General features: G+C 65.5%; 118 protein-coding genes (1 of these 118 running past the window's edge). 54 read left to right on the plus strand and 64 right to left on the minus strand.

Features of this window, described 5'->3' with window-relative positions; genetic code table 11:
- Positions 1-29: 29 nt before the first annotated feature.
- From IT549_RS15000 to IT549_RS15010, 3 genes are read right to left on the minus strand one after another with little or no spacing between them, the layout of a single operon-like run.
- Positions 30-692 (minus strand): nicotinate-nucleotide adenylyltransferase, encoded by a 663-nt coding sequence (locus IT549_RS15000; RefSeq protein WP_292974438.1) that lies wholly within the window; start codon positions 690-692, stop codon positions 30-32.
- Positions 692-1,057 (minus strand): nuclear transport factor 2 family protein, encoded by a 366-nt coding sequence (locus IT549_RS15005; protein WP_292974439.1) that lies wholly within the window; start codon positions 1,055-1,057, stop codon positions 692-694. Before IT549_RS15005 ends, IT549_RS15000 begins: the two co-directional genes overlap by 1 nt.
- The gene (locus IT549_RS15010) at positions 1,054-2,328 is read right to left on the minus strand and encodes a glutamate-5-semialdehyde dehydrogenase (RefSeq protein WP_292974440.1); all 1,275 of its coding nucleotides are present in this window, start codon (positions 2,326-2,328) and stop codon (positions 1,054-1,056) included. Before IT549_RS15010 ends, IT549_RS15005 begins: the two co-directional genes overlap by 4 nt.
- Positions 2,329-2,508: 180 nt before the next feature.
- Between IT549_RS15010 and IT549_RS15015 the strand changes: the two genes are divergently transcribed.
- Both IT549_RS15015 and IT549_RS15020 read left to right on the plus strand, forming a co-directional pair.
- Positions 2,509-3,681: a peptidoglycan DD-metalloendopeptidase family protein gene (locus IT549_RS15015; protein WP_365777356.1), complete on the plus strand. Its 1,173-nt coding sequence runs from the start codon at positions 2,509-2,511 to the stop codon at positions 3,679-3,681.
- A 4-nt stretch (positions 3,682-3,685) separates the two neighbouring features.
- Positions 3,686-4,051, plus strand: a complete 366-nt coding sequence (locus IT549_RS15020; RefSeq protein ID WP_292974441.1) for a polymer-forming cytoskeletal protein — start codon at positions 3,686-3,688, stop codon at positions 4,049-4,051.
- Positions 4,052-4,198: 147 nt separating this feature from the next.
- Here IT549_RS15020 and IT549_RS15025 read toward each other — a convergent pair whose 3' ends face one another.
- Together IT549_RS15025 and IT549_RS15030 are read right to left on the minus strand one after the other, a co-directional pair.
- On the minus strand, positions 4,199-5,884 hold the full coding sequence (locus IT549_RS15025; RefSeq protein ID WP_292974442.1) for a long-chain fatty acid--CoA ligase: 1,686 nt from the start codon (positions 5,882-5,884) through the stop codon (positions 4,199-4,201).
- Between the two features lie 50 nt (positions 5,885-5,934).
- A complete protein-coding gene (locus IT549_RS15030; protein ID WP_292974443.1) occupies positions 5,935-6,636 on the minus strand; it encodes a DUF1013 domain-containing protein in 702 nt (233 codons plus the stop codon).
- 193 nt (positions 6,637-6,829) lie between these two features.
- Between IT549_RS15030 and IT549_RS15035 the strand changes: the two genes are divergently transcribed.
- A complete protein-coding gene (locus tag IT549_RS15035; protein ID WP_292974444.1) occupies positions 6,830-7,471 on the plus strand; it encodes a hypothetical protein in 642 nt (213 codons plus the stop codon).
- A 20-nt stretch (positions 7,472-7,491) separates the two neighbouring features.
- Here IT549_RS15035 and IT549_RS15040 read toward each other — a convergent pair whose 3' ends face one another.
- A complete protein-coding gene (locus IT549_RS15040) occupies positions 7,492-8,493 on the minus strand; it encodes an NAD(P)H-quinone oxidoreductase (protein ID WP_292974445.1) in 1,002 nt (333 codons plus the stop codon).
- A 95-nt stretch (positions 8,494-8,588) separates the two neighbouring features.
- Between IT549_RS15040 and IT549_RS15045 the strand changes: the two genes are divergently transcribed.
- The 4 genes from IT549_RS15045 (at position 8,589) to IT549_RS15060 (ending at position 13,089) form a co-directional block, all read left to right on the plus strand.
- Positions 8,589-8,792 (plus strand): DUF1192 family protein, encoded by a 204-nt coding sequence (locus IT549_RS15045; protein WP_292974446.1) that lies wholly within the window; start codon positions 8,589-8,591, stop codon positions 8,790-8,792.
- Positions 8,793-8,920: 128 nt separating this feature from the next.
- Positions 8,921-11,305 carry an ATP-dependent Clp protease ATP-binding subunit ClpA gene (clpA, locus tag IT549_RS15050; protein WP_292974447.1) on the plus strand — a complete coding sequence of 795 codons (2,385 nt, stop codon included), beginning with the start codon at positions 8,921-8,923 and terminating at the stop codon, positions 11,303-11,305.
- A 76-nt stretch (positions 11,306-11,381) separates the two neighbouring features.
- A complete protein-coding gene (locus IT549_RS15055; RefSeq protein ID WP_292974448.1) occupies positions 11,382-11,789 on the plus strand; it encodes a group II truncated hemoglobin in 408 nt (135 codons plus the stop codon).
- A gap of 37 nt (positions 11,790-11,826) precedes the next feature.
- Positions 11,827-13,089, plus strand: coding sequence for a SulP family inorganic anion transporter (locus IT549_RS15060; RefSeq protein ID WP_292974449.1), 1,263 nt, complete (start codon positions 11,827-11,829; stop codon positions 13,087-13,089).
- A 3-nt stretch (positions 13,090-13,092) separates the two neighbouring features.
- On the opposite strand, the gene IT549_RS15065 is transcribed toward IT549_RS15060, so the two are convergent.
- The 7 genes from IT549_RS15065 to IT549_RS15095 are packed head-to-tail and all read right to left on the minus strand — an operon-like array spanning position 13,093 to position 19,878.
- Positions 13,093-13,371 (minus strand): DUF167 domain-containing protein, encoded by a 279-nt coding sequence (locus tag IT549_RS15065; protein ID WP_292974450.1) that lies wholly within the window; start codon positions 13,369-13,371, stop codon positions 13,093-13,095.
- The gene (locus IT549_RS15070; protein WP_292974451.1) at positions 13,352-13,936 is read right to left on the minus strand and encodes a gamma carbonic anhydrase family protein; all 585 of its coding nucleotides are present in this window, start codon (positions 13,934-13,936) and stop codon (positions 13,352-13,354) included. The genes IT549_RS15065 and IT549_RS15070 overlap by 20 nt, the downstream gene beginning before the upstream one ends.
- Positions 13,933-16,161 carry a hypothetical protein gene (locus tag IT549_RS15075; protein WP_292974452.1) on the minus strand — a complete coding sequence of 743 codons (2,229 nt, stop codon included), beginning with the start codon at positions 16,159-16,161 and terminating at the stop codon, positions 13,933-13,935. Before IT549_RS15075 ends, IT549_RS15070 begins: the two co-directional genes overlap by 4 nt.
- The gene (locus IT549_RS15080; protein WP_292974453.1) at positions 16,158-16,706 is read right to left on the minus strand and encodes a GNAT family N-acetyltransferase; all 549 of its coding nucleotides are present in this window, start codon (positions 16,704-16,706) and stop codon (positions 16,158-16,160) included. The genes IT549_RS15075 and IT549_RS15080 overlap by 4 nt, the downstream gene beginning before the upstream one ends.
- Entirely contained in the window at positions 16,703-17,254 is a 552-nt protein-coding gene (locus tag IT549_RS15085) for a GNAT family N-acetyltransferase (protein ID WP_292974454.1), read from the minus strand. Before IT549_RS15085 ends, IT549_RS15080 begins: the two co-directional genes overlap by 4 nt.
- Complete coding sequence (gene hemB / locus IT549_RS15090) at positions 17,251-18,246, minus strand: porphobilinogen synthase (RefSeq protein ID WP_292974455.1); 996 nt, start codon at positions 18,244-18,246, stop codon at positions 17,251-17,253. Before hemB ends, IT549_RS15085 begins: the two co-directional genes overlap by 4 nt.
- Positions 18,247-18,300: 54 nt before the next feature.
- Complete coding sequence (locus IT549_RS15095) at positions 18,301-19,878, minus strand: M23 family metallopeptidase (protein WP_292974456.1); 1,578 nt, start codon at positions 19,876-19,878, stop codon at positions 18,301-18,303.
- A 133-nt stretch (positions 19,879-20,011) separates the two neighbouring features.
- Between IT549_RS15095 and IT549_RS15100 the strand changes: the two genes are divergently transcribed.
- The 5 genes from IT549_RS15100 to IT549_RS15120 all read left to right on the plus strand — a co-directional run bounded on the left by IT549_RS15100 (position 20,012) and on the right by IT549_RS15120 (position 25,072).
- Complete coding sequence (locus tag IT549_RS15100; RefSeq protein ID WP_292974457.1) at positions 20,012-22,549, plus strand: helicase-related protein; 2,538 nt, start codon at positions 20,012-20,014, stop codon at positions 22,547-22,549.
- Entirely contained in the window at positions 22,549-22,860 is a 312-nt protein-coding gene (locus IT549_RS15105) for an RNA-binding S4 domain-containing protein (protein ID WP_292974458.1), read from the plus strand. The genes IT549_RS15100 and IT549_RS15105 overlap by 1 nt, the downstream gene beginning before the upstream one ends.
- Complete coding sequence (gene fdxA, locus IT549_RS15110) at positions 22,857-23,195, plus strand: ferredoxin FdxA (protein ID WP_292974459.1); 339 nt, start codon at positions 22,857-22,859, stop codon at positions 23,193-23,195. Before IT549_RS15105 ends, fdxA begins: the two co-directional genes overlap by 4 nt.
- A gap of 399 nt (positions 23,196-23,594) precedes the next feature.
- A complete protein-coding gene (locus tag IT549_RS15115) occupies positions 23,595-24,128 on the plus strand; it encodes a CarD family transcriptional regulator (protein WP_292974460.1) in 534 nt (177 codons plus the stop codon).
- A 116-nt stretch (positions 24,129-24,244) separates the two neighbouring features.
- Entirely contained in the window at positions 24,245-25,072 is an 828-nt protein-coding gene (locus IT549_RS15120) for a head GIN domain-containing protein (RefSeq protein WP_292974461.1), read from the plus strand.
- 3 nt (positions 25,073-25,075) lie between these two features.
- On the opposite strand, the gene IT549_RS15125 is transcribed toward IT549_RS15120, so the two are convergent.
- The gene (locus IT549_RS15125; protein ID WP_292974462.1) at positions 25,076-26,026 is read right to left on the minus strand and encodes an L-threonylcarbamoyladenylate synthase; all 951 of its coding nucleotides are present in this window, start codon (positions 26,024-26,026) and stop codon (positions 25,076-25,078) included.
- Between the two features lie 54 nt (positions 26,027-26,080).
- Between IT549_RS15125 and IT549_RS15130 the strand changes: the two genes are divergently transcribed.
- Positions 26,081-27,790 (plus strand): acyl-CoA dehydrogenase, encoded by a 1,710-nt coding sequence (locus tag IT549_RS15130; RefSeq protein WP_292974660.1) that lies wholly within the window; start codon positions 26,081-26,083, stop codon positions 27,788-27,790.
- Positions 27,787-28,602 (plus strand): ATP-binding protein, encoded by an 816-nt coding sequence (locus IT549_RS15135; protein WP_292974463.1) that lies wholly within the window; start codon positions 27,787-27,789, stop codon positions 28,600-28,602. The genes IT549_RS15130 and IT549_RS15135 overlap by 4 nt, the downstream gene beginning before the upstream one ends.
- A gap of 6 nt (positions 28,603-28,608) precedes the next feature.
- On the opposite strand, the gene IT549_RS15140 is transcribed toward IT549_RS15135, so the two are convergent.
- The gene (locus IT549_RS15140) at positions 28,609-30,075 is read right to left on the minus strand and encodes a sorbosone dehydrogenase family protein (RefSeq protein ID WP_292974464.1); all 1,467 of its coding nucleotides are present in this window, start codon (positions 30,073-30,075) and stop codon (positions 28,609-28,611) included.
- Between the two features lie 62 nt (positions 30,076-30,137).
- Between IT549_RS15140 and IT549_RS15145 the strand changes: the two genes are divergently transcribed.
- On the plus strand, positions 30,138-30,620 hold the full coding sequence (locus tag IT549_RS15145; protein WP_292974465.1) for a GAF domain-containing protein: 483 nt from the start codon (positions 30,138-30,140) through the stop codon (positions 30,618-30,620).
- A 140-nt stretch (positions 30,621-30,760) separates the two neighbouring features.
- Positions 30,761-31,471, plus strand: coding sequence for a glycine zipper 2TM domain-containing protein (locus tag IT549_RS15150; protein WP_292974466.1), 711 nt, complete (start codon positions 30,761-30,763; stop codon positions 31,469-31,471).
- A gap of 53 nt (positions 31,472-31,524) precedes the next feature.
- Here IT549_RS15150 and IT549_RS15155 read toward each other — a convergent pair whose 3' ends face one another.
- The 10 genes from IT549_RS15155 to IT549_RS15200 all read right to left on the minus strand — a co-directional run bounded on the left by IT549_RS15155 (position 31,525) and on the right by IT549_RS15200 (position 43,069).
- Positions 31,525-32,679 carry an acyl-CoA dehydrogenase family protein gene (locus tag IT549_RS15155; RefSeq protein ID WP_292974467.1) on the minus strand — a complete coding sequence of 385 codons (1,155 nt, stop codon included), beginning with the start codon at positions 32,677-32,679 and terminating at the stop codon, positions 31,525-31,527.
- Positions 32,680-32,762: 83 nt separating this feature from the next.
- Positions 32,763-35,462, minus strand: coding sequence for a carboxypeptidase regulatory-like domain-containing protein (locus IT549_RS15160; protein WP_292974468.1), 2,700 nt, complete (start codon positions 35,460-35,462; stop codon positions 32,763-32,765).
- A 39-nt stretch (positions 35,463-35,501) separates the two neighbouring features.
- Positions 35,502-36,332 carry a molecular chaperone gene (locus tag IT549_RS15165; RefSeq protein ID WP_292974469.1) on the minus strand — a complete coding sequence of 277 codons (831 nt, stop codon included), beginning with the start codon at positions 36,330-36,332 and terminating at the stop codon, positions 35,502-35,504.
- A gap of 184 nt (positions 36,333-36,516) precedes the next feature.
- Positions 36,517-37,032, minus strand: a complete 516-nt coding sequence (locus IT549_RS15170; RefSeq protein ID WP_292974470.1) for a DUF4402 domain-containing protein — start codon at positions 37,030-37,032, stop codon at positions 36,517-36,519.
- Between the two features lie 166 nt (positions 37,033-37,198).
- A complete protein-coding gene (locus tag IT549_RS15175) occupies positions 37,199-38,164 on the minus strand; it encodes a ParB/RepB/Spo0J family partition protein (protein WP_292974471.1) in 966 nt (321 codons plus the stop codon).
- Positions 38,161-38,937, minus strand: a complete 777-nt coding sequence (locus IT549_RS15180; RefSeq protein WP_292974472.1) for a ParA family protein — start codon at positions 38,935-38,937, stop codon at positions 38,161-38,163. Before IT549_RS15180 ends, IT549_RS15175 begins: the two co-directional genes overlap by 4 nt.
- Positions 38,934-39,575 carry a 16S rRNA (guanine(527)-N(7))-methyltransferase RsmG gene (gene rsmG, locus IT549_RS15185; RefSeq protein WP_292974661.1) on the minus strand — a complete coding sequence of 214 codons (642 nt, stop codon included), beginning with the start codon at positions 39,573-39,575 and terminating at the stop codon, positions 38,934-38,936. Before rsmG ends, IT549_RS15180 begins: the two co-directional genes overlap by 4 nt.
- On the minus strand, positions 39,575-41,422 hold the full coding sequence (mnmG, locus tag IT549_RS15190) for a tRNA uridine-5-carboxymethylaminomethyl(34) synthesis enzyme MnmG (protein ID WP_292974473.1): 1,848 nt from the start codon (positions 41,420-41,422) through the stop codon (positions 39,575-39,577). The genes rsmG and mnmG overlap by 1 nt, the downstream gene beginning before the upstream one ends.
- An 86-nt stretch (positions 41,423-41,508) precedes the next feature.
- On the minus strand, positions 41,509-42,786 hold the full coding sequence (mnmE, locus tag IT549_RS15195) for a tRNA uridine-5-carboxymethylaminomethyl(34) synthesis GTPase MnmE (protein ID WP_292974474.1): 1,278 nt from the start codon (positions 42,784-42,786) through the stop codon (positions 41,509-41,511).
- Positions 42,787-42,808: 22 nt separating this feature from the next.
- On the minus strand, positions 42,809-43,069 hold the full coding sequence (locus tag IT549_RS15200) for a DUF6489 family protein (RefSeq protein WP_292974475.1): 261 nt from the start codon (positions 43,067-43,069) through the stop codon (positions 42,809-42,811).
- 111 nt (positions 43,070-43,180) lie between these two features.
- On the opposite strand from IT549_RS15200, the gene IT549_RS15205 reads away from it, so the two are divergent.
- A complete protein-coding gene (locus tag IT549_RS15205; RefSeq protein ID WP_292974476.1) occupies positions 43,181-43,879 on the plus strand; it encodes a dienelactone hydrolase family protein in 699 nt (232 codons plus the stop codon).
- Positions 43,876-44,277, plus strand: a complete 402-nt coding sequence (locus IT549_RS15210) for a nuclear transport factor 2 family protein (RefSeq protein ID WP_292974477.1) — start codon at positions 43,876-43,878, stop codon at positions 44,275-44,277. Before IT549_RS15205 ends, IT549_RS15210 begins: the two co-directional genes overlap by 4 nt.
- Here IT549_RS15210 and IT549_RS15215 read toward each other — a convergent pair.
- The 4 genes from IT549_RS15215 to IT549_RS15230 form a co-directional block, all read right to left on the minus strand.
- Positions 44,268-44,807 carry an AAA family ATPase gene (locus IT549_RS15215; protein WP_292974478.1) on the minus strand — a complete coding sequence of 180 codons (540 nt, stop codon included), beginning with the start codon at positions 44,805-44,807 and terminating at the stop codon, positions 44,268-44,270. The genes IT549_RS15210 and IT549_RS15215 overlap by 10 nt on opposite strands.
- Position 44,808: 1 nt before the next feature.
- Positions 44,809-46,065, minus strand: a complete 1,257-nt coding sequence (gene rho, locus IT549_RS15220; protein ID WP_292974479.1) for a transcription termination factor Rho — start codon at positions 46,063-46,065, stop codon at positions 44,809-44,811.
- Between the two features lie 174 nt (positions 46,066-46,239).
- Positions 46,240-46,587, minus strand: a complete 348-nt coding sequence (locus IT549_RS15225) for a hypothetical protein (RefSeq protein WP_292974480.1) — start codon at positions 46,585-46,587, stop codon at positions 46,240-46,242.
- Between the two features lie 34 nt (positions 46,588-46,621).
- Positions 46,622-47,065: a CopD family protein gene (locus IT549_RS15230; RefSeq protein ID WP_292974481.1), complete on the minus strand. Its 444-nt coding sequence runs from the start codon at positions 47,063-47,065 to the stop codon at positions 46,622-46,624.
- 275 nt (positions 47,066-47,340) lie between these two features.
- On the opposite strand from IT549_RS15230, the gene IT549_RS15235 reads away from it, so the two are divergent.
- Positions 47,341-48,009 (plus strand): outer membrane protein, encoded by a 669-nt coding sequence (locus IT549_RS15235; RefSeq protein ID WP_292974482.1) that lies wholly within the window; start codon positions 47,341-47,343, stop codon positions 48,007-48,009.
- Positions 48,010-48,083: 74 nt separating this feature from the next.
- On the opposite strand, the gene hemE is transcribed toward IT549_RS15235, so the two are convergent.
- The gene (gene hemE, locus IT549_RS15240; RefSeq protein ID WP_292974483.1) at positions 48,084-49,109 is read right to left on the minus strand and encodes a uroporphyrinogen decarboxylase; all 1,026 of its coding nucleotides are present in this window, start codon (positions 49,107-49,109) and stop codon (positions 48,084-48,086) included.
- Between the two features lie 320 nt (positions 49,110-49,429).
- Here hemE and IT549_RS15245 point away from each other — a divergent pair, with 320 nt between their 5' ends.
- The 9 genes from IT549_RS15245 to IT549_RS15285 all read left to right on the plus strand — a co-directional run bounded on the left by IT549_RS15245 (position 49,430) and on the right by IT549_RS15285 (position 55,527).
- The gene (locus tag IT549_RS15245; protein WP_292974484.1) at positions 49,430-50,260 is read left to right on the plus strand and encodes a pyruvate, water dikinase regulatory protein; all 831 of its coding nucleotides are present in this window, start codon (positions 49,430-49,432) and stop codon (positions 50,258-50,260) included.
- 122 nt (positions 50,261-50,382) lie between these two features.
- Positions 50,383-50,967 (plus strand): Maf family protein, encoded by a 585-nt coding sequence (locus tag IT549_RS15250; RefSeq protein ID WP_292974485.1) that lies wholly within the window; start codon positions 50,383-50,385, stop codon positions 50,965-50,967.
- Positions 50,964-51,794 (plus strand): shikimate dehydrogenase, encoded by an 831-nt coding sequence (locus IT549_RS15255; protein ID WP_292974486.1) that lies wholly within the window; start codon positions 50,964-50,966, stop codon positions 51,792-51,794. Before IT549_RS15250 ends, IT549_RS15255 begins: the two co-directional genes overlap by 4 nt.
- The gene (coaE, locus tag IT549_RS15260) at positions 51,791-52,441 is read left to right on the plus strand and encodes a dephospho-CoA kinase (RefSeq protein ID WP_292974487.1); all 651 of its coding nucleotides are present in this window, start codon (positions 51,791-51,793) and stop codon (positions 52,439-52,441) included. Before IT549_RS15255 ends, coaE begins: the two co-directional genes overlap by 4 nt.
- Before the next feature lie 32 nt (positions 52,442-52,473).
- The gene (gene dnaQ, locus IT549_RS15265) at positions 52,474-53,160 is read left to right on the plus strand and encodes a DNA polymerase III subunit epsilon (protein ID WP_292974488.1); all 687 of its coding nucleotides are present in this window, start codon (positions 52,474-52,476) and stop codon (positions 53,158-53,160) included.
- Between the two features lie 38 nt (positions 53,161-53,198).
- Positions 53,199-53,765 carry a ribosome-associated translation inhibitor RaiA gene (raiA, locus tag IT549_RS15270; RefSeq protein ID WP_292974489.1) on the plus strand — a complete coding sequence of 189 codons (567 nt, stop codon included), beginning with the start codon at positions 53,199-53,201 and terminating at the stop codon, positions 53,763-53,765.
- Between the two features lie 124 nt (positions 53,766-53,889).
- On the plus strand, positions 53,890-54,351 hold the full coding sequence (locus IT549_RS15275) for a PTS sugar transporter subunit IIA (protein ID WP_292974490.1): 462 nt from the start codon (positions 53,890-53,892) through the stop codon (positions 54,349-54,351).
- Between the two features lie 3 nt (positions 54,352-54,354).
- Positions 54,355-54,684, plus strand: coding sequence for a DUF1491 family protein (locus IT549_RS15280; protein ID WP_292974491.1), 330 nt, complete (start codon positions 54,355-54,357; stop codon positions 54,682-54,684).
- Positions 54,685-54,882: 198 nt separating this feature from the next.
- A complete protein-coding gene (locus tag IT549_RS15285) occupies positions 54,883-55,527 on the plus strand; it encodes a cell wall hydrolase (protein WP_292974492.1) in 645 nt (214 codons plus the stop codon).
- 67 nt (positions 55,528-55,594) lie between these two features.
- Here IT549_RS15285 and xth read toward each other — a convergent pair whose 3' ends face one another.
- The 9 genes from xth to IT549_RS15330 form a co-directional block, all read right to left on the minus strand.
- Positions 55,595-56,371 carry an exodeoxyribonuclease III gene (gene xth / locus IT549_RS15290; protein ID WP_292974493.1) on the minus strand — a complete coding sequence of 259 codons (777 nt, stop codon included), beginning with the start codon at positions 56,369-56,371 and terminating at the stop codon, positions 55,595-55,597.
- Positions 56,371-56,703: an iron-sulfur cluster insertion protein ErpA gene (erpA, locus tag IT549_RS15295; protein WP_292974494.1), complete on the minus strand. Its 333-nt coding sequence runs from the start codon at positions 56,701-56,703 to the stop codon at positions 56,371-56,373. Before erpA ends, xth begins: the two co-directional genes overlap by 1 nt.
- A 42-nt stretch (positions 56,704-56,745) precedes the next feature.
- Entirely contained in the window at positions 56,746-57,174 is a 429-nt protein-coding gene (locus IT549_RS15300) for a CBS domain-containing protein (RefSeq protein WP_292974495.1), read from the minus strand.
- A 64-nt stretch (positions 57,175-57,238) separates the two neighbouring features.
- A complete protein-coding gene (locus IT549_RS15305; protein ID WP_292974496.1) occupies positions 57,239-57,628 on the minus strand; it encodes a (2Fe-2S) ferredoxin domain-containing protein in 390 nt (129 codons plus the stop codon).
- Positions 57,625-58,059, minus strand: coding sequence for an acyl-CoA thioesterase (locus tag IT549_RS15310; RefSeq protein ID WP_292974497.1), 435 nt, complete (start codon positions 58,057-58,059; stop codon positions 57,625-57,627). Before IT549_RS15310 ends, IT549_RS15305 begins: the two co-directional genes overlap by 4 nt.
- A gap of 4 nt (positions 58,060-58,063) precedes the next feature.
- Positions 58,064-60,169: a S9 family peptidase gene (locus tag IT549_RS15315; RefSeq protein WP_292974498.1), complete on the minus strand. Its 2,106-nt coding sequence runs from the start codon at positions 60,167-60,169 to the stop codon at positions 58,064-58,066.
- Between the two features lie 33 nt (positions 60,170-60,202).
- Complete coding sequence (locus tag IT549_RS15320; RefSeq protein WP_292974499.1) at positions 60,203-60,646, minus strand: DUF2497 domain-containing protein; 444 nt, start codon at positions 60,644-60,646, stop codon at positions 60,203-60,205.
- 46 nt (positions 60,647-60,692) lie between these two features.
- Entirely contained in the window at positions 60,693-62,156 is a 1,464-nt protein-coding gene (locus IT549_RS15325) for a TolC family outer membrane protein (RefSeq protein WP_292974500.1), read from the minus strand.
- A 3-nt stretch (positions 62,157-62,159) separates the two neighbouring features.
- The gene (locus IT549_RS15330) at positions 62,160-62,756 is read right to left on the minus strand and encodes a protein-L-isoaspartate O-methyltransferase (RefSeq protein WP_292974501.1); all 597 of its coding nucleotides are present in this window, start codon (positions 62,754-62,756) and stop codon (positions 62,160-62,162) included.
- 168 nt (positions 62,757-62,924) lie between these two features.
- Between IT549_RS15330 and IT549_RS15335 the strand changes: the two genes are divergently transcribed.
- The 6 genes from IT549_RS15335 to IT549_RS15360 all read left to right on the plus strand — a co-directional run bounded on the left by IT549_RS15335 (position 62,925) and on the right by IT549_RS15360 (position 68,269).
- Complete coding sequence (locus IT549_RS15335; RefSeq protein ID WP_292974502.1) at positions 62,925-64,445, plus strand: fumarate hydratase; 1,521 nt, start codon at positions 62,925-62,927, stop codon at positions 64,443-64,445.
- 134 nt (positions 64,446-64,579) lie between these two features.
- Positions 64,580-65,173 (plus strand): hypothetical protein, encoded by a 594-nt coding sequence (locus IT549_RS15340; protein WP_292974503.1) that lies wholly within the window; start codon positions 64,580-64,582, stop codon positions 65,171-65,173.
- Between the two features lie 139 nt (positions 65,174-65,312).
- A complete protein-coding gene (locus IT549_RS15345; protein ID WP_292974504.1) occupies positions 65,313-66,509 on the plus strand; it encodes a histidine kinase in 1,197 nt (398 codons plus the stop codon).
- Entirely contained in the window at positions 66,502-67,257 is a 756-nt protein-coding gene (locus tag IT549_RS15350; protein ID WP_292974505.1) for a LytTR family DNA-binding domain-containing protein, read from the plus strand. Before IT549_RS15345 ends, IT549_RS15350 begins: the two co-directional genes overlap by 8 nt.
- Positions 67,258-67,271: 14 nt before the next feature.
- Positions 67,272-67,538, plus strand: a complete 267-nt coding sequence (locus IT549_RS15355) for a hypothetical protein (RefSeq protein ID WP_292974506.1) — start codon at positions 67,272-67,274, stop codon at positions 67,536-67,538.
- Positions 67,538-68,269, plus strand: coding sequence for a metallophosphoesterase (locus IT549_RS15360; protein WP_292974507.1), 732 nt, complete (start codon positions 67,538-67,540; stop codon positions 68,267-68,269). Before IT549_RS15355 ends, IT549_RS15360 begins: the two co-directional genes overlap by 1 nt.
- A 123-nt stretch (positions 68,270-68,392) precedes the next feature.
- On the opposite strand, the gene IT549_RS15365 is transcribed toward IT549_RS15360, so the two are convergent.
- From IT549_RS15365 to IT549_RS15385, 5 genes are all read right to left on the minus strand, one after another.
- The gene (locus tag IT549_RS15365) at positions 68,393-68,662 is read right to left on the minus strand and encodes an HPP family protein (RefSeq protein ID WP_292974508.1); all 270 of its coding nucleotides are present in this window, start codon (positions 68,660-68,662) and stop codon (positions 68,393-68,395) included.
- A 218-nt stretch (positions 68,663-68,880) separates the two neighbouring features.
- Positions 68,881-69,366 (minus strand): 30S ribosomal protein S9, encoded by a 486-nt coding sequence (rpsI, locus tag IT549_RS15370; RefSeq protein ID WP_292974509.1) that lies wholly within the window; start codon positions 69,364-69,366, stop codon positions 68,881-68,883.
- Positions 69,366-69,845, minus strand: a complete 480-nt coding sequence (gene rplM / locus IT549_RS15375; RefSeq protein WP_292974510.1) for a 50S ribosomal protein L13 — start codon at positions 69,843-69,845, stop codon at positions 69,366-69,368. The genes rpsI and rplM overlap by 1 nt, the downstream gene beginning before the upstream one ends.
- 159 nt (positions 69,846-70,004) lie before the next feature.
- Positions 70,005-70,739 (minus strand): hypothetical protein, encoded by a 735-nt coding sequence (locus IT549_RS15380; RefSeq protein WP_292974511.1) that lies wholly within the window; start codon positions 70,737-70,739, stop codon positions 70,005-70,007.
- Positions 70,740-71,004: 265 nt separating this feature from the next.
- Entirely contained in the window at positions 71,005-72,066 is a 1,062-nt protein-coding gene (locus tag IT549_RS15385; protein ID WP_292974512.1) for a COX15/CtaA family protein, read from the minus strand.
- 102 nt (positions 72,067-72,168) lie between these two features.
- Between IT549_RS15385 and IT549_RS15390 the strand changes: the two genes are divergently transcribed.
- Positions 72,169-72,540: a MerC domain-containing protein gene (locus IT549_RS15390; protein WP_292974513.1), complete on the plus strand. Its 372-nt coding sequence runs from the start codon at positions 72,169-72,171 to the stop codon at positions 72,538-72,540.
- A gap of 18 nt (positions 72,541-72,558) precedes the next feature.
- Positions 72,559-73,539 (plus strand): sulfur carrier protein ThiS, encoded by a 981-nt coding sequence (gene thiS / locus IT549_RS15395; protein WP_292974514.1) that lies wholly within the window; start codon positions 72,559-72,561, stop codon positions 73,537-73,539.
- On the opposite strand, the gene IT549_RS15400 is transcribed toward thiS, so the two are convergent.
- Entirely contained in the window at positions 73,536-74,138 is a 603-nt protein-coding gene (locus tag IT549_RS15400) for a class I SAM-dependent methyltransferase (protein ID WP_292974515.1), read from the minus strand. The genes thiS and IT549_RS15400 overlap by 4 nt on opposite strands.
- A gap of 126 nt (positions 74,139-74,264) precedes the next feature.
- Between IT549_RS15400 and IT549_RS15405 the strand changes: the two genes are divergently transcribed.
- From IT549_RS15405 to IT549_RS15415, 3 genes are all read left to right on the plus strand, one after another.
- Positions 74,265-74,792: a hypothetical protein gene (locus IT549_RS15405; protein WP_292974516.1), complete on the plus strand. Its 528-nt coding sequence runs from the start codon at positions 74,265-74,267 to the stop codon at positions 74,790-74,792.
- A 130-nt stretch (positions 74,793-74,922) separates the two neighbouring features.
- Positions 74,923-76,641, plus strand: a complete 1,719-nt coding sequence (locus IT549_RS15410) for a hypothetical protein (protein WP_292974517.1) — start codon at positions 74,923-74,925, stop codon at positions 76,639-76,641.
- A gap of 133 nt (positions 76,642-76,774) precedes the next feature.
- Entirely contained in the window at positions 76,775-76,972 is a 198-nt protein-coding gene (locus IT549_RS15415; protein WP_292974518.1) for a hypothetical protein, read from the plus strand.
- A 115-nt stretch (positions 76,973-77,087) separates the two neighbouring features.
- On the opposite strand, the gene IT549_RS15420 is transcribed toward IT549_RS15415, so the two are convergent.
- Positions 77,088-78,023 (minus strand): division plane positioning ATPase MipZ, encoded by a 936-nt coding sequence (locus IT549_RS15420; protein ID WP_292974519.1) that lies wholly within the window; start codon positions 78,021-78,023, stop codon positions 77,088-77,090.
- A gap of 125 nt (positions 78,024-78,148) precedes the next feature.
- Positions 78,149-79,144 (minus strand): adenosine kinase, encoded by a 996-nt coding sequence (locus IT549_RS15425; RefSeq protein ID WP_292974520.1) that lies wholly within the window; start codon positions 79,142-79,144, stop codon positions 78,149-78,151.
- Positions 79,145-79,250: 106 nt separating this feature from the next.
- On the opposite strand from IT549_RS15425, the gene IT549_RS15430 reads away from it, so the two are divergent.
- The 3 genes from IT549_RS15430 to IT549_RS15440 all read left to right on the plus strand — a co-directional run bounded on the left by IT549_RS15430 (position 79,251) and on the right by IT549_RS15440 (position 81,555).
- On the plus strand, positions 79,251-79,925 hold the full coding sequence (locus IT549_RS15430; RefSeq protein WP_292974521.1) for an EI24 domain-containing protein: 675 nt from the start codon (positions 79,251-79,253) through the stop codon (positions 79,923-79,925).
- Positions 79,915-80,334, plus strand: coding sequence for a hypothetical protein (locus IT549_RS15435; RefSeq protein WP_292974522.1), 420 nt, complete (start codon positions 79,915-79,917; stop codon positions 80,332-80,334). Before IT549_RS15430 ends, IT549_RS15435 begins: the two co-directional genes overlap by 11 nt.
- 258 nt (positions 80,335-80,592) lie before the next feature.
- Complete coding sequence (locus IT549_RS15440) at positions 80,593-81,555, plus strand: hypothetical protein (protein WP_292974523.1); 963 nt, start codon at positions 80,593-80,595, stop codon at positions 81,553-81,555.
- On the opposite strand, the gene IT549_RS15445 is transcribed toward IT549_RS15440, so the two are convergent.
- From IT549_RS15445 to IT549_RS15490, 10 genes are all read right to left on the minus strand, one after another.
- Complete coding sequence (locus IT549_RS15445) at positions 81,552-81,902, minus strand: iron-sulfur cluster assembly accessory protein (protein WP_292974524.1); 351 nt, start codon at positions 81,900-81,902, stop codon at positions 81,552-81,554. The two genes, IT549_RS15440 and IT549_RS15445, sit on opposite strands and share 4 nt — an antisense overlap.
- The gene (locus IT549_RS15450) at positions 81,899-82,372 is read right to left on the minus strand and encodes an SUF system Fe-S cluster assembly protein (protein ID WP_292974525.1); all 474 of its coding nucleotides are present in this window, start codon (positions 82,370-82,372) and stop codon (positions 81,899-81,901) included. The genes IT549_RS15445 and IT549_RS15450 overlap by 4 nt, the downstream gene beginning before the upstream one ends.
- Positions 82,369-83,559, minus strand: coding sequence for a cysteine desulfurase (locus IT549_RS15455; RefSeq protein ID WP_292974662.1), 1,191 nt, complete (start codon positions 83,557-83,559; stop codon positions 82,369-82,371). The genes IT549_RS15450 and IT549_RS15455 overlap by 4 nt, the downstream gene beginning before the upstream one ends.
- 65 nt (positions 83,560-83,624) lie before the next feature.
- Positions 83,625-84,353: a SufD family Fe-S cluster assembly protein gene (locus IT549_RS15460; protein ID WP_292974526.1), complete on the minus strand. Its 729-nt coding sequence runs from the start codon at positions 84,351-84,353 to the stop codon at positions 83,625-83,627.
- Positions 84,350-85,093 (minus strand): Fe-S cluster assembly ATPase SufC, encoded by a 744-nt coding sequence (gene sufC, locus IT549_RS15465; RefSeq protein ID WP_292974527.1) that lies wholly within the window; start codon positions 85,091-85,093, stop codon positions 84,350-84,352. Before sufC ends, IT549_RS15460 begins: the two co-directional genes overlap by 4 nt.
- A gap of 1 nt (position 85,094) precedes the next feature.
- A complete protein-coding gene (locus IT549_RS15470; protein WP_292974528.1) occupies positions 85,095-85,574 on the minus strand; it encodes a hypothetical protein in 480 nt (159 codons plus the stop codon).
- Positions 85,571-86,056, minus strand: coding sequence for a DUF559 domain-containing protein (locus tag IT549_RS15475; RefSeq protein ID WP_292974529.1), 486 nt, complete (start codon positions 86,054-86,056; stop codon positions 85,571-85,573). Before IT549_RS15475 ends, IT549_RS15470 begins: the two co-directional genes overlap by 4 nt.
- A 17-nt stretch (positions 86,057-86,073) precedes the next feature.
- Complete coding sequence (locus tag IT549_RS15480; RefSeq protein WP_292974530.1) at positions 86,074-86,418, minus strand: hypothetical protein; 345 nt, start codon at positions 86,416-86,418, stop codon at positions 86,074-86,076.
- Complete coding sequence (gene sufB / locus IT549_RS15485; RefSeq protein ID WP_292974531.1) at positions 86,415-87,890, minus strand: Fe-S cluster assembly protein SufB; 1,476 nt, start codon at positions 87,888-87,890, stop codon at positions 86,415-86,417. The genes IT549_RS15480 and sufB overlap by 4 nt, the downstream gene beginning before the upstream one ends.
- Positions 87,887-88,294, minus strand: coding sequence for an SUF system Fe-S cluster assembly regulator (locus IT549_RS15490; RefSeq protein WP_292974532.1), 408 nt, complete (start codon positions 88,292-88,294; stop codon positions 87,887-87,889). The genes sufB and IT549_RS15490 overlap by 4 nt, the downstream gene beginning before the upstream one ends.
- 357 nt (positions 88,295-88,651) lie before the next feature.
- On the opposite strand from IT549_RS15490, the gene IT549_RS15495 reads away from it, so the two are divergent.
- From IT549_RS15495 to IT549_RS15505, 3 genes are all read left to right on the plus strand, one after another.
- Positions 88,652-89,680 (plus strand): quinone-dependent dihydroorotate dehydrogenase, encoded by a 1,029-nt coding sequence (locus tag IT549_RS15495; protein WP_292974533.1) that lies wholly within the window; start codon positions 88,652-88,654, stop codon positions 89,678-89,680.
- A 9-nt stretch (positions 89,681-89,689) separates the two neighbouring features.
- A complete protein-coding gene (ggt, locus tag IT549_RS15500) occupies positions 89,690-91,417 on the plus strand; it encodes a gamma-glutamyltransferase (protein ID WP_292974534.1) in 1,728 nt (575 codons plus the stop codon).
- An 88-nt stretch (positions 91,418-91,505) separates the two neighbouring features.
- Positions 91,506-93,314 (plus strand): AMP-dependent synthetase/ligase, encoded by a 1,809-nt coding sequence (locus IT549_RS15505; protein ID WP_292974535.1) that lies wholly within the window; start codon positions 91,506-91,508, stop codon positions 93,312-93,314.
- Positions 93,315-93,360: 46 nt separating this feature from the next.
- On the opposite strand, the gene IT549_RS15510 is transcribed toward IT549_RS15505, so the two are convergent.
- Positions 93,361-94,167: a helix-turn-helix domain-containing protein gene (locus IT549_RS15510; protein ID WP_292974536.1), complete on the minus strand. Its 807-nt coding sequence runs from the start codon at positions 94,165-94,167 to the stop codon at positions 93,361-93,363.
- Complete coding sequence (purD, locus tag IT549_RS15515) at positions 94,148-95,446, minus strand: phosphoribosylamine--glycine ligase (RefSeq protein ID WP_292974537.1); 1,299 nt, start codon at positions 95,444-95,446, stop codon at positions 94,148-94,150. The genes IT549_RS15510 and purD overlap by 20 nt, the downstream gene beginning before the upstream one ends.
- Here purD and xseA point away from each other — a divergent pair.
- The 3 genes from xseA to IT549_RS15530 are packed head-to-tail and all read left to right on the plus strand — an operon-like array spanning position 95,445 to position 97,960.
- On the plus strand, positions 95,445-96,839 hold the full coding sequence (gene xseA / locus IT549_RS15520) for an exodeoxyribonuclease VII large subunit (RefSeq protein ID WP_292974538.1): 1,395 nt from the start codon (positions 95,445-95,447) through the stop codon (positions 96,837-96,839). The two genes, purD and xseA, sit on opposite strands and share 2 nt — an antisense overlap.
- 27 nt (positions 96,840-96,866) lie before the next feature.
- Complete coding sequence (locus IT549_RS15525) at positions 96,867-97,070, plus strand: DUF2093 domain-containing protein (RefSeq protein ID WP_292974539.1); 204 nt, start codon at positions 96,867-96,869, stop codon at positions 97,068-97,070.
- A 5-nt stretch (positions 97,071-97,075) separates the two neighbouring features.
- A complete protein-coding gene (locus IT549_RS15530) occupies positions 97,076-97,960 on the plus strand; it encodes a M23 family metallopeptidase (protein WP_292974540.1) in 885 nt (294 codons plus the stop codon).
- Between the two features lie 2 nt (positions 97,961-97,962).
- On the opposite strand, the gene IT549_RS15535 is transcribed toward IT549_RS15530, so the two are convergent.
- Positions 97,963-98,589: a hypothetical protein gene (locus IT549_RS15535; protein WP_292974541.1), complete on the minus strand. Its 627-nt coding sequence runs from the start codon at positions 98,587-98,589 to the stop codon at positions 97,963-97,965.
- Positions 98,590-98,799: 210 nt separating this feature from the next.
- On the opposite strand from IT549_RS15535, the gene IT549_RS15540 reads away from it, so the two are divergent.
- From IT549_RS15540 to IT549_RS15550, 3 genes are all read left to right on the plus strand, one after another.
- A complete protein-coding gene (locus IT549_RS15540) occupies positions 98,800-101,733 on the plus strand; it encodes a TonB-dependent receptor (protein WP_292974542.1) in 2,934 nt (977 codons plus the stop codon).
- An 84-nt stretch (positions 101,734-101,817) separates the two neighbouring features.
- Complete coding sequence (locus tag IT549_RS15545) at positions 101,818-102,963, plus strand: aspartyl/asparaginyl beta-hydroxylase domain-containing protein (RefSeq protein WP_292974543.1); 1,146 nt, start codon at positions 101,818-101,820, stop codon at positions 102,961-102,963.
- A 131-nt stretch (positions 102,964-103,094) separates the two neighbouring features.
- On the plus strand, positions 103,095-103,361 hold the full coding sequence (locus tag IT549_RS15550) for a hypothetical protein (protein ID WP_292974544.1): 267 nt from the start codon (positions 103,095-103,097) through the stop codon (positions 103,359-103,361).
- A 6-nt stretch (positions 103,362-103,367) separates the two neighbouring features.
- On the opposite strand, the gene IT549_RS15555 is transcribed toward IT549_RS15550, so the two are convergent.
- Positions 103,368-104,975: a tetratricopeptide repeat-containing sulfotransferase family protein gene (locus IT549_RS15555; protein ID WP_292974545.1), complete on the minus strand. Its 1,608-nt coding sequence runs from the start codon at positions 104,973-104,975 to the stop codon at positions 103,368-103,370.
- A gap of 91 nt (positions 104,976-105,066) precedes the next feature.
- On the opposite strand from IT549_RS15555, the gene IT549_RS15560 reads away from it, so the two are divergent.
- Positions 105,067-106,599 (plus strand): putative 2OG-Fe(II) oxygenase, encoded by a 1,533-nt coding sequence (locus IT549_RS15560; RefSeq protein ID WP_292974546.1) that lies wholly within the window; start codon positions 105,067-105,069, stop codon positions 106,597-106,599.
- The gene (locus IT549_RS15565) at positions 106,596-107,615 is read left to right on the plus strand and encodes an esterase-like activity of phytase family protein (protein ID WP_292974547.1); all 1,020 of its coding nucleotides are present in this window, start codon (positions 106,596-106,598) and stop codon (positions 107,613-107,615) included. Before IT549_RS15560 ends, IT549_RS15565 begins: the two co-directional genes overlap by 4 nt.
- A gap of 36 nt (positions 107,616-107,651) precedes the next feature.
- Here IT549_RS15565 and rpmB read toward each other — a convergent pair whose 3' ends face one another.
- Entirely contained in the window at positions 107,652-107,939 is a 288-nt protein-coding gene (gene rpmB / locus IT549_RS15570) for a 50S ribosomal protein L28 (RefSeq protein WP_292974548.1), read from the minus strand.
- A 302-nt stretch (positions 107,940-108,241) separates the two neighbouring features.
- On the opposite strand from rpmB, the gene IT549_RS15575 reads away from it, so the two are divergent.
- A complete protein-coding gene (locus IT549_RS15575) occupies positions 108,242-108,703 on the plus strand; it encodes a nucleoside deaminase (protein WP_292974549.1) in 462 nt (153 codons plus the stop codon).
- 27 nt (positions 108,704-108,730) lie between these two features.
- On the opposite strand, the gene IT549_RS15580 is transcribed toward IT549_RS15575, so the two are convergent.
- Together IT549_RS15580 and nadC are read right to left on the minus strand one after the other, a co-directional pair.
- Positions 108,731-109,438, minus strand: a complete 708-nt coding sequence (locus IT549_RS15580; protein ID WP_292974550.1) for a ribonuclease T — start codon at positions 109,436-109,438, stop codon at positions 108,731-108,733.
- A protein-coding gene (gene nadC / locus IT549_RS15585) for a carboxylating nicotinate-nucleotide diphosphorylase (protein WP_292974551.1) crosses the window boundary here: on the minus strand, positions 109,435-109,552 show its 3' portion. 740 nt of this gene lie beyond the right edge of the window; 118 of the gene's 858 nt are visible here — the last part of the coding sequence; its start codon lies off the right edge, out of view; it ends in the stop codon at positions 109,435-109,437. The genes IT549_RS15580 and nadC overlap by 4 nt, the downstream gene beginning before the upstream one ends.

Consider the following 109,552-nt stretch of genomic DNA (forward strand, 5'->3'; position numbering starts at 1 on the left):
GGCTCCTCTGGGCGGGCGTCGCGGGATCATCATGCGATGTCAGGACTGACCGGATGGTGCGTCAGGCGATCACGCTGGACCTTGCCCGCAAAGCGGCGGGCCCAGTCAGGATCGGCGCGGCGAATGGCCGTGGCCGAGCGTGGATCGGGGTCGAAACGCAAATATATCAGCGCGGGTGCGCTCCATCCTGCCCGGTTGGTCAAGCTGGCAGACGACCGCCGGTATCGGCCGAGCCAGGCCCCCGCGGGGCTCGCGTAGGCAAGGCCTTCATAGCCCGGACGGGCGATTACCGCAATCGGCATGGCACGGGCGATCGCGCGCCAGTCGCGCCAGCGGTGCAACTGGGCGAGATTGTCGCTGCCCATCAGCCAGACGAAGCGCTGTCTGGGATAGCGCCGCTGCAATTTGCGCAAGGTATCGATGGTATAGCGCGTGCCCAGTTCCCGCTCGATCGCGGTGGGGACGATCCGGGTGCCGCGGGCCTGCCGCGTGGCCGAAGCCAGCCGCGCGGCGAGCGGCGCCATCCCGGCTTTTGGCTTGAGCGGATTGCCGGGCGAAACCAGCCACCAGACCTCATCCAGCCCCAGCGCCTGCAGCGCAAACAGGCTGATCCGGCGGTGTCCGCCATGCGCGGGATTGAACGACCCGCCCAGAAGGCCGATACGCCGCGCGGGCCGACCTGCCTCGCCCATCACGGCAGGCTCGCGTAACAGGCGACCGAGCGGATCACCCGGCCGGCCTGATCGAATTCGCAGGTTTCGGCGACCCGCTGCCCGCGGTGGTTGCGATAAAGCAGGGTGATCGCTCCCGATCCCATCAGGATCGTTTCAAGCTCGAACTGAAGGTCGGGGGAACGGTCCAGCCCCTTGGTCCAGTAAGCGCGCAAGGCAGCCTTGCCCTCGACAATTCCCGCTCCGGTCAGTTCCGCCGCGATTGGCGAGCGGAACATGGCATCTTCGGCATAGTGAGCGAGGATGCGGTCCAGATCGTGGGCATTCCAGGCGGCGATCCATTCGGCCGCAAAGCCTTCCGGAATCAGACCTTTGCTGGCGGTCACGGCCTTACCTGACCCGAACCGCGCACCACCCACTTATAAGTCGTCAGCCCCTCCAGCGCGACCGGTCCGCGCGCGTGGAGCCGTCCGGTGGCGATCCCGATTTCCGCCCCCAGCCCGAATTCGCCGCCATCGGCAAACTGGGTGCTGGCATTGGCCATGACGATCGCACTGTCGACTTCGGCAAGGAAGCGTTCGCATGTCGCCGGATCCTCGCTGACCACCGCATCGGTGTGGTGCGAACTGTGCGCGGCGATATGATCGAGCGCGGCATCAAGCCCGTCCACCACCGCTACCGACAGCACGGCATCAAGGTATTCGGTATCCCAGTCCTCGGCACTGGCCGCCAGGATACGCGGATCGAGCGCCCGGGCGCGGGCATCGCCGCGCAGCTCGCAGCCGGCGTCGAGCAAGCCGCCAACCACCGCCTGCCCGGCTGGAAACTGCGCGTCGAGCAGCAGCGTTTCCATCGAACCGCAGATGCCCGTTCGGCGCAGCTTGGCATTGAGCGCGATCGCCGCGGCCTTGGCCGGGTCAGCGGCCGAATGGACGTAGGTGTGGCAGATCCCGTCAAGGTGGGCGAGCACCGGCACCCGCGCATCGGCCTGGACCCGCGCAACCAGGCTCTTCCCGCCGCGCGGCACGATCATGTCGATCAGGCCGGATGCGGTCAGCATGGCGCCCACCGCCGCGCGGTCCTGCGTCGGCAGCAGCTGCACGGCATCGGCGGGCACCCCGGCGCTGGCCAGCCCGGCCGCCATGGCGGCATGGATCGCCCGGTTCGAATGAACCGCCTCGCTGCCTCCGCGCAGCAGCGCGGCATTGCCCGATCGCACGCACAGCGCGGCGGCATCGGCGGTCACATTGGGGCGGCTTTCATAGATGATCCCGATCAGCCCGATCGGGATCCGCACCCGGCTGAGCGCCAGGCCGTTGGGGCGTTCGGTCGAATCGATCACCTGGCCGACCGGATCGGGCAGGTCGGCCACCTGATCGACCGCATCGGCAATCGCCGCCAGCCGGCCCGCATCAAGCCGCAACCGGTCTAGCAGGGCCGGGGTCAGGCCATTGGCTTCGCCAGCGGCCATATCCTGTGCGTTTGCCGCCAGAATCTCCGGTTCGGCGGCGCGCAAGGCTGCCGCTGCGGCATGCAGCGCCGCCGCCTTGGCCGGGGCATCGAGCCGCGCCAGCACGCGCTGCGCCGTGCGGCCGGCACGGGCCAGCCGCGCAACCAGGGCCTCGGCGGTTTCGGCGGGGGCGGTCATGCTGTTCATCGCCGCTGCGCCTATCATCGCGGGACCGGCTTGTCACCGCTTGGCGGGGTCTGGCGGGGCCAAAACGCTTCATCGCGTGAGTCCTTCGATTCGGCGAGTCCATGCCAATGCGGATTCGCGCTGGCCCCACCAACCTGCTAGCGGCCCGCCACGAGGGTTAAAAAGGGACTCGGGGTCGTCTTGAAAAAACTATCCGTCGGCGGCGCTTCCGCCCGCCTGCGGAGCTGGTTTCCGGATCGCGAATTTTTCATGCGCTCCGAAGGCCAGGTCCGTTTCATCAAGATATCGTCGCGCACGCAGATGATTGCTGCAGGGGCCGCTGCTGGCCTGCTGCTGTTCTGGCTGCTGTCGGTCGCGACCATGGCGGTGTCGAGCTACCTTTCGCAGCGCGACCGGCTTTCGCTGCTTGAGCGCGAGGCCAAGGTGGCCACTTCGGAAAGCCGCCTCAACGCCTATGGCGACAATATCGGCAAGGTGGCCGACGATCTGAAGCGGCGCCAGGATTTCATCGAGAAGACCAGCCAGTCGGTGCTGGGCGATCTGCCCAAGGACGCCAAGGCTGGCGAAACCGTGTCCGACAGCACCAGCGAAGCCGCGCAGACGGTCAAGAAGGTCTCGCTGGCGGTGCCGCAGGCTGCCGAACTGGCCCGGATCGAGGCGCGCCAGCTGGCCTTTATCGAAGGGCTGACCCGCCTGGCCGATCGCCGCGCGGCTGCCGCCGAAGCCCGGCTTGCCAGTCTGGGGCTCAACCCCCAGACGATGCTCGCCTCGCTCAATGACCGCAGCGCTCAGGGTGGTCCGCTGATCATGATGGCAACCTCGGCCGACGGGTCGATCGACCCGCGTTTCCAGCGCTTCGCGCTGTCGCTGGCGCGGATGGACGCGCTTGAACGGTCAGTGGCCGGTCTGCCGCAAGCACTTCCGGCTGACCTCCAGTATATCTCGTCGGGCTTTGGCTTTCGGGCCAATCCCTTCACTGGCGGTGGCGGCGAATTCCACCCCGGGCTCGATTTCAAGGGCCCCTATGGCGCCCCGATCTATGCCGCCGCGCGCGGCACGGTCAGCTTCGTCGGCCAGCGTTCGGGCTATGGCAACGTGGTCGAGATCGATCACGGCAATGGCCTGATCACCCGCTATGCCCACATGTCGGGCTTCCGCACCGTGGCGGGCAAGCAGGTGGTGCCGGGCGAACTGATCGGCGTGATCGGCAGCACCGGCCGCTCGACCGGGCCGCATCTCCATTTCGAAGTCCGGGTCGGTGATCGCCCCGTGAACCCCCGCCCCTTCCTTGAGGCAGCAACCAATGTTCTCCAAAAAGCCGGGCCGGACGGCACCGCTCGCACCGCAGGGTAAATCGATGGCCAGCTCGACCTTTTCCGTTTTCGGCGCCGACATCCGCATCAAGGGCGATGTCACCGCTTCGGCCGATCTGCACATCGACGGCCGGGTTGAAGGCGATGTCGCCTGCACCGCGCTGGTCCAGGGCGAAAGCGGCGAAATCGTCGGCGCGGTCAAGGCTGAAAGCGCGCGCCTGGCCGGCACGGTGCGCGGCACGATCAACGTGCGCGAATTGGTGGTGCTGAAAAGCGCGCGGATCCACGGCGACGTTCATTACGACGCGCTGACGATCGAGCAGGGCGCACAGGTTGACGGCCGCTTCGCCCCGCGTGCGGCCGGTGCCAGCGACGAAGGCGCCGAAGTGGTCGCGCTCGCGGCGAGCTGAGCCGCTTCAATCAAGCTGCATTCAGAACTTCGTCACCCCGGACCTGATCCGGGGTCCCGCTGTTTGTCGGCAAGGCGGGCGCGGCGACGATGAGCGGGACCCCGGGTCAAGCCCGGGGTGACGGTCAGGTCTGGGACAAGCCCACCCTTAAAGCCCCAGCTCGGCCCTGAGCGCCTTGCGATCAAGCTTGCCGACCATCGTCTTGGGCAGCTCTTCGCGCACCACCACCTGATCGACGCGTTCGTGCTTGCCGATCCGGCTGTTGAGCCAATCGCGCAATTCCTCGCCGCTCGCCGTTACCTCGTCATCCAGCGTGACAAAGGCGCGCGGGGCTTCGCCGCGGTAATCATCGGGGACGCCGATCACCAGGGCTTCCTTGACCGCGGGGTGCTGGACCAGCACCGCCTCGACCTGGCTGGGGAAGACCTTGAAGCCGCCAACCGCGATCATGTCCTTGATCCGGTCAACGATCTTCACATAGCCCTGGGCATCGAGCGTGGCGACATCGCCGGTGCGCAGCCAGCGCCCGTCGGGGCGTTCGGCAAAGGCGGTGGCGGCGGCTTCGGGGCGCTGCCAGTAGCCCTGCATGACCTGCGGCCCCTGCACCGCCAGTTCGCCCGGTTCGCCCGGCGCGGCATCCCTGGTCGGATCCTCGCGGTCGAGCAGGCGGACCCGGGTAGCGGGCAGGACCTGGCCGATCGTGCCGATCCGCTCTTCGCCTTCGTAGGGGTTGGTCGATACCACCCCGGCGCTTTCGGTCAGGCCATAACCTTCAACCACCCGCGCGCCCGAGGCCGCCTCGAACCGCGCCTTCATCGGCAGCGGCAGCGGCGCTCCGCCAGAAATGCAGATTCGCAGCGAGGAGAAATCGGTCTTCGCGCAATTCGGGTGATCGAGCAGCGCCTGGAACATCGTCGGCACCGCCGGCATCGCGGTCGCCTTGACCCGCTCGAGCGTCTTCAGCGCCTGCCCGGCCTCGAACCGGGGCAGCATCGCGATGCAGCCGCCGTTGGCCACCGTGCGGTTGAGCACGCAGGTGTTGGCGAAGACGTGGAACAGCGGCAGCACCCCCAGGATCATGTCGCGATCACCCTGGTGCGGGTCGATCGCTTCGACCTGACGGGCGTTGGCCGACATGTTCTGGTGGGTCAGCATCGCCCCCTTGGGCACACCGGTGGTGCCGCCGGTGTACTGGAGCAGCGCAAGGTCGCTCATCGGGTCGATCGGTGTGGCTTGAGGTGCGCTGGTGTGCAGGCTCTGGGCCCATGGCGTGACATCGCTCCGCCCCGGGATCTTGCTGAGCGCCTTGCGGCCCAGCAAGGCCAGCAGGATCCGCTTGCTCCACGGCAACATCGCCCCCAGCGAGCCGACCACCAGCCGTTCCAGCGCGGTTCCGTCAAGCACCTTGAGCGCGGTCGGCAGCAGCGCCGCCGAATCGATCGTCACCAGCAGCCGCGCACCTGAATCCGCGACCTGCGCCGACAGCTCCTCAACCGTGTAGAGCGGGCTGAAATTGACCACCGTCGCTCCGGCCAGCATCGCCCCGTAATAGGCCGAAACATAGATCGGGACATTGGGCAGGTAGAGCCCGATCCGGTCGCCTTTCCTGATGCCAAGTGTCTGCAAACCTGCGGCAAATTGCTGCGCCTCGGCATGCAGCTGGGCATAGCTGTAGCGCCGGCCGACGAAATCGACCAGCGGCCGTTCCCCATGGCGGCGGACCGCTTCGGCAAACATGTCGGGCAGCGACAGCGGGGGCAGGTCAAGCTCCCAATCGCAGGCATGCGCATAGGCTGCGCGCCAGGGATCGGCGCTGTTGCTATTGACACTCATGTAAACGGCTTAGCCTTTCCGCAGTGAAAAGGCAGCCGGTTTTTAGGAACTTAGTCCTCGCCCGCCGCTTCGGCAGCACGCTTCGCCTCAAGCCAGGCCGCCGCTTCGGCTTCCTGGGCGGCTTCGCTGGCCGCCTTGGCCTGGGCCTCACGTTCGGCGCGCAGTTCCTCGATCAGCGCTTCGCGATCATCGCCCAGCCGCGCATCGTCACCGGCTTCGTCCTGCAGCCCGGCCTTCTTGGCGGCCTTGGCCACGATCGCATCGAGTTCGCGCTGGCTGCACAGGCCCAGGGTAACCGGGTCCTTGGGCTGGATGTTGGCGATGTTCCAGTGGCTGCGATCACGGATCGCAGCAATCGTGTTGCGGGTGGTGCCGATCAGCTTGCCGATCTGCGCGTCCGAGATTTCCGGATGGCTGCGCAAGATCCAGGCGATCCCGTCCGGCTTGTCCTGACGCTTCGACACCGGGGTGTAGCGCGGGCCCTTGGTGCGGCTGACCGTGACCGGGGCCTTCTGCATCTTGAGCGCATAGGCCGGATCGTTCTGGCCCTTTTCGATTTCGGCCATGGTCAGTTCGCCCGACCGCACCGGATCGCGCCCGGTGTACTTCGAGCTGGCGAGATCATCGGCCATGGCCTGCACTTCAAGGATGTGCAGCCCGCAGAATTCGGCGATCTGTTCAAAGCTCAACGCAGTGTTGTCGACCAGCCAGGAAGCGGTCGCATGCGGCATCAGCGGGGTGGGTTGGGTCACGGCCAAAACTCCGGCAAGGAGAACAGCGTCTCCGTCAGAAATAGATAGGGCCGCCCCTTGCGGAGCGGCCGTTCGCTGGCGCGTTTAGGGCAAAGCGGCCCAGCCGACAAGTGCAGTTTGTTAATCGCCCGCCGTTAGCAAGGCGAAAACGCCGGCAAGGATCGACTGAAACATGCGGATGGCATCACTCGGTGTGAGCTTTTTGATCAGCGTGGTGTTCGGCGGCTATGCGCTGAACAACCACAGTGACTTTACAGTTGAAGTGCGCCGTCCCCTGCCTGAGGTCTATTCCGAATTCAGCGGGGTACGCACATTTGGCAGCGGGCTGCGCGAATACGGGTTCGATGCGCCCAGGGTGATCATCTCGCGCCCGTCCGATCACGAACTGGTGTTCAGGATCCCGGCCGGCCAGGACGGGCTGTTCTCGACGATCAGCTTTGCCTTCAGCCCGAGTCGCGATGGCCTTGCAACCAATGTCAGCGGCACATTGGATATCGCCCCGATCAAGGTCACGGCCGAGAAAAAGGCGGGCTATCTCTCGGCTGACAAGCTCCAGCCGATGTTCAAGGACGCGGTTGCCGATTTCGCCAAGCAGCTCAACAATGGCAATTCAACTGCCGCAGCCAGCAACAAGCTGGCAATGCTGATCGATGGCGTTGCGATCTTCACCAACCCTGAAAAGCTGGCCAAGTTCGAACGCCGCCTCAATGATCTGAAGGCTGGCGCGGATCGGGTCGGGGGACGGGGCACGGCCGATCGCCTGATCGAAGAACGCCGTCGCCGTACTGCCGGAGAAGAATCAGCCGAAGACGTCGAGCCGGATTATTACGAATAGGCGCGCACGGCGCGCAGCCCTCAGACCGCCAACACGATCTTCCCGATATGCGCGCCCGCTTCCATCCGGGCATGGGCGGCGGCAGCCTCGGCCAGCGGAAAGACCTGGTCCATCACCGGGCGCAGTTCGCCTTCTTCGACCAGCGGCCAGGCGTTCTGGCGGATTTCCTGGGCGAGCAGCGCCTTGAACTGGTTCGAACGCGGACGCAGCGTCGATCCGGTCAGCGTCAGCCGCCGGCGCATCACTTCGGCCATGTTGATCGTCGCCTGCAACCCGCCCTGCACCGCGATCGTAACGTGCCGGCCATCTTCGGCGAGACACTTGAGGTTGCGCGCCACATAATCACCCGCGACCATATCCAGCACCAGTTCAACCCCCTTGCCGCCGGTAATCCGGGCGACTTCCTCGACAAAGTCCTGCGCTTTGTAATCGATCGCATGGTCGGCGCCGATTTCCAGCGCCTGCGCACACTTGTCCGCACCGCCGCAGGTCACGATCACGGTCAGCCCGAACAGCTTGCCCAGCATCACCGCCATGGTGCCGATCCCGCTGGTCCCGCCATGGACCAGCAGCGTCTCACCGTCGCGGGCCCAGCCGCGTTCGAACACGTTGTGCCAGACGGTAAACAGCGTTTCGGGCAGCGCAGCGGCGGAATCGAGCGGCAGGTTTTCGGGCACCGGCAGGCAATGGTCGGCCGGGACCAGGCAATATTCGGCATAGCCGCCACCCGGGGTCAGCGCGCAGACCCGCTGGCCGGGAAGCCACGACGTCACGCCTTCGCCCAGCTTTGCAATCGTGCCGGAAACCTCAAGCCCCAGCAGCGGCGAAGCGCCGGGCGGGGGCGGATAGAACCCCTGGCGCTGGATCACGTCTGGCCGATTAACCCCGGCAAAGGCGACCTTGACCAGCACTTCGCCGGGACCGGGCTGCGGCACGGGCAGCGTCTGGAGCCGCAGCACGTCCGGGCCGCCCGGCGCATCGAAATGCACAGCCTGCATGGTTTGTGGAAGCGAATCAGCCATTTAGCCCATCCCTGTTGCGCGTGCGCCACGTTTTGCCCGCCCTAGCTCGCACCCGTGTTGACAGCAAGGCCGCATCGTCCGATTCTGCATCGGCAATGGATGAAGACCTGCCTCGGCCCAAGGGTGACGCCGCTGCTGCGCTGGCGAAGGAAAGCCTCGATTCCTATTCGCAGGACGAGCTGGCCGAACGCATTGCCCAGCTTGAAGCCGAGATCGAACGGGTCAAGGCGCACGCCAACAAGGCGGCCGCACATCGTCTGGCCGCCGACGCCCTGTTCAAGCCGCGATCCGACCAGTGAAACGCGCCGCCCCTTCCCTGGTGCCTGCGGCTTCCCATATAGGTTTGGTTAACCCTGTCTGTTCATACTCCCCGACAGTGCCAAATTCACTGTGCGGTGCGCTTATTCTCCCTTGGAGACCACGATAGATGCCCAGTTTTGCCCAGAGCCTCGAAAAGACGCTGCACGCCGCGCTTGAGAACGCCAAGGAGCGCGCCCACGAATATGCCACGCTTGAGCATCTGCTGCTGGCGCTGATCGACGATGCCGATGCTGCCCAGGTGATGCAGGCCTGCGGGGTGGACCTGGCCGAACTGGCCGAAGTCGTGAAGCAGTACCTTGATCAGGAATACCAGTCGCTGAAGACCCAGGAGGCCGGCGATCCCTCGCCCACGGCAGGCTTCCAGCGGGTAATCCAGCGTGCGATCCTGCATGTCCAAAGCTCGGGCAAGGACACCGTCACCGGCGCCAACGTACTGGTTGCGCTGTTTTCCGAACGCGACAGCTATGCGGTCTATTTCCTGCAGCAGCAGGACATGACCCGGCTCGACGCGGTCAGCTTCATCAGCCACGGGATCGGCAAGGGCGGCAAGCGGATCGAGGACCGCACTCCCAAGGGCAGCGAAAACCCCGAACAGCCACAGCAGGAAGACAAGGCTGCGGCGAAGGATGGCAAGAAGGATTCGGCGCTCGACCAGTTCTGCGTCAACCTCAACGAGAAGGCCCAGGCCGGCAAGGTCGATCCGCTGATCGGGCGCGGGCCTGAAGTGGATCGCACGATCCAGATCCTGTGCCGTCGCAGCAAGAACAACCCGCTCTATGTCGGCGATCCGGGCGTGGGCAAGACCGCGATTGCGGAAGGCCTGGCCCGCAAGATCATCGAGGGCGAAGTGCCCGAAGTGCTGCAGGACGCGGTGATCTATTCGCTCGACATGGGTGCGCTGCTGGCCGGCACCCGCTATCGCGGCGATTTCGAGGAACGGCTCAAGCAGGTGGTGAACGAGCTTGAGAAGATGCCCGAAGCGGTGCTGTTCATCGACGAGATCCACACCGTGATCGGCGCCGGGGCGACCAGCGGCGGGGCGATGGATGCCTCGAACCTGTTGAAGCCGGCGCTGTCCTCGGGCGCGATCCGCTGCATCGGTTCGACCACCTACAAGGAATTCCGCAACCACTTCGAAAAGGATCGCGCGCTGCTGCGCCGGTTCCAGAAGATCGACGTCAACGAGCCGACCGTCGAGGATACGATCAAGATCCTCAAGGGCCTGCGCACCGCCTTCGAAGAGCATCACAAGGTCAAGTACACGCCCGAGGCGATCAAGACCGCGGTCGAGCTGTCGGCGCGCTACATCAATGATCGCAAGCTGCCCGACAAGGCGATCGACGTGATCGACGAAGTTGGCGCAATGCAGATGCTGGTTCCGCCCAGCCGCCGCAAGAAGACGATCGGCCCGCGCGAGATCGAGGCGGTGATCGCCACCATGGCGCGGATCCCGCCCAAGAATGTCTCGACCGATGACCGGCAGGCGCTCGAACATCTCGAAAAGGACCTGAAGCGCGTCGTGTTCGGCCAGGATCAGGCGATCGAAGTGCTGGCGAGCGCAATGAAGCTGAGCCGCGCCGGGCTGCGCGATCCGGAAAAGCCGATCGGCTCGTTCCTGTTCTCGGGTCCGACCGGGGTCGGCAAGACCGAGGTGTCCAAGCAGCTGGCCACGATCCTGGGGATCCCGATCCAGCGCTTCGACATGTCGGAATACATGGAACGCCACTCGGTCAGCCGCCTGATCGGCGCGCCTCCGGGCTATGTCGGCTATGATCAGGGCGGTCTGCTGACCGACGCGATCGACCAGCAGCCGCATTGTGTGCTGCTGCTCGACGAAATCGAAAAGGCCCACCCCGACCTGTTCAACATCCTGCTGCAGGTGATGGACAACGGACGGTTGACCGATCACCACGGCAAGACGGTCGATTTCCGCAATGTCGTACTGATCATGACCACCAATGCCGGCGCGGCCGACATGGCCAGGCAGGGGATCGGCTTCGGCGACGTGTCCAAGGCCGATGCCGGCGACGAAGCGGTCAAGCGGATGTTCAGCCCCGAATTCCGCAACCGGCTTGATGCGGTGGTGCCGTTTGCCTACCTGGGCAAGGACGTGGTCGGCCGGGTGGTCGAGAAGTTCGTTCTGCAGCTGGAGCTGCAGCTGGCCGAACAGAACGTCCACATCCAGTTCGACAGTGATGCGCGCGATTGGCTGGGGACACGCGGCTATGACCGGCTCTATGGCGCGCGGCCGATGGCCCGCCTGATCCAGGACAAGGTCAAGCAGCCGCTGGCCGAGGAACTGCTGTTCGGCAAGCTGCGCCACGGCGGCGAAGTCCACGTCTCGGTCAGGGATGATGCGCTGGCCTTCGAATTGACCCCGGCCCCGCCCAAGCTCGACAAGAAGGCCCGCAAGGCGGCCGAGCAGGCCGAGACAGCCAAGCCGAAGCGCAAGCCCAAGGCAGCGCCCGAACCGAGCGGTGACGCGGACTGATTGACCCGAGTCAATTGCACTTGCATTCGCCTGCGCTAGGGCAAGGCTGCATTGCCATGCCCGGGAGAAAGACCAAGTGACCCAAGCCGCCACCGCCGAAGCGCCCGCCAAGAGCCCGTTCGAGCGTGTCGGCGGGCATCCGGTACTGCAGGCGATCAGCAACCGCTTCTACGATCTGATGGACCAGGACCCGGCCTATGCCGAACTGCGCGCGATGCATGCCGCAGACCTGACCTTCATGCGCGGCGCCCTGCCCGCATTCCTGGCCGGGTGGGCCGGCGGGCCGCGCGACTGGTTCGAAGCCAATCCCGGCAAATGCATGATGAGCATGCACGCCCCCTTCCCGATCGGCCGGCAAACCGCCGATCAGTGGGCCGAGGCGATGACCCGCGCGATCGCCGATACCGAAGTGACGGATCGCGAAATCGCCGATGCCATGGCCGATGTGCTGGGCCGGATGGCGCGGGGCATGGCGCGCGACTGATTGCAAATTTTGCAATCAGGGGCTAGGCAAGGCGGCCATGAAGCCCAAAATTCTGACGACCCTGCCCGGCTACACAGCTGGCCAGTTCGCTGGTGATGCCTTTGCAGGGATCACCGTGGCGATGGTTGCATTGCCGCTCAGCATTGCCATCGCCATCGCCTCTGGCGCGCAGCCCGCCGATGGCCTGATCACCGCGATCGTTGCCGGGTTCCTGATTTCGCTGCTGGGCGGCAGCCGGGTCCAGATCGGCGGCCCCACCGGCGCATTCATCGTCGTCGTCTATGGGGTGATTGCCCGGCATGGCTATGACGGGCTGGTGCTGGCAACATTGATGGCCGGAGCCATTCTGATCCTGGCCGGGCTCTTGCGCGCCGGAAACCTGATCGCTTTCGTGCCGGAAGCAGTGGTCAACGGGTTCACGATCGGGATTGCGATCATCATCGCAGCCAGTCAGCTGAAGGATTTCCTTGGTTTGGAGGGAGCGGCCATGCCGGCCGAGTTCATTCCCAAACTGCAGGCGCTGTGGCAGGCGCGCGCATCGCTCAATTCCGCAGCCTTGGGTGTTGGTCTGGCTGCCTTGCTGCTGATCGTGCTGGCGCGGCGGCTTTTCCCCCGGTTCCCCGGCCTGATCGTGGTCATGGCAGCGGTTTCGGCAGCGGTGGCGATCTGGCATCTGCCGGTCGACACGATTGCATCGCGCTTTGGCGCGCTGCCCGCCACCCTGCCCCAGCCCGCCCTGCCCGCCGTGACCTTTGCCCGGCTCAGCGAACTGTTGCCTTCGGCGCTGGTGATCGCCTTTCTCGCCGCAATCGAATCGCTGCTTTCGGCGATGGTCGCCGATCGCATGATCGAGGGCCGGCATCGCCCCAATGCCGAGGTGCTGGCGCAAGGCTGGGCCAATATCGGCTCAGCCCTGTTTGGCGGCCTGCCCGCGACTGGCGCGATCGCCCGGACCGCGACCAACATCCGCGCCGGTGGCACCACCCCGGTCGCCGGGCTGGTCCATGCGGCGGTCATTCTGCTGGTCATGCTGGTGGCGGCGCCGGTGGCGGGCTATCTGGCCATGCCGGCGCTGGCCGCGCTGCTGCTGACCACCGCCTGGAACATGAGCGAACCGCACAAGTGGGCAGGCTACTGGAACGCCTCGAAAGCCGACCGGGCGCTGCTGCTGATAACGCTGGTGCTGACCGTGCTGAGCGATTTGACCGTTGCAATCGGCGTCGGGGTGGGTCTGGGCCTGGCAATACGTCTGCGTGACAAGCGGCTTGAAGCAGATACCTGGACCACGCCGGAGCGCTAGCAATCAATCGATCTGGACCAGCTTGTCGCGCCCGGTTGCGCCGCGCAACAAGCGAAGCCGTGACGTCGCCAGACCCAGGGCCCGGGCCAGCAGTTCGAGCACGGCATCGTTGGCCTTGCCATCCTGCGGCTTGACCCGAACCTTCACCAGCACCACGCCTTCGCCCAGTTCGATCCCTTCGTGCCGCGCGCCGGGAGTGACGCGCAGCGCCAGCCGCCCTTCACCATCGGCCAGGGCGCGCAGCTCTTCGGGCGGGGGAAAGTCAGCCTTCGGGCGTGCCATCCCCGGTACCAGCATAAAGCGCAGCATGGTGACGGGCGTTCTCGACATAGTGCGCCACGCCCATCTGCAGCCCGGCGATTGCCCGGTCATCAAGATCGCGCATGAACTGGGCTGGCCGACCGGCCCAGAGCTGGCGCGCCGGGATCCGCTTGCCGGGTGACAGCAGTGCGCCCGCCGCCAGCATGCCTTCGCGTTCGATCACGCAGCCGTTCATGGTCTGCGCGGCAAAGCCGACGAAGCCCTTGTCCTCGATCACGGTGCCATGGATCATCGCCATGTGCCCGATCAGCACATCATCGCCGATCAGGGTGGGATAGCCATCCGGCGCGCCAGGCATTGCCGCGTCGCAGTGGATGACCGAGCCATCCTGAACATTGGTGCGCGCACCGATCACGATCCGGCTGACATCGCCGCGCAGCACGCAATTGTACCAGATCGAGGCGTCAGGGCCGATTTCGACATCGCCGATGATCCGGCAGCCGGGAGCAATGAAGGCGCTGTCATGGATCCGCGGCGCTTTGCCGTGAATTCCGATGATCGTGGTGTCGGGTCGGGAAATGGTCATTCGATCCCCATGAAATTGGTCCAGGTTACATAGGGCAGCACCGAGGCATGGTCATCACGCCACACTGCCGAGGCCGGCTTGCCCAGTGCCTTCCATTCGAAGTTCGGCGCCAGGCGGCGAATTCTGGCGATCTGCGCCGGATCGCGGCTGACTGCAACCCACTGCGATGCGAATTGTTCAAGCGCACGGTCCGGATTGTCGAAACGCATGGCCGCATGGAGCCCGCGCGCGCGGATTTCGGCCGCGAGCGGCGGTTCAAGATCGATGTAGTTGTTCGAGATATGCACCATCATCACCCCGCGCGGCGCCAGGGCATCAAGATAGACCCCGAAAGCCTCGTGAGTGAACAGGTGCATCGGCACCGAATCCGATGAAAAGGCATCGATCGCCAGAAAATCGAAGGCACCGCGCGGCTGGCGGGTCAGCTCGATCCGCGCATCGCCCAGCACCACCTTTGCCTTTGGCGCGCAATCCTGCAGGTAGGTGAAGCTGCCATTGCGCGAGAGGTGCAGCACGGCCTGATCGATCTCGAAGAAGGTCCAGTCCTGACCGGGCCGGGCCAGGCAGGCCAGCGAGCCGGTGCCCAGACCGAGCACACCGATCCGGGCGCGATCGCCCAGCAGCTGCGGCGCCAGGCGCAGCACGATGCCCGCCCCCGAACCCTCGCCATAATAGGCCAGCGGCGTGCGGCGCAGCTTGGGATCGAGTGACTGTTCGCCATGCAGGGTGGTGCCGTGCAGCAGGGTGCGCAGGCGCTTCTCGTCATAGTCGCGCACGGTGTAGATGCCGAAATAGCTGCGCGTACGAACGCCGGCGCGGCTATCGACGATCGTGTCCCAACCGCCTTGCGCCAGCATGACCCCGGTGAGCGTGCCAAACGCCCACCAGCGCCACGGCACCATGGCCATGCCGATCAAGGTCAGCGCCGCCGTGAGTGACCAGCGTTCAGGGCGGGTTTCAACATAGCGATTGGCATCGAAGATCAGCCAGACCAGCCAGGCCGCTGCCAGCACAAGTCCACCCAGTGCCAGGCGGCGCAGCGCCGGATCGAGCCCGACAGTGCTGCGCCAGTCGGGCAGGCTGCCGCGGGGCAGGAACAGTGCTGCGGCCAGCACCAGCAGCGGGTATTCCCAGACCCAATCGAAGATCAGCGGGGCAATCAGCGCGGTGAACAGCCCGCCCAGCGCCCCGCCGATCGACATGGCGAGGTAGAAGGCGGTCAACTGCCCCGGCTCGGGCCTGACGTCATAGAGCCGGGCATGCAGCGCGGTGCAGAGCAGGAACAGGAGGACAATGCTGCTGACCAGCGGAATCACCCCGGTCCAGCCATAGGAAACCGCAGCCATGCCCCCGATCGAGAACAGACCGAGCCAGGCCGTGGCCGAAATCCACCGCGCCGGCCCGCGCCGGTCCGCAAAGGCGATCGAGAAGCTGAGCAAATAGAGCCCCAAGGGCACTACCCACAGCAGGGGCATCGCAAAGATATCGGTGGTAAGATGCGTGGTGGTGGACAACATCAGCCCCGATGGAATCGCCGCCAGCGTGATCCACAGGGCCAGCCGCGAGCGCGGAATTCTGCCGCCCTCACCGCTTTGTGGTATTATGATACCTTGCGCTTCAGGCGTGTGCCAACGGCGCCGAGCGACCAGTACGACCATGCCGGCCAGCACCAGATAGCCCAGGCTCCAGCCCCAGGCCTGGGCATGCAGCGGCAATAGCGGTTCGACCAGCAAGGGATAGGCGATCAGCCCGCCGAAACTGCCCAGATTGGAAGCTGCATAGAGCGCCCAGGGCTCTCCCGCCCCGGGATCAAGCGCATACCAGCGCTGCATCAGCGGCGCCTGCGCCGAAACGACGAAGAACACCGGCCCGATGCTCAGCGTGAACAGCACCGGCACCCACAGGACTTCGGTTCCCGGTTCGGGAGCGGCCAGCTGGGCCAGCGAGATCGGCAGGGTCAGCGCAGCCAGTGCAAACAGGGCAAGGTGGATCCGGGCCTGCCGCCGAAAGGGCAAGCGCGACAGCCAGTGGGCATAGGCATAGCCGCCCAAGAGCAGCGCCTGATAGACCAGCATGGCGCTGTTCCAGACATTGGGCGCCCCGCCCAGTCGCGGCAGGGCCATCCGCGCAACCATCGGCTGGATCAGGAACAGCAGAAAACTGCCCACCAGGATTGCCACCACAAACAGTCGGCGCGCGGGCCCGGTTGTGGTTGAAGCAGTCATGCCGGACGACAGATCGTGTAAACCAGATGCCGTGACAGCCTGTGTCCCGGCGGGAAGGCCGGATGATCGAAATCAAGCTCGGGCCGATGCACCATTCCCAGCCGCAGCATCAGACCCCATGACGCGACATTGGCCGGGACAGTCCATGCGGCAATCCTCGAGTCGGCCCGGTTTCGCCACCCCCAGTCGAGCGAAGCCTGCGCCGCTTCGCGCGCATAGCCGCAGCCCCATGCGTCGCGGCTCAGTCGCCAGCCGATTTCCAGTTCGTCCGGTACGGGCGTTCCTTCATGCCCGCCGCGCCGCAGCCCGCAAAAACCGATCATCGCACCGTCGTGCTTGCGCTCGATCGCCCAGAAGGTGTGGCCCTGCGCCGCCTCACAGGCTGCCAGCCGCTCAATGCCGGCATCGCTTTCAACCCTGCCGACCGGCCCGCCGAGGTGCTCCATCACGTCCCGATCGGCGCTCATCGCAGCAAAGGGTGCGCGGTCTTCATCGCACCATGAGCGCAGCCTCAGACGCGCCGTTTCGATCGCAATCCCGCTCATCTCGACTGCATCCAGTCCGTTCGCTCCAGGTGATAGACCGTGGTCGGATTGTCTGCCGCCGGATAGTCGGGATCGGCATAGTCCAGATCGGCCCGCCGGTTGAAGCCGAGCCGGGCCATCATGCGGGTGGAACCTTGGTTGGAGGCACTGGTCTGGGCCCAGATTTCGGCCAACCCGCGAACAGCAAAGCCATGGCCAATCACCGCTTGGGCGGCCTCGCTGGCGAAACCCTGACCCCAATGGGCCTCAGCGAACGACCAGCCGGCCTGGATCCCGCTGCGCAGCGGCAAAGGCGCCAACTCCTCCCAGACCGGAGCAAGACCGCACCGTCCGACCGGCTGACCATTTGTACGCAAAGCAACGGTCCAGAAACCCAGGCCGCCTTCGCTCAACGCTGCCATATCGCGCTCTAGGCCGTTAGCGACAGCGACCGCATCGCGCACCCCGCCCAGGTGCCGCATGACCGCGGGTGTATTGAGTTCGGCCAGCTGCCAGGCCAAATCACTTGCCAACGGCTGGCGAAGTACAAGACGCTCGGTCTCGATCATGCCCCCAAAAGTCGCGCCGCATGGGCCGCGTGATAGGTCAGCACCCCCGAACAGCCGGCGCGCTTGAAGGCCAGCAGCGTTTCCAGCACCAGGGCATCGCGATCGCCCGCGCCCGCTGCGGCGGCATGTTCGATCATCGCGTATTCGCCGCTGACCTGGTAGGCGAAGACCGGCACCTGGAAGGTTTCCTTTACCCGCCGGACAATATCGAGATAGGGCAGGCCGGGCTTGACCATCACGCTGTCGGCGCCTTCGGCCAGGTCCATTTCGACCTCGCGCAGTGCCTCTTCGGTGTTGGCGGGGTCCATCTGATAGGTCTTCTTGTCACCCTTGAGTAACCCTCGTGACCCCACTGCATCGCGGAACGGACCATAGAAGGCAGAGGCATATTTGGCGGCATAGGACATGATCTGGACATTGGCGTGACCGGCCGCTTCCAGCGCCTCACGGATCGCGCCGATCCGGCCGTCCATCATGTCGCTGGGGGCGATCACATCGGCTCCGGCCCGGGCCTGGTTTAGGCTCTGGCCAACCAGCACCTCGACCGTGGCATCGTTCAGCACATAACCCGCGCCATCAATCAGCCCGTCCTGGCCGTGGCTGGTATAGGGATCGAGCGCAACGTCGGTCAGCACGCCGATCGCATCGCCGCAGCTGTCCTTGATCGCCTTGATTGCCCGGCACATCAGGTTGTCGGGGTTGAGCGCTTCCTTGCCATCTTCGCTGCGGCGTTCGGGCTGGGTGTTGGGAAACAGCGCCAGGCACGGGATCCCCAGATCGACCGCTTCACGGGCGCGGGCCGCGATCAGATCGACCGACCAGCGCGAGACCCCGGGCAGCGAACCGATCGGTTCCTCTACCCCGCTGCCTTCGGTGACGAACAGCGGCCAGATCAGATCAGCCGGGGTCAGCACCGTTTCACGAAACAGCGCGCGGCTCCAGGCGGTGGCACGGGTGCGGCGCAGGCGGGTGGCGGGATAGTGTCCGGTCATGGCCGCACGTGTTAGAGCGCGCCCTTGCGCTAGGCAACACCGGCGCTGCGCGGTCTATTTGGCGAGCTTGTCAATCTCGCGGTGCCCACCGACCGGACCGACGGTGGCCTGGCGCGGCGCCAGGCTTTGCATCGCGGCGCCGGGCTTGACCTGCTTGAGCTGCGCCATCCGGGCCTTGTAGGCCGACAGTTCGCCAGGATCGACCTGGTTCGAGACGGTAAAGCGCACGGACAGGGGGTTGACCGCCGTGCCATTGCGGTAAAGTTCGTAGTGCAGGTGCGGACCCGTCGAAAGCCCGGTAGAACCGACATAGCCGATCACCTGACCAGCCCGCACCGGCGTCCCGGAGGCAACCGCGATCCGGCTCATGTGGGCATAGGCCGTGGCGTAGCCGCCGCCGTGATCAAGCTTGACGTAGTTGCCGTGCCCGCCATGCCAGCCCGAAAAGCTGACCCGGCCATCACCCACCGCATAGATCGGCGAGCCATAGCCCGCGCCGAAATCGACCCCGGCGTGCATCCGGGTATAGCCCAGCACCGGATGGCGCCGCGCCCCGAAGTTCGAGGTAATCCGTCCGCCGACCACCGGCATGATCAGCCCGGTGCGCTGCTGGCCCATGCCCGAAGCTTCGAAGAACTGACCATCCTTGCCCCAGCGCAGCAGCTGCGCCTTGGGCCGGCCATCGCGCTCCAGTCCGGCATAGAGCAGTTCACCCACGCGGGTTTCCCCGCTTGAGGCGCGCCGGTAGGCCAGGATGATATCAAAGGTATCGCCCGGCTCGATCGTCGCGTCGAGGCTCATGTGCTGGTCGATCGTCGAGAGGTATTCCTGGATCGCCTCGATCGGCGCACCGGCAGCCCGGGCCGAAAGGTAGAGACTGGACCCGACCGTCCCGCGAATCCGGAGCGGCGTGGTATCGACTGTGATTGCGTGCTGGCTCAGCTGCAACTGCCCGCCGACCCGCTTGACCGACAGGTCCAGGTCAAACCGGGCGCGGAAAGCCAGATGATCGAGCATGCGCGGCCCGCCGTCGCGGCTGGTCAGGGCCACGTCAACCTGGGTGCCGGGTTCGATCTGCGCGGTGGGGATCACATTGCCGATCAGGCGGCTGACGGCGGCCGCGTCTTCTGCGTTCAAGCCGGCACGGGCCAGCATGCGTTCGAAACTGTCGCCCTGGCCCAAAGTGGCGGTAAATTGCTGCGATGACCGTTCGGGTACGCCCGCTGCCGGCACCGCGGCCAGCGTCGCCCCCATCCGGCGTCCGGTATCCGCGCCCAGTGCGAGCGGCTGGATCATCTGACTGCGGAATTCTTCACGCGCGTTCGAATCAAGCGGCATCGCCGGCAGCCCGGCCAGCGCATCGCTGTCAGGCCAGAACCACAGCGCGCACAGCGCCAGTCCCAGCATGGTCCCCAGGCCCTTGAACCAGCGCGCCGAGCCGATATCCTCGGCCAGGTCGGGCACCCATTGATCGCTGGCAAGGTGCGCCATCAATGCCTGGCGCTGGTGTAGCAGGCGTTCCTTGAGGCCTTCGGGAAGGGCTTCTTCAGAGACAGCCGGAGCAGCCGCCAGCACGGCCGCTGGTGCAGAAGCCCCGGCGGTCCCGAACTGCGGCAATTCACGCGGCTTCAACAATCCTGCCCCCTAGCTGCGTCTTGGCCATTCCCCTCTGCACGAGTGTGGTTAAACTTCACCTAAGACGCGGGGGATGAGTCGGCCCCGGCGGCTTGCGGCAGCGCGGCGCGATGGCCACATAAGACCAACGATGTCCCGGCCGCCTTCCTCTGCCCGTTCTTCGCGCCTCAAGGCGGTGCTGGGTCCGACCAACACCGGCAAAACCCACCTGGCGATCGAGCGGCTTTGCGCGCACTCTTCGGGCGCGATCGGCTTTCCACTGCGGCTGCTGGCACGCGAGGTCTATGACAAGGTCTGCCGGATCAAGGGACCCGAACAGGTCGCGCTGATCACCGGTGAGGAGCGGATCGAGCCGAAGAACGCGCGCTATCTGCTGTGTACTGCCGAAGCCATGCCGGTTTCGGCCGATCTGGCCTTCGTCGCGCTGGACGAGGCGCAACTGGGCGCCGACCGCGAACGCGGACACGTGTTTACCGACCGGCTGCTGCATGCCCGCGGGCGCGAGGAAACGATGCTGCTGGGTTCGGGGGTGCTCGAACCGATGGTCAAGGCCCTGCTGCCCGAGGCCGAAGTGGTTTCGCGGCCGCGCTTTTCGACGCTGAGCCATGCCGGGGCGAAGAAGCTGAGCCGGGTACCGCCGCGCAGCGCGATCGTCGCGTTCTCGGCCGAGCAGGTCTATGCCGTCGCGGAAATGCTCCGCCGGTTTCGCGGCGGAGCGGCGGTGGTGATGGGCGCGCTCAGCCCCGAAACCCGCAACCGCCAGGTCGCGCTCTATCAGGCCGGCGAAGTCGACTACCTGGTCGCCACCGACGCGATCGGGATGGGGCTCAATCTCGATATCGATCATGTCGCCTTTGCCGGACTGTCCAAATTCGACGGGCAGCGCCAGCGGCGGCTAACCACCACCGAGATGGCGCAGATCGCGGGCCGGGCCGGACGCCACCAGCGCGACGGCACCTTTGGCACCCTGGCCGGCAGCGGCAGCCACGATGCCGAATTCTCGGCCGAGGAAGTCTATGCAATCGAGGAACACCGCTTTCCGCCGCTGACCCGGCTGTTCTGGCGCGAGCCGGAGCCCGATTGCAGCTCGCTGGCCAGCCTGATCGCCGACCTGGCCCGCCCGCCCAAGCGTGATGGCCTGGCCCTGGCGCCCGAAGCAATTGATCTGGCGGTGCTGCGCCGCCTGGCCGAAGATCCCGACCTGGCCGCCGGCATTCGCGGCAAGGCCGCGGTCAGCCGCTTCTGGCAGGTCTGCTCACTGCCCGATTTTCGCCAGTACGGGGCCGAGAATCATGCCCGGTTTGTTGCCCGCCTGTGGCAGGATCTGGCCAGGGGCACGCTGGGCAGCGACTTCGTGGCCCGCTCGATCGCCGAGCTCGACAATCCGGCGGGCGATATCGACACCCTGCAGATGCGCATCGCCGCGATCCGCAGCTGGGCCTATATCGCCCAGCGCCCCGACTGGGTGCTGGCGCGTGAGGCAATGGCCGCCCGCGCACGCGCCGCCGAGGCGCGCCTGTCCGATGCGCTGCACGCACGGCTGACCGAGCGCTTCGTCAACCGCCGCACCTCGGTGCTGATGAAGAAGCTGGGCGCCGACGCCGCGCTGCTGCCGGTCACGCTGGAAGGCGATGAAGTGCGGGTGGATGGCGAGCCGATCGGGCATCTGGCGGGGTTCCGCTTCCGGGTCGATCCCAAGGCCCGATTGGCGGACCACAAGCTGCTGCTGGCCGCTGCCGAACGGCACCTGCCCGAACTGCGCGGCGCGCGTGCGGCGGCGCTGCTGGCAGCACTGGACCAGGGATCCGCGCCGCTGGCGCTGAACGGTGCCGCACTGGGCTGGGATGGGGAAGACGTGGCCAGACTGGTCCCCGGGCGATCGCTGCTGGCGCCGCGCATCAAGCTTGATCCCGCGCTCGACGGGCTGGCGGGTCCGCAACGTCAGGCGTTGGAGCAGGGGCTTGAACACTGGCTGGCGAAGGCGCTGGCGGCGCTGAAGCCGCTGCACCGGATCGAGGCGGCGAGCAGCGATCCTGCCGCCGGGGCCGAACTCAGGGCGCTGCTGATCCGGCTGGTCGAGGCCGGGGGCATGATGCCGCGGGAGCATTCGGGGATCGACCTGCTCTCGGGCGAACAACGCAAGGGCCTGACACGGCTGGGGGTACGGGTCGGCGCGCTTGACCTGTTCGTGCCCGAAATGGTCAAGCCCGGCCCGCTGGCAGCCTGGCGGACACTGCTGGCCGCGCGCGGCACCGCCTTGCCTGCGGCGGTGCCGGGCATGCCGCCGGTTGTGCCGCTGCCGGGCAAAGCGCAGGTCCCACCCGGCTACCGCGCGCTTGGCAAGCAGGCCTTGCGGCTCGACATGGCCGAAAAGCTGCTGCGCGCGGCGCATGAAGCGCGGGTCGCAGCCGGCCACAAGAGCTTTGTGCTCGATCCCGCACTGGCCGTGTCGATCGGTCTGGCCACCGCCGGCTATGCGCTGCTGCTGCGGCAGGCCGGGTTCACGGTCAGCGTTCCGCGCCCCTTGGCCGAGGGTCAGTTTGGACCACCCCAACCCCCGCGCTGGCGCTGGCGCCCGGTTCGCAAGCCGCCGCGCAGTGTGGCCCCGGCACCCGCTCCGCCCCGCCCCGGCAGCGCCTTTGCCGCGCTGGCCGGGATGCTGCGCTGATGCGGATCGACAAGCTGCTGTGGTTCCTGCGGCTGGCTGCCAGCCGCAGCTTTGCCCAGCAATGGGTTCAGGCCGGGCATATCCGGCTCAACGGGCGCCGGGTCGAGAAGCCTGGAACCGCGATCAAGCCGGGCGATGTGCTGACCCTGCCGATGCGCAGCCGGGTCAAAGTGATCGAGATCGGAGAACTGCCGGGGCGCCGCGGACCCGCCGGTGAAGCGCAAGCGTGTTATCGGGTGCTTGACGAGCGCGGCGCAAATCCCATAGCAGGCGCAGTTGAAGACCATTCCTCAGGGGACACGCTACCATGACCTATGTCGTCACCGACGCCTGCATCAAGTGCAAGTACACCGACTGCGTCGAGGTGTGCCCGGTCGACTGCTTCTATGAAGGCGAGAATATGCTCGTCATCAATCCCAACGAATGCATCGACTGCGGCGTGTGCGAACCCGAATGCCCGGCCGAAGCGATCCTGCCCGATACCGAAAGCGGCCTGGAACAGTGGCTTGAGCTGAACGCCAAGTACTCGGCCGAATGGCCGAACATCACCCAGAAGAAGGAACCCCCCGCCGACGCCGATGAGCACAAGGGCGAGGACGGCAAGTTCGACAAGTTCTTCTCGGGCGAACCCGGCGAAGGGGATTGAGGCTTATTGGGTGCGCTGATCGCATCCGCGATCAGCTTGCAACACCGGCCCGCTCCCCCGGCCCGACCACCCGCTGAAGGTACCCTATGGGTGGTCGGGCTGGGGGAGCGGGCCGGTGTTGAAAAGGAAAGGCCGGATGGCCTTTCCTGGCCGCCCCAAGGCGGCACAAAGCGCGTGGATTCTCACCTCTGGAAATATTGTTGCGGATATGCTATATAATCTGCGACGGGTCGCAGGATTCCTCCTCCTGTGGCGACTACGCAGCGTGAAAGGCGGGACACATACCAGCAGGACATGACGGCTGCGGGCCGAAGCGTGAGCTTCGGGTCCGGATGGTTGAACCCAATTGGCAACAACCGCGCCGCCCCTGAAGTTCCGCAAAAGAAAGGACGTTCTGTAATGACCAAGGCGCAGGCCTTCGATGTGGGCGATTACGTTGTCTATCCCAAGCATGGCGTTGGCCGGGTGGTCGAACTGCTCGAGCAGGAAATCGCCGGCATGCAGCTGGAACTCTATGTGCTGCGGTTCGAAAAGGAGCGCATGACGCTGCGCGTTCCGGTCAACAAGATCGAATCGATCGGCATGCGCAAGCTGTCGAGCGACAAGACCCTGCGTGAAGCGCTCGATACGCTGAAGGGCAAGCCCAAGGTCAAGCGCACCATGTGGTCGCGCCGTGCGCAGGAATACGAAGCCAAGATCAATTCGGGCGACCTGGTGTCGATCGCCGAAGTGACCCGCGACCTGTTCCGCGCCGATGATCAGCCCGAGCAGAGCTATTCGGAACGGCAGATCTTCGAAGCAGCCAGCTCGCGTCTGGCCCGCGAACTGGCGGCGATGGAAAAGACCGACGAGCCTTCGGCGCTCAAGAAGATCCTTGCGATCCTCAACGAACATGCGCCAAAGTACTATGCGGAAGCTGCTGCTACCGCCTGATTTCGGCACCTGTCGAAACGCAAAGGGCCGTCCCGCCGGGGCGGCCTTTTTCGTTGCCCCTTGTCACAGCCGCCTCACCGTATTATATCGATAACACACAACAACGGAGACTCGGCATGAAGTTCGGTCACTTCCTCAAGGCTCTCGCCCCGGTGCTGGCGGTCGCATTGGCGGCCGGAGTTTCGGGCTGCGACGGCGCAAAGATCTCGATCAATGGCGAAGAGGGCAAGAAGCTCTCGGAAATCGACCTCAATGGTCCGGTACCGAGTGAGCTGGCGCTGTTCGGCCCCGACGAAGTGCAGATTACCCAGGGTGACAAGCTGGCAATCAAGGTCGATGGCGATCCCGAAGCGGTCGAACAGATCCGTTTCTCGCTCAAAGACGGTACGCTGGGCGTATTGCGCGCCGACAAGAATTTTTCAGGCAGCGGCAAGCTGGCAGTAATTCACGTCACCATGCCCGCGCCCAAGGAAGTGGTCATGGCCGGTTCGGGCAAGATCAGCACGGCCGCTCTCGCCAACGATGCCAAGGTGACCGTGCTGGGATCGGGCCGGATCGATTCGCAGGCGGTTTCGGGCGGCAAGCTTGAAGTGACCATGCCCGGATCGGGCAGCTTCCGCGCGGCCGGCAATGTCGACAACCTTGAACTGACGATCATGGGCAGCGGTTCGGCCGAGCTTGACGCGGTGCGGACCGGCACTGCCAAGATCACGATCATGGGCTCGGGCGGTGCCGCCTTCACCTCCGATGGCGATGTCGAGGCGACGATCATGGGTTCGGGCTCGGTCAAGGTCAAGGGCCGGGCCAGCTGTAAGGTTACCGCGATGGGATCAGGCACGCTGGTCTGCGAAAACGGCGTGACCAGGAACGAAGGCAAGGAACCGCCCCCACCGCCGCAGGCCCCCGAACCGCCTGAGCCGCCCGCACCGCCCAAGGCTCCCTGAGCATCAGGCTGCGGCGCGGCGCAGCCGGTCGTTGATCGCCGCGCCCAGCCCGTCCGCTGGAATCCGCGCCACAGCCACCCTCGGTTGCGGCGCGGATGCCGCTTTGTGCAGGCAGGCATAGAGCCGCGCCGCCGCTTCGGCGAGATCGCCCGTGGCGCTGAGGCTGACTGCACCAGCGACAGGCCCAAACCCGATCAGGAATTCATCCGCTTCGCCGATCTCGGCATCAAGCCGCACCGGCTTGCCTGGCGAATAGTGGCTGGCCAGTTGCCCCGGTGCCTCGATCTCGGGCCGGGTCATGACGTCAGGCGAAGTGCCGAGAACGGCGGAAATCTGCGCCGCGTCGATCGGACCGGGCCGCAACAGCTGCCACGAGCCATTGTCGCGCAGCGCCACGATCGTGCTTTCCAGCCCCGCCGCGCAGGCCCCGCCATCCAGCACCAGCGGGATCCGGCCCGCCAGCGACGCGGCAACATGCGCGGCCGTGGTCGGACTGACCCCGCCCGAGCGATTGGCCGAGGGGGCCGCCAGCGGCAGGCCGCTTTCCGCAAGCAAGGCGCGCATCGCCGGATGCGCCGGACAGCGCAGCGCGATTGTCGGCAGACCGGCTGTGACCGCGGGGGCGATTCGCGCTTCGGGGAGGAGCGGCAGGACCATGGTCAGCGCGCCGGGCCAGAAATGCCGGGCCAGCAATTCCGCGCGTTCGTCGAGGCGAGCGATCGTTCGTGCCTGGTCCAGCCCGGCGACATGAACGATCAGCGGATTGAAATCGGGACGACCCTTGGCCCGGTAGATTGCCGCTACGGCGGCCTCACTGTCAGCACGGGCCGCCAGGCCATAGACAGTCTCGGTCGGCACCGCGACCAGCTGGCCGGCGCGCAGCAATTCAGCCGCTGCGGCTATTCCCGCCGGATCGGCTGCGCGCACCACAGGGTCTGAAAGCTTGCCGGACATGCCAGCGCGCTATAGGCGATATTGGGCAAAGCCAAGCAAAAGCGCGAGAACACGATGGACTTCACACCGCCCACCGCCGACCAGGTCCTGGCCATTCGGGTCAACGCCGGGATCGAGGACCTGGCAAGCCACGAACGGTTTGCCGCTGCCAGCCCCGACATGGTCGAGGCGATTGTCGAGGGGATCGGCCAGTTCGCGGCCGGCGAATTCGCCCCGCTGAACCGCAAGGGCGACCTTGAAGGCGCGCGGCTGGCCAATGGCAATGTCCATCTGCCCGAAGGATTTGCCCAGGCATATCAAGCCTATGTCGAGCAGGGCTGGAACGCAATTTCGGGCGATCCGGCGCATGGCGGGCAGGGCCTGCCCTTTACCCTTGCCAGCAATGTGATCGAGAACCTGGGCGCCGCCAACATGGCCTTTACCCTACTGCCACTGCTGACCGTGGGCGCGATCGAGGCGATTTCGCACCATGGCAGCCAGGCCCAGAAGGACCTGTATCTCGACCGGCTGATCAGCGGCGAATGGTCGGGAACGATGAACCTGACCGAGCCCCAGGCCGGGTCTGACGTGGGTGCGCTGCGTACCACCGCGGTACCCGCAGGGGGGGACAAGTGGCACATCAAGGGCACCAAGATCTTCATCACCTGGGGTGAGCACGATCTGGCCGGCAATGTGGTCCATCTGGTGCTGGCCCGCACCCCCGGCGCGCCCGCCGGATCGCGCGGGATCAGCCTGTTCATCGTCCCCAAGTACCACGTCCTGCCCGATGGCAGCCCGGGCGAGCGCAACGACCTGCGCTGCGTCAGCCTGGAACACAAGCTGGGGATCATGGCCAGCCCGACCTGCGTGATGAGCTTTGGCGATAACGACCGCTGTCTGGGCGAAATGATCGGGGCCGAGAACGAAGGCCTGAAGGCCATGTTCACGATGATGAATTCGGCGCGGATCAATGTCGGCAACCAGGGGGTCCAGATCGCCGAGCGCGCCTGGCAGCAGGCGCGCGGCTATGCCCGCGACCGGATCCAGTCGGCGCGGGCCGGTTCGCCCAGCCGGGAATCGGTCGCGATCGTCGAGCACCCCGATGTGCGGCGCATGCTGCTGCGGATGCGGGCGCTGACCGAAGGCGCGCGGGCATTGCTCTATTACACCGCCGGGCAGGTCGATCGCGGCGCACTGGGAGTTCCCGGGGCCCAGGCCCGGGCCGACTGTCTGGTCCCGATGCTCAAGGCCTGGGGCACCGATGTGGGCTGCGAGGTGGCCAGCCTGGGGGTGCAGATCCACGGCGGGATGGGCTTCATCGAGGAAACCGGCGCGGCCCAGCATTACCGCGATGCGCGGATCGCGCCGATCTATGAAGGCACCAACGGGATCCAGGCCGCCGATCTGGTCACCCGCAAGCTGGGTTACGAGCAGGGCGGCGTTCTGGCGTCACTTTTCACTGATATAATAAGCGATTGCACCGATGCCCCCGAAATCGCCGAACTGGCCAAGGCCTGTGCCGGGATCGCCAGCTGGATGAGCGAAAGCGCCAGCCTGGACGACAAGCTGGCCGGATCGGTGCCGCTGTGCACGATGAGCGCGGTCGCGGTGGCTGGCTGGCAATTGCAGCGTCAGGCCCGCGACGGAGCGGGCGGCGAGGCCAAGCGGGTGGTCGCGCGGTTCTTTGCCGAGCAGATCGCGACCGAGGCACTGGGGCTGAAGGCCGCAGCAACGGCCGGGGCCGGCCTGCTCTATGCGCTCGATGCCGAGGCCCTGGCGGGATGAGCGACGAACTGGCCCGGATCGCCGCCGCGCTGGAGCGACTGGTCCGGCCGGTCGCAGCCGTGGCCGATTGGGCCTGCGCGCCAGCCTATGTCTGGGACGGCCAGGCACGCCCGGTCGCAGCGATCAGCGCGCCGCCGCTCAGCTTGCTCAAGGGGATCGACGCGCAGAAGGACACGGTCAGCGCCAATGTCGCTCGGCTGGCCGCCGGGCACGCCGCGCACGACATGCTGCTGTGGGGTGCGCGCGGGATGGGCAAGTCGGCGCTGCTGCGCGCCGCGGTGCTGGCCGCGCAAAGCTCTGACCCGGCGCGGATCGCGCTGGTCCAGGTCGCACCCGAAGCGCTTGCCACCTTGCCCGCGCTGTTTGCCGCGCTGGCCGGGCAGCCGCGCCGCTTCCTGGTCTATATCGACGACCTTGGCTTCGAGGACGGTGACAGCGCCGGCCTGCGGGCCTTGCGCTCATGGCTGGAAGGCGGGGTCGAGGCACGGCCGGGCAATGTCCGGCTGGCGGTCACCTCGAACCGCCGTGCAATCGTTGCGCGTCACCTGTCGGAACAGGACGATCCGATCAATCCGCGCGACGCGGTGGACGACAAGCTGGCACTGGCCGACCGGTTCGGGCTGTCGGTGGGCTTCCACAACTGCAGCCAGGACGACTATCTGGCAATCGTGGCCGGCTATTGCGCCGCGCACGGCCTGGCCTGGGACCAGCATGAAGCGCTGGAATGGTCCAAGCGGCGCGGTGCCCGATCGGGCCGTGTTGCATGGCAATTCGTGACCGAGCTGGCCGGGCGCGCCGGAAAGGCGCTTTGATCCCGCCTACTGCTTGACCTCCGAATCCTGTTTCATCATTGCCTTGTACTGGGCGTTGGGATCGCTGTTGAGGCTGCGCTGCGGCGGCATTGATGCGGTCTTGACCGGCGCGATCGCCGCGCCCGGCGCCGCGCCGGGTGCGATCACCCGCCAGATGATCCCGGCAGTATCGTCGCTGACCAGCAAGGCGCCGTCCTTGGCCCAGGTTACCCAGGTCGGCCGACCGCGCGTGCTGCCGGTTCCGGTCAGGAACCCGGTCAGCACCGGCACCGGCAGTCCCTGGGGATTGCCGTTGGCATCGAATTTCACGAAGACCACGTCATAGCCCGAGGCCGGGGTGCGGTTCCACGAACCATGGCGGGCAATGAAGGCCCCGTTGCCAAATTGCGGCCCCATCCGTTCACCGCCCTGCGCAAAGACCATGCCCAGCGGAGCAACGTGTGCGCCCAGGGCATATTCTGGCTTGCGGACGAAATCGTCGAAATATTCGGGCGGCGCCGATTTGACCCGATCATCGTCATGCTTCTTCCACCACACCCAGGGCCAGCCATAGTGCGCGCCCACCGGCACGTTGGTGAGGTAGTCGGGCACCAGGTCAGGCCCCAGCATGTCGCGTTCGTTGACCGTGACCCACAATTCGTCGGTCGAGGGATTCCAGGCCAGGCCATTGGGATTGCGCAGGCCCTGGGCGTACTGGCGCGGGAACTGGTCCTTGGTCAGGTCCTTTTCCCAGATCGCGGCGCGGCCCTTTTCAAGCTCCATGCCCTTTTCGCCGATGTTCGAAGCCGAGCCGACCGCGACATAGAGCCGGTTGTTGTCTTTCGACAGCACCAGGTTGCGCATCCAGTGGTTGCCGCCGCCGGGCAGATCCATCACCTTGCGCGGATCGCCCTTCAGCGCGGTTTCGCCCAGCTTGTAATCGAACACGATCACCGCATCGTGGTTGCCGACATAAAGCCGGTCATCCGCCCAGGCGAGTCCGGAAGGCGAGGCGAGGTGCTTGCCTTCAAGCAGCGTGAACTTCTGTTCGGCCGTGCCGTCGCCGTCACCGTCGCGCAGCAGCACCAGCTTGTCGGGCGATTCGCCGTGCGATCCGGCGCGCTGCATCAGCTTCATCGCGATCCAGCCCATGATCCCGTCGCCGCCGCTGGTCGGCGAATCGGCTTCGGCCACCACCACATCGCCATTGGGCAGGGTGTGGATCACCCGGGGATGCTCCAGCCCTTCGGCAAAGCGCACCACCTGCAGACCCTTGGCCGCGACCGGAGCTTCGCCCGCGGCCCAGCCGACCGGTTTGGCAATCGCCACCGAAGGGATCATCTCGGCCTTGGGTTCGACCAGCACCGGATCACGGCCCGACAATTCGTCCAGCGTGTGTTTGGCCGGGGTTCCGCGCCAGACCCAGAAGAAGAACGCACCGAAGACCAGCAGGACCACGGCGAGGGCGACAAGCAACTTGCGTTTGGTGGACATGTTGCGAGAGATAGGCCCAAGCCGCCGTGGCGGCAACTGTTGACACAGCATTTGGCGAGACAATGTATCACTTTGCCCCCGATCCCGATCAACCCAAGGCCGAAGCCTATCGCGATCTGGCCGAAGCCGCCGCGGCACTGGTCGCGGATGAACCGGATCCGGTAGCGAACATGGCCAACCTTGCGGCGCTGATCTGGCAATTTGTCCCGCAGCTCAACTGGGCAGGGTTCTATCGCCTGATCGATGGCGAACTGGTGCTGGGCCCGTTCCAGGGCAAGCCGGCCTGCATCCGCATCCCGCTGGACAAGGGCGTCTGCGGCGCGGCGGCGCGCAGCGGACAGACCCAGCTGGTGGCGGATGTCCACGCCTTCCCCGGGCATATCGCCTGCGATGCCGCCAGTCGCTCTGAACTGGTCGTGCCGGTGCTGCGCGATGGCGCGGTGATCGCGGTGATCGATCTCGACAGCCCTGAGCCCGCGCGGTTCGACGCCGAGGATGCGGCCGGGATCGAAATGCTGGCCAGACTGGTCGCCGGGCTGGCTTGACGCCACTTCACCACTACGCTTTTGCTGCACCGTTTCGGGACAGGCCCGACACGAACCGGTTACCGCGCTTGGAGCTCTGCGCCTGACAGTGCTAAATTCCGCGTTAACGCCGGAATCGCCCGGCCTTTCAGGGGATTGCCATGAAGTCTCGACGTCTCGAAGTGTCGCTGGTCAGCGCGCTGTCGATCGCCTTTGCTGCGCCGGCCATGGCGCAGTCCGCACCGCCGCCGCCCGGCGCAGTCGATGCGGCCGGAAACTATTACGGCAATGCCACGCCCGATCAGCGCCCCGACTGGCCCGGCGGGCCAGCCGCCGCACCGCAGCCGGGCTATGACCGCGCCGCCTATGATCAGGCCCGGGCCGACTGGCTGGCCGAATGCCGCCGCAACCGGGGCAGCGGGAAAACCGTTGGCGGCGCTGTGCTGGGCGGACTGGTTGGCGGGGTGATCGGCAACCAGGTGGCCGGGCGCGGCAACCGCACGGTCGGCACCGTTGTGGGGGCGGCGGCGGGCGCGGTTGCCGGCGGGGCGATCGGCAATGCTGCCGACAAGCGCGCCCAGCGCGACTATTGCGAGGCCTATCTCGATCGCTACACCAGCCATCAGGGGTATGGCACTTACGGCTATGGCCAGCAGGTGACCTGGGGCTATGCGCCGATGACGGTGATGGTCCCGGTGGCGATGATGCCGGTTGCCGCAGCGCCGCAGCAGCAGCGCGAATGCAAGGAAACCGTGGTGACCGAGGAATGGGTGCCGGTGCCGTCACGCCCGCGCATCCGCTATATCCCGCCGCGCCGCACGCCGGACAAGCGGGTGCGGGTGGTGCCCGACAAGCGGGTCCGCGTGAACTGACGCAAAAAGGGGGCCGGTTGGCCCCCTTTTCATTGGTTGGTCAGACCGGCCCTTTATAGCTTGCGGCCGATCAGCTCCTTCATGATCTCGCTGGTCCCGCCGAAGATCCGGGTAACGCGCGCGCCGCGCCAGGCACGGGCGATCGGGTACTCGTTCATATAGCCGGCCCCGCCGAACAGCTGCAGGCACTTGTCGACCACTTCCCACTGCAGTTCGGTGTGCCACAGCTTGGCCGCAGCGCCTTCCTCGGGGGTCAGTTCGCGCTTCATGTGCCGGGCCAGCGCCCAGTCCAGATGCGCCCAGCCAACCTGCAGCTTGGCCTTGAGATCGGCCAGCACGAAGCGGCTGTTCTGGAAATCGAGGATCGGTTTGCCGAAGGCCTTCCGGTCGCGGGTGTAATCCACCGTCATGTCGAAGGCGCGCTGCGCCCCGGCCTGGGCTGAAACCGCGATCGACAGGCGTTCCTGCGGCAGCTCGCTCATCAGGTAGATGAAGCCCTGGCCTTCCTGGCCAAGGCAATTGGTGATCGGCACGCGCACGTCCTCGAAGAACAGTTCCGAGGTATCGGCTTCATCCTGACCGATCTTGTCGAGGTTGCGGCCGCGCTTGAAGCCTTCGCGGTGGGCTTCGACAAGCACGATCGAAACGCCCTTCCAGGCCGGCTGCACTTCGGTGTCGGTCTTGCAGCAGACCAGGATCAGGTCGGCGTTCTGGCCATTGGTGATGTAGGTCTTCGACCCGTTTATCACGTAATGGTTGCCGTCCTTCTTGGCCGTGGTGCGCATGCCCTGCAGGTCGGACCCGGTGCCCGGCTCGGTCATCGCGATCGCGGTGATCACTTCGCCCGAGACCAGCTTGGGCAGCCATTCCTGCTTCTGCTCTTCCGAGCCATGGGCGATGATGTAGTTGGCGACGATATCCGACTGCAGCGAGAAGCCGGTGGTCACCCCGCCGTGGTAGGCGCTTTCCTCATCAACGATCGCGTTATAGCCGAAGTCGAGCCCCAGCCCGCCGTAGGCCTCGGGCACGGTCGGGCACAGCAGGCCCAGCTCGCCGGCCTTGGGCCAGATCGATTTGGGGACGATCCCGGCTTCGGCCCATTCGGCCTGGTGCGGGGCGATTTCTTCCTGCACGAACCGGCGGACGGTCTGGCGGAAGGCTTCGTGATCCTCGGTATAGGCGGTGCGCGCCAGCGAATCGAGCGACATGGAATGATCCTCTCTGCAAGCTGTGTTGCAGACAGGCCTATCGCCCGGGCGGGCAGGCGGTCAACCGCTATTTAATCGCGCGATTAAGGTGCCCGCGCAATCGGGGGCGAGCCGGATGAGGCCCCGGCCGCAGGTTCGGAGCGGACCCGGCCCAGCCGCTGCGAGGCATGGTCGCGATCGATCCGCAGCGTGCCGCCCAGCTCGGTCCGCAGGTTCAGCGTGGCCGCGCTCTTGCTGCCGATCCGCAGCCGGTAATCGCCATAGGGCACGGTATCGAACAGCAGGTAGCCATCGAAATCGCTGGCCGTCTGATAGAGCACGCGCCCGGCCGGATCGGTCAGCTCGACCGTCACCCCGCCCAGTGGTTCGCCATCGGGATGCAGCAGCACCAGCTCGACCTCACCGGTCGGCGCCAGCGGCAGGAGGACCTTGGCGGCCACCCCCGGGCGCGGCACCACGACCAGACCCTGGCCCTTGGGGCGCAGCAGCGGATCGGGCAGGCTGCCGGCGTCGATTGAAACCAGCACCGGGACATAGGGCACCAGCCCGTCGATTACGGTGCGCCCCGAAGGGTTGGTCGGCTGGTCGGAATGGCGGAAGCCGGCCTCGACCTCGACGCCTTCGACCCCGGGTTCGCCAGCCTGGCGCTGGCCATCGCCGTTATCGTCGCGGAACACCTCGATCGCGGCCTGGCCCTGTTCGGCCAGCCGATCGCGCGAGACCCGCCAGCCGCCATCGACCGGATTGGGACCCAGGCTGAAGGCAAGCGTCAGCCCGGCGGTGACATTGCCGCGGTTGTCCAGCGATCCTTCGCCGCGCAGGGCGAAGTGCTTGAACTGGCGGACATATCCGGCTGTGAAGGTACGCCGGTCGGCCGCCGCGTCGATCTCGTATGAGGCGCGCAGGTTGGATTGACGGTCGATCGGGGTCTCGACCACCAGCTGGGCCTGCTGGAAGCCCGGCTTGTTCCCGTCGAGCCCGAACCGCGCCTGTCCGCGCAGCCGCACCCGGCCAAAGCTGGTGTTACCGATCAGCGCCAGCGCGGTGCCTTGCGTCTCGTGCGCGATCAGCGCCGGGTTGCCGCTGACCGCCCGGTGCAGCAGCTCAACCGTCAATGAGGCGCGGCTGACCCGGAACGAGCCGTGCGTTAACAGTTCGGTAACCTTTGTGCCCGTGCGGGTGCGGGTCTGGCGCGCGCCGGCCTCGACCGGCAAACGCCAGCCCCCCAGCTTGAGCGAGGTGCCCAGCCGGAAATCGAACTCGCTGCGCTGCTGCACGCTGACCCGGTCGCTGTCGAACTCGCCATCGACCCACAGCGCATAGCCGGAGAAGCGAATCGCGCCGGTGCGGCCGATCACTTCCCCGCGCCAGGCGCGCCCGGCACCGAATTGCTGCGCGCCGGACAGCTCGAACAGGGCTGGCCCGATCGAGCGGCGCATCACGCCTTCCAGGTAATGACGCCTGCGGCCCGTCAGCACCGAACTGGTGTAGGCGAAGCCCAGGGTGGTTCGTCGGTCAATCCCGCGTTCGACGCCCACCCCCCAGCGCCAGCCGGTCTGCGGATCGGTAACGGTCCGCGAGGTGCCGATCAGATCCTTGCCCTGTTCGACCACCCCCGCCCAGTACCAGGTCTTGCCAGCGGGCAGGTTTTCGACCCCGACGGGGAAGTTGCTGCGTTCGTGGCGAATCTGGCCTTGCGGGCCGTACAGCACCACGTCGAATTCGTTCTCGCCGAAGACGAGCTCGATATCGGCGAATTCATAACGCCCGATGCCGCGATCGGCCTGATAGGCGCGCAATTCGCCGTTGCGATAGAGTTCCGCGTCCCAACCGGCCGGCAGCACCCCGCGCAGGGTGGTCACCCCGAAGCGCGAGGGCAGGTTGAGCGGCCGGTTGGTGACAAAGGCCCCGCGCCCGTAAGCACTCTGAGTGCTGAGCGCGGTTTGCGGGGTATCGACATCGCCCAGAGCAAAGCGGGTGGCCTTGAGCGGCCCCAGCAGATCGCCGTCCGGATCGTTGCGATAGAGCCGGAACCGCAGTGAATCGGGCGCCACTCCATCCATCCCGGCCAGCCGGGCGGAATAGCTGAAGCCCAGCACTTCGCCGCTGGCCAGCCCTTCGTATTGCAGCGCCGCGCCCGAACGACTGCTCCACTGCCCCTGGATCTGAACATCGACCGAGGGCGTCCGCCAGTCCTTGTAGGGCGCATCGGCCTTGGGCAGGCTGGCCAGGTTGAACTGGCGGTCCTCAGGCTTGCGAAGTCGCGCGGCGCGACTTTTACGCTCGATCGCTTCGAGGAACGGCAGCTTCTGGTCGGATTCGAGCCGGATCGCCAGATTGCCCAGATCGGGCTTGAGCCGAACGCCCATCCAGCCCGACAGCGCCCCCAGATCCATACACCAGCCTTCGGGGGTGTCCTGGATCGCCCCGGCCGGGATTTCGGCACGTCCGTTCACGGTTTGTACCATGTTTGAATCACGGTCGATCGTGATCCGCTGGTCCTCCGCGAACAACCAGCCAGTTGCGCGGCGCGACTTCTTGTCGAGCCGGACCGGCAGGTCGAGCGTCTGGATCAGATCGCCGAAATCGACGCAGACCCCGCGCGGGGTCTGATAGCCGCGCAGCGTATCGCCGACCTTGTAGGATTTGGTGTGCAGTTCGAGCAGCAGCGCGTCGTCCTCGTTGGCCGACCAGCCCTGCGCCAGCCCCGGTGCGGCCCAGACGGCAAAAGCCGCAGCACTGAGCGCCACGGCTTGCCGGATCGGACCGAAGGGGCGTTTCATGACGTCAGCTCTCCGCTAACAAACTGAAATCACGCGATATCAGGGGAAAACCGCCAAGGTTTCGGCCAGCAGGGCGCCGCCGTTCTCGGGCAGTTCGCGATATTCGACCTTTACCGGGCCCTTGAGCTTGGCCAGCGTCGCGGCCGGGACCGGAATCTGCACCTTGCGGTGCGTCACTTCAGGATAGATCGCGATCCCGCGCAGGTTGAACAGCACATCGCCGCGCGATGACTTGCCCACCAGTTCGCCATAGACCGAGCGCTGCCCGGTGCGGTTCATATCGAGCTCGAGATAGGCGCCGGCCTCGCTCTTCACCAGGTGCGGATTGGCGAGAGTCGCCCCGCCTTCCAACCGTCCGCGCCGCAGGAACACCGGGATGGTGATGCCATAGACCGGGATCAGCTTGATCGACAGTCCGGTTGCCGGAGTGGCAGCGGCCTCCTCGGGCTTGAGGGCCGGAGGAATCGCGCGAAAGTTGAGGTGGACCCGGTATTCGCCATCGGTCAGCCCTTCGGGCGGGCGCACCGCGATCCGCACCGATTGCGGCTGCCCCGGCAGCAGGGTGATCCGCCGCGGGGCGAAGGTAATCATCGCCAGCGCGGCCTTCTCGGCCGGATTGGCTTCGGCCTCGCTCACTTCGGTGAAGTCGCCATCCTCGCTCATCCGGCGCAGTTCGGCGGAAATCCGGTAGGTGGCGGGCTGCGTGCCGATGTTGCTCAGCACCACTTCGGCGCTGCCGCCGTTGTTGATCACCACCCGGGTTGGCGCGACCAGCAGATCGCCCTGGGCCTGGGCCGGCGCAGCCGCGACCAGACTGGCCAGGGCGGCACCGGCGATCAGCAGGTGGCGAAGCGGTGAGACAAGCGACATTCTGGACCCCTCGATCGTTACCGCGCGGTGCCCGGCGCACTGCGGGAATTCACCTGCGGGAATAGGCAAACAGGGTTAATATTCGGATAAGCATGCCGGGCCCGGGATCCGGGCAGCAAAAGGGCCGCATCCGCGTGGCGGATGCGGCCCTCGAATTCTCGCCCGGGTCGGGGCGAAAACTGGCTTACTGGTATTCGACCGAAACGTCGAAGGTGCCCGAATAGGTGCCGGCAGCCTGGTTGGCGCCAACCGTCAGGCGGCCACCAACGGTAAAGTTGCCCTGGCCGGTGCCGCTCAGCTGGAACGCGCCAACCGGATCGGTGTTGAAGCTGTCGAGCGACATGGTGTCGGTCGCAGCGGGGTTACCGCCGAGATAGAGCGTCGAAGCAGTGGTCGGCAGGGTCACAACGACCGAAGCGTTGTTGCTGCCGGTAACGGTGAAGCCGGCCGGAGCGCGGGTGCCGGTCCACACGACGCCACCGGTCTGCGAAACGGTGTTGTCGGCGTTGACGGTCACGGTACCGCCGGTGTTCGGGGCGATCTGACCGAAGTTCAGAGCCGAATCGGCGGTCAGCGTCAGCGACGAGAGGATTTCAGCGGTGGCCGTGGCGGTTGCAGTGGCAGCAGCCGAAGCCGAAGTGGCGAACGAAGCAGCGGCAAGTGCAGCGCCGACAGCAACAAGACGAAGCGAGTTACGCATGGTTATTCTGGTCCCTTCAAATTGCCAGCAGCACTTCTGCTGCTTCCGAATGGCTGGCAAACCCCCCATTCGTAGGACCCTAAGTAGGAACACAGTGTTCAGTGTTTGCTGTTGAGTCTGGTTAACGGAACCAGGTCCGCTGTTAAGACTCTATCGGTGGGAATCCCTAAATTCCGCCACCTGTCAGCCGCTGGCAGATCAGATCGAGCTGATCGAGCGTGCGATAACGGATCGTTACCGCACCCGAACGCGGATCGGCATCGGTGTTGATCCGCACCGACAGGCCCAGGAACTCCTCCAGATGGCTCTGCACCGCAGCAATATCGGCCGCAGCCCCCGGATCGCGCTCGCCGCGCGCACGGCGCGGGGTGCTGGCGGCAGTACTGCTCCGTCGCGCCAGCCGCTCAACCTCGCGTACCGACAGATGCTTGGCAATCGCCTGCCGGGCGAGTTCGATGGCGTTCTCGACCCCGATCAGCGCCCGGGCGTGACCCATCGAGAGCTGCCCCTCCTCGACCAGTTCGATCACTGCCTCGGGCAAGGCCAGCAGCCGCTGGAGATTGGCCACATGGCTGCGGCTCTTTTCAACCAGCCGGGCAATCTCGGCCTGAGTCAGCCCCTCGCCTTCGGCCAGACGATGATAGGCCCGCGCTTCCTCGATCGGATTGAGGTCCTCGCGCTGGAGGTTTTCAATCAGCGCCAGCGCAGTGATCTCGCGATCATCCAGATCACGGATTATTGCTGGAATTTCATGAAGTTGCGCACGCTGCGCGGCACGCCAGCGACGCTCACCAGCCACCAGCCGCCAGCGCCCTGCCCCATGCGGGGTCACGATGACCGGCTGAATTACTCCGCGCGCGGCGATCGAGGCGGCGAGTTCGGCCAGCGCGGCTTCCTCAAACCGGCGGCGCGGTTGTCCGGGATGCGGCTCGATATCGGCGATTCGCAGCATCGCCATACCCGAGCCGGGCTTTGCCTGTGGCGCAGCATTCAGGCCTGCTGGCGGTGTAACCAGCGGTTCCTCGCGCCGGGTCTCGCCCAGCAGCGCGCCCAGCCCGCGGCCCAGCGCCGGGCGCTTGGCCGGGGTTTCGGCGCGGGGAACGGAAATTCGGACGACCGGATCGTCGCTCATGCGGCTTTCCTTTGCTGCGGGAGACGCGAAATCAGCTCGCGCGCCAGGGCCATATAGGCCTTGCTGCCCGAACAGGTGTGATCATAGATCAGCGCCGGCAAGCCGTGGCTGGGCGCTTCGGAAAGGCGCACGTTGCGCGGGATGACCGCTTCAAACACCAGCTGGCCCAGGCACGAGCGGACATCGTCGGCCACCTGGTCGGTCAGGCGGTTGCGGCGATCGAACATGGTCAGCGCCACCCCGATGATGCCCAGATCGGGATTGAAGCGCTGCTGCACGCGTTCGACCGTCTGGAGCAGCTGCGAAAGCCCCTCCAGCGCGAAAAACTCGCATTGCAGCGGCACCAGCAGCGTGTCTGCGGCGGTCAGCGCGTTAAGCGTCAGCAGCCCCAGCGAAGGCGGGCAATCAATGAACACGATGTCATAGCCGTGTTCCCCGGCCAGCGCCGTGCGCAGACGATCGGTGCGGTTCTCGACCGACACCAGTTCAACTTCGGCGCCCGACAGGTCCTCGGTTGCCGGAACGACATCGAGACCCGGGATCCGCGTTGGCAGCGCGCACTGGCTGAGCGGCAGCTGTTCGATCACCAGGTCGTAGGACGAACTGGTCCGATCCGCCGCTGCGATGCCGATCCCGGTCGAGGCATTGCCCTGCGGATCGAGATCGATCAGCAGGACCTTCCAGCCGGTGGCAGCCATGGCCGTGGCGATATTGATTGCCGTGGTGGTCTTGCCCACCCCGCCCTTCTGGTTGGCGATCGCTACGCGAATCACGGCGTGTTCCCTTTCTTCCCGGCCAATGTGCCGACAATAATGCCGGAATCCGCATCCGTCAGCGATTGTTCCACGTGGAACAGGTGATTCCAGCCCTTGAGCTCTTGCAGTTCCTGCCGAGCCGACCGCCCCTTGGGCAACAGCCAGACGCTCTCCCTTGTGGAGAATCTTGCGGATAGCTCAAGCAATTTGGGTAGCGGAGCAAAGGCCCGTGCCGAAATGGCGCGAAATGGCCGGCTTGGCAGTGCCTCGAGCCGCATGCCGGCGACCGAGGCATTGCCCAGCTCCAGCTCGGCACAGACCCGCTGTAGCCAGTCGATCCGCCGCGCCCGCGATTCGACCATGACCACTTCGCATTCGGGCCGCAGGATGGCGATCACCAGCCCCGGGAAGCCCGCGCCGGTGCCCAGATCAAGCCAGGGCGAGGATGTTTCACGTGGAACATGGGTCAGCAGCTGTGCCGAATCGGCATAGTGCCGGACCCAGACCGAAGCCAGGCTCGCTTCCGCCACCAGGTTCTGGAGCTGGTTCTCGCTGGCCAGCATGGTCGCCAGCGCCTCAAGGCGCGATTCGGCAGCTTCGGTCCATTCGGGCAGACTGCGGAACCAGTCGCGCGCCGCTGCTTCGCTCTCGAGGATCATGCTGCCCGCCTGCGCGCGTGGACCAGCAGCGCGGCGAGCGCGGCGGGGGTAATACCCGGCACGCGTCCGGCCGCCGCCAGCGTGGCGGGCCGCGCGGCGCTCAGCCGTTCGACCATCTCGCGCGATAGCCCGGGGATTGCGCCGTAGGGAAAGTCATCACCCAGCGTCAGGGCTTCGCCGGCACGCAGATCCCTGAGTTCGCTATCCTGCCGGGCCAGATACGGGGCATAGGCCGCATCTTCCTCGATCTCGGCCAGCAGTTCCGCGTCTTCGGGCAGCTCTTCCGACAGCCAGGGGACCAGGTCAGCCAGGCCCACCCCGCCGAACCGCAGCCATTCGCGCAGCGGCAGGCGCCCGGTATCGGCGCGCACCGGCAGCCCGGCAGTGGCCAGTTCGTTGCTGGTCGCGCTCTGCTCCAGCGCCGCGTCGAACCGCTCACGATCAGCCTCGCGGCGGGCGAACCATTCGGCCCGTTCGGCGCCGATGCAGCCGATCTGCAGGCCAAGCGGGGTCAACCGGGTCCCGGCATTGTTGGCACGCAGCCGCAACCGATACTCGGCCCGCGCGGTGAGCATGCGGTAAGGCTCGGTCACGCCGTGCAGCGTCAGGTCGTCGATCATCACCGCCATATAGCTGTTGGCGCGGTCCAGCGCCGGCGGATCGCGGCCCAGCACCGCAGCGGCGGCGTGCAGCCCGGCGACCAGCCCTTGCGCGGCCGCCTCTTCATAACCGGTGGTGCCGTTGATCTGGCCGGCGCAGTAGAGCCCCGGGATCGCCCGCAGTTCCAGGCTGGGGCGCAGTGCGCGCGGATCGATATGGTCATACTCGACTGCATAGCCCGGCACGTCCATCACCACCTGCTCCAGCCCCTCCATCGTCCGCAGCATCGCCAGCTGGACATCGGCGGGCAGCGAGGTGCTGATGCCGTTGGGATAGACCAGGTGGCTGTCGAGACCTTCGGGCTCAAGGAACACCTGATGCCCGTCGCGATCGGCAAAGCGGTGGATCTTGTCCTCGATCGAGGGGCAATAGCGCGGCCCCGAAGCCCCGATCGCGCCCGAGAACAACGGCGAGCGGTGCAGGTTGGCGCGGATCACATCATGACTGGCCGGATTGGTGCGGGTGATCGCGCAGAACAGCTGCGGCAAAGCCCTTCCCGGGCCGAGCGGCGACATGGTCCAGTGCTCGGCATCGCTCGGCTGTTCCTCCAGCCGCGCCCAGTCGATCGTCCGCCCGTCGAGCCGTGGCGGAGTGCCGGTCTTGAGCCGCGCCATCGGCAGATCGGCGGCGCGGAGCTGTTCGGCCAGGCGCTGTGCCGAAGCTTCACCGATCCGTCCGCCAACCAACCGCTCTTCGCCGCGATACAGAATGCCGCCCAGGAAAGTCCCGGTGCACAGCACCACCGCAGGCGCCTCAAGCATGGTGCCATCGGCCAGCTCGACCCCTTGCACAGTGCCACCCGCCAGTCGCAGCGCAGCGGCTTCACCTGCGATCACGGTCAGGTCGCCTTGCCGCTTGAGCAGGTCCTGCACGGCGGCCTTGAAGCGCTTGCGATCGGCCTGAACGCGCGGGCCCTGCACTGCGCTGCCCTTGGACCGGTTGAGCATGCGATAATGGATCGCCCCGGCATCCGCCGCCCGGCCGATGATCCCATCAAAGGCATCGACTTCGCGCACCAGGTGGCCCTTGCCCAGCCCACCGATCGCGGGATTGCAGCTCATCGCGCCGATCGCCGCCGGATCGAAGCTGACCAGCGCGGCATGCGCGCCCATCCGCGCCGCGACCGCAGCGGCCTCAACCCCGGCGTGACCGCCGCCAACTACGATGACATCGAAACGCTGCATGATTGCCCTGCGCCTTAGCGCAGCGATGTTTCACGTGGAACAGGGATTCACCGAAACCGTGCCGATTGATGTTCCACGTGGAACATTCACTTGCCGATGCAGAAGCGCCCGAACAGCGTGTCGAGCATGTCCTCGGTGGTGGTCCGGCCCAGCAGGGCGTCGAAATCGACCCGCGCCAGCCGCAAGCCTTCGGCCGCCAGCAGCGGATCCACCTCACGCCGGGCCTGGCCGAGCGAACGGGCGGCATCGCGCAGCAGGTCGTGCTGGCGCTGGTTGAGCGCGGCCTCGCCCGGTTTGGGCATGGCCTGCCGTGCGGTGGCAATCAGGTCGGCGCGCAATGCGTCGATCCCAGCGCCGCTCAGCGCCGAAATCCGGTGCCGGGCGTGACGTTTGACCAGCGAATCCTCGCGATCGATCTGCGAGGCAATTTCCCAGGCGCCCGGCGGGCCTTCGCCCTCAGGCCCCAGCCACAGCACCAGATCGGCCCGGTCGAGCGCTTCGAGCGCGCGTTCGATCCCGATCGCCTCGACCGCATCGTCGGTCGCATCGTGCAGCCCGGCGGTGTCGGCAAACAAGAAGGGGATCCCCTCATAGCTGACCGGCCGGGTCAGGACATCGCGGGTGGTTCCCGGAATCGGCGTGGCAATGGCCGCATCCGCCTGAACCAACGTGTTGAAAAGTGTGCTTTTTCCAAGATTAGGCGGGCCCGCGATCACCACCCGGAAGCCTTCGCGCAATGCTTCGGCCCGGGGCCGGGTCAGCCAGGCAGCGAGCTGATCTTCAAGCGCCCCGATTCGCATGGCGAAATCGGCCGGCAGGGTCGCGACATCGTCTTCGTCGGCAAAATCGAGCACCGCCTCAAGCGCGGCGGAGAGCTGCAACAGCTCGCCCCGCCAGTGCTCAACCGTGCGCGAAAAGGCCCCGCCCGCCATGGCCATGGCCGATTGGCGCTGCAGCTCGGTTTCCGCCTCCAGCAGATCAGCCAGCCCTTCGGCCTGCGCCAGATCGATCTTGCCATTGGCAAAGGCGCGGCGGGTGAATTCGCCCGGCCCGGCCCGGCGCAATCCCGGCAGCAGCCCCAGCGCCGCCTCGATAGCGGCCACGATCGCCCGCCCGCCGTGGCATTGCAGTTCGGCCACGTTCTCGCCGGTTTCGGTGTTGGGGCCCGGCAACCACAGCACCAGTGCCTCATCAAGCAAGGCGCCCTGCTGGTCGCGCAGCCGGGCCAGGCTGGCGTAGCGCGGCTGCGGCAGGCGACCGGCCAGGGCCTCAAGCGCAGCCCCGGCGCGCGGGCCGCTGATGCGAATCACGCCGATCGCAGCCGGAGGCGCGCCGCTTGACAGGGCAAAGATCGTATCGGTCATGGGCCTGGGGTGAGCGGCGGGATCAGTCCGCGTCCTTCTTCTTGCCGGCCCCGGCGGCAAAGGCGCTGCCGCTTTCCATGAACTGCTGGAACAGCTTCATCCCGACCTGCCCCATCGGCGCCAGGTTCTTGGCGAATTCCTGCACCTGATCGATCGAACCGGCGCCCTTCATCGCTTTCGAGATGGCCTCGATATAGACGCCGTTGGCTTTCGATACGTCGGGCAGGCCCAGAAAGGCGCGGGCCTCTTCGGGGGTGCAGTCGATCTCGACATGGACTTTCATCGCAAACTCCTCACGGCCACCCAGTCTTCCCGCTTCCTTGCTGGCATAGCCCCTTCACAAAGTCCAATGTCGGCTTAGGGAGAAGGCAAATCACAGTTGGAGAGCAAAGCCATGTCAGAGACAGTCCAGATCCCCTCGATCAAGCAAGACGGCGCGATTCCAGCCTATGTCTCGCGCCCCGCCGGAACCGCCAAAGGCGCGATCGTGGTCATCCCCGAAATCTTCGGGGTCAATCCGGGGATTCGCCAGAAGTGCGACAAGTGGGCGGCCAAGGGCTATCTCGCGGTGGCGCCCGATATCTTCTGGCGCTTTGCCCCGGGGGTTGAGCTCAACCCCGATGTCGAAGCCGAACTCAACCAGGCCTTCGGTTATTTCCAGCAGTACGATCCTGCCGACGGGGTCTATGACATCGAGTCGACGATCAAGTGGATCCGCGCCGAAGCCGGCGTCGCCAAGGTCGGCTGCGCGGGTTATTGCCTGGGCGGGCGGCTGGCCTACATGGCCGCCGCGCGCACCGATATCGATGCCTCGGTCGGTTACTACGGGGTGATGATCGATACCATGCTGGATGAAGCGCATCACATCGCCCGGCCGCTGATGCTGCACGTGGCCTGCGAAGACCAGTTCGTTTCAGCCGAGGCCCAGGCCGCGATGCATGCCGGGCTGGACGATCATCCGCGGGTGACGCTGCACGACTATCCCGGCATGCCGCATGGCTTCGCCGCCGAAATGGGCGACCGCCGCCATGATGCCGAAGCCGAGCTGGCCGACAGCCGCACCGAAGCCTTCCTGGCGGAGCATCTGGCATGAGCGCCGCCCAGCAGGGCGTCGCGGCCTGGCACGCCTATATGCAGAGCGGCGGCGATGCAGACCTGCTCGCTGCACAGCTGGCCGACGACGCGGTGTTCCATTCGCCGGTGGTCCACTCCCCCCAGGAAGGCAAGGCCAAGGTGATGCTCTACCTGCTGAGCGCCGCCAAGGTGCTGGGCAACGACAGTTTCCGCTATGTCCGCGAGATCGTCGAGGGCAACGAGGCCTGCCTCGAATTCACCAGCGAGATCGACGGGATCCACATCAACGGGATTGACCTCATCAGCTTTGGAGATGATGGAAAGATCAAGGATTTCAAGGTTATGGTTCGCCCCGTCAAGGCGGTGAACAAACTGTGGGAAATGATGGCGGCGCAGCTTCAGGCGGCTCAGGGCTGAAGCAATCCGCGCAGGAATTCCAGCCGTTCCTCTACTCCCGCAAGTGGCAGGTCGGTCACGTCGTAGCCATAGCGCTGCCAGGCTGCGGTGACTGCGCGGTCGCTTTCAACCGCCTGCTGCCAGTCCTGGATCCGCTCGGCATCCTGGACATAGATTGCAGCCCAGGCCGGCGCGCGCAGTACCGGGCCGTGGTAGCGCAGGGTGCGGCAGGCGCGGTCGATCGCCGGGGGTACGGCCAGCCCTGAAACATCGAGAAACCCGACCACATCGGGAAAGCCGCGATCGAACAGCACCGGTCCGGCGCTGGCGCCATGGCGTTCGAACTCGCGAACATGGGCCTCGAGCATGGCCTCGGCAAAGCCCAGCGGGTCGTGTTCGCGCAGGGCCATTCCGCCGGGCCCCTTGAGCAGTTCGCGCGCGACTTCGGGCGAGGTTGCCAGCCCGGCCGCGGCGGCGGCATCGAGCAGCGTGGTCTTGCCGGCCCCCGGCGCGCCCGTAAGGACCGCATGCCAGGGGAGGACAGGTGCCATCCTATTGGTTCATGGTCGCGAAGAAGTCTTCGTTGGTCTTCGAATCCTTCATCTTGTCGAGCAGGAATTCCATCGCGTCGATGGTGCCCATCTGCATCAGGATCCGGCGCAGCACCCACATCTTGGACAGCTTGTCCTTGCCGACCAGAAGTTCTTCCTTGCGGGTACCCGACTTGCCGACATCGAGACTCGGGAAGATGCGCTTGTCGGCAACCTTGCGGTCAAGCACGATTTCCGAGTTACCGGTGCCCTTGAATTCTTCGAAGATCACTTCGTCCATGCGGCTGCCGGTATCGATCAGCGCGGTGGCGATGATCGACAGCGAACCGCCTTCCTCGATATTGCGCGCGGCGCCGAAGAAGCGCTTGGGACGCTGCAGCGCGTTGGCATCGACACCGCCGGTCAGCACCTTGCCCGAGCTGGGCACCACGGTGTTGTAGGCACGGCCCAGGCGGGTGATCGAATCGAGCAGGATCACCACGTCGCGCTTGTGTTCGACCAGGCGCTTGGCCTTTTCGATCACCATTTCGGCAACTTGGACGTGGCGCGTGGCGGGCTCGTCAAAGGTCGAGGAGATCACCTCGCCCTTCACCGAACGCTGCATGTCGGTCACTTCCTCGGGCCGTTCGTCAACCAGCAGCACCAGCAGGAACACTTCGGGGTGGTTGTCGGTGATCGCCTTGGCGATGTTCTGCAGCAGCACGGTCTTGCCGGTGCGCGGCGGAGCGACGATCAGTGCGCGCTGGCCCTTGCCCTGCGGCGAGATGATGTCGATCACCCGCGCCGACTTGTCCTTGACCGTCGGGTCAAGCGTATCGAGGTTGAGCTTTTCGTCGGGGTAGAGCGGGGTCAGGTTGTCAAAGTTGACGCGGTGGCGGACCACATCGGGATCGTCATAGTTGACGCTGACCAGCTTGGTGATCGCGAAATAGCGCTCGCCATCCTTGGGCGCGCGGATCTCGCCTTCCACGGTATCGCCGGTGCGCAGGCCCCATTTGCGGACCTGGTTGGGCGAAACATAGATATCGTCGGGCCCGGCGAGATAGTTCGCCTCGGGGCTGCGCAGGAATCCGAAACCGTCAGCCAGCACTTCGATCGTGCCCTGGCCGATGATTTCCTCGCCATCCTCGGCAACTTCCTTGAGGATCGCGAACATCAGGTCCTGGCGGCGCAGGGTCGATGCGCCTTCGACGCCCAGCTCTTCGGCCATTTCGACCAGCTCGGCAGAGGTTTTTTTCTTGAGTTCTTTCAGATGCATATTCGTACAAGGTCCATGATGGATTCAGTCTGGAAATGGCCGGCCGATCATGGGGCTTGGAGAAAGCGGATCGTGCCGCGACAAAGGCGCGGTCGCTTGCCGGACAGGGGCCAGATAGGCGCTTGGGGGCGCGAGGTCAATCGCGCAGCGGCATCGACCGGATGATCGCGGCTGCTACTTGGCCGACTTTTCGAGCGCTTTGCCGACCGCTTCGAGTTCGGCCCCGACCTGTTCCATTTCACCGGCGCAGCGGATCAGGTCCGCAGGCATGGCTTGCGTTTCGTAGTTCGGAATCTCGGCAACCCTGGTCAGCGCCCCGGCCAGGTCGAAACCCGGCGCTTCGCCTGCGATCCGGCCCAGATAATAGAACATCATCGTTATCAGGCTGGACTTGTCTTCTTCCTTTTCCAGCCGGTCTCCGGAAAGCGCGATCGCGGCGACGCAGTGCACGTCCTTTTCCAGCTGCGAACCGGGTGTCATCGTTACGGCAGCAGCAGCGGCCATCAGGCTCAGTACGGGCATCGAAAAACTCCAGCAAAGGTCGGGTGCAGGCCGCTCAGAACGGGCGCACCACCACCATGATCACGATCAGCGCAGCGGCGATCCCCGGAACCTCGTTGAGCATCCGCAGTTGCTTGCCCGAAAGGCTACGCTCACCCCGGCCCAGCGCCTTGTGATAACCCGACAGCCAGACGTGATAGGCTGTCAGCGCCAGCACCGCGGCCAGCTTGACGTGGAACCAGCCCTGGCTGAACGCCCCGGTCTGCCACGCCAGCGCCAGCCCCAAGACCCAGGCCACGATCAAGGCCGGCCACAGGATGATCCGCAGCAGTCGCCCCTCACGCTCCAGCCACAGCGCGTTCTCGGGCGATCCTTCGGCTGCTTCCTGATGATAGACGAAATAGCGCGGCAGCATGAACAGCCCGGCCATCCAGAAGATCACGAAGACGATATGGCCCGCCTTGAGCCAGAGATAGGTCATCGACAGCACCCAGTCCATTGCTGCAGCGCCATAAGGCGAAGACAGGGCACAGCTCAAGCCGCAAGATGCATTCGCGTCGCAATTGGCTTTGGAATCCTACGGCTATCACTTTCAACGTGTGCATCAAATGAACACCCTAGGGTTGAATATGGAATTGCTAATGTAACTAAGTTACAATATCATTGTATATTTGTTTTCATAAATTGCGTTTCGTCAATCCAATGAATATCGTTTATTGCTAATATTGTCCTTGTCGAAGGGTTCTCGACCCACCCTTCGCTTGGAGAACAACGATGAAGCGTATTGCAATCCTGATTACCGCCCTGATCGCATCCACCAGCCCTGCCTTGGCTCAGGATGCTGCCGGTCCAGAACGCTGGGACGGTGTCTATGTCGGTGTCAGCGCTGGCGGATCCTGGCTTTCCGGGGACATGAATGCCAGCACGCCCTACAACAATTATAACGGCTTCCCGATCAGCGCGCTTAACGACAGCGCCATAGTTGGCGGCCTCCAAGTCGGCTATAACAAGCAATTTGGCAGCCTTGGTCTGGGCGCAGAAGCCTCGATCAATTTCACCGGCGTGAAGAAGGAATCGACCACCAACGACCCAGGGACGCTGTTCTGGCGCAATAGCAATTTCAATGCGGCAATCGGGCCGCGCGTGACTTTCGCATCATCAAAGCTTGCCCTCTATGGCAAGGGTGGCCTGGCAATCGGCAAATTCGAGGTCGGCCACAATCAGAACGGGACGCTGATTTCTGCTGACGAAACAGCCTATGGCTACATGCTTGGCGGCGGCGCTGATCTGGCAATCGGGCCGAAGCTCTCGCTGGGTCTGCAGTACGAATACATGGATTTCGGCAAGAGCGAGATCCATGTCGTCAGCCCCAACAGCGACATCTTCCTGCAACCGGGCAGCAAGACACACAATGTCAAAGCTGTGGTGAACTACCGCTTCTGATCATCGGTCAGAATCCAACTGGCAGGTCCTGCTTCTCCATCCCTCGGGGAGCAGGACCTCGCTGTTTCAGTCAGTCAGCCGCGCCAGTTCCTGACCAGCGCCAGCAGTTGCCCGACATGTTCCAGCGGGGTGGTCTGCCCGATCCCGTGGCCCAGGTTGAACACATGAGGTCGCGTCGCAAAAGCTTCAAGCACGCGCAGCGCCTGCGTTTCCAGCTCGGCCCCGCCAGCGATCAGCAGCAGCGGATCGAGATTGCCCTGGACTGGCAGACCTTCGGGCAAAGCCCTGGCTGCCCACAGCGGATCGATCGTTTCATCAAGCCCCAGTGCCTGCACCCCGGTTTCGCGGGCATAGGCCGGCAGCTTTTCGCCCGCACCCTTGGGAAAGCCGATCACCGGAACCTGCGGAAAGCGCCGCGCGATTTCGGCAACGATCCGGGCATTGGGGGCGATCACCCAGCGTTCGAACTCGGCCGGCGCCAGGCTGCCGGACCAGCTGTCGAACAGCTGCACCGCCTCGGCCCCGGCCAGGATCTGGCCTGCCAGGTATTCGATCGTCACCGCGGTGATCGCATCGATGATCGCCTGGAACGCCGCCCGGTCACGATAGGCCATGGCCCGCGTCTCGTGCTGGTCGCGGCTGCCCTCGCCCGCCACCATATAGGTCGCGACGGTCCACGGGCTGCCGGCAAAGCCCAGCATGGTCTTGTCAGCAGGCAGCGCCGCCTTGACCAGCTTGACCGTCTCATAGATCGGGGTCAGCCGTTCGGGCACCGCGTTGAGGCTGGCCAGGCCGGCATCGACCAGCCGGGGCGACAGGTGCGGGCCTTCGCCGGCCAGGAATTCCAGATCCTGCCCCATGGCATAGGGCACGATCAGGATGTCGGAAAACAGGATCGCGCCGTCCATACCATAGCGGCGGATCGGCTGCAGGGTGATCTCTGCCGCGGCCGCGCTATCGTAGACCAGCGCCAGAAATCCGCCCTTTTCGGCCCGCAAGGCGCGGTATTCGGGCAGGTAGCGGCCGGCCTGGCGCATCAGCCACGCAGGCCGGGGGCGGACATTCTGGCCGCGCAGGGTATCAAGAAGCAAACCGGGCATCGGGTCTATTCCAATTCAAATCAAATTAGATTCTTAAAAGGATTCTGAAGTTGTTGGCCCTGTGGAAAGCGGGGATTGCGCGCCCTTGCCGGAAATGTCCCGCTGTGAACAGGGCAAAGCGCATCGGGAATCGTAAGTGCGTCGCGTCAAGCGCATCTTATGCCCGCTATCCCCAGCCTGTGGGAAGCGGCATCCACATGTCCACAAGAGTCGCTGAGCGATCCGACCAGCGGGGGTGATACTTGTCCCCGAACTTGTAAGCCCTTCTCTCCCGTGGTTTATGCCGCAAGTCATCCACAGGGGCCCGCATCCACTTCGCCATGCCGCAACTGCACCTTCACCTGCTGTCGGACTCGACCGGCGAAACGCTCGAGATGCTGGCCAAGGCCGCGCTCGCCCAGTTCGAAGGCGCCGAGGTGATGCGCCACTTCTGGCCGATGGTGCGATCGCAGCAGCACCTGGACCGGATCATGGCCGAACTGGCCGCCAATCCGGGGCTGGTGTTCTACACCCTGGTCAACCCCGATACCCGCCGCCGGCTTGAGGAGCACTGCCGCACCCTGGGCCTGCCGGTGGTACCGGTGCTCGATGCCGCGGTCGATGCGCTTGAGGCCGCGCTGGGTCAGCACCCCCGGGCGCGCCCGGGCCGTCAGCACGCGATGGACGAAGCCTATTTCGCCCGGGTCGATGCGATCCACTACACCATCGCCCACGATGACGGGGTCGGCTGGGAGAACTGGGAGGAAGCCGATATCGTGCTGGCCGGCGTTTCGCGCAGTTCGAAGACCCCGACCAGCATCTATCTCGCCAATCGCGGCTACAAGGTCGCCAATATCCCGATCGTGGTCGAAAGCCCCCCGCCCCCGGCGCTTTACGGGCTGAAGCACCCGCTGGTCGTGGGGTTGACCACCGCGCCCGAACGGCTGGTGCAGGTCCGCCGCAACCGCCTGCTCTCGCTGGGCCAGTCGCCCGAAACCTCCTATGTCGATGACGAACGGGTGGCGCGCGAGGTGCAATATGCCAGGCGGATGTTCGCCGATAACGGCTGGCCGGTGATCGACGTGACCCGGCGCTCGATCGAAGAGGCCGCCGCGGCGATCATCAACCTCTACAACGAATTCCTTGCAGCGCGCGAAGGGGCCGAGGGGTGAAGCCATTTCCTACACCTCCGATCTGTGCCAACACTGCGTTCACAGCGCGGAACCGGGCGCTTTTTTGATTTCAGGAACCCTGTGGTCTTTGTGAACTTCCAACCTTTCCCGGCAGGCCGCCCATGCTGATCCTGGCTTCGCAAAGCCAGTCGCGCCGGGCCATGCTCGAGGCGGCGGGAATCGCCTTCGAACCGATTCCGGCGCAGGTCGATGAACGCGCGATCGAAGCCGGACTGGCCGGTGCCGCCGCCGCCGACATCGCCCTCGCGCTGGCCGATGCCAAGGCGCAGGCGGTTTCGGCTGCGGCTCGCGGGCGGCTGGTGCTGGGCAGCGATTCACTGGTCGAGGTCGAGGGGCGCCGGTTCGACAAACCCGCAAACATCGAAGAAGCCGCCGCGCACCTGCGGTTCTTCTCGGGCAAGGTGATGCAGCTCCACAGTGCGGCGGCGCTGGTCCGCGACGGCGTGGTGGTCTGGCGTCATGTTGCGCTGGCCCGGCTGAAAGTGCGCGCACTGTCAGAGCGGTTCATCACCAGCTACCTCGGGCATGAATGGCCGGCTGTGGCGGGCTGTGTCGGCGTGTTCCGGATCGAGGCACGCGGGGTGCAACTGTTCGAGGCGATCGAGGGCGATCACTTTACCGTGCTGGGCATGCCGCTGCTGGCAGTGCTGGGCGCGCTGCGCGAACACGGGGATATGCTGTCGTGAGTCGCCCTTACGCAGAGGTGATCGGTGATCCGATTGCCCAGTCCAAATCGCCACTGATTCACAATTTCTGGCTAGGCAAGCTGGGGATTGATGCCGAATACCGCGCTTGCCATGTAACCAGCGCGCAGCTTGCCGATTATGTGGCCGGGCGGCGGCTTGATCCCGACTGGCGCGGCTGCAACGTCACCATTCCACACAAGGAAGCCGTTCTGGCGCTCGCCGATTTGGCCGATGACAAGGCGTCAGCAATCGGCGCAAGCAATTGCCTGTACCGGGACAGGCAGGGAAGACTGGTTGCGACCAACACGGATGTTGATGGCGTTAATGATGCAATTGCAGGTGTTGATCTCGTCGGAGCAGATGTTTGTGTGCTTGGGTGTGGCGGCGCGGCCCGTTCGGCCTTCCAGGCCCTGAAGGATAGCAGAAGCAATTTGCTCGTCTTGGCCCGCGACCCGGAAAAGGCAGTTCGCGTATCGGCGGCGGCCGGGTACCCCGGCGCCGGTGTGCCGTTTCGAGCGGGAAACACCGCACTGCTTGCGGCTTCGTTGTTCATCAATGCCACCCAGCTCGGCATGGCCGGTCAAGACCCGGTTCCCGACTTCGTCCTGGCTGACCTGGCCGAGATGGACGAAGGCGCACTCGTATTCGACATGGTTTACTCGCCGCTCGACACGTCATTGCTGGTCGAAGCCCGCAAACTAGGCCTTCGCACAACCGACGGACTTGTGATGCTGGTCGGTCAGGCCCGCAGCGCCTTCGAGAAGTTCTTCGGCCAGCCCGCCCCGCGCCAGCATGACGCCGAACTGCGCGCGCTGCTGACCCGATGAGCGTTGATCAATCACCCCTTTGTGAAACTCCGGGGAGGCCCTTCATCCTTGGCCTGACCGGCTCGATCGGTATGGGCAAAAGCGCGGTCGCGGCGATGTTTCGCGGGCTGGGGGTGCCGGTGTTCGATGCCGATGCCGCGGTGCATGAACTACAGGGGCCGGGCGGGGCCTGCGTCGCGCCGATCGAGCGCGCCTTTCCCGGTACCACCGGACCCGCCGGGGTTGACCGGCAGAAACTGGGTGCGGCGGTGTTCGGCAACCCGCAGGCGCTCAAGCTGCTCGAAAGCATCGTCCACCCTGAAGTCGCGGAATTGCGCCGGGCCTTCCTGGCGGACAATGCCGACCGGCCGCTCATCGTGTTCGATATCCCGCTGCTTTACGAAAAGACCGGCCCGCACGGGCTCGATGCGGTGGCGGTGGTCTCGGCCCCCGCCGATCAGCAACGCGAAAGGGTGCTGGCGCGGCCGGGCATGACGGTGGAGAAGTTCGAACAGATCCTGAAGCTACAGGTTCCCGATGCCGAAAAGCGCGCGCGGGCCGATCATGTGATCGATACCGGGGTAAGCCTGGCCGAAACCCGCCATGCGGTAGCACGGCTGGTCCATGCGATCACCGGAGGCGAAAATTCACCGCCAGCCCCCTTGTAACCGCTGGCGAACAGGCAGATATCGGTTTGGTAATGCGTGAGATCATCTTCGATACCGAAACCACCGGGCTTGATCCCAAGACTGGTGACCGGCTGGTCGAGATCGGTTGCATCGAGATGGTCAACCGGGTCACCACGGGGGAGACCTTTCACTGCTATTTCAACCCTGATCGCGATATGCCGGCCGCTGCCGAAGCGGTCCACGGGCTGTCGATCTCGTTCCTGTCGGACAAGCCGCGGTTCCACGAAAAGGCGGCTGATTTCCTCGAATTCATCGGTGAAGACACCAAGCTGGTGGCGCACAACGCCGGGTTCGATTTTGGCTTCGTCAATGCCGAGCTGGAAATGTGCGGACTGCCGCCGCTTGCGCGTGAGCGGATGATTGATACGGTTGCGCTCGCCCGCGCGCGGCACCCCGGCGCCAAGAACTCGCTCGACGCGCTGTGCACCCGCTACGGGATCGACCGCAGCCACCGCACGCTGCACGGCGCGCTGCTTGACGCCGAACTGCTCGCCCAGGTCTATGTCGAGCTGACCGGCGGACGCCAGATCGGGCTTAGCCTGGGTGCCGAATCCGCCGAAATCGAAATTGCGGCGCAGGCCGTGCTGGTGCGCGAACGCCCGTTCCGCGCGCCCCGGCCGCACGCCGCCAGCGCGGCGGAACTTGCCGCCCATGCCCAGTTCCTCGAAACGGTGAAGTCTCCGCTATGGAACGACTGACCCTGTTTCGGAGAAGTTGAAGACAGGAGAAGGTATCCATGGACATTCGCGTATCAGGCCATCAGATCGAAACCGGCGAAGCTCTGCAACAGCATGCCCAGGATCGCCTGGCCGCGATTGTCGGCAAGTACTTTTCCGGGGCGCTGTCCAGCACGGTGACCTTCAACCGCGCCCCGGCCGGCGCGTTCCGTGCCGATATCGTCACCCATGTGATGCAGGGACTGGTGCTCAAGGGTGCGGGGAACGCGCAGGACGCACATGCCGCGCTCGATATCGCAGCCGAAAAGATCGACAAGCAGCTGCGCCGCTACAAGCGCCGCCTGACCGATCACCATGCCCAGTCGGCCCAGGCCGTGCGCCTGGAAGATGCGGGCTACACGGTTTTTGCCGAACCCGATGAAGAGGCCGAGGAAGTGGGTGCCGATGCCCCGGTGGTGATCGCCGAGACCCGGGTGGACGTGCCCGAAACCACCGTTTCCAATGCCGTCATGATGCTCGATTTGCGCAACACCAACGCGCTTTTGTTCAAGAATGCCGGGACCGGCAAGCACAACATGGTCTATCGCCGTGGGGACGGATCGATTGGCTGGGTTGAACCTTCGTGACAGCAGGAGTAAAGGCGCGCGCAATTCCAACAGGTGATGAGGGGGCAGAACAGCGGGGTCATTCCTGCCTCGACTGTCCCTGACCGCACCTTTCGCGCAATTTCTTGGGACACAAGTGCCTGCCATGACTGCACTTTTCACGCTCCTTCCGGAAGCCGTCGGCACGATTGATGCCGATAGCAAGGCCACCATCCTTGATCAGCTGGCGCAGCGATTCGCCGGGGTCTACGGGCTTGATCCCGTGCTCGTGCTCGAACGCCTGGAAGAGCGTGAGAAGCTTGGCAGCACCGGATTCGGCCGCGGTGTGGCGATTCCGCATGCCCGAATTCCCGATCTCGGCCGGCCGGTCGCCACCTTCCTGCGGCTGTCGACCCCGGTCGCTTTCGATGCCGCCGATGGCATGCCGGTCGATCTGGTGTTCGGGCTGCTTTCACCCGAAGCAGCCGGCGCAGCGCACCTTCACGCGCTGGCGGCGATCAGCCGGATGATGCGCGACGAACAGATGCACACCGCGCTGGGCGAAGCGATCGATGCCGAAGCGCTCTATGCGCTGCTGGCCAATTCGATCGATCGCGACGCGGCCTGATATTTGGACGCGCGGCTTCCCGCACACCTTGAAGTGGCCGGTCTGATCCGGGCGGTTGAAGCTGCCGGAGGGTTTGCAGCCGTGCTTAACAAGGGTGAACGCGACGGGGGAACAATCCTTGTCGTCTGCGCCGAAAGGGGCGGAAACCGGCGCCTGTTTGAGCGTATGCCAAGCGCCGAAGGACACCGCGAATGGCGCCTCTCGCACGCGGAAAATGCTGAAAATTCAGACGAATTTAACCAGTACTTGATGCGCCGGTGGGCCCAGGACCCCGATCTGTGGATAGTTGAACTGGACATCGCGAATGGTGAACGGTTCATCGGATTGACATAAATGTCAGCTTGACTTTGTTGCACTGCACAATCAAGGGCCCACCACTTTCGTTGCGCAGGCGGCGTTCGGGGTATTCCAGCCCGGTTCGCTAGCACGCAGACGGGGGGCAGCCGGCAGGATCTCCGGCTTGGGGCATCTGATCATTTAGGCCCCTTCCAGTCCTGCGCGGGCGCGCCAACCGCCCAAGAATGCAGTTTGATGAGTAAGCAGCTTCGCCGTGCCAGTGCGATCGCAGTGGCCGCCATGATTGTTTCGATTGCCTTTAGCGCCAACGGATCCGGCGCCTCCGCGCAGAGCATTGCTGCGGTAACCAAGCAGGACCCGAACCTCCAGATCATCTCCAAGCCGCTCGTTCAGCCGCTTCCCGCCGAGACTGCCCAGTCCGCGGTCGAAGCCGATCGGGCCGAACTTGAACCCGCCCCGATCAAGGCCGCCTCGCTTAATGAGATGGTTGCCGCCCAGCCTCAGCCCGGCGAATTGTCGCGTGAGCTGAATTGCCTGGCCGGCGCGATCTATTTCGAAGCCAAGAGCGAATCGCTGGCCGGCCAGCTGGCCGTTGGCCGGGTGATCGTCGCTCGTTCGAAGTCGGGCCGCTTCCCCAATTCGTACTGCGGCGTGGTGTTCCAGCCCTCGCAGTTCTCGTTCGTGCGCGGTTCGTCGATGCCGGCGATTCCCCGCGCTTCGAAGCAGTGGAAGAATGCCGTGGCGATCGCCCAGATCGCGCATGCCAATTCATGGCGCAGCCCGGTCGAAGGCGCGCTGTTCTTCCACGCCGCCTATGTCAGCCCGGCGTGGCGGCTGACCCGCGTTGGCCGGATCGACAATCACGTTTTCTATCGGTGAGTCTTGGTTTGGTGCGCTGATCGCCTCTGCAATCAGCTAGCCAGGCCGGTCCACACCACCCTCGGGTTCACAAACCCTTAAACTCGAACCAGACCGGCGCGTGGTCGCTGGCTTTCTCGCGGCCGCGGTGATCCTTGTCGACGCCGCAGGCCTTGAGGCGGTCGGCCATTTCGGGTGAGAGTAGCGCGTGGTCGATGCGAAAACCGTGGTCCTTCTGCCAGGCGCCGGCCTGGTAATCCCAGAAGGTCCAGACCCCGCCGGCCGGATTGTGCGTGGCCAGGGCATCGGTCCAGCCGTCAGCCAGCAACCGGGCATAGGCATCGCGCGATTCGGGCTGCATCAGCGCATCTTCGGCCATGGCGCGGGACGAAAAGACATCGTGATCGAATGGGATCACGTTGAAATCGCCGGTTACCACAGCGGGAACTTCTTCGGCGGCGATTTCACGCATGCGGGCGCGCAGCCGCTCCATCCAGCGCAGCTTGTAGTCGAACTTGGGCCCGGGCACCGGATTGCCGTTGGGCAGATAGATGCAGGCCACCCGCACCCCGAACACCTCGGCTTCAAGGTAGCGCGAATGCTCGTCCTCGGGCTCACCTTCAAGCCCGCGCCGTACTTCGACCGGCTGGGTCCCGTCGGCCAGAATCGCCACGCCGTTGAAGCCCTTCTGGCCGTGCCAGATCGCGTGATAGCCGATCTTCTCGAACTCATCGGCGGGAAAACCCTCATCCTGGGTCTTGATCTCCTGCAGGCAGGCGACCGCTGGACGTGTTTCCTCAAGCCATTCGAGCAGTCGCGGCAAGCGCGCCTTGATCCCGTTGATGTTGAACGTCGCGATCTTCATCAGATGGCGAAGCTGGAACCGCAACCGCAGCCCGAAGCCGCCTGAGGATTTTCGACCTTGAAGGCCGAACCGCCGAGCGATTCGACGTAATCGACCACCGATCCGGCAACCAGGTCGAGGCTGACGCTATCGACCACCAGGGTCACGCCATCGCGTTCGACCACCAGATCGTCGGTCTCTGGGCCATCCGCCAGCCCGAACCTGTACTGGAACCCCGAACAGCCACCGCCTTCCACAGCAAGGCGCAGGATCGCGGGTTTGCCCTGCTTGGCGGCAATCGCGGCAACGCGCGCAGCGGCTGAGGGGCTCAGCGTCATGGTCGGCATATCCATGACCCCGATGTAGGCGTGCAGACCGCGCGCCGCAAGCGGCCCTTAAGCGCTCTGGATATAGCTGCGCATCGCCTCGGCCTCGCTTTCGATCCGTTCGATCCGGTACTTCACCAAGTCGCCGATCGAAACGAAGCTGACCACTGCCGCGCCGTCCACCACCGGCAGGTGCCGGATCCGGCGGCGGGTCATCAGCCCCAGCGCATCGAGCACATCCGCTGCGGGCTCGACCGTGATCGGCGGCGACGTCATCACCTCGCTCACCGACTTGTCGAGCATGGCGGGGCCATGCGCCGCCAGCTGGTAGACCACATCGCGTTCGGAGAAGATTCCGGCCAGCTGGCCGCCCGAATAGACCGGCATCGCGCCGATCCGCTTTTCGGCGAGCAATCGTACTGCATCGCCAACCCGCATTGCGGCATCGCAGCTGACCACTTCGCCGCTCCGCCCCTCGATCAGTCGCGCAATCGTCATGGCAACTCTCCCGGGTATCGTTCTGAGGACCAGGAGAATGCCACGAAGTGCCGCGCTTGGCGAGTCAGGGTTGTTGCGGGGCCTTTTCAGCGGGATAGAGCCGGAATTCCTCAACCGGAACGCCGCCCACCAGGTGCTCGTCGATGATCCGCGCCAGCACCGGTTCGGTACACGAATGGTACCAGACCCCTTCGGGCCAGACCACCGCGACCGGCCCGGCGGCGCAGATCTTGAGGCAGTCGGCCTTGCTCCGCGCGATCCCGCCGTCACGGTCAAGCCCGCGTTCCTTGAGCTGCTTCTTGAGGAACTTCCAGGCCGGCGCGCCCACTTCGGGGCTGCAACAGGCGGCCTTTTCCGATTGCGCGCACAGGAAGATGTGGCGCCTGGTCCCGTCACCCCCGTTGAGCGCCAGTGCGGTCCGTGCGCGGGCAAGTTCTTCCGGATCGACGCTCATGCCTTGAGGCCCCAGTTTTCCAGCAGCGCCAGGCGATAGTCCTGATCGATCGGGGCGGGACGGTCATCGTCGATCGCGACGATCACCGAACGCGCAAAAGCCACGGCCCGCCCGCCCTGTTCAAGCAGCTGGACGATGGTCCAGCTGGTCCGCCCAACCCCCTCGATCCCGCAATGGACCGTGACCGGATCGGGAAAGTGCCCCTGGCTGAGGTATTCCATCCCGACACTGGCCACCATCGCCCGCCGCTCGCCGATCCGGATCCGCCCGCGCATCTCCAGGTTGAAGCGCACCCGCGCGTCTTCCATCATCGCCGCCAGCGCCACGTTGTTAAGGTGCTGGTTGGGATCGATGTCGGCAAAGCGCGTGGTAACCTGATGTGCAAAGGGATAGCGCGCCGGATCGAGCAGGGCGGGTTCGGGACGGGGCATTGGTTCAGCTGCCGGGCTTGAGGTGCTTGCCCAGCCAGGCGAAGACCGTCTGGTGCCATTGCAGCGAGTTCTTCGCCTTGAGCACCCAGTGGTTCTCGTCCGGGAAGACCAGCAGTTCGGCTTCCACCCCTTTGCGCTGCAACGCGGTGAAAGCGCCAAGACCCTGGCTGTAGGGGATGCGGAAGTCCTTTTCCCCCAGCACGACCAGCATCGGGGTCTGCCACTTGGCGACATGGTTGGCCGGGTTCCACTTTTCGTATTCACCGGGGGCCTCGTGATAAGGCTTGCCGCCGTGCTCCCACTCGTCGAACCACAGCTCTTCGGTGGCATAGGCCATGGCGCGCGAATCGAAGACGCCGTTGTGATTGACCAGGCACTTGAACCGGTCGGGCCACTGGCCTTCGATCCAGTTCATCATGTAGCCGCCATAGCTCGCGCCCAGCGCGCAGCTGTTCGCGCCATCAAGGTCCGGGTTGGTTGCCAGCGCCGCGGCCAGCCCCAGCTTGAGGTCTTCGAGCGGCTTGCCGCCCCAGTCGCGGTTGATGCTGTCGGTGAAGGCTTGGCCATAGCCGGTGCTGCCGTGGAAATCGACCGAAACCACCGCGTAGCCCTGGCTGGCGAAGATCCGCGGGTTCCAGCGGAACGACCAGGCATCGTTGAACGAGCCCTGCGGCCCGCCGTGGACGAACAGCAGCACCGGCAGCTTGCCGCTGGCCCCGGCCGGGCGGTGGATCTGCCCCCAGACCATGTCGCCGCCCGCGCCCTTGAAGCTGAAGCGGGTGGACGTGACCGGGTTCAGCTCGGCCAGTTGCGCGGCGTTGGCCTGGGTCAGCGTGCGACCGGGCTTGCCCTTGTCGGCCACATAGACCTCGGCCGGGTTGGCCACCGCATCGCGGGTGAAGACCAGACCGCCGTTCTTCAGCGGGATGACATTGCCGATATGCCCCTCGCTCAGCCCCTTGGGGGCGAGCTTGAGCCGGGTGACCTTGCCGCTGGCCAGTTCAATCCGGAACACCGGATTGTCGAGCACCTCTTCGGCGGTGACGATCAGCGCCTTCGAATCCGGGCTCCAGGCGATCGAGCCGACCGACCGATCCCAGGCGGGTGCCAAAGTGCGGCGTTCGTGGGTCTTGAGGTTCATCAGCTGGATCGACAGCCGGTCAGCCTCATAGCCGGGGCGAGCCATCGCCGCCCAGGCCAGCCATTGGCCATCGGGCGAAGGGCTGGGCAGGGTATCCGCTCCGCGATTGTCTTTCGATGCCTTGTGCGGCGCCTTGCCGTCCAGCATCGAATGCCAGACATCGGTGTCGGTTGAGAGCGGCTCATTCCGGTCGGCCTGGCGCGCAACGAAGAAGGCGCTGCGCGAATCCGCAGCCCAGGCCAGTTCTTCACTGCCGCCCATCGGCTTGGTCGGGGTATCGCCGGTCAGCGTTCCCGGCGGCCCGTCCAGCGCGACGCCGTCCCCGGCGATCCGCCCGTCGGCAGCCAGCGCGAAGGCAAAGGCGCGGCTGTAGTTGCCCGGCGTTTCCCAGGCATCCCAGTGCCGCACGAAGCCGCTGCCGTCCTTGTAATGGCGTCCGCTGCCCGGGCCGGGCTGGCTGGTGTCGCCGCTCTTGTCGCAGCCCAGCGTCGGGCAATTGCGCGCGACATCACCCCAGACCAGCACGCGCTGGCCGTCAGGCGAAATGGCAAAGCCGGCCACGTCGGTCTTGAATGTGCTGGCCTGGACCGGCGCGGCGGCGGGACTGGCCAGATCGAGCAGCCACAGCTGGTCGCTGCCCGACTTGCCCGAGATGAAATAGAGCCGCTTGCCATCGGGGCTGAAAGCGGGCGAATTCTCGCTGGCATCGGCCAGGTCGGCGATCCGCGCCGGGACCCCGCCCTTGACCGCGACGCGCCACAGCCCGGTAACCCGCTTGTAGCTTGCGGGATCGGTGTCGGTCTGCTGATAGACCACCCATTGCCCGTCGGGCGAGACCGCAGGCGATGCGACCCGCTTGAGCGTTACCAGGTCTTGCGGTGTCATGGTCCGCGCGGCGGTCTGGGCCGCGAGCGGAGTGGCGGAAAGGGCGATTGCCAGCGCGCCCAGCGCGATCGAAAGCTTGGTCATGCCCGCATGGTTAGCGGGAGTGTGGGGCCAGTCCTAGCCCTTCTTGCCGACAATCCGGGCGATTTCGCCCGCCACCATCTTTTCGACCAGCGGCGGCAGGTTCTTGTCGAGCCATTCGGCCAGCGCCGGGCGCAGCAGTTCGCGGACCATGCCTTCGAGCGAGGTTTCGCCCGACCGGACGATCTGTGGCGCGGCGGGGGGCTGCGCCATCATCGCCAGCGCGGCGAGCGATTCGCTGATCGAGCTGACGGTTTCGCTGCCCAGCAGCGGTTCGGCCTGGGCCGGTTCGGCGGCAACTTCCTCGCCGATCGCGCCAAGGTCGAGAATCTCGTCCTCATCGATCGGGGCGGCGTCGATCCGGGCCTGGGCTTCGGGTTCGCGGCGGGGTTCCGCGCCAGGGGCACGGTTGTCGCGCGCGATCACTTTCTTGATCGATGCGAGGATTTCCTCGACCGAAGGTTCACCTGCCTGGTGCATCGCCCCTGCCTCCAGTTACGCCAGCTGTCCCGCGCCGGGACATGAATCACTGGCCGCCTACTGAACCGTCCTGGGCCTTGGTGTCAACGGTGCGGGTCGATTCGACGGTCGGATCGGGATCGTTGCTCCAGTCCCACATGCTGCGGTCAACCCGCTCGTAATTGGCGACCGGGTCATAAAGCGTGCCGCCATCCAGCCCCAGGTCGCGGGCCTCGGCCCGGCCCATCGCGGCCAGCAGGTTGAAACCGGCGACATAGGCGTTGCGCTTGGCGGTTTCGAGCTGGACCTGCGCGTTGAGCAGTTCGTTCTCGGCGTTGAGGATGTCGATGATCGTACGGTTGCCGACGGTGTTTTCGGCGCGCACCCCTTCAAGGCTGAGGTTCGCGGCATCGACCGCGGTCTGCGACGAGGCGATCAGCGATTGCGCGGCCTGCCACTGGGCATAGGCTGAACGCACCGCCGAAATGACGCTGCGTTCGATCCCGACCTGCTGTTCCAGCGCAACATCCTCGCGCGCCTGGGCAGCGCGGCGCTGCGCGGCGGGCAGTCCGCCCTGGAACAGCGGGATCGTGGCGCGCACACCGGCCGTGGTCGAAGTGCCGTTCTGCAGCGTGCTGCTCGACAAGACGCCGCCGCGGGTGCCGAGATAGTCGGTATAGCCGGCATTGGCGAAAACGCTGACGCGCGGCATGCGGCTGGCGCCGGCCACCTTGACGTCATAGCCGGCCGCCTTGGCGCGGTCGCGCGAGGCCAGCAGATCGGGATTGTGATCAAGGGCAAAGGTCACGGCATCGTCCGCATTGGCGGGCATGGCGGCCAGCGGCGGCGGCGGGGCCAGATTCTCGGGCTCCTTGCCGACAATCTGGATATAGCGTTCGCGCGCGGCGATCAGGTTGGCTTCGGCGCTGCGCACCTGGCCGCGGGCCAGCGCAAGCCGCGATTCGGACTGGGCCACGTCGGTGCGGGTCAGATCGCCGATTTCGAACCGGTCTCTGGTGGCCTGCAGGTTGACTTCGAGCCGCTGGACATTGGCGCGGTTCAGCTTGACCACTTCCTGGGCCAGGATCACGTCCATGTAGACCGTGACGGCCTGGGTGAAGACCTGGCTTTCGATCCCGCGCAGGTCCGAACGGCCGGCCAGCACACGCGTTTCGGCTGCCCGGATCGAATTCTTGACCCCGCCGCCGGCATAGATCGGCACGCTCAGCGCGGCGCCCGCATCGATGTTGCGATCAGGCGCCGAAGTGCTGGCGTTCGAACCCGAAGCGCTGGTGAATTCGGTGTAGGTCGCGGTGCCCGAAAGCGAGGGCAGCCCGGCGGCGCGGGCGATCGGCACGCCTTCGTCGGTGGCGCGCTGCTGGGCGCGGGCGGCCTGCAGGCTGGGGTTGCTCTTGTAAGCCATGATCAGCGCGTCGCGCAGTTCATCGGCCAGCGCGGCCGGTGCGATCATCGCTGTGGCTCCGGCCAGCAAGTACCAGCGCAGCAGGCGCGAAACCCCAGACTTGATCATCGCTTAGAAACTCCAACCCTTGGGTGCGGCAAATTCGGCCAGCACCGGAATCCCGATATCGGCCACCACGGCCAGTTGTACCGTGCCGCCCAGCTTGCTGCCCTGCGCCAGGCTGGTGACCCCGCGCCGAACCAGCCCGGTGATCACGCGTCCGCCATCGGCCAGGGCATCGACCAGCGCCTGCGGCAGCTGTTCGATCGCGCCGTCGATCAGCAGCAGCGTGAAGCCGACCGATCCGGGCTTACCAGCGGCGGCCTCGGCTGCACTGGCCACTTCGACCGACGCGCCCATGGCTTCGACCAACGCCGGCAGGTAGTTGCTGCCGCAGCTGACCACCAGCACGCGTTCGCCGGGCTGCGGGGCGGCCAGCGCCAGCATCTGGCCCTGGACCAGCGGGGCGGGCAGGGCGTGGGCGCTATCAAGTGGAATCGCCCGGTCGATATAGGCATGGCCGCGCGCGGCGGCGGGCACATGGTCTTCGCGCGCGACGGCGGCCATCGCGGCCAGTACCGGTTCCTGATTGACGCCGCTGACCCGCAGCTGGCTGTCAATCATCGCCCGGCGGGCGGCAGCGCTATCGATGGTGGCGGCAACGGTCATGAATTGTGGCCCTTTTCGCGTACTGTATTACACACACAAAACAGCAACGCAACCGCCCTTCTATAAGCGATTGCTAATGTTGTGCCAAGCGCCAATATGGCCGCTTTGACGACAGCACCGTGCTGCGCCTATGGGGGCGCGAGCACTAGTTCAAGAGGAATTCGGGCCATGACCGATATGGTGACCATCCGTGAAGCCGACCTGATCGACAGTGTGGCAGATGCGCTGCAGTTCATCAGCTACTACCATCCGATGGATTACATCCGCGCGCTGGGCCACGCCTATGAGGCCGAACAGGGCCCGGCGGCGAAGGATGCGATTGCCCAGATCCTGACCAACAGCCGGATGTGCGCCGAAGGCCACCGCCCGATCTGCCAGGATACCGGGATCGTCAACGTGTTCATCGAATGGGGCCAGGATTGCCGGCTCGATTCGAAGCTGTCGCTGCAGGACGTGGTCGATGAAGGGGTGCGCCGGGCCTATAACCATCCCGAAAACAAGCTGCGCGCCTCGGTCCTGGCCGATCCGGCCTTTACCCGCCGCAACACCCGCGACAACACCCCCTGTGTGCTGCACGTCACCATGGTTCCGGGCAGCAAGGTCTCGGTCGATGTCGCGGCCAAGGGCGGTGGCAGCGAGAACAAGTCAAAGTTCAAGATGATGAACCCCAGCGACAACATCGTCGACTGGGTGATCGAGATGCTGCCGCAGATGGGCGCCGGCTGGTGCCCGCCGGGCATGCTGGGGATCGGCATCGGCGGCACCGCCGAACATTGCATGCTGCTGGCCAAGCAGGCGCTGATGGAACCGATCGACATGGCCCAGCTCAAGCAGCGGGGCGCGAAGACCGATATCGAGGCGATGCGGATCGAGATCTTCGACAAGGTCAACGCGCTGGGGATCGGCGCGCAGGGGCTGGGCGGGCTTTCGACCATCCTCGACGTCAAGATCCTCGATGCCCCGTGCCATGCCGCGGGCAAGCCGGTGGCGATGATCCCCAATTGCGCCGCCACCCGCCACGCCCATTTCACGTTGGATGGTTCGGGCCCCAGCTTCCTCGAAACCCCCAAGCTGGATGAATGGCCCGATGTCCACTGGACGCCCGACACGGCGGCCAAGCGGGTCAATCTCGACACCCTCACCGCCGAGGAAGTGCGCGGCTGGAAGCAGGGCGATCGGCTGCTGCTCAATGGCAGGATGCTGACCGGGCGCGATGCCGCGCACAAGCGGATCCAGGACATGCTGGCCAAGGGTGAGCCGTTGCCGGTCGAATTCAAGGGCCGCGCGATCTATTACGTCGGCCCGGTCGATCCGGTGATGGGCGAAGTGGTGGGCCCGGCCGGCCCGACCACCGCGACCCGGATGGACAAGTTCACCGACATGATGTGCGAGCTGGGCCTGCTGACCATGATCGGCAAGGCCGAACGCGGGCAGGGCGCAACCGAAGTGATCGCCCGGCACAAGGTCGCCTACCTGATGGCCGTGGGCGGCGCTGCCTACCTTGTCGCCCGCGCGATTCGCGAGGCCAAGGTCGTGGCCTTTGCCGATCTGGGAATGGAAGCGATCTATGAATTCACGGTCGAGGACATGCCGGTCACCGTTGCGGTCGATTCGGACGGCAACAACGTCCACCAGCTCGCCCCGCTGGTCTGGAAGGACAAGATCGCCAGGGAAAAGCTGCTGGGGTGAAGTGACCAACCCCTCTCCGTTTTTTGCGAATGTCACAAACGGGGAGGTGGCAGACGCCGCAAGGCGGCTGGTTCCTTAATCCATGTTCTAATTTTGTTCTTGCAATGTAGGACCTGACCTGATGCAAGATCGGGATGGAAAAACTCGCCTCCGCTCCCGATTCGCCGCCTGAGGGCCGCGCGCTCCCCGCCACGATCCGCCGTGATGGCTGGACGCCCGAACGCCAGCGCCGCTTTTGCGAAGTGCTGGCGGACTGCGGCCATGTCGAACAGGCGGCCATGGCGGTGGGGATGTCGCGCGAAGGGGCCTACCGGCTGCGAAACCGGGCGGCGGGGCGGGCCTTTGCCCTGGCCTGGGATGCGGCGCTGCTGCTGGCGCGCCAGCGGATGATTGACCTGGCGATCGAAACCGCGATCGAAGGTTCGCTCGAACGGCACTTTCGCGATGGCAAGCTGGTGCTTGAAAAGCGCCGCCGCGATCCGCGCGGGCTGCTGGCGGTGATCGAAGGGCTCGGCTCCCGGCAGCTGCTGGCCACGGCTCCGGTGCGCGCGGTGGCGGGCGATTTCGAACAGTTCCTTGATTGCATGCAGGCCGATGCCCGCTGCGCGGATGGCCAGACCGAACGGTTCATGGCGGCGCGTGCCAATGCCGCCGGGCCGGGCCGCGAAAGCCTTGACGAAAGCTGCCGGCAACTGGCCCTGTGGCAGCAGGTGGCCGCCGGCGAATAGGGCGAAGTTCACACAGATTCCCGATTCCGTGTGACCTTCGTGACCTTCGCGGGACCGCACTCGCTTCGACCAACGCCAGCCGGGGATCGACAAACCCGCTGGCCATTGCCCCTGCGGATTGGCTATCGCTGGCCCTGTAATGGCCGACCAGACCATCCAGCCCGCGCGCGTGCCGACGCGCACCGTGCTCGCCTCGATCGCGGGGCTATGGCTGTGCTATCTGGCGCTGATCACGCTGCGTTCGGCGCTGATCGATCAGATGCTGTTCTGGGAAATGCTGGGACTGCGGTCGCTGGTCACGCTAGCCGGGATCGTGGTTACGGCGATGGCCTGGTCGATCCTGCGGCTGTTTGACCACCACCGGGTCGGGGTGCGGATGGTGATTGCCGCTGCGGTGATGCTGCCTGCCGCGCTGGCGCTGGCAGTGATCAACACCCAGGTCTTCAAGGGCATCGACCAGCACAATTTCAAGGAGCAGCGCAATCCCAGCGAGGTCCAGATCCGGCATGATACCGCCGGCAACGTGCTGGTCGATATTCCCGATCCGCCGCAGCTGACCGCCGCGCAGCTGGCCCAGTTGCAGAAGAAGTTCGCCGAACAGGGGCTGTGGCGCCAGCTGACCGATATCGCGATCGGGCGCTATTTCCTGCTGCTGGCCTGGGCCGCGCTCTATTTCGCGATGGTCAATGCCGAACAGGCGCGTGCTGCCGAACGCCGCGAGGGTGAATACCGCCGCGCCGCCAAGGCGGCCGAGCTGCGCTCGCTGCGCTATCAGGTCAATCCGCACTTCCTGTTCAACACGCTCAATTCGCTGTCCTCGCTGGTCCTGACCGGCAAGGGTGACGCAGCCGAGCGGATGATCCAGTCGCTGTCCTCGTTCTATCGTCGCAGCCTGGCCGACGATCCGACCAGCGACAGCGCGCTCGATCAGGAACTGGCGCTGCAGCGCGCCTACCTTGAGATCGAGGCAGCGCGCTTTCCCGATCGACTGCTGACCCGCTTCGATGTTCCCGCCGCGCTTGAAGATGCCCGGGTGCCGGGACTGATTCTGCAGCCCCTGGTCGAGAATTCGGTGCGCTATGCCGTGGCCCCGACCAGCAAGCCGGTGACGGTGACGATCGCCGCGCGCGAGGAATATGGTCGGCTGGTGCTGGAAGTCAGCGACAATGGCCCGGCTCCGTCCGAAAGTGCGGCCAAGGGCTTCGGGATCGGCCTGGCCAATGTCCGTGACCGCTTGGCTGCGCGTTATGGCGATGAAGCCAGTCTCAGCTCGGGCCCGGATGAAGGCGGGGGCTGGCGCTCGGTAATCCGCCTGCCGCTTGAACGTCATGGCTGATCCGGCCCCCACGCTGCCATTGGCTACGCTGGTGGTCGATGACGAGCCGCTGGCGCTGGAGCGGATGCTGCATATCTGCGCCGGGCTCGATCAGTTGAACGTGATCGGCACCGCGCGCGATGGCGCCGCCGCGCTTCAGGCGATCGAGAAACTGGAACCTGAACTGGTCCTGCTCGATATGACCATGCCCGAACTGGACGGGCTGGCCGTGGCCCGCGCGCTGACCCGCCGCGATCATGCCCCGGCGGTGATCTTCGTCACCGCGCATGACAACTTCGCGGTTGAGGCCTTTGATCTGGAAGCGGTCGACTATGTGCTGAAGCCGGTCACCCCCGAACGGCTCGAACGCGCGGTCAGCCGCGCGATCGCCCGGCGCAATTCGCGGGCCCGGGGCGAAAGCGAATGGCTCAGTGAATTCTGGGTACCCTATCGCTCGGAACTGCTGCGGATCGCTGCCGCCGACGTCGACCGGATCGATGCCGAGCGTGACTATGTCCGTCTCCATGTCGGCCAGAAGGACGGGACCAGCCGCAGCTACCTGCTGCTGCAGACGGTTTCGGGGCTTGAGGCGCGGCTCGATCCCGAATGCTTCATCCGCCTGCACCGTTCGACCATCCTGCGCCGCGACCGGATCAGGGGCCTGCGCCACGACGGGCTGGGGGTCTGGTCGGCCGAACTGGACGATGGCAGCCAGGTGCGGATCGGCCGCACCTATCTTTCGCGTGCCAAGGCGATGGCGGGGCGTTAAGACTGGGCCCGAATATGGGTCTGATCGTGATCTTTCTGCTGGGTATCGGCAATTTTGCCGTGCACAAGGCCGTGCTGGAAAGCCGCCACCCGCTGCTGGGCCGGGTGCCGTTCTTCTTTCACCTGCTGGGCGGGCGGTTCAGCCTGCTGGTCGAATTCGCCATGCTGCTGGGCGCGATGCTGATGGTGGCGCAGGGCTCGCTCGGCTGGGCGCTGTTCTATGGCTGTTATACCGCAGTCAACGTGCTGTCGGCCTGGCTGATTACAAGCGGGCGGATCTGATGCTCACGCTGTTCCACGTCAGCGACCTTCACTTCGGCTATGAGGATCGCGAAGCGCTCGACTGGTTCGTCGCCGAAGTCGCGCGGGCCAGGCCGGCGGCGGTGCTGTGCACCGGCGATCTGACCATGCGCGGTACAGCGCGCGAATTCGCTGCGGCAAGTGAATGGCTGGCGGCACTGCCGGTCCCGGTCGCGCTGGTTCCGGGCAACCATGACGTGCCCTATTACAACCACATGCTGCGCCGCCTGGCCCGGCCCTATGCCCGCTATCACGAATTGGCCGCGCGGATCGATTGCGGGCTCGATCTGCCACAGCTGGCGGTGGTGCCGCTCAAGACGATCGCCCGCGCGCAGTTCAGGCTCAACTGGTCGAAGGGGCGGGTGTCTAACCCCGATCTCGATGCGGCGCTGGCCGGCCTTGAACGCCAGCGCGACAAGCCGCTGCGACTGGTGATTGGCCATCACCCGCTGGTCGATGCCGATACCGAAAGCTCGGGCTCAACCCGCGGCGGCAAACGCGCGCTGGCGGCACTGGCCCGCGCCGGGGCCGATGTCGTGCTGTCGGGCCATGTCCACGATGCCTTCGACATGACGCTTGATGCCGAAGGGCTGCCGATCCGGCTGATCGGGGCCGGTACCCTGTCAAAGCGGCTGCGTTCAACCCCGCCCGGCTACAACCGGCTGGAATGGAGCGAGACGGTCGGCCTGACCTGCACGCTGGTGAGCCGCTAGGGCGAGACCCAGTCGTCCGACCCTTTGGCCAGCACCCGGCCTTCGAGCGCGCGAAACAGAGCATCGAGATCGTCGCGATCGACGCTCAGTGCTTCGTTCCATTGCTCCAGCACCGCATCCAGATCATCGCTGGTATAGCGGCCAGCCCAGCGCTGCTATTGCAGGGCTGGGCAGCGTGGTCAGCAGCACGGTTCCGCCTGCTGGTGGGTGCAGGCTGCGCAGCAGGCTCATCGCTGCGCCAACCGCCAGCGCGGTGGTGAACCAGGCGGGACCGAGCAGGGTCTGGCACATCAGGCCAACTATGGCAGAAGCCAGGTGGCCACCGATCACCGGCCAGGGCTGGGCCAGAGGGCTGGCTGGCAAGACAAAGGTGAGGACCGCAGATGCGCCCATCGAGGCGATCAGCCACGGTGCCCGCGGACCGAGCCCGCCGAGAGCGAGTGTGGCCCAGCCGGTTAACGCAATCCCCAGCGCCGCGCTAGGCGCCCAGTCGTCCTGTCCAGGGCATCGTGACGGGGGTTGCCGCGGCGTGGTGCTGCATTGCCAGACCGCTCTCAAGAAAAAGGGGCCAGCCTTGCGGCCAGCCCCTGATTCGTTCGTCCGTTGAAGCCTTAGCGCTTCGAGAACTGGAAGCTGCGGCGAGCCTTGGCCCGGCCGTACTTCTTGCGTTCGACCACGCGGCTGTCGCGGGTCAGGAAGCCAGCGGCCTTGACCGCGCCGCGCAGCGCCGGTTCGAACTTGGCCAGCGCCTGGGCGATACCGTGCTTGACGGCACCGGCCTGGCCCGAAAGCCCGCCGCCCTTGACGGTGGCGATCACGTCGTACTGGCCGGCGCGGTCGGCAACCTGGAACGGCTGGTCGATCACCAGGCGCAGCGTCGGACGCGCGAAGTAGACTTCCTGGTCGCGGCCGTTGACCACAACCTTGCCCGAGCCGGGCTTGATCCAGACGCGGGCGACGGCGTCCTTGCGGCGGCCGGTGGCATAGGCACGGCCCTGGGCGTCGACTTCCTTTTCGCGCAGCGGCGCAGCCGGAGCGGCCGGGGTTTCGGCGACGGTCGAGAGATCTGCGAGATCGGTGACGGTAGTGTCAGACATCATGCACCCACCTTGTTCTTGCGGTTGAGGGCGGCCACGTCGAGCGGCTGGGGCTGGGTGCCACCATGCGGATGCTCCGAGCCGGCGTAGAGGTGCAGCGCGCGCATCTGCGCACGGCCCAGCGGACCACGCGGGATCATGCGTTCAACGGCCTTTTCCAGCACGCGCTCGGGGAAGCGGCCGGCCAGGACCTTGTCCGCGGTCACTTCCTTGATGCCGCCGGCATAGCCGGTGTGCTTGTAATAGGTCTGCTGCTTGAGCTTGTTGCCGGTGAACTTCACCTTGTCGGCGTTGATCACGACGACATGGTCGCCGCAATCGACGTGCGGGGTGAAGCTTGGCTTGTGCTTGCCGCGCAGGTGATTGGCGATGATCACCGCGAGGCGACCGACCACCAGACCTTCGGCATCAATCAGATGCCACTTCTTTTCCACCTCGGCCGGCTTGATCGACCGGGTGACCTTGCTGAGCGCCTTCATGGCCAGCTTTCCTTTATCCTAAGGAGTCAAATCCCGTGAACCACGCGATTCGGTTTGTCCGAACCCACGCGAAGGCGCGCCCTTTCGTCGAAAGGGACGATCAAGTCAAGCATTTGGGCGGGTTTGCAGAGAGGTAAAATAATACCGACGCCGAAATGGTCAGGCAGAAGCGGGTTCGAATGTCCAGATCTCACGCGAGATGCGCTTTGAGCCCGAAAGCAGGGTAACCACAGTGCGTTCGATCGTCTGCGGCAGGCCGCAGGGCAACAGCCGGTCAACCCGGGTGACCACTTCGATCTGGCCCTGCGCACCGCCGGGCAACGTGACCATCCGCGACTGGCGGTGTTCGCCCGGGCGAACCAGGAACAGGTCGGTCGGCCAGGGCGAACCGGCCCTGGCCGTCATCGCCTGGCCGATTACCCGGGTGCCCATTTGCAGGCTTTCGGGCTTCATGCCGGATTGCGCGAGCAGGACACTCGCCCGGCTGGCCATCTGGTCATGCGCCTGGCGGTCGATCGGCTTGCCTTCGGCATCGACCAGGATCGCACCTCGCTGGTCGAGAAAAACCGGAAACATCGAACTGTCGTCGCGGCGGCGTTCGATATCGGCCAGGCCGTTCAGCACCGGCGGCACTTCTACCACGACATTGACCAGCTTGCCGTCAAGTCGATAGCCGCCACTTTCCGGCTTGAACTGCACGGCATAGCGGCGCGTGACCTTGATCAGATTGCCGTCCGAAAGTTCGCGGATCACCGTGCGGGACAGGATCAGGTTTTCTCGCGGCGGCACGAACTGTTCAGCCGTGGGAGGCTCAACCGCCTGGGCAAAGGAACCGGGCAGCAGCACGGGAAGCATTGCGGCGGCGCCAGCGAGCAGGACGATCCGGGCCTTCATGCCGCCAACCCCGAAAAGAGCGGACCTGCAGGGTGCAAGGGTGCGCGCCGCGCCACTGCGGCAGCAAGCCATGCTGTTTCAGCCCAGCTCAGCACGCTCCACTCCTTTGCCGGCTTGCCCTGGCCCGGTCGACGGGCCGGCAGATGCCAAGACCTGTCAGCATTCGCGCAGGACAGCGGCCTTTCGTCAAGTATTTGTACTAATGATACCGCCAATCCGGACGCAAGAATTCCAGTCCGCTGTTCTAACGCCTTGAGAATTTGCGTTACTTGCGACCCAGCCGGTGGACACCCCAAACCGTGGCCAGCACCAGCAAGGCCCCCGTCAATTGGTGCAGAACGGCCAGCCACAGCGCAATCCCGCTGTAGATCGTTGCGATTCCCAGCAGGATCTGCGTTCCGAATGCACTGTGAATCGCCACCGAAGCGCGGCGATCAAGCGGACGCAGGCGCCGCGCCAGCACAACCAGAACAGCAACAGCAACCCAGGCCCACCAGCGATGGGTGAAATGGATCAGGTAGGGATCGTTGACAAAGGCATGGGTCAGCCCTTGCGACCAGTCGATCCCGGCCGGAACGACCAGGCCCTGCATCAGCGGCCAGGCCTGCCAGTTGAACCACCCGCCGCCCGCGACTGGCCCGGCCCGCAAGCCTGCCAGCAAGGCACCATAGAACAGTTGCAGGACAAGGATCGCAAGCGCCAGTGTGCCCAGCCTGGTCGGCCGCGCCTTGCCATCGCCGCGGGCATTGGCGCGCAGGTCCAGCGCGGTCCAGGCCAGGCAGCCCAGTGTGGTCAAGGCCAGCAGCAGGTGGGTCGCCAGGCGGAAGTGGCTGACCTTCACATCGTGGGTCAGCCCGGATTTGACCATCCACCAGCCGACCACGCCCTGCAGTCCGCCCAGCGCGAGCAGGCCGACCAGCCGCAGGTGGAAGCCCTTAGGGATCGCCTTTCGCACCCAGAACCAGGCCAGCGGCAGGGCAAAGGCCAGTCCGATCACGCGCCCGATCAGGCGGTGGAACCATTCCCAGAAGAAGATGAACTTGTAATCGGCCAGGGTCATGCCGGCCGGGCCGTTTACCTCGGTATATTGCGGTATCTGCTGGTAGGCTGCGAACTGGGCCTGCCACTCGGCTTCGCTGAGCGGGGGCAGGGCGCCTGAAACCGGCTTCCATTCGGTGATCGACAGCCCGGATTCGGTCAACCGGGTGATCCCGCCGACCGCCACCATTACAACGACCATCGCCGCGACTGTCCACAGCCACCACGAAAGGGCAAGTGGACGCGGCCGGACGGGGTGGTTCGGTGCTTGAGTCGCGGCACTGGTCATGGCCGGCGCTGTGCTGCGCCAAGCGGCAAAGCGCAAGCTGCAAGCGGCGAAAAAAGGCAGCTGCCCCTTGATAGACGTTACATCGTCACATACATGCACCGCGTGCGTGAAGCATTGGTCTTGATTCGCAACCGGCTCGACCGGGTTGGCGTCCTCCTTTCGGGGCTTTGTGCGTTGCACTGCCTCGCGGGCGTGCTGCTGGTCGCGGGACTTGGGCTGGGCGGCGAATTCCTGCTTGCCCCGATCTTTCACCGGGTTGGCCTGGTGCTGGCCATTGCGGTTGGCGCGGCCACGCTGGTACTGGGCGTCGTCAAGCATGGCGACCCGCTGCCGCTGCAGGTCGGCGCGGCGGGAATCGCCTTCATGTCGGTTGCGCTGTTCGTCGGGCATGGCCTGCCCGAAGCGGTGTTGACCGTGCTGGGCGTCGCGCTGTTGGGCTGGGCGCATCTGCGCAACTTGCGCCACAGCGCCTGAACGCTATTGGCATGGGGCATGACCGCCTCACTCTCCCTGACCGTCAACGGTGAACCGCGCCGCGCCGCGCCGGGTTCGATCGCCGATCTTGTCCGCAGCCTCGAGCTTGATCCCGCCAAGGTCGCGGTCGAGCGTAACGGCGAGATCGTCCCGCGCTCCAGCCTGGGCGAAGCCGCGCTGGGTGACGGCGACGTGCTGGAGATCGTCCATTTCGTCGGCGGCGGACAGGGTGAGGATACCTGGACCGTCGCGGGCCGCACCTTCCGTTCGCGGCTGATCGTCGGCACCGGCAAGTACAAGGATTTCGAACAGAACGCGGCTGCGGTCGCGGCCTCGGGCGCGGAGATCGTCACGGTCGCGGTGCGCCGGGTCAACGTCAGCGATCCCAAGGCCCCGATGCTGACCGACTTCATCGATCCCAAAAAGATCACCTACCTGCCCAACACCGCCGGGTGCTTCACCGCCGAGGATGCGATCCGCACCTTGCGGCTGGCGCGCGAGGCGGGCGGCTGGGACCTGGTCAAGCTGGAAGTGCTGGGCGAAGCGCGCACGCTCTATCCCGACATGCGCGAGACGCTGAAGGCCTGCGAAGTGCTGGCGAACGAAGGCTTCCTCCCGATGGTCTACTGCGTCGACGATCCGATTGCCGCCAAGCAGATGGAAAGCGCCGGGGCGGTCGCGGTGATGCCCTTGGGCGCGCCGATCGGCTCAGGACTCGGCATCCAGAACCGGGTAACGATCCGCCTGATCGTTGAAGGAGCCAGCGTGCCGGTGCTGGTCGATGCCGGGGTCGGCACCGCCAGCGACGCTGCCGTGGCGATGGAGCTGGGCTGCGACGGGGTGCTGATGAACACCGCGATCGCCGAGGCGAAGGACCCGCTGCGGATGGCCAGGGCGATGAAGCTGGCGGTCGAGGCCGGGCGCGATGCTTACCTTTCAGGCCGCATGGCGACGCGCAAATATGCCGATCCCAGCAGTCCGCTGGCCGGGCTGATTTAGTCCGCTTTCCGCAGCAGGATCATCACAAAGCGCGATTCGCTGCCTTCGTAGCCGCGCCCCTCGCCGATCTCGATTTTGACCTCTGACCAGTTGCCGGCGGCGGCGTAATAGCTGCGCAGCTCTGCCTCGCTCGGGTAATTGTAATACCGTCCCAACCGGTCGCGGCCCTCGCTGCCGGCGGTCTTGTAGGTGGCGCAGTGCCAGCCTCCCGGCCTGAGCGCCCGCCAGATCCGCGTCAGCACCTGGGGCAGGCCATCGCGTGGGACATGCAACAGTGAAGCGGTCGCAACGATGCCGTCATAGGCTTCCACGGCGTCCAGTTCGTCGAACCGCATGACCCGCACAGCCCGGCCCAGCCGCGCTTCGGCCTGGGCGGCCATTTCGGGAACCCCGTCACTCGGCTCGACCCGAAATCCTCGCGATTCCATCAGCGCGGCATCGCGCCCCGAACCGCAGCCCAGCTCCAGAATCAGTGCGTCCCGGGGCAAACGCTCCATAAAGGGATCGAGATGCCGCCCGATCTTGCCCAGCTCGGACGCGGCATAGACGGACGCTTCATGCGCATAGAAGGCCAGCGTGGTCCGGTCGAACTCGGGCATGATGGGCACTAACTCCTGATCCGTAGAATCCACCAAGCGCTACACAGCCCGGTGATAGCCATCGTGGTTAACGGGATCATAACCATATTCTGATGATCTGTACCCCGTTCCAACCGGGGGCTAGACATGGGTACTACAGGCACCGCTTCGCTGACCATCGCCGAACTGCGCGAATTTGCCAGCTTCACCGCAGGCGAGCAGCGCTATATCAAGCGCAGCCTTGATATTGGCCTTGGCCGGCAGGATGCGTTCAAGCTGTGGGCGCGCGATGCAGGTGAAAATGCCTCGATTCGTAGCCAATATGTCGCCTACCAGGAACTCAAGGGTCTGCGCGGCCGGGTTCCGGCCGAGAGCTCGTTCGACGCGCTCGAAGCGTTCATGGGCAAGCTGATCCGGATCGCCGCTTTCGATCTCGCACAGGATCGGCTGACCTGCTTTTCCGCCTTCCGGTTCCTGTATGAGCGTCTGCTCGGCGCCGACGTGCGGCCATTCCTGCCCAGCGCCTTCTGCGCCGCGAGCGCCCTGCCGCAGATCCGCCCAGACCGGCGCAAGCACCTGCTGCAATCGATCAGCGAAGCCGCCGCAACCGCACCCGGCTGGTCGGCGCGCGAACCCAGCTTCTATCCTGAATGGGTCGAGAAGGAAGCGGCCTGAGCCTGAGGGGGCGGGCCGGCGATCCGGCTTGTCCGGCGCACCACGCCACAAAAACTCGCCTGCGGGTAACGCCAAATAAACCAATTGGCGCGCAGTTTCCCCTGGTGCCGAGCACCCCGGGGGTAGCCTAGTGACGACGATTGCCATCAATGGCCTGAGCGAGGAAGAGTTTCGCCGCTCAATCGAAAGCGGGCTACGGCGCGGACGCGCCGGTGAATCCGTCGAAAAACTGCGCGAGCTGATCGCGCCCTTTGCCGGACCCGGCAAGGTGCTGCCCGAACGCTTTCTGACCGTCGAAGCATCCGACCTGGTGATCCGGGGCTGGGAGAATCTGGGCGATCACGTCCGCAAGCACGATCGGCCAGGCCGGCCGGTTACCGCGCTGACCATTGCCTTCGGCTGGCCGGGTGAGGATGTGCCCCAGCCCGATGAGTCCGGACGGCTCAGTCCCCTGGTCGAAGTCGGTTATTACAACGACGATTCCTACCCCTTCTCGCGCTCGGGCCGCGAAGACCTGCTCGATGGCTATTCGCTCCACGGTTGCACCTGGGCGGATGACAGCGCAGGCAGCGATACCGCGCTGTTGCTTGAAGGGATCAGCGATCTGCACGGGGCGCTGGCCCTGCTCGAAGCGCGGCTGCTGGCCTGCGAAGAGCCCGATCCCGACGAGATCTGCGCCGGTTCGCTCGGCTCATGCCTGCTCTCGGCGCTGCTTTACCAGGCGGTCAGCGCCAAGGTGGCCCAGGAAGGCCTGCCGCGCCCGCTTTGTGTGATGGCCGGCAGCAACGGCGTCTATCCCTATTTCGATGCCCCGGTCACCGGAATGCCGGTTGAAGTGCTCAAGGCCGCCAAGGCAGAGGATGAAGACGAAGGTCCGGTCGATGCCGGTGTGCCTGGTCCGCGCTATTCCAGCCTGCTGCTGACCGGGATCCGCCGCGCCCCCAAGCGCGCGGTGCTGGTGCTTCAGGAAAGCGAAGAGGAAATGGCGGTGCGGATCGCGCATCTGCGCGGGCTCAACCATGGTTCCGATGAAGCTCCCGCACCGGTCCCGACCCAGACGGATCTGCCGCCGCCCGAGGTGCCCCGCGCCGAGGACGAATCGATCACCGATTCGCCGATCAGCCCGCTGATGACCAAGAAGCACGCTAGCCACGGCTGGGATTTCCGTGACATGCTTGGCCCGCGTGAGGACCACGAGGCCAATGGCGCCGATGCTGACGCTGCCCCGTCCACTGCGACCGACTTTTCGGACTGGGAAGATTTCGATCCGCTCGACAGCAGCTTCGATGCCGAAGCAGAGGTTGCCGAGACGGAGTCCAGTCTCGGACAGTTCGAGGAACCGTTCGACCTGACCGACCCGGCCTGGCCCGAGATCGAATCACACGAAGCCGATCTGGCCGATCAGACTGCGCCCGCCGAAGTGGTCGAGCCGGTCGCGCAGGAACCGGCCGAGCCCGGCTTTTCGCTGATCGATCCGGCCGATCCGGTTGCCATTACCCTTGAGCAGCGGCTGCAATCGCTGATTGCCGATCCGCTGCGCACCGAGGTGCCCGAAACGGAGGACATAGACGAGCTGGCCCTGACCGACGACCAGATGCTCGAACCGGCAGATCCGCCTGTCATTCCCGAAGTGACTGTGCCGCACTGGCCGCTGGGGCTGGGCTGGCTGGAAACCGAAACAGATCCCGAACCCACGCCCGAGCCGCGGATCGCCGAAATCGAACTGCCCGAGATCGAGCCGGAGCCCGTGCTGCTCCGGCCCGGCCTGTGGGAACGGTTCCGTGCCTGGCTGGGGCCGATTCGCCGACCAGCCCCGCCACCGGGGCGCAGCCGCAGGATCAGGCCCTGATCGCGGGTTTTAGCGCTGCATTCGAATTTTTTGGCTTCGCGCATTTTCCAAATCGACAAAGCGCAAACAAACGTGCATGCAGTCGCGCGGCTCGCCACGCGCGGGCATCGGGTAACACTAAGGGGATTCCCAAATGAAGAAGATCGCTCTGTTTGCCGCTATCGCTGCCGGTTCGCTGGCTGTCGCCGCTTGCGGCGAAAAGAAGGAAGAAGCTGCTCCGGTCGCTGAAGAAACCGCTGCTGCTGCCGACGCTGGTTCGGAAGCTGCTGCTGACGCTTCGGGCGCTGCCTCGGAAGACGCTTCGGCCGCTTCGAGCGAAGCTGCCAAGTAAGCTTTCAAGCTGAACGAACAAGGCCGGCCGGCGGGTGTGGACCACTGCCGGGCCGGCCTTTTTCTTTGTCTGGCGTCCGCGTGATGGCCTGATCTGGCCCCGGAGTCAGATGGTGTCAGGCGGGAACCCTGGCCCGGTTCCAGGTCCCGACGGTTTCCAGCACGCCGCCGCCCAGCAGGCCATCGGCCTCGCCCTCAATCTCAAGGTCGTCGAGCAGGGTCATGACCTCGCCGGTGGCAACCGCCTTGGTCCGCGCCAGTTCTGGAATGCGGCGCAGGTCGATATGGGTCAGCCCCAGCAGGAACAGCTCGCGATAGGCGACGCGTTCGAACAGCCCCGCACCCAGCCGGAAATCGAGCCGCGGTGCCATGCGCCTGAGCGCCGTATCGACCCGGTCCTGGTTCTTGCTGGTTTCGCGGCGCTTGCGGTTCTGCAGCACCAGCCAGTCAAGCACCGGCAACCCCGCGTCAGCGCGGGCCTGGCGCAGTTCGGTCACCGTGGCGGCAAAGCAGCCCGGCCCCAGCAGCTTGTTGCTGACCGGGTGGAACCGGCCCAGCAGATCAAGATCGGCAAAGCTTGAATTGACCGGCGAGACCAGCAGGTCGGCCAGCGCGATCGCGCGGCGGGCGATCGGCGAATCGTGACCGGCGGCATCGATCACTACAAAATCGCAGTCCCAGCCGGCCCGGGCGATTTCCTGGCACAGCTGCGCGCCCGATTGCTGCTGGAGCAACAGGTGGCGCGGCAGCGGCAGGCGCACGCCCAGCCGCTTGGCCGTGCCGCCACGCGCGGTCAGCGTGCGGGTCAGCGTCTGCTGGCGCCGATCGAGGTCGATCGCCAGGACCTTGTGCCCGGTATCGGCCAGGGCAACCGCCAGGTGGAAGGCGACAGTGGACTTGCCGACCCCGCCCTTTTCGTTGGCGACGGTGATGATCCGGGCCTGGCCACGGGGCCGTGCGGCAATATCGGCGATGACGTTGCGCGGGTGTTCGCCATCCACAGTTGTATCGCGGCGGCTGGCAAATTCCCCTATCGGCGTGACAACATTCATGCGCCCGATCCCTTGATTTCCGCGCCTCTTTTGTCCGTGCGCGAATCGCCCAAGGGACCGAAGCTAGTGGATAAACCTGTGGAAATCGAATCTAGGCAATTATCGTTAACGAATTGCGACAGGGGCTAGCTGAATCGCGCCTTCACCAGGGCTTTGAGGTCAGCTTCGGGGCGCGCGCCATAGTGCGAAATGATCTCGGCCGCGCAGATCGCTCCCAGCTTGAGGCATTCGGCAACCGGATAGCCGCTGACGTGGCCATGAAGGAAACCGGCGGCGAACAGGTCGCCCGCGCCGGTGGTATCGACCACCTGGGCGACCGGTTCGGCCGGAACCTCATGGAGCGCACCCTGGGCAGCGGCGACCGCGCCCTGCTCGCTGCGGGTCACCACCAGCATAGGGACCTTGTCCTTCAGGGCATCGATCCCGGCGTGGAAATCGTCATGCCCGGTCAGCGCGGCCAGTTCGATGTGGTTGGCGAACAGGATATCGATCTCGCCGGCCGCGATCATCGCCCGGAAATCGTCGCCATGCCGGTCGATCACGAAGGCATCGGACAGCGTGAAGGCCACCTTGCGGCCGGCCCCGCGCGCTGCGGCAATTGCCCGGCGCATGGCCGCGCGCGGCTCCTCCGGATCCCACAGGTAGCCTTCGAGGTAGAGCACTTCGGCATCGGCGATCGCCGCCTCGTCCAGCGCGGCAGGCGGCAGGAACTGCGAAGCACCCAGAAAGGTGCTCATCGTGCGCTGGCCATCGGGGGTAACGAAGATCAGGCAGCGCGCGGTCGGCGGATCGCCGGCGCGGGCCGGGGTGGCAAAGCTGATCCCGCCAGCCCGGATATCGTGCGCGAAGACCTCACCCAGCTGGTCATCGGCAACCTGGCCGATGAAGGCGCATGTACTGCCCAGCGCGGCCAGACCGGCGAGGGTGTTGGCGGCCGACCCGCCCGAGATCTCGCGCGCCGGACCCATCGCATCGTACAATTCGTGCGCGCGCTGGGCATCGATCAGCGTCATGCCTCCGCGCACCAGCCCCAGCCGCTCGATCAGCGCATCCTCGCACGGCGCCATGACATCGACGATGGCATTGCCGATGGCGATAACCTGGGTTGAGGGCTTGGACATGCAGGCTCCGGTAATTTGGGCAGGAAAGCGCGCCGCCTAGCCGGTTTTGCCGGATCAGGGAAGCGGCGTTGACAGCGCCCGATCAAGGCGCGATTCCCCGAGGGCAATGCTGCGTGCTCTGGCCCTCTCGCTGGCCCGGCTGTTTGACCGGGCGCTGCTGCCGATCTGGCTCAAGAGCCTGGGCGCGACACTGCTGGCCTGCCTGGTGCTGGGTTTCGCCGCGTGGCAGGCGCTTCGTTACATGATCGATCGCTATGCCTTCGATGCCGGCTATGGCGCGCTCGCCGCGGCGATCCTGGTAATGCTGGGCGGCTGGCTGCTGTGGCGGGTGATCGCGCTGGGCGTGCTGCAGTTCTTCGCCGACGAGGTGGTGAGGGCAGTGGAGCTGCGCGACTATCCGGCGATGGCCGCCAGTGCCCGCCCATTGGGCTGGCGTGAAGAGCTGGGCCGGGCGCTGGGCGGAGCTGCGCGCGCGATCCTGTTCAACCTGCTGGCCTTGCCGCTGGCATTCGTGCTCGCCTGGACCGCCGTGGGGGCACCGCTGGTGTTCCTGGCGGTCAATTCCGTGCTGCTGGGGCGCGAGCTTCAGGATATGGTCTGGCTGCGCCATCGCCGTTCGCCGCAGGACCCTGCGCCGCTCTCAGCTATCGAGCGCCTGGCACTGGGCGGGGTCACGGCCATTCTGCTCACCGTGCCTGTGGCCAATTTCGCCGCACCTTTCCTGGGTGCGGCTTGCGCGGTGCACCTGATCCATCGCAAGGGGCCAGGCCATGCAGCCTAAAGTCCTGATTGCCTTGATCCTTGCCCTGCCGCTGGCCGCCTGCGCCAGTTCGGGCGCGGCCGTGCCCAAGCCCGCTCCGGTGGCCAAGCAGCCACGGGTCGCGGTGCGCACCCCGGTCGCCGCACCGCCACCGCCAGCGCGGATCCAGGTCGCGCCGGGACTTGAAGGGGTGATCGGCGCCGGTGCCGACGATCTTGAGCGCCAGTTTGGCCAGGCCCGGCTCGAAGTGTGGGAAGGCGATGCCCGCAAGCTGCAGTTCAGCGGCACGGCCTGCGTGCTCGACGTGTTTCTCTATCCCGCGGCGCGCGGGCGCGAACCGCAAGCCACCTATGTCGAAGCCCGCCGCGCCAGCGACGGCCAGGAGGTAGACCGCGCGGCGTGTATTTCAGCGCTAAGAAAAAGGCCCTGACGGGCGCGCCAATCGGCTCCGCGAATGGCTGGCAACACCGGCCCGCTCCCCCGGCCCGACCACCCGCTGAAGGTACCCTATGGGTGGTCGGGGCGCCCCGACGAAAACGTCCCCCGGACGTTTTCGCGCTCGTGACACGGGAGCGGGCCGGTGTTGCCAGGACAGGCGGATGCCTGTCCGCACCGCCAATATGGTAACTGGGATTTAAGGATAGTCTGGCATGCAGCTCCCCAGGATTGATATTGGGGAAGTTGGGCCATGAGTATGGAATTCGGGAACCTGGCAGGTTCGATCGCCGGTGACGGGCGGATCACGGCCGAGGAAATCCTCGAGCTGCGCCGCCTGGGCTGGGCCGATGGCAAGATGGATCCCGAAGAGGCCGAATCGTTGTTTCTGGCCAACGACGGCTGCGCCGCGCCGACCAGCGAATGGTGCGACTTCTTCGTCGAGGCGCTTTCGACCTTCATCGTCAACACGGTTGAGCCCAAGGGCTATGTCGACGATGAAATGGGCGATGAGCTGATCTCCCGGATCGACCGCGATGGCCGCGTCGGCTCGATGGCCGAGCTGGAACTGCTGGTCAAAGTTTCGGAGCTGGCGCTCAACCTGCCCGACAGGCTCAAGGCCTATGCCCTGAAACAGATCGAGGAAGCCGTGCTGCACGGCGACGGGCCGACCCGTCATGGCGAGCTGACCCCCAAGGGCATCAACGAGACCGAATGCACCCTGCTGCGCCGCCTGATCTTTGCTTCGGGCAGCGATCGTCCGGCTGAGGTGAGCCGCCGCGAGGCGGAAATGCTGTTCCGGATCAAGGACGAGACGCTTTACGAGGTCAACGCCAAGGATTGGGAAAAGCTGTTCGTGCAGGGCGTGGCCAACTACCTGCTGGGCTTTTCCGGCCATGAGCCGCTGAGCCATGATCGCGCCGCCGAGCTGGAGCGTTTCATGAACCGGCAAGGCGCCGGGATCGGCGGTTTCCTTGGCCGGATGTTCACTTCCAGGCCCGATTTCGCCGGCGCCTTTGGCAGCCTGCTCGACATCAGCCCGCATGCTCCGGGCATCGAGGAAGAGGCCGAGGCTGCCGCCGAGCTGACCGAAGAGGAAAGCCACTGGCTGGCCGATCTGCTCGAAGCCGACGAGGAACTCGATCCGCTCGAAAAGGCGCTGATCGCTTTCATCGCCGAAGAAACCGGCGAAGTGTTCGGGGTGAAGGTAGGTTAAACCGTAAAGCTCTCGCCGCAGCCGCAGGTGCCTTTGGCATTGGGGTTCTGGAACACGAAGCCGGCGGTAAAATCGTCTTCTTGCCAGTCCATCGTGCTGCCGATCAGGTAAAGCACCGAAGCGGCGTCGATGAAGAACAGACCGCCCGGCGTCTCGATCCGCTCGTCGAAGGCATTGGCCTCGCTGACATAGTCGACCGAATAGGCCAGTCCCGAACAGCCGCGGCGCGGGGTGGACAGCTTGACCCCGATCGCGCCTTCGGGGGCTTCGGCCATCAGCTTGGCCACCCGCGCCTCGGCGGCGGGAGTCAGGATCACGGCGGCGGGTCTGGTGCGGGTCTGGGTCATAGCATGCCAAGCTCCAGCCGGGCTTCATCGCTCATCTTGGCCGGGTCCCACGGCGGATCCCAGACCAGGCTCACTTCGCAGTCGCGCACGCCCGGCACCGCGCTGACCCGCAGTTCAACCTCGCCCGGCATCGATTCGGCCACCGGGCAATGCGGCGTGGTCAGCGTCATGGTCACCGCAACCCCGCCGTCATCGGCCACGTCAACGCCATAGATCAGCCCCAGGTCATAGATGTTGACCGGGATTTCGGGATCGAAAATGTCCTTCAGCGCCGCGATCACCGCTTCGTAGAGGTCACCGCCGGGTTCGCCCGCAGCAGCGCCCTGCGGCTGTTCGGCCAGGAAGCCTTCCAGATAGTCGCGCTTGCGCTCAAGCTTCTCCGCCGGGCTTTCGGCGTCCTCCACCCGCGCACGCGGCGGCGCGGCAACGCTGTCCACTTCCTCAATCGTGAATTTGGGTTCTTCGCTCACCCGAAGATCCTCCTTGTCCGTTCGATCCCGCGCAGCAGCGCGGCAATATCGCTTTCATCCGAATAGAGCCCGAAGCTGGCTCGCGCGGTGGCAGCCACCCCCAGGTGCGCCATCAGCGGCTGGGCGCAGTGATGCCCGGCACGGATCGCAACGCTGGTTCCATCCGGGCCTTCCTCGTCCAGTATGGTGCCCAGGTCGTGCGGATGCACCCCGTCCATCGCGAACGAGACGATCCCCGCGCTGTCTTCCGGCCCGAACAGGGTGATGTCATTGCGCGCCGCCAGTTCGCGGCGCAGCTGGCCGACCAGCGCGGCCTCATGCGCGTGGATCGCCGCGAGACCCAGGCCCGATACATAGTCGATCGCGGCGTGCAGCCCCATCACCTCGACGATCGCCGGGGTTCCGGCCTCGAACCGGGTCGGCGCCGGGGCATAGGTGGTCTGCGCGAAGGTCACCTTGTCGATCATCGAGCCGCCACCCTGCCAGGGCGGCATTGCTGCAAGAAGATCGTGCCGCGCCCACAGCGCGCCGATCCCGGTCGGGCCATAAAGCTTGTGGCCCGAGAAGACGTAGAAGTCGCAGTTCAGCGCCGCCACATCGACTGGCAGGCGCGGCACGGCCTGACAGCCATCGAGCAGCAGCTTTGCGCCCACCCGGTGGGCCAGCTCCGCAGCACGCGGCGCATCGAGCACCGAGCCGAGCACGTTCGAGACATGCGCGAAGGCAACCATCGTGTGCTCGCTCGTGAGCATTCGTTCGGCCGCGTCCAGATCGATCCGTCCATCTTCGGTGAGCGGGCAGACATCGACCTGCCAGCCGGCCAGTTGCCAGGGCACGATGTTCGAATGATGCTCCAGCACCGACAGCAGCACCCGGCCCCCAGAACCGACAACTCGCGGGTACGAATGGGCGACCAGGTTGATCGCCTCGGTCGCGCCGCGCACGAAAACCACTTCGTCGGCCTGCCCGCCGATGAACCGCGCCACCCGTTCGCGTGCGGCCTCATAGGCCACGGTCATATTGGCCGAGCGCGCATAGACCCCGCGGTGCACTGTCGCATAGTCCGCGCCCATTGCTCGCACAGTGGCATCGATCACCGCCTGCGGCTTTTGCGCGGTGGCAGCGGTATCAAGGTAGTGCCAGCCGCCGGCCAGGCCGGGGAACTGGTCGCGCAGCGCCGCCGGCAGTGTTGCCCCGCCCTCGTTCTCCCAGCGCGACAGCGCGCGTTCGGTCGGGTTTTCAAGCTCGGGGGTCACAGCATCGCCTCCAATGCGGCAAGTGCCTGTTCGAGCAGCGCGTCCTCGTCCGGCATCCCGGCGAAGGCTTCGGCCACGAAGGCCTGCAGCATCAGCCGCTTGGCCAGTTCGGGCGGCAGCCCGCGCTGGGCCATGTAGAACAGCGCATTGGCGTCCAGCTCGCCCACCGCACAGCCATGCGCGCACTTGACGTCGTCGGCGTGGATTTCCAGTTCGGGCCGGGCATTGGCCGCGCTCTGCCGGTCCAGCAGCATGGCCCGCACCGATTGTTCGCCATCGGTCCCGTCAGCGCCTTTGGCGACCAGCACCTTGCCCAGATAGTTCGCGGTCGAACCCCTGCCAGCTACCGAGCGCACCACCTGCCGGCTGGTGGCATCGGGGGCGAGATGCGCGACTTCGGTAATAACTTCCAGCACCTGGCCGGCCCCGGCCAGCTGGGCCGCACCCAGATTGAACCGCGCGCCCGCGCCCAGCTCGGCCCGCACTGCGATCCGGCCATAGCCCGAACCGGCGTTGAGCACCGCAAGGTCAAGGCTCGCACCGTCACCCAGCGTCACCGCCAGCTCGCGCACCAGCGGCGAGTCACCGCTGTTGACCAGGCTCATCGCCCGGCTCTCGCCCGCCGCCAGCACCACCTGCTCGACCGTGACCGGCCACAGCGGCGCGAGCGCGGCCAGGTCCGCATAGCGGTAGTCCTCCTGTTTGCGGGTGGGCAGCGCGGTCATCCCGCAACCGCCTCATAGCCATGCTCTTCCAGCTCGAGTGCCAGTTCGGGCCCGCCGCTGCGCACGATCCGCCCGCCCGCCAGGACGTGGACGAAGTCCGGCTTCACATAGTCAAGCAGCCGCTGGTAGTGGGTGATCAGCAGCACCGCCTTGTCGGCGCGGCGCATCACCGCGTTGATCCCTTCGCCGACCACGCGCAGCGCATCGATATCGAGCCCCGAATCGGTTTCGTCGAGCACCGCCAGCTTTGGATCGAGGATGCCCATCTGGACCATCTCGGCGCGCTTCTTCTCGCCGCCCGAAAAGCCGACATTCACCGGCCGCTTGAGCATGTCCATATCGAGCTTGAGCAGCGCCGCCTTCTCACGCGCGAGCTTGAGGAATTCGCCGCCCGACAGCGGCTCCTCGCCCCGGCCCTTGCGCTGGGCGTTGAGGCTTTCGCGCAGGAACTGGACAAACGACACGCCTGGAATCTCGACCGGATACTGGAAGCCCAGGAACAGCCCCTTGGAGGCGCGTTCGTGGGGTTCAAGTGACAACAGGTCCTGGCCAGCGAAATTCACTTCGCCGCCCGTCACCTCATAGCCGGGCCGTCCGCCCAGCGTGTAGCCCAGCGTCGATTTGCCCGCGCCGTTGGGGCCCATGATCGCGTGGACTTCGCCGGCCTGGATGGTCAGCGACAGGCCCTTGAGGATCGGCTTGTCGGCAACGGTGGCGTGGAGGTTGCGGATTTCGAGCATTTCAGCTTCCGGTCTTGGCCGGCGGCGGCGGGGCCGGCGGCGGAGTATATTGACTGGCGTTGTACCCGGCGCTGAAATCCGCCGCATATTCGGCAGTTCTGCGCAGGTCGTGGAACAAACCCAGAGCAAAGACATGCACTTCGCCCGGCGAAAGGTCTGGTCGCAGCTTGCGGAGCTCGGCCTTCATGCGTTCAAAGGCGGACTCGTTCTTGCAGGCCACCGCGCGGCGCGATTTGAAATCGCCCTCACGCGACGTCTGCTCGGCATAGGCCTTGTGCCAGAGCTCCAGCTCCTGGGCGCTGTGCTGGGGCAGGGCACTGACGCGCTTCTTGGCGTCGGCCAGCTGACGGCGCTCTGCATCGAAGCTGCGCTCGCAGGCCAGGGTCGTGGCAACAGTCGCCCGTATCGACACAAAGGGGTCGCGGGGCAGTGCTACCGGTGCCGCCTGCGCCAGCAGCATCGCGATCAGGCTGGCGCTCATCTCCGCTCCCCGCGCGACTGGTAATGCTGGCGGCGGGCGCGGCCACGCTCATCATAGCTTTGCTTCATTGCCGCCAGGATCTCGGCCACCACTGCATCGGCGTCGGCCAGCACGCGCTCAGCGGGGAAGCGCAGCACCCGCACCCCGACCGCTTCAAGGCTCTTGTCGCGGCGGGCGACCAGTGCGGGATCGCCGCCTTCGTCGATCGAGACCGCGATCCGCAGCGGGTTGCAGGCGAAATCGACGATCGCCGATCCGATCACCTGCTGGCGGGTCAGCTTGAACTTGCCCAGTTCCTGCTCGGCCAGCTTGGCCTGCAGCACCTTCTGCGCCTCGGTCGGTTCCATCCGGTTGCGCCGGGCCTGCTCGTGGATCGCATCGAGCCGTTTTTCGGAGATCGCCCAGCCGCGCCCGCGCTTCTGCAGCTCGGGGGCTTCGCTACGCTCATCAAGCGGACGGACGGAGAGGGTTTTCTTGGTCATAGTTAGATCCGGATCGTTCAGGGCTGCAGCCCGGTTTCGCGCGAAACCAGCAAGGCCAGGTCGAAATCGACCTTGCGCCAGGCTCGCAGGCGCAGTTCGGCCAGCTTGTCTTCACTCTCGCCGGCATGATTGGCATTGATCCGTTGATCGGAAATCTGCCTGACCCGCTTGAGCTGCGGGGTGCACAGCGCACGGACTGCGGCCACTGCGACTTGCAGGCTGTCGCGCGGTGCGCCGGCCGAACCGCTGTGGGCGCAGGCACGCAGGCGGCTGGTCGCCTGTTCGAGCGATTCGCCGTCATCTGCCAGCGCCGGCGTCGCCAATGCGATGGCCAGGAGGCCGGCAATCGAAAGCTTGTTCATCCGACACTCCCTTCCAGGCTGATCCCCAGCAGCTTCTGCGCCTCGACCGCGAACTCCATCGGCAGTTGCTGCAGCACTTCCTTGGCGAAACCGTTGACGATCAGCGCCACCGCCGCTTCCTGGTCGAGCCCGCGCTGCATCGCGTAGAACAGCTGGTCGTCCGAAATCTTGCTGGTAGTTGCCTCGTGCTCGATCTGGGCCGAGGGGTTGCGGACCTCGATATAGGGCACGGTGTGTGCGCCGCAGTCCTTGCCGAGCAGCAGCGAATCGCATTGGGTGAAATTGCGCACCCCTTCCGCGCCCGGCGCAACGCGGACCAGCCCGCGGTAAGTGTTCTGGCTCTTGCCGGCCGAGATCCCCTTGGACACGATGGTCGAGCGGGTGCCGCGCCCGTTGTGGATCATCTTGGTGCCGGTATCGGCCTGCTGGTAATTGTTGGTGACCGCGACCGAGTAGAATTCGCCGACCGAATCTTCGCCATTGAGCACGCAGCTGGGGTATTTCCAGGTCACCGCCGATCCGGTTTCGACCTGGGTCCAGCTGACCTTGCTGCGCTTGCCCTGGCACAGCGCGCGCTTGGTGACGAAGTTGTAGATCCCGCCCTTGCCCTGGCTATCTCCGGGGTACCAGTTCTGCACGGTCGAATACTTGATCTCGGCGTGGTCGAGCGCAACCAGTTCGACCACTGCGGCATGAAGCTGGTTCTCGTCGCGCTGCGGCGCGGTGCAGCCTTCGAGGTAGGAGACATAGGCCCCCTTGTCGGCCACAATGAGCGTGCGTTCGAACTGTCCGGTGTTTTCGGCGTTGATCCGGAAATAGGTGCTGAGCTCCATCGGGCAGCGCACGCCTTCGGGGATGTAGACGAAGGTCCCGTCGGAAAAGACCGCGCAGTTGAGCGCGGCAAAGAAGTTGTCGTGCATTGGCACGACCTTGCCCAGCCAGCGCTTCACCAGCTCGGGATATTCGCGGATCGCCTCTGAAATCGAGAGGAAGATCACCCCGGCCTTCTTCAGCTCCTCGCGGAAGGTGGTGGCGACCGAAACCGAATCGAACACCGCATCGACCGCAACCTTGCGCGCGCCTTCGACGCCCGCGAGGACCTTCTGCTCCTCAAGCGGGATGCCCAGCTTTTCATAAACCCGCAGGATCTCGGGATCGACCTCGTCAAGGCTCGCCAGTGTTTTCTTGGCCTTGGGCGCGGCGTAGTAATAGGCGTCCTGGTAGTCGATCGGCGGAATGTTCAGCTTGGCCCAGTCAGGCATCGGCATCGTCTGCCAGTGCCGGAACGCCTTCAGGCGCCAGTCGAGCATCCATTCGGGCTCGTTCTTCTTGGCGCTGATGAAGCGGACGGTGTCCTCGTTCAGGCCCTTCTCGGCAAATTCGGTTTCGATATCGGCCGACCAGCCGTGTTCGTAATCGGCCACCTTTGCCGCGGCTTCGCGCGCGGCCTGATCCTTGACCTGCTCGCTCATCGCGCCGCTCCCGCCAGCTGGATCAGCGAGACCTGGGCCAGCGCGCCGCGCATCGCCGCGTTGACCGTGGCCCAGTGCGGGCGGACGGTGCAGCAGTCCTCCAGCCCGCAATCGCGCGCATCCTCGACGCAGGCGGTCAGCGCGATCGGGCCTTCGACCGCCTCGATAATATCAGCCAGCGTGATTGCCGCAGCGGGGCGTGCCAGCTTCAGGCCGCCGTGCGCGCCCCGGGCCGAGCGCAGCAGCCCGGCGGCGGTCAGGCGGCTGACCAGCTTTTGCACGGTGGGGGCAGGCAGGCCGGTTTCGGCTGCCAGTTCCGCCGCCGAGACGCGCGCCCCGCCGCAATGGCGCGCGGCGGCGCTCATCGTGACAACGGCATAGTCGGCCATGCTGGACAGGCGCATCGCTGGGGTAACCTCTAAATCGGAACGATTCGTTCCGAATTGCCCCCTAGGCCCCTGCGCGGGCGAAGGCAACGCCCCAGATGCGGTCCATAAAAGAAGCGACCCGCAAGCCTTGGCCTGGGGTCGCTTTTGAAGTTAGGATCTCGTGCTGGATTGCTACGAGTCCTTCGGGTCGTAGGGATTGGATAGGCCCAAACCCGGAAATCGAATTGTACAGATTCGCCAGCTTGACGAGCCAATTTGCCTCCGGAACGGCTTGAAAGCGCTTCCAATGTCGCAAACGTCCAACTTTGGTCAAACCGTTCCGCAGCTGCGGCGAATCGACAGCGCGGCCCGGCGCTGCCATAGGCGCGGGCCATGATCTATTCGCTGCTGCGCCCCGCCCTGTTCCTGCTGGACCCCGAACAGGCCCACGGCCTGTCGCTTGCCGCGCTGCGGCTGATGCCGGGCGGCGGCGGGCCGGCCACGGGGCCGCTGCGGACCGAAGTGGCCGGGCTGGCCTTTCCCAATCCGCTGGGCATTGCCGCCGGGTTCGACAAGGATGGCGAAGTGCCCGACGCGCTGCTGGCGCTGGGCTTCGGCTTTGCCGAGGTTGGCTCGATCACCCCGCTGCCGCAGGCCGGCAACCCGCGCCCGCGGCTGTTCCGCCTGGCCGAGGACCGGGCGGTGATCAACCGGATGGGGTTCAACAACCACGGCGCCGAAGCGGCGGTGGCGCGTCTGGCTCGGCGGCTGGGCCGGCCCGGCGTGGTCGGGATTAACATCGGCGCGAACAAGGATTCGCCCGACCGGATTGCCGACTACGCCACCATGGCCCGGCTGATGGCCCCGCTGGCCAGCTATCTGGCGGTCAACATCTCCAGCCCCAACACCCCCGGCCTGCGCGCGCTGCAGGATGAAAGCGCGCTGACCGAACTGCTCGACGCGGTGATGGAAGCGCGCGGGGCCGCCGGCCCACCGGTGTTCCTCAAAGTCGCGCCCGATCTGGAAAGCGCCGATGTGGAGGCAATTGCCCGGATCGCGATCGACAAGCGGCTGGGTGCGCTGATCGTTTCGAATACCACCATTGCGCGCCCGCCGCTGCAATCGCGCCATGCCGGAGAGACCGGCGGGCTGTCGGGTGCGCCGCTGCGCCAGCTGGCGCTTGAGCGATTGCGCCAGTTCCGCACAGCGACCGGCGGGGAAATGCCGCTGGTCGGGGTGGGCGGGATCGCCACCGCCGAACACGCCTGGGAGCGGATTCGCGCCGGGGCCAGCCTGGTCCAGCTTTACAGCGCCATGGCCTATGAAGGCCCGGGGATTGCCCGCAGCGTGGTCAGCGGGCTTGAACGGTTGATGCGGCGCGATGGATTTGCCAGCATTGCCGAAGCCGTGGGAAGTGAATAGCCTGACATGATGAAACCGAACCGGATCGCCCTGCTCCTCGCCCCGCTGGCCCTGGCCGGCTGCGCCGCCTCCACCCAGACAGCATCGGCCCCGCCACCGCCTGCCCAGGCATACCAGGCCGGGATGGTCAGCGCGGCCGATCCGCGCGCGGCCGAAGCCGGGGCGCAGATGCTGCGCCAGGGCGGCAGCGCCACCGATGCGGCGATCGCCACGATGTTGGCGCTGACCGTGGTCGAACCGCAAAGCTCGGGGATCGGCGGAGGCGGATTGTTCGTCTCGACCAATTCGCGCGGTCAGGTTGAAACGATCGACGGGCGCGAAACCGCCCCTTCGGCGGCCAGCCCGAAATGGTTCGTCAAGGACGGGGTCCAGCAAGGTTATATGGATGCAGTCCCCGGCGGAACCAGCGTGGGCGTGCCGGGCAATGTCGCGCTGGCGGCCAAGGCCCACCGCGCACATGGCCGGCTGCCGTGGGCCGCGCTCTATGCCCCGGCGATCAAGCTGGCGCGCGAAGGCTTTGTCATGACCCCGCGGTTCAACAATGCGCTGAGGTCCAGCAAGCATGCCGGCGCCTTCACCGCCGAAGGCCGCGCGCTCTATTATGGCGCCGATGGCGAGCCGCTGCCGGTTGGCACGCTGATCCGGAATCCGGCGCTGGCCGATACCCTGCAGGCGATTGCCGATCAGGGCGAACAGGCGTTCTATGCCGGGGCCAACCGGAAGGCGATCGTCACCCGCGTCACCACCGCGCCGCGCAATCCCGCGCCGATGACCGAGGCCGACGTCGCAGCTTACCAGGCCAAGAACCGCCCGCCGGTTTGCGCGCAGTACCGCCAGTACCGGATCTGCGGAATGGGCCCGCCCAGTTCAGGCGCGACCACCGTGCTGGCCACGCTGGGCCAGCTTGAACGGTTCGACATGGCCAGGCTGGGCAAGGATTCGCCGGTCGCCTGGCACCTGATCGCCGAAAGCCAGCGGCTCGCCTATGCCGACCGGGCGCGCTATTCGGCCGATGCCGATTTTGTCGAAGTGCCGGTCGCGGGAATGATCGACCGCAAGTATCTGGCGCAGCGCTCGGCCCTGATCGACCCGACGCGGACCATGCCCTCGGTCGCCGCCGGAATCCCGCCGGGCGCTGAAAGGCTGGCCCGCGCCGATGCCCCCTATGCCGAGGAATACGGCACCTCGCACATTTCGGTGGTCGATCGGGCGGGCAATGCCGTGTCCTATACCTCGACGATCGAAAGCGGGTTCGGCTCGGGTCTGGTGGTCGGCGGCTATTACCTCAACAACGAACTGACCGATTTCGACATGACTGCCGAAAGGGACGGGCGGCTGGTTGCCAACCGGCCCGACAGCGGCAAGCGCCCGCGCAGCTCGATGTCGCCGACGCTGGTCTTCGGCCCCGATGGCAAGCTGAAACTGGTGGTCGGCGCGGCCGGCGGCACGACCATTCCCGCGCAGGTGATCCGCGTGCTGATCGGGGTGCTCGACTGGGACCTGTCGCCGCAGGATGCGCTGGCGCTGCCGGTGATCTTCGCGCCGGGCGGCAACACGGTTTACCTTGAAAAGGGCACCACGCTGGAAGCCATGGCCCCGGCACTGGGCCAGCTGGGCCATGCCGACCTGCAGTACCGCGCTGCGATCTCGTTCAAGGCCCAGGCGATCGCGATCGATGGCCGCAGCGTGCTGGGCGGGGCCGATCCGCGCAGCGAGGGCAAGGCGGTGGGTGAATAGCATGGCCAGCGAATGGCTTGCCGCCAGGGCACGGGCGGCCTAGTCAGGATGTTCGGGTAAGGATGCGCACGCGAAAGGGGCGGTGCACGTGGTAGATATTTCGGACCCGCCGCAGAGCAGGAATCTTGTCGAACTTTTCCTGAAGCGCGCCGATGCCCGGGGGCAGGCGCCGTTCCTGTGGGCCAAGCAGGAAGGCAAGTGGCAGGCGCTGAGCTGGGCCGAAGTGACCCGGCAAGTCTGCTGTCTGGCCGAATCGCTGCGCGAAATGGGCCTGAAACAAGGCGACCGGGTGATGCTGGTTTCCGAAAACCGCCCCGAATGGTGCATCGCCGATTTCGCGATCATGGCTGCGGGCTGCATCACCGTTCCGGCTTATGTCACCAATACCGAGCGTGACCACCTGCATATCCAGGAGGATTCGGGCGCCAGCGCGGTGATCGTTGCCAATGAAAAGCTGGCCAAGCCATTGCTGGGCGCGGTGATCCGTTCGGGGATTGCCAAGCATGTGATCGGGATCGAACCGCTGAGGCTGACCCAGACCGAAGGGTACGAATACCACGCCTGGGCCGATCTGATCGCTGGCGACGGGGCAAAGGCGCGCCAGGCGGTCGACGCCCGGATGGCGGGGATCGAGCGCAAGGATACCGCCTGCCTGATCTATACCAGCGGCACCGGCGGCGCGCCGCGCGGGGTGATGCAGCACCACGGTTCGATCCTGATGAACGTCTATGGCGCGGCCAAGGTGCTGGCCGAGGATTTCGGGCTCGATGATGACGATGCCTTCCTTTCGTTCCTGCCGCTCAGCCACGCCTATGAACATACCGGCGGGCAGATGCTGCCGATCGGGGTTGGCGCGCAGATCTACTATGCCGAGGGCCTCGACAAGCTGGCCAGCAATATCGAGCAGACCCGCCCCAGCGTGATGGTGGTGGTGCCGCGCCTGTTCGAAGTGCTGCGCGCGAAGATCATGAAGCAGGTCAAGGATCAGGGCAGGCTCGCGAACTTCCTGATGGACCGGGCGATGGCGATCGGCGGGCACAAGGCGCAGGGCAAGGGCCGCTGGCGCGACAAGCCGATGGACCTGCTGCTTGAACGCACGCTGCGTCCCAAGATCCGGGGGCGGTTCGGCGGACGGATGAAGGCGATGGTTTCGGGCGGTGCGCCGCTCAGCCCGGAAGTGGGCGTGTTCTTCGAATCGATGGGGCTGACCATGCTGCAGGGCTATGGTCAGACCGAAGCCGGTCCGGTGATCAGCTGCAACCGGCCTGCGGCCGGCCTCAAGATGGATACCGTCGGCCCGCCGCTTGAAGGGGTTGAGGTCCGGATCGCCGAGGATGGCGAGATCCTGGTGCGCGGCGAGCTGGTGATGCACGGCTATTGGCGCAACCAGGCCGAAACCGACAAGGCACTGCAAGATGGCTGGCTGCATACTGGCGATATCGGCCATCTCGACGAAGCCGGTCGGCTGGTGATCACCGACCGCAAGAAAGACATGATCGTCAACGACAAGGGCGACAACATCTCACCGGCGCGGGTTGAAGGGTTGCTGACGCTCCAGCCCGAGATTGCCCAGGCGATGGTGGTGGGAGACCGGCGGCCCTATGTGGTCGGCCTGGTGGTGCCCGATACCGAATGGGCGATCGAATGGGCCCAGGCGAATGGCGAAAAGTTCGACATGAAGGCGCTGCAGGACCTGCCCGCCTTCCGCAGCGCGGTGCGCGCCGCGATCGACCGGGTCAACCAGGACCTGTCGGTGATCGAGAAAGTCCGCCAGTTCACGTTCGCCGACGAGGCCTTCACGATCGACAACGAGGAAATGACTCCCAAGCAGTCGATCCGTCGGCACAAGCTGAAAGCACGCTACGGCGAACGGCTCGACGGGTTGTACAAGGGCTGATCGCCGCTGAGGGGTGGCCTCTGTTCGAGCCGCCCGGCCCCGGGGGCTATTCCTCCCAGCGCGGGAAGCGTTCCAGCGGCGTCTGGCCGCGCAGGAAATTGCGCGGCAACGTGGCGGTGAGCGCCTTGAAATCACGGATGAAGTGCGACTGGTCGGAATAGCCGCAATCGAGCGCGATCGCGGTCCACGAGGCGCCCGGAACCAGCTCTTTCAGGTGCACTGCATGGGCGACCCGGCAGATCCGGGCAAAGTGCTTGGGGTTCAGCCCGGTCAGCTGCTGGAAGCGGCGCTGGAACTGACGCAGCGACAGCCCGGTCATTTCGGCCAGTTCCTGGATGCTGCCGGTACCGCGCCGCTGGCGTAGAAGCCGCGCGGCCTGTGATACCGGATCCTCTTCGCGCCGAGTGCCGACCAGGCTCTTGAACCAGCGGTCCATCGGTTCGGCCATCGCGGCGAAATCGTCGAGGGCCTGCAGGTGTTCGAAAAGGCCGGGCGGCAGCTCGATCGGCACGAAGCCATCGACCAGCGCGACCGGATCAAGCCCGAACAGCTGTCCGGCCGCAGCCGGTTGCAGCCGCACGCAGAAGGTGCGCATCGGCCCGCCGATATCCATGTCATAGCGGTGATGGGTGAGCGGGCCGAACAGACCGACCTGCGGCACCGGCAGGGCTTCGTCTGTATCGATGTCGATCAGCGAATGCCCGCCTTCGAGCACGATCTGGATGAAGCAGTTGGGCCGCGCCGGGATAACCCGGCGCTGCATCCCGCGTGCTTCCGAAATCGTGGTGCCCAGATAGCCGATCAGCCAATGCGCAAGGTCAGGATCGCCGCTTTCAACGATCGTGATCTTCATGGCCCCCGCGCTCCCGCAGCACTTCCCGCCAGCCGATATCGCGGCGGCAGAACCCGTCAGCGAAATCGATGGCATCGACCGCGGCATAGGCTTTTGCCTGGGCTGCGGTGACGTTCTCCCCAATCGCGGTGACGTTTAGCACACGTCCGCCACTGGCGACCAGCGTTCCTTGCGCCAGTGCGGTGCCGGCGTGGAAAACCTTGGCCCCCAGCGCTTCGGCCCGGTCGAGCCCGGCGATTGCCCCGCCCTTGGCCGGGGTGTCGGGATAGCCTTTGGCGGCCAGCACCACGGTCAGCGCGGTCTGCGGCGAAAGTCGGGGAACCGGGCGGGTCGCCAGGCGGTTTTCGGCCACCGCCAGCATCAGCTCGCCCAGATCGTCTTCCAGCCGCAGCATCAGGACCTGGCATTCGGGATCGCCGAAGCGGGCGTTATATTCGATCAGCTTGACCCCTTCGCGGGTCAGCATCAGCCCGGCATAGAGCACGCCCGAATAGGGCATGCCTTCCTCGGCCATGGCCCGCACGGTCGGCACCACAATCCGTTCAAGCGCCTCGCCCTCAAGCAGCGGGGTGAGTACCGGGGCTGGGCTGTAGGCGCCCATCCCGCCGGTGTTGGGGCCCACGTCGCCATCGCCGACCCGCTTGTGATCCTGGGCCGAACCGAACGGGACGACGGTGTGCCCGTCGGTCAGCGCAAAGAAGCTCGCTTCCTCACCTTCCATGAATTCCTCGATCACCGCCTCGGCCCCGGCGGCCCCGAACCGGCCGGAAAAGATCTCGTCGATTGCCTGCTCGGCCTCGGCCCGGGTCATGGCGACGGTCACGCCCTTGCCGGCAGCAAGGCCATCGGCCTTGATCACCACCGGAATGCCGAAACTGTCGAGCGCGTGGTACGCCTGAGTGCTATCGGTGGCACGCTTGAAACCCGCCGTGGGGATCTGGTGTCGCGCGCAAAGCTCCTTGGTGAAGGCCTTTGAACCCTCCAGCTGCGCGGCTGCCCTGCTGGGGCCGAACACCGGCACGCCGGCGCCGCGCAGGCTGTCGGCCAGGCCATCGACCAACGGCGCCTCGGGCCCGACTACCACCAGCCCGATCCGCTGTTGCTCACAGAAATCAAGCACTTGTGCATGGTCAGCCGGGTCCAGCGAGACCAGTTCGGCCTGCGCGCCAATCCCCGGATTGCCGGGACTTGCGAACAATCGGTCGCAAATCCGGGATTGCGCCAGCTTCCACGCCAGCGCATGCTCGCGCCCGCCCGATCCCAGCAGCAGGATATTCATGTCGCTTCCGCCTTACCCAGATGATGAACCCGCCGGGCTGGTAGCGAAGGATGCCGCGGGCGACAACGCCGCAGCGCTGTCTGTCAGCGAGATTTCTGCCGCGCTCAAGCGGGTGGTGGAGGATCGCTTCGGCTTCGTGCGGGTTCGCGGCGAGCTTTCCGGGGTCAAGCGCGCGGCTTCGGGGCACCTGTATCTGGCGCTCAAGGACGAGAACGCCCGGCTTGATGCAGTGATGTGGCGCGGCACGGCGCAGCGGCTGAACTTCCAGCCCGAAGACGGGCTCGAGGTGGTCGCGACAGGCAAGCTCACCACCTACCCGGGGCGGTCGAACTACCAGCTGGTGATCGAGCGGATGGAAGTGGCCGGCGAAGGGGCGCTGCTGGCGCTGCTGGCCAAGACCAAGGCCCGGCTCGAGGCTGAAGGCCTGTTCGATAGCGCCCGCAAACGGCCACTGCCGATCCTGCCGCGCGTGATCGGGGTGGTAACCTCACCGACCGGCGCGGTGATCCGCGATATTCTCCACCGGCTTGCCGACCGCTTTCCCAGCCACGTGCTGGTCTGGCCGGTGCTGGTCCAGGGCCAGGGCGCAGCCGAACAGGTGGCGGCAGCGGTGCGCGGTTTTTCGGCAATGGCTGGACCCGACCGACCCGACCTGGTGATCGTCGCGCGCGGCGGCGGTTCGATTGAAGACCTTTGGGCCTTCAACGAGGAAGTCGTGGTGCGTGCGATCGCCGAAAGCGCGATCCCGATCATCTCCGCAGTGGGGCACGAAACCGATACCACGCTGGCCGATTTCGCCGCCGACCTGCGCGCACCCACCCCTACTGCGGCGGCTGAACTGGCGGTGCCGGTGCGTGCCGACCTGGCTGATCAGCTGGCCGAACTGGCGCTGCGCAAGCGCCGCGCGGTGGTTCGCCCGCTGCAACTGGGGCGCGAACGGCTGGCCGCCCGGGCCGATCGCCTGCCCGCCCCCGCCGCGCTGCTCAGCCCGCATGCCCAGCGGCTCGACGAACTCACTGATCGGCTGCGGCGCGGTCTGGTTGATCGCACGCAGCTGGCGCGCGGTGACCTGCAGCGCACTGCCGCCCGCCTGTCGCTGCCCCTGATTTCGGCCCGTGCCGAACAGGCGCGCGGACGGCTGGACGGCCTGTCGCGGCTGTTCCAGTCGCTCGATCCCAACCGGGTGTTGCAGCGCGGCTATGTGCGGGTGACGGGCGCCGGCGGACGCACACTGGTCGATCGCGTATCAGCCGCGCAGGAAGCCGGGCTGACGCTGCATTTCCGCGATGGCGAGCTGGCGGTGTCGCCCGGTCCCGGCGCGCCGGTCCGTGCTGCGGCCAAGCCGAAACCAGCGGCACCCACCGATCCCGGCGCGCAGGGTAAATTGCTCTGAAAGCATTGTGCCGCTAAGCTGTCCGTCATGCTGATGAATTCCGCCGACCGCCCCGCTATGCTGTTCTACCAGCCCAACGGCTTTCGCGTGCTCAGCCCGGGCAGCCATGTAATCTGCGCGGTGAGCAGCGAGCCAGTGCCGCTCGAATCGCTACGCTATTGGTGCGTTGAGCGCCAGGAAGCCTATGCCAGCGCCGAATTTGCGACGCGCCGGCTGACCGACCAAGTCTGACCGAGATGATCGATCGCCGCCTGTTGCTGGCCGGAGGCGGCGCGGCGCTGGGTCTGGGCCTATGGCGCGCGCGCGGTCTGGCGGCGGAAGCACTGGGCTTTGACCCTGCAGTTGATTTCGCGCTTGCCGGTCAGATGACCCAGGGCGGCTGGGCGCGCGGCCGGGCGCCGCTGGGCACGCGGCTGCTGACATTCAACCGCAAGCCGGTGCAGATCGCGTCCGATCGCAGCTTCTTCATCGCGTTCGATCGCGATTCGGGTGCGCGTGGTGAACTTGTTGCGGAAATGGCGGGCGGCGCGATCAGCCGCGGCGGCTTCGCCATCACACCGCGCGCCTGGCAGATTGAGCGGATCCCGCTGGGGCCAAAGCCCGGCGCGCCACCCAATCCAGACTATGCCCGCCGCCGCGAGGGTGAGCTGGCCCGGATCAATGCCGCGCGCAGGATCGATCACATGATTGATGGCTGGCGGCAGAAGTTCCTCTGGCCGGTCTATGGTCGGCTGTCGGGCCGGTTCGGTTCGCAGCGGATCTACAATGGCGTTCCCGGCAGCTATCATTCCGGCATGGACATCGCCACCGGAGCCAGCGGTACACCCTTTGTGGCGCCTGCCGACGGGGTGGTGATCCTGGCCGCGGAAGCTTCGTTCTCACTCGAAGGGCGATTGCTGATGATCGATCACGGGATGGGGCTGAACAGCGCCTTCCTGCACTGTTCGGCCCACGCCGTGAAGGAAGGCGATGTGGTTCGTCAGGGCCAGTACATTGGCAAGATCGGCGCCACCGGACGGGCCACCGGACCGCACCTGCACTGGTCGATCAAATGGCGCGATTCCCGGCTTGATCCCCTGCTGTTCGTGGGGGCCCTGCCGCAGCGACCAGACGCAAAATAGGCTTACTGCACCCGCCGGACCTTGATTGGCGGCTGGCCATCAACCTTGGCCGCATAACTGCCGAAACTGGCGCGCTTGATCACTACCTTATCGCCTGCGCGCGGATCGAAGGCGAGCACATCGGTGCCGATCTGATCCCACACCGAACCATCCTCCATCGTCATCCGCCAGCGCCCGTAGTCGTACTGCCGGGCCGACGCGACGGTTGCTTCTATCTGATTGATTGCCTCGCCTTTTTCGCTTCCCAGCAGGTTTGTCTGCGGGATTGAATAGCCGAACAGGCCGCGTTGGACCTCTTCGACCTGCTTGCGATCGGCGACCACGACTTCGCCCGCGCTTTCAGCCTGGGCAAGCGAGGCCACCTGCTGGTCATAACAGGCCAGACGGGCAGCGTTGTCGGCGATCGCTCGGCAGGCGACCAGGTCCTTGAAGGCGCTTGGCGTCTCTCGCTTGGCAGGCTTCTTGTCCTTTGCTGCGAGGGGATTCGCCAGTGCGCTGACGACGAGTGTCACTGTAACAATCAGACTGCCAACAAGCTTTCGCATTTCGTATCCTCGTAACATCAAGTCATGCGTGCGCAATAAACACTCGAAACCCAAAGGCCCAAAGCAACATGCTGCCACCTGCATCACCCCCCTTGTAACAGGCTGTGACATTATGGCTACAGCCGCGAGAATTCTCGCGCTTTTGCGCCATCTTCGGCTTTACACAGGGGTTCGCGCGCGGCATGCGCGCTCTATCCGGGGGACCGTGCCGGTAGTGCGCCGTGCCTGTCTGCCTGGGAAACGCCCGGCAGGACCCTTTGTGGACCTGCCCTTCCGATCGGGGACTGAATACACATGAAAAGCTACTCGATGCTGAAGGCGAGCGTTGCACCCGTTGCTTTGGGTCTGACTCTCGTCGCTTCGCCTGCCTTCGCGCAGGATGCCGGCCAGCCGGCCGAGGATGAAGCTCCTGCCAAGGACATCGTCGTCACCGGCTCGCGCATCTCCAACCCGAACCTGACCGCGGTTAGCCCGGTCACGGTCGTGAATGCTGCCGAAGTCAAGGCGCAGGGTAACACCCGCGTTGAAGACATGCTGAACTCGCTGCCGCAGGTGTTCGCTGCTGACGGTTCGACCGACGCCAACGGCGCCACCGGTACCGCCACCGTCAACCTGCGCAACCTGGGCACCAACCGCACCCTGGTGCTGGTCAACGGCCGCCGCCTGGGCGCCGGTGACCCGACCGACCCGGCTGCCGACTTGAACTTCATCCCCGGCGCGATGATCCAGCGCGTTGACGTGCTGACCGGCGGTGCTTCGGCTACCTACGGTTCGGACGCTCTGGCCGGCGTTGTGAACTTCGTTCTCAACACCGACTTCGAAGGCTTCCAGCTCGACGCCCAGTACTCGTTCTACAACCACAACAACGACTTCGAGAACGCCAACTACAGCGCCGCTCTGGCTGCTCGTAACTATCAGCCGCCCAAGGGCAATCGGGCTGATGGCGCGACCAAGCAGGTCAACCTGACCATTGGCGCCGGCTTCGACGATGGCCGTGGCCACGTGGTCGCCTATGCCGGCTGGCGCAAGGTCAACGCCATCACCCAGGGTGATCGCGACTTCTCGTACTGCGCCTACACTGCTTCGAGCAGCGGCAGCTGCGGCGGTTCGTCCACCTCGGCCGTCGGTCGCTTCCGCCGTACCGTGAACGTCGGCGCTGGTTCGCAGCCGGTCTATTCGCCGACCGGTTCGAGCTACACCACCGATCCGGGCAACCCGAGCGGGTTCCGCACCTATTCGTCGGCGCGTGACGGGTTCAACTACAACCCCTACAACTACTTCCAGCGTCCGGACGAACGCTTCACGCTGGGCGCCTTCGCGAACTACGAAATCAATGAACACTTCAAGCCCTACCTTGAAGTCATGTTCATGGACGATCACACCCGCGCGCAGATCGCTCCTTCGGGCGCGTTCTTCGGCACCGACTTCTTCATCAACTGCGACAACGCGCTGATGGGTGCTGCCCAGCAGACCGCACTGTGCGGCGCCAACGCCGGCACCCCGACGATCCAGTCGGTCTACATCGGTCGCCGTAACGTCGAAGGTGGTGGCCGCGTCGATGACCTGCGTCACACCGACTATCGTATCGTCGCCGGTATGAAGGGCGACATCGACGACGTGTGGAGCTACGATCTGTACGGCCAGTACTGGCGTGCGATCTTGGCTGAGCGTTATGAAAACGACTTCTCGCGTCGTCGTATCAACAACGCGCTCAACGTCGTGATCGATCCCAGCTCGGGCCAGCCGGTCTGCGCTTCGTACCTCAACGGTTCGGACCGCAGCTGCGTTCCCTGGAACATCTGGACCCCGGGTGGCGTGACCCAGGCTGCAGTCAACTACCTGCAGACCCCGGGCTTCCGTTCGGGCCAGTCGACCCAGTACGTGGCTTCGGCCTCGCTCAGCGGTGACCTTGGCAAGTACGGCCTCAAGTCGCCGATGGCTGAAAGCGGGATGCAGGTTGCGCTCGGTTTCGAATACCGTAAGGAACGCACCGAGCTGACCAACGATCTGGCCTTCTCGACCGGCGATCTCGCGGGTCAGGGCACCCCGAACGGCGTGCGTGACATCGATGGTACTTCGGACGTGTCCGAAGCCTTCATCGAAGTGGCGCTGCCGCTGGTTGAAGGTCAGCCGGGGATCGAAACCCTGGGCTTCACCGGTGGTTACCGTTATTCGGACTACAGCCTGGCCGGCAAGACCGACACCTACAAGCTGCAGCTTGAATATGCTCCGGTCAAGGAAGCTCGCTTCCGTGCCAGCTACAACCGCGCCGTTCGCGCGCCGAACAACCTCGAACTGTTCAGCTCGCCGAACATCACGCTGTGGGGCGGTCGCGATCCCTGCGCGGGTGCTGCACCGACCGCAACGTTGGCGGCTTGCCAGCTCAGCGGCGTCACCCCGGCTCAGTACGGGTTCATCGATACGAATCCTGCCAACCAGTACGACCAGCAAGTTTCGGGCAACCTCAACCTCAAGCCCGAAATTGCTGACACGCTGACTCTGGGTGTGGTGCTGAACCCGCTGCCGAACCTGTCGCTGACCGTTGACTGGTACAACATCAAGATCAAGCAGCTGATCAGCACCTATGGTGCGAACTTCATCTTGACCCAGTGCGTCGGCGGCAACACCAGCTTCTGCTCGCTCGTGCATCGTGGTGGTGGCGGCTCGCTCTGGTACGGCGGTGGTTACGTTGAAAACCACACCCGTAACCTGGGCTCGGTCAAGACCAGCGGCATCGACGTGACCGGCTACTACAAGATGGATCTCGGCGAAAACTCGTCGCTGACCTTCGACTTGGTCGGTACCTACCTCAACAAGTACGACGTCACCCGCATCGTTGGTGGTTCGACCGTCAGCTGCGCCGGCATGTTCGGCGACAACTGCGGCAATCCGCTGCCGAAGTGGCGTCACAAGCTGCGTATGACCTGGGCCAACAAGTCGGGCTTCAGCGTCAGTGCCGCATGGCGTTACTTCAACTCGTCGGAAAACGACGACAAGTCGATCTACGTGCCTGAAGTGCACCACCTGCCGGCTGTCAGCTACTTCGATCTGTCGCTGAGCGCCCGCATCGCGGATCACTACACCTTCCGCCTGGGTGCGCAGAACCTGTTCGACAAGACCCCGCCGTTCCTCGACGGCAACTTCTCGAACAACGGATCGAACACCTACGCGCAGGTCTATGACTCGCTGGGCCGTTACGTCTACGCGTCGATCCAGCTGAGCTTCTAAGTTCAGCAGGACCTGCTAACGATTGGGGGCGGTGCGTCATCTGACGCACCGCCCCTTCTCTTTTCGGCCCCGGAGCATCAAGATATGGGTAGCGAACATCATGCCGCCGCTGACCAAGCCATGGCCCATGGCGACTTTCCCGGCGCGGTTCGCAGCCTTGAACAGGGCGCTGCCGCCGACCCGCAGGATTTCGATGCCTGGATGAAGCTGGCTGCCTTGCGTCGCCGGGGCGGCGACCTGGCGGGAGCCCTGGCAGCGGCCAATGCCGCGCTCGATGCCAGGCCGAATGAATTTATCGCCCTGCTGCTCAAGGGCAGTCTGCACGAGGCGATGGGGGATGCCGGCCGCGCGGCCGAAGTCTATCGCGCGGCGCTGTTTCATGCCGAAGGCCGAACCGACCTTCTGCCCCCTTTGCTTCAGCAACTGGACCGTGCGCGCGGGCTGCTTGAGCGCTATCGCCGCGATGTGGAGCACTCGATGACCGGCCTTGCTCAGCTTGAGCCTCGCCACGCTGCCCGGGCTCGCCGATTTCTCGACAACGTACTGGATCGCCGACCGATCTATCATCAGGCGCCGACCCACTACCACTACCCCGGCCTGCCCGATGTCGAATTCTTCGATTTCGACTATATTGAACTCAAGCAGCGGCTGCGCGATGCCTTTCCGGCTATCAAGGCCGAACTGCAGGGTCTGTTGGCGGCCCGCCCCGAACGGCAGCAACCCTATGTCGATTTCGAATCGGGCCAGCCGATGGCCCAGTTCGCCCCGCTCAACCGCAATCCTGACTGGAATGCCTTTCACTTGATCCGCTATGGCGAAGTCGATGCCGAACTTACGGCAGCTTGCCCCGCCACCATGGCAGCGATCATGGGGGGCGGGCAACCAGACATTGCCGGGCTTACCCCCAACCTGATGTTCTCATTGCTGGCGCCTCATACCCGCATCCCGGCCCACGTCGGCGTGGCCAATTTCCGGGTCGTCTTCCATTTGCCGCTGATCATCCCGGGACAATGCTTCTTCCGGGTCGGCAGCGAAACCCGTGAATGGATTGAGGGCGAACCGTGGGTTTTTGATGACAGTATCGATCATGAAGCCTGGAACGACAGCGATCAATTGCGGGTGATCCTGATGGGTGATCTGTGGCGACCGGAACTTGATGCAGGCGATCGCCAGGTGATCCGCGAGCTCATCAACGCGCAAGCCTTCAACTCTGATCTGGGCGCGCTCTGATCCAGCACCGGTGTACTGGTTCATAAATCGCATGTTCAGGGCCGCCCGAGCATGCTTCACAACTATAACCCGCCTTGGTATTGATGCGCGATTGGACCGTACCCCACTCGCGGCCAGAAGGAAATACGATGATGACCGTTTCGAAATCGCTATTGGCGTTTGCGCTGCTTGCCGCTCCGGTGGCCGTTCTGGCCGATCCGGCCGCTCCTGCTTCCACCAATGACGAAGCCAAGAAGGCGGACGGCGATCGCATGATCTGCCGAACCCAGAGCGAAACCGGCTCGCGCCTTAGTCGGAAGCGCGTCTGCATGACCGCGAACGAATGGCGCGAACATAGCTTCCGTCAGGGACAGGCACACGAACGCAAGACTGCCGAACTGCCCAAGGCGGGCAGCTGATCGCGCTCAGGCGTAACCGAACTTCTCGATCCAGGGCGCCAGGATCGGTTCAACTCCTTTGAGGTACGTCTGATAGCGGCGCCAGCCGCCGGAGCCATCGTAGAGCCCGCGCCGAACCTGCGTCGCACTGGCGGTCGTTACTCCGCGGCGTTGTGCCGTGCGATCGAAGCTGCGCAGATCCTCGCTCCAGTCGGCGCCAAGGAAACGGCACAGCCCCTGCGTCGTTTCATCGAACTCGCTGACCAGGCTTTCATACCGCAATTCGAACCAGTCGATTGGCAGCTGTTCGAGCGCAGCCTCGGTCACCGCCCAGCTTGCGGCATAATGGCGCGCGGTGTCTTCCAGCGTGGTGAATGACATTGTGCCGGCGTTGAACGCAAAACTGGTATGAAAGCAGCTCCACACCACATCGCGCGGATCGCGCCGCGTGATGATCACCTTTGCACCGGGAAACAGCCGGGCGATCGCAGGTAAACGCGGACCTTTGAATGGATCCATATCGACAAACAGCGCGTCCTGCAGATCACGTCCTGCAGCGCGGGTGGCTCGTTGCCAGTAGTCGGTCCGCAGGCGCGCCAACGTGGGCGCATCCGCTTGCGCCAGATCGGCAAGCCCCTCGTCACGTGAAAGGTATTCCTGATCGGTCAGACCCAGCGTCGGGCGTTCTTCGATCGCGACAGCGCCGGGAAGCGAAGCGAGGATGTTTTCTGCCAGTGTCGTGCCCGACCGCGGATAGCCGGTGAGGATCACGTGGGTTGCGGCAGCCCCTTCTACTGACGAAGCATCAGCCGGGCTCCATTCGCGCGGACGGGCTGAAGTCAGCCCCGCGGCGACCCGCGCGAGAAACCCGATCGAGCTGCCCGCCTCGTCGGCCAGCCGCTGCGAATGGAACTGGTGGAACACCTGCTGAGCGCGGGCATAGGCATCATAGGCTTCGTCGAAGCGTCCCAGCCCCTCAAGTGCATCGCCCAGCAGCGTCAGGGTGTTGACCATGGTATCCCGTGGTCCTTCATCGCGGGTTGCCAGCGGCTCTAGCAGGGCAACGGCAGCGTCGTGGTGCTTTTCCTCAAGGGCTACCTGGGCCAGGGCGTTTGCTGCAAGCAAGTTGCCCGGATCGATCCTGAGCGCATGTTCGGCCAGTTGTCTCGCTTCGGTGGAGCGTCCCTGGCGGGCATGGATCGAAGCCAGCGCGGCGAGTGCGATGGCGTTCTCAGGCTCAAGCCCAAGGGCATGCTCATAATCCCGGCCCGCATCAGCGATTGCCCCGCCCTTTTCAAAGCTCTGACCGCGTTCGTACCATGGGGAGGGCCAGCGGGGATCGATCCGGATCGCGTTCTCGAAGCAAACCACCGAAGCCTTCAGATTGCCTTGCTTGCGCTGCACCACGCCCAGCCCGAGATGGAGCGTCGGATCCTTAGGATAACGGGCAATTGCAGCGCGCAGCAGTGCTTCTGCTTCCTGGAAGCGGCCTGCTTCCTCATGGCTCCACGCCGCCAGATTGTAGAGGATCGCGTCTTGCTGCCCGGCGTCCAGCGCCTGCTCGGCCAGGGCGGCGGCGGCGGGGGTGTCGTTGCGGTCCAGTGCGGCGTCGATCTGTGCAAGGTATGTGGTCATGGAGCGCGCTTACACGCTGATCACACCAAATGCACCAAAAGGTCACTCAAAGGGGTTCGACAGGTCACCTGGCTGTGGCTATCCAGCCACCATGGCCACACTCGACCAGCTGCACGACCGTCTGACTCAGGGTCAGTTCGCGCGGATCGAGGATTGCTACCAGACCTGCCTCGACGCACTCGACTTTGGGCTGTTCGAACAGATCCTCGCCGTCATCATTCCGCTCACCGATGGCGAGCGCGCGCAGGACAAACTGGCCTGGCAGATTCGGGGGCTGGCGCTACGCGGATTGCAGGACAGTGCCGGTGCCCACCAGGCATTTGCCTGCGCCGCGCGCCTTGCCCCCCGCGACAAGCTGATCGCGCATTCGCTGGCCCGTAGCGCGTTTGAGGCGGGCTATCCGGCGGTCGAGCTGTTTGGGGAGGCCCGCGCGCTTGCGCCCAGCGATGCCGGGATCCTGCTGGGCGAGGCGGCGGCGATGCTGGCGCAGGGCCAGGGTGCCGAAGCTTGCCGGGCCTTGGCCGAAACGCTCGAAGCCAACCCCGGCTGGTTCGAAGGGCACAAGGCCTATGCCCGGATCAGCGCCATGGCCCTGCCAGAGGCCGATCGCCAGGCCAGCCTGCGATCCGCGCTGGTAAAGTATCCGCAGGACCCATCGCTGTGGCATTGCCTGATCGAGGCTGCGATGCAGGCCGATGACTATGCCCTGGCACACCAGTTCGTCGGCGAGGCCCGCACCGCGATCGGCGAGACGCCCGAGCTTGAGCGCGCCGAGGCGATCTGCCGCAATGAAACCGGCGATCCGGCCGGGGCCATGGCCCTGTTTCAGCGGCTGGCCCCACCGGCCAATGCCGCAGCCCTGGCGCATGTCCTGCGCTGCCTGATCCGGCTCGGCCGGTTCGATGAGGCATCGGCGCGGGCTGATCAGTCCTTCCCCGGCGATCAGGACCTGGCGCTGTGGCCCTATCGCGCGCTGATCTGGCGTGCGGCCGGCGATCCGCGCTGGCACTGGCTGGAAGGCGATGAACGGCTGATCGGCAGCTATGACCTGACCGGCTCGCTCGGCTCGCTCGATGACCTTGCCGACGTGCTGCGCGCGATCCACACCGGCACCGGACAGCCGATCGACCAGTCGGTGCGCGGCGGAACCCAGACCGATGGCAATCTGCTGGCCCGCGCCGAACCAGAGATCCGCCGCCTGCGCGCCGCCGTGCTCGAAGCGGTGCGCGCGCATGTCGCGCAGCTACCAGACCCGGTTGCAGGCCATCCCACCCTGCTGGCCCGGCGCGATCCGGTGCGGATCCAGGGTGCCTGGTCGGTTCGGCTGCTGTCGCAGGGCTTCCACGTCGATCATGTCCACCCGCAGGGCTGGCTCAGTTCGGCCTTCTATGCCGCGCTGCCCGAAGGCGAACAGGGCATCGCACGCCAGGGCAAGGCGCAGCATGGCTGGCTGACCTTCGGCGAATGCCTGAGCCTGCTGCCCGATTTTCCGGCCTTCCGTACGATCGAGCCCAAACGCGGCCACCTGGCGCTGTTTCCCTCGACGCTGTGGCACGGCACCCGGCCGTTCGATGCTGGCGAGCGGATGACCGTAGCGCTTGATATCGAGCGTCCGCGGCAATGATTGCCCGGCTTGCGCGCATGGTCGCGTTTCTATCGGCCCTGACCCTGCTGGCGATCACCTGGCTGCGCGAGACCCCGCCGCCGCCCAACCATGATCTGGCGCTGACGATCCTGCCGGTGCCCTTGCCCGAACAGCGCAACCTGGGGCCCTTCACCGTCACCGGGGCGTGGCAGCTGACCAGCCCCAACGATGACTTCGGGGGCTATTCGGCCTTGCTGCGCGGCTCTCCGGGGCGACTGCTGGCCTTTTCGGATCGCGGCATGACGCTGGAGTTTGCTGCTCCGGGATCGCCGCCGGGGCCGGTCCTGATCGGACCGGTGGCGCCGATTGCCTCGCCCTACAAGCGCAACCGCGATGTCGAATCGGTCGCCTGGGACGGACATACGAACTTCGCCTGGCTGGCGCTGGAAGGACGCGGTACGATCATGCGCGGCATGCCGGGGATGGAACCCGAAGTGGTCCGCACCGTGCCTGAATGGGCCGAATGGGGCGTCAACACCGGACCCGAAGCGATGGCCCGCCTGCATGACGGACGCTTCGTGGTGCTGTGCGAATGCCGTTCGAGCTGGTTCGATTCGATCAATCACCCGGGCTTTCTCTATGCGGGTGACCCGGCAGAGGGGGTGAAGGGCCAGCCGTTCACTTTCGCGGGCGCCGCTGGCTATCGCCCGACCGACATGGCCGAACTGCCCGATGGCCGGGTGCTGGTGGTGATGCGCAAGCTGCTGTGGCCGGCCCCGGCGCGCTTTGCCGGCAAGATCATGCTGGCCGATCCGGCCGGCCTGGTTCCCGGCAAGGTCTGGGATTCGATCGAGCTTGCGGACCTTGCCAGTCCCTGGCCGGTCGACAATTTCGAGGCGCTGGCGATCGAGCTGCTGCCGGGCGGGCGAATCGCCGCCTGGCTGATGAGCGACGAGAACGAGGCGGTGAGCCAGCGGGTGCTGCTGTGGCGGCTGGAATTCCGCCTGTCTGACCTGCCAGCCCGCAATCAGGCAAAACAAAAGGCGCCCGGCTGACCGGGCGCCCCTTGGCTGGCCGAAACGGCGCGCTGATTAAGCGGCGGCGGCCTTCTTCTTCAGCTCGCGCTTGACCTTCTGGGCCGCGGTCGAGAGCTTTTCGTCTGAAGTCTTGAGCAGCCAGTTGTCCAGACCGCCGACATGTTCGACCGAACGCAGGCCCTGGGTCGAAACCCGGAACTTGAAGCTGCGATCAAGGCCTTCCGACATCAGCGTGACGTTCTGCAGGTTGGGCAGGAAGACGCGCTTGGTCTTGTTGTTGGCGTGGCTGACGTTGTGGCCGATCTGGCGGCCCTTGCCGGTCAGTTCGCAAATACGGGACATGGCAAAACTCGCTTCGAAATTACGTTGCCCAAGGCGGGAGAAGGCGCGCGCATAGCGATTCACCCTTGCGGGGTCAAGGTATTGGTTGGTTTGATGCGCCAATTGCCTCGGCAATTGGCTTGCAACACCGGCCCGCTCCCGTGCTCCGAAGTCGCAAAACGTCCGGGGGACGTTTTGTCGGGGCGCCCCGACCACCCGCTGATGGTACCCTAGGGGTGGTCGGGCAGGAGGAGCGGGCCGGTGTTGCCCAGGCAAGGACGGATGTCCTTGCCGCACCAAGATAAAGATTCTAGCCCCTTTGCATGACCCGCTGGCCGCTGCCCGAACCGATGCAATTGGCGCTGGATGAGGCGCGCGCGGGCGAATCGGCGGGCGAAGTGCCGATTGGCGCGGTGGTGATCCGGGACGGACAGGTGATCGCGCGGGCGCATAACCAGCCGCGCGGGCGCCACGATCCCACCGCCCATGCCGAAGTGCTGGCGATTCGCGCGGCTGCCGCAGTGCTGGGCAACGAACGGCTTGATGGCTGCGAACTGTGGGTCACGCTGGAGCCGTGTGCGATGTGCGCCGGGGCGATTGCTCATGCCCGGATCGCCCGGCTCTATTACGCCGCCAGCGATCCCAAGGGCGGCGCGGTGGAGCATGGCGCGCGGGTGTTCGAACACGACCAGACCCTGCACCGGCCTGAAATCTATTCGGGGATGGGTGAGGATGAAGCCGCGATGCTCCTCAAGCAGTTCTTTCGCGACCTCCGCTCATCCTGAGGAGGCCGAAGGCCGTCTCGAACAACGCTAAAGCCCGCGCCAGATCTTCAGCGGAACATCGTTCTTCGGCCCGAAGGCGCGCTTCGAACAAGCCCTGGGCTTGAAATTGCGGCCATAGCAAAGCCGCAGTTCGCGCAGCCAGCCGCCGTTCGAAAGCACCAGCCCCACCGCACTTTGCGGCCAGCCGGGATTGCGTGCCATGAATGCCCGCCTCAGATCCCCGGCGGTCAGGTAATCCTGGCGCGATAGCTGGTCGGCATCGGGCAGTTTCAGCGAATTCCACAGGATCCGCGAAACCTTGAAATAGCCTTCGGGGGTCTTGGCCATGCAGCTGCCGTGCTTGGCCCATTCATGCTCGATCAGCCAGGGAACCGGGGTCATGCACATGTTTGCGCGGTAGTCCTGCTGGGTTGGGCGCGGGGTGACGGCGCACCACTGCGGATAGCGCCCGTTCGCGCCTTCGGGCCACAGGCCGTGCAGCACAAAGCCGAATCGCCCGATCTGACCGTTGCATTGGTAATTGCCCGGATCTTTCGCCGCCTTGCCGCCCCGGCAAAATTCGGGCGACCAGCTGACCGCCAGGGTATAGCCGGTGATCGGCATCACGCTGCGCGGGCCATCGGGCTGCACCGGGCGCGGCTCTTCCACGCTTTGCGGTGCGCGGCATTGATAGGCCTGGGCCAACGCGGGGGCGGGCAGGGCGAGGACGGCAAGGAGAGCTGCGGTGCGGATCATAGCGGTGTGAAATCCAGCCCGACGTCCGCCGCCGGCGCGCTCTGGGTCAGGCGCCCGACCGAGACGTAGGTTACGCCCGAGGCGGCAATAGCGCCGATCGTGTCGAGCCGGACC

This window comes from Novosphingobium sp. (assembly GCF_020852455.1).
Taxonomy (GTDB): Bacteria; Pseudomonadota; Alphaproteobacteria; order Sphingomonadales; family Sphingomonadaceae; genus Novosphingobium.

What these genes read in the sequence shown, in the direction of transcription:
- IT549_RS15000 (WP_292974438.1), bottom strand. Translation starts at nt 692, where the DNA reads ATGGGCGAGGCAGGTCGGCCCGCGCGGCGTATCGGCCTTCTGGGCGGG.
- IT549_RS15010 (WP_292974440.1), bottom strand. Translation starts at nt 2,328, where the DNA reads ATGAACAGCATGACCGCCCCCGCCGAAACCGCCGAGGCCCTGGTTGCG.
- IT549_RS15020 (WP_292974441.1), top strand. Translation starts at nt 3,686, where the DNA reads ATGGCCAGCTCGACCTTTTCCGTTTTCGGCGCCGACATCCGCATCAAG.
- IT549_RS15025 (WP_292974442.1), bottom strand. Translation starts at nt 5,884, where the DNA reads ATGAGTGTCAATAGCAACAGCGCCGATCCCTGGCGCGCAGCCTATGCG.
- IT549_RS15040 (WP_292974445.1), bottom strand. Translation starts at nt 8,493, where the DNA reads ATGGCTGATTCGCTTCCACAAACCATGCAGGCTGTGCATTTCGATGCG.
- IT549_RS15045 (WP_292974446.1), top strand. Translation starts at nt 8,589, where the DNA reads ATGGATGAAGACCTGCCTCGGCCCAAGGGTGACGCCGCTGCTGCGCTG.
- clpA (WP_292974447.1), top strand. Translation starts at nt 8,921, where the DNA reads ATGCCCAGTTTTGCCCAGAGCCTCGAAAAGACGCTGCACGCCGCGCTT.
- IT549_RS15060 (WP_292974449.1), top strand. Translation starts at nt 11,827, where the DNA reads ATGAAGCCCAAAATTCTGACGACCCTGCCCGGCTACACAGCTGGCCAG.
- IT549_RS15065 (WP_292974450.1), bottom strand. Translation starts at nt 13,371, where the DNA reads ATGGCACGCCCGAAGGCTGACTTTCCCCCGCCCGAAGAGCTGCGCGCC.
- IT549_RS15070 (WP_292974451.1), bottom strand. Translation starts at nt 13,936, where the DNA reads ATGACCATTTCCCGACCCGACACCACGATCATCGGAATTCACGGCAAA.
- IT549_RS15075 (WP_292974452.1), bottom strand. Translation starts at nt 16,161, where the DNA reads ATGACTGCTTCAACCACAACCGGGCCCGCGCGCCGACTGTTTGTGGTG.
- IT549_RS15080 (WP_292974453.1), bottom strand. Translation starts at nt 16,706, where the DNA reads ATGAGCGGGATTGCGATCGAAACGGCGCGTCTGAGGCTGCGCTCATGG.
- IT549_RS15085 (WP_292974454.1), bottom strand. Translation starts at nt 17,254, where the DNA reads ATGATCGAGACCGAGCGTCTTGTACTTCGCCAGCCGTTGGCAAGTGAT.
- hemB (WP_292974455.1), bottom strand. Translation starts at nt 18,246, where the DNA reads ATGACCGGACACTATCCCGCCACCCGCCTGCGCCGCACCCGTGCCACC.
- IT549_RS15100 (WP_292974457.1), top strand. Translation starts at nt 20,012, where the DNA reads ATGTCCCGGCCGCCTTCCTCTGCCCGTTCTTCGCGCCTCAAGGCGGTG.
- IT549_RS15105 (WP_292974458.1), top strand. Translation starts at nt 22,549, where the DNA reads ATGCGGATCGACAAGCTGCTGTGGTTCCTGCGGCTGGCTGCCAGCCGC.
- fdxA (WP_292974459.1), top strand. Translation starts at nt 22,857, where the DNA reads ATGACCTATGTCGTCACCGACGCCTGCATCAAGTGCAAGTACACCGAC.
- IT549_RS15115 (WP_292974460.1), top strand. Translation starts at nt 23,595, where the DNA reads ATGACCAAGGCGCAGGCCTTCGATGTGGGCGATTACGTTGTCTATCCC.
- IT549_RS15120 (WP_292974461.1), top strand. Translation starts at nt 24,245, where the DNA reads ATGAAGTTCGGTCACTTCCTCAAGGCTCTCGCCCCGGTGCTGGCGGTC.
- IT549_RS15125 (WP_292974462.1), bottom strand. Translation starts at nt 26,026, where the DNA reads ATGTCCGGCAAGCTTTCAGACCCTGTGGTGCGCGCAGCCGATCCGGCG.
- IT549_RS15130 (WP_292974660.1), top strand. Translation starts at nt 26,081, where the DNA reads ATGGACTTCACACCGCCCACCGCCGACCAGGTCCTGGCCATTCGGGTC.
- IT549_RS15135 (WP_292974463.1), top strand. Translation starts at nt 27,787, where the DNA reads ATGAGCGACGAACTGGCCCGGATCGCCGCCGCGCTGGAGCGACTGGTC.
- IT549_RS15140 (WP_292974464.1), bottom strand. Translation starts at nt 30,075, where the DNA reads ATGTCCACCAAACGCAAGTTGCTTGTCGCCCTCGCCGTGGTCCTGCTG.
- IT549_RS15145 (WP_292974465.1), top strand. Translation starts at nt 30,138, where the DNA reads ATGTATCACTTTGCCCCCGATCCCGATCAACCCAAGGCCGAAGCCTAT.
- IT549_RS15150 (WP_292974466.1), top strand. Translation starts at nt 30,761, where the DNA reads ATGAAGTCTCGACGTCTCGAAGTGTCGCTGGTCAGCGCGCTGTCGATC.
- IT549_RS15155 (WP_292974467.1), bottom strand. Translation starts at nt 32,679, where the DNA reads ATGTCGCTCGATTCGCTGGCGCGCACCGCCTATACCGAGGATCACGAA.
- IT549_RS15160 (WP_292974468.1), bottom strand. Translation starts at nt 35,462, where the DNA reads ATGAAACGCCCCTTCGGTCCGATCCGGCAAGCCGTGGCGCTCAGTGCT.
- IT549_RS15165 (WP_292974469.1), bottom strand. Translation starts at nt 36,332, where the DNA reads ATGTCGCTTGTCTCACCGCTTCGCCACCTGCTGATCGCCGGTGCCGCC.
- IT549_RS15170 (WP_292974470.1), bottom strand. Translation starts at nt 37,032, where the DNA reads ATGCGTAACTCGCTTCGTCTTGTTGCTGTCGGCGCTGCACTTGCCGCT.
- IT549_RS15175 (WP_292974471.1), bottom strand. Translation starts at nt 38,164, where the DNA reads ATGAGCGACGATCCGGTCGTCCGAATTTCCGTTCCCCGCGCCGAAACC.
- mnmG (WP_292974473.1), bottom strand. Translation starts at nt 41,422, where the DNA reads ATGCAGCGTTTCGATGTCATCGTAGTTGGCGGCGGTCACGCCGGGGTT.
- mnmE (WP_292974474.1), bottom strand. Translation starts at nt 42,786, where the DNA reads ATGACCGATACGATCTTTGCCCTGTCAAGCGGCGCGCCTCCGGCTGCG.
- IT549_RS15200 (WP_292974475.1), bottom strand. Translation starts at nt 43,069, where the DNA reads ATGAAAGTCCATGTCGAGATCGACTGCACCCCCGAAGAGGCCCGCGCC.
- IT549_RS15205 (WP_292974476.1), top strand. Translation starts at nt 43,181, where the DNA reads ATGTCAGAGACAGTCCAGATCCCCTCGATCAAGCAAGACGGCGCGATT.
- IT549_RS15210 (WP_292974477.1), top strand. Translation starts at nt 43,876, where the DNA reads ATGAGCGCCGCCCAGCAGGGCGTCGCGGCCTGGCACGCCTATATGCAG.
- IT549_RS15215 (WP_292974478.1), bottom strand. Translation starts at nt 44,807, where the DNA reads ATGGCACCTGTCCTCCCCTGGCATGCGGTCCTTACGGGCGCGCCGGGG.
- rho (WP_292974479.1), bottom strand. Translation starts at nt 46,065, where the DNA reads ATGCATCTGAAAGAACTCAAGAAAAAAACCTCTGCCGAGCTGGTCGAA.
- IT549_RS15225 (WP_292974480.1), bottom strand. Translation starts at nt 46,587, where the DNA reads ATGCCCGTACTGAGCCTGATGGCCGCTGCTGCTGCCGTAACGATGACA.
- IT549_RS15230 (WP_292974481.1), bottom strand. Translation starts at nt 47,065, where the DNA reads ATGGACTGGGTGCTGTCGATGACCTATCTCTGGCTCAAGGCGGGCCAT.
- IT549_RS15235 (WP_292974482.1), top strand. Translation starts at nt 47,341, where the DNA reads ATGAAGCGTATTGCAATCCTGATTACCGCCCTGATCGCATCCACCAGC.
- hemE (WP_292974483.1), bottom strand. Translation starts at nt 49,109, where the DNA reads ATGCCCGGTTTGCTTCTTGATACCCTGCGCGGCCAGAATGTCCGCCCC.
- IT549_RS15245 (WP_292974484.1), top strand. Translation starts at nt 49,430, where the DNA reads ATGCCGCAACTGCACCTTCACCTGCTGTCGGACTCGACCGGCGAAACG.
- IT549_RS15250 (WP_292974485.1), top strand. Translation starts at nt 50,383, where the DNA reads ATGCTGATCCTGGCTTCGCAAAGCCAGTCGCGCCGGGCCATGCTCGAG.
- coaE (WP_292974487.1), top strand. Translation starts at nt 51,791, where the DNA reads ATGAGCGTTGATCAATCACCCCTTTGTGAAACTCCGGGGAGGCCCTTC.
- dnaQ (WP_292974488.1), top strand. Translation starts at nt 52,474, where the DNA reads ATGCGTGAGATCATCTTCGATACCGAAACCACCGGGCTTGATCCCAAG.
- raiA (WP_292974489.1), top strand. Translation starts at nt 53,199, where the DNA reads ATGGACATTCGCGTATCAGGCCATCAGATCGAAACCGGCGAAGCTCTG.
- IT549_RS15275 (WP_292974490.1), top strand. Translation starts at nt 53,890, where the DNA reads ATGACTGCACTTTTCACGCTCCTTCCGGAAGCCGTCGGCACGATTGAT.
- IT549_RS15285 (WP_292974492.1), top strand. Translation starts at nt 54,883, where the DNA reads ATGAGTAAGCAGCTTCGCCGTGCCAGTGCGATCGCAGTGGCCGCCATG.
- xth (WP_292974493.1), bottom strand. Translation starts at nt 56,371, where the DNA reads ATGAAGATCGCGACGTTCAACATCAACGGGATCAAGGCGCGCTTGCCG.
- erpA (WP_292974494.1), bottom strand. Translation starts at nt 56,703, where the DNA reads ATGGATATGCCGACCATGACGCTGAGCCCCTCAGCCGCTGCGCGCGTT.
- IT549_RS15300 (WP_292974495.1), bottom strand. Translation starts at nt 57,174, where the DNA reads ATGACGATTGCGCGACTGATCGAGGGGCGGAGCGGCGAAGTGGTCAGC.
- IT549_RS15305 (WP_292974496.1), bottom strand. Translation starts at nt 57,628, where the DNA reads ATGAGCGTCGATCCGGAAGAACTTGCCCGCGCACGGACCGCACTGGCG.
- IT549_RS15310 (WP_292974497.1), bottom strand. Translation starts at nt 58,059, where the DNA reads ATGCCCCGTCCCGAACCCGCCCTGCTCGATCCGGCGCGCTATCCCTTT.
- IT549_RS15315 (WP_292974498.1), bottom strand. Translation starts at nt 60,169, where the DNA reads ATGACCAAGCTTTCGATCGCGCTGGGCGCGCTGGCAATCGCCCTTTCC.
- IT549_RS15320 (WP_292974499.1), bottom strand. Translation starts at nt 60,646, where the DNA reads ATGCACCAGGCAGGTGAACCTTCGGTCGAGGAAATCCTCGCATCGATC.
- IT549_RS15325 (WP_292974500.1), bottom strand. Translation starts at nt 62,156, where the DNA reads ATGATCAAGTCTGGGGTTTCGCGCCTGCTGCGCTGGTACTTGCTGGCC.
- IT549_RS15330 (WP_292974501.1), bottom strand. Translation starts at nt 62,756, where the DNA reads ATGACCGTTGCCGCCACCATCGATAGCGCTGCCGCCCGCCGGGCGATG.
- IT549_RS15335 (WP_292974502.1), top strand. Translation starts at nt 62,925, where the DNA reads ATGACCGATATGGTGACCATCCGTGAAGCCGACCTGATCGACAGTGTG.
- IT549_RS15340 (WP_292974503.1), top strand. Translation starts at nt 64,580, where the DNA reads ATGGAAAAACTCGCCTCCGCTCCCGATTCGCCGCCTGAGGGCCGCGCG.
- IT549_RS15345 (WP_292974504.1), top strand. Translation starts at nt 65,313, where the DNA reads ATGGCCGACCAGACCATCCAGCCCGCGCGCGTGCCGACGCGCACCGTG.
- IT549_RS15350 (WP_292974505.1), top strand. Translation starts at nt 66,502, where the DNA reads ATGGCTGATCCGGCCCCCACGCTGCCATTGGCTACGCTGGTGGTCGAT.
- IT549_RS15355 (WP_292974506.1), top strand. Translation starts at nt 67,272, where the DNA reads ATGGGTCTGATCGTGATCTTTCTGCTGGGTATCGGCAATTTTGCCGTG.
- IT549_RS15360 (WP_292974507.1), top strand. Translation starts at nt 67,538, where the DNA reads ATGCTCACGCTGTTCCACGTCAGCGACCTTCACTTCGGCTATGAGGAT.
- IT549_RS15365 (WP_292974508.1), bottom strand. Translation starts at nt 68,662, where the DNA reads ATGGGCGCATCTGCGGTCCTCACCTTTGTCTTGCCAGCCAGCCCTCTG.
- rpsI (WP_292974509.1), bottom strand. Translation starts at nt 69,366, where the DNA reads ATGTCTGACACTACCGTCACCGATCTCGCAGATCTCTCGACCGTCGCC.
- rplM (WP_292974510.1), bottom strand. Translation starts at nt 69,845, where the DNA reads ATGAAGGCGCTCAGCAAGGTCACCCGGTCGATCAAGCCGGCCGAGGTG.
- IT549_RS15380 (WP_292974511.1), bottom strand. Translation starts at nt 70,739, where the DNA reads ATGAAGGCCCGGATCGTCCTGCTCGCTGGCGCCGCCGCAATGCTTCCC.
- IT549_RS15385 (WP_292974512.1), bottom strand. Translation starts at nt 72,066, where the DNA reads ATGACCAGTGCCGCGACTCAAGCACCGAACCACCCCGTCCGGCCGCGT.
- thiS (WP_292974514.1), top strand. Translation starts at nt 72,559, where the DNA reads ATGACCGCCTCACTCTCCCTGACCGTCAACGGTGAACCGCGCCGCGCC.
- IT549_RS15400 (WP_292974515.1), bottom strand. Translation starts at nt 74,138, where the DNA reads ATGCCCGAGTTCGACCGGACCACGCTGGCCTTCTATGCGCATGAAGCG.
- IT549_RS15405 (WP_292974516.1), top strand. Translation starts at nt 74,265, where the DNA reads ATGGGTACTACAGGCACCGCTTCGCTGACCATCGCCGAACTGCGCGAA.
- IT549_RS15415 (WP_292974518.1), top strand. Translation starts at nt 76,775, where the DNA reads ATGAAGAAGATCGCTCTGTTTGCCGCTATCGCTGCCGGTTCGCTGGCT.
- IT549_RS15420 (WP_292974519.1), bottom strand. Translation starts at nt 78,023, where the DNA reads ATGAATGTTGTCACGCCGATAGGGGAATTTGCCAGCCGCCGCGATACA.
- IT549_RS15425 (WP_292974520.1), bottom strand. Translation starts at nt 79,144, where the DNA reads ATGTCCAAGCCCTCAACCCAGGTTATCGCCATCGGCAATGCCATCGTC.
- IT549_RS15430 (WP_292974521.1), top strand. Translation starts at nt 79,251, where the DNA reads ATGCTGCGTGCTCTGGCCCTCTCGCTGGCCCGGCTGTTTGACCGGGCG.
- IT549_RS15435 (WP_292974522.1), top strand. Translation starts at nt 79,915, where the DNA reads ATGCAGCCTAAAGTCCTGATTGCCTTGATCCTTGCCCTGCCGCTGGCC.
- IT549_RS15440 (WP_292974523.1), top strand. Translation starts at nt 80,593, where the DNA reads ATGAGTATGGAATTCGGGAACCTGGCAGGTTCGATCGCCGGTGACGGG.
- IT549_RS15445 (WP_292974524.1), bottom strand. Translation starts at nt 81,902, where the DNA reads ATGACCCAGACCCGCACCAGACCCGCCGCCGTGATCCTGACTCCCGCC.
- IT549_RS15460 (WP_292974526.1), bottom strand. Translation starts at nt 84,353, where the DNA reads ATGACCGCGCTGCCCACCCGCAAACAGGAGGACTACCGCTATGCGGAC.
- sufC (WP_292974527.1), bottom strand. Translation starts at nt 85,093, where the DNA reads ATGCTCGAAATCCGCAACCTCCACGCCACCGTTGCCGACAAGCCGATC.
- IT549_RS15470 (WP_292974528.1), bottom strand. Translation starts at nt 85,574, where the DNA reads ATGAGCGCCAGCCTGATCGCGATGCTGCTGGCGCAGGCGGCACCGGTA.
- IT549_RS15475 (WP_292974529.1), bottom strand. Translation starts at nt 86,056, where the DNA reads ATGACCAAGAAAACCCTCTCCGTCCGTCCGCTTGATGAGCGTAGCGAA.
- IT549_RS15480 (WP_292974530.1), bottom strand. Translation starts at nt 86,418, where the DNA reads ATGAACAAGCTTTCGATTGCCGGCCTCCTGGCCATCGCATTGGCGACG.
- sufB (WP_292974531.1), bottom strand. Translation starts at nt 87,890, where the DNA reads ATGAGCGAGCAGGTCAAGGATCAGGCCGCGCGCGAAGCCGCGGCAAAG.
- IT549_RS15490 (WP_292974532.1), bottom strand. Translation starts at nt 88,294, where the DNA reads ATGCGCCTGTCCAGCATGGCCGACTATGCCGTTGTCACGATGAGCGCC.
- IT549_RS15495 (WP_292974533.1), top strand. Translation starts at nt 88,652, where the DNA reads ATGATCTATTCGCTGCTGCGCCCCGCCCTGTTCCTGCTGGACCCCGAA.
- ggt (WP_292974534.1), top strand. Translation starts at nt 89,690, where the DNA reads ATGAAACCGAACCGGATCGCCCTGCTCCTCGCCCCGCTGGCCCTGGCC.
- IT549_RS15510 (WP_292974536.1), bottom strand. Translation starts at nt 94,167, where the DNA reads ATGAAGATCACGATCGTTGAAAGCGGCGATCCTGACCTTGCGCATTGG.
- xseA (WP_292974538.1), top strand. Translation starts at nt 95,445, where the DNA reads ATGTCGCTTCCGCCTTACCCAGATGATGAACCCGCCGGGCTGGTAGCG.
- purD (WP_292974537.1), bottom strand. Translation starts at nt 95,446, where the DNA reads ATGAATATCCTGCTGCTGGGATCGGGCGGGCGCGAGCATGCGCTGGCG.
- IT549_RS15525 (WP_292974539.1), top strand. Translation starts at nt 96,867, where the DNA reads ATGCTGATGAATTCCGCCGACCGCCCCGCTATGCTGTTCTACCAGCCC.
- IT549_RS15530 (WP_292974540.1), top strand. Translation starts at nt 97,076, where the DNA reads ATGATCGATCGCCGCCTGTTGCTGGCCGGAGGCGGCGCGGCGCTGGGT.
- IT549_RS15535 (WP_292974541.1), bottom strand. Translation starts at nt 98,589, where the DNA reads ATGCAGGTGGCAGCATGTTGCTTTGGGCCTTTGGGTTTCGAGTGTTTA.
- IT549_RS15540 (WP_292974542.1), top strand. Translation starts at nt 98,800, where the DNA reads ATGAAAAGCTACTCGATGCTGAAGGCGAGCGTTGCACCCGTTGCTTTG.
- IT549_RS15545 (WP_292974543.1), top strand. Translation starts at nt 101,818, where the DNA reads ATGGGTAGCGAACATCATGCCGCCGCTGACCAAGCCATGGCCCATGGC.
- IT549_RS15550 (WP_292974544.1), top strand. Translation starts at nt 103,095, where the DNA reads ATGACCGTTTCGAAATCGCTATTGGCGTTTGCGCTGCTTGCCGCTCCG.
- IT549_RS15555 (WP_292974545.1), bottom strand. Translation starts at nt 104,975, where the DNA reads ATGACCACATACCTTGCACAGATCGACGCCGCACTGGACCGCAACGAC.
- IT549_RS15560 (WP_292974546.1), top strand. Translation starts at nt 105,067, where the DNA reads ATGGCCACACTCGACCAGCTGCACGACCGTCTGACTCAGGGTCAGTTC.
- IT549_RS15565 (WP_292974547.1), top strand. Translation starts at nt 106,596, where the DNA reads ATGATTGCCCGGCTTGCGCGCATGGTCGCGTTTCTATCGGCCCTGACC.
- rpmB (WP_292974548.1), bottom strand. Translation starts at nt 107,939, where the DNA reads ATGTCCCGTATTTGCGAACTGACCGGCAAGGGCCGCCAGATCGGCCAC.
- IT549_RS15575 (WP_292974549.1), top strand. Translation starts at nt 108,242, where the DNA reads ATGACCCGCTGGCCGCTGCCCGAACCGATGCAATTGGCGCTGGATGAG.
- IT549_RS15580 (WP_292974550.1), bottom strand. Translation starts at nt 109,438, where the DNA reads ATGATCCGCACCGCAGCTCTCCTTGCCGTCCTCGCCCTGCCCGCCCCC.